At 27.8% G+C, this 115343-nt stretch carries 126 protein-coding genes and 1 other RNA gene (2 of these 127 running past the window's edge); 37 read left to right on the forward strand and 90 right to left on the reverse strand.

The genetic code is table 11. The features are described from left to right. The 13 genes from NJU99_RS11195 to NJU99_RS11255 all read right to left on the reverse strand — a co-directional run. A protein-coding gene (locus tag NJU99_RS11195) for a TonB C-terminal domain-containing protein (protein ID WP_254575989.1) crosses the window boundary here: on the reverse strand, positions 1 to 290 show its beginning. 445 nt of this gene lie to the left of the window's left edge; 290 of the gene's 735 nt are visible here — the first part of the coding sequence; its start codon is at positions 288 to 290; its stop codon lies off the left edge, out of view. Between the two features lie 3 nt (positions 291 to 293). Next, a complete protein-coding gene (locus tag NJU99_RS11200) occupies positions 294 to 686 on the reverse strand; it encodes an ExbD/TolR family protein (protein WP_254575990.1) in 393 nt (130 codons plus the stop codon). Between the two features lie 2 nt (positions 687 to 688). Then, entirely contained in the window at positions 689 to 1249 is a 561-nt protein-coding gene (locus NJU99_RS11205) for a MotA/TolQ/ExbB proton channel family protein (protein ID WP_254575991.1), read from the reverse strand. Positions 1250 to 1255: 6 nt separating this feature from the next. Next, positions 1256 to 1633 (reverse strand): ATP synthase F1 subunit epsilon, encoded by a 378-nt coding sequence (atpC, locus tag NJU99_RS11210; protein WP_254575992.1) that lies wholly within the window; start codon positions 1631 to 1633, stop codon positions 1256 to 1258. Positions 1634 to 1650: 17 nt separating this feature from the next. Continuing rightward, entirely contained in the window at positions 1651 to 3045 is a 1395-nt protein-coding gene (gene atpD, locus NJU99_RS11215; RefSeq protein ID WP_254575993.1) for a F0F1 ATP synthase subunit beta, read from the reverse strand. Between the two features lie 18 nt (positions 3046 to 3063). After that, positions 3064 to 3948: an ATP synthase F1 subunit gamma gene (atpG, locus tag NJU99_RS11220; protein ID WP_254575994.1), complete on the reverse strand. Its 885-nt coding sequence runs from the start codon at positions 3946 to 3948 to the stop codon at positions 3064 to 3066. A gap of 10 nt (positions 3949 to 3958) precedes the next feature. Continuing rightward, positions 3959 to 5476, reverse strand: coding sequence for a F0F1 ATP synthase subunit alpha (atpA, locus tag NJU99_RS11225; protein WP_254575995.1), 1518 nt, complete (start codon positions 5474 to 5476; stop codon positions 3959 to 3961). Positions 5477 to 5497: 21 nt separating this feature from the next. Next, complete coding sequence (locus tag NJU99_RS11230; protein ID WP_254575996.1) at positions 5498 to 6028, reverse strand: F0F1 ATP synthase subunit delta; 531 nt, start codon at positions 6026 to 6028, stop codon at positions 5498 to 5500. After that, on the reverse strand, positions 6029 to 6547 hold the full coding sequence (locus tag NJU99_RS11235) for a F0F1 ATP synthase subunit B (protein WP_254575997.1): 519 nt from the start codon (positions 6545 to 6547) through the stop codon (positions 6029 to 6031). A gap of 14 nt (positions 6548 to 6561) precedes the next feature. Continuing rightward, positions 6562 to 6984 carry a F0F1 ATP synthase subunit B family protein gene (locus NJU99_RS11240; protein ID WP_254575998.1) on the reverse strand — a complete coding sequence of 141 codons (423 nt, stop codon included), beginning with the start codon at positions 6982 to 6984 and terminating at the stop codon, positions 6562 to 6564. Positions 6985 to 7100: 116 nt separating this feature from the next. Next, the gene (locus tag NJU99_RS11245) at positions 7101 to 7958 is read right to left on the reverse strand and encodes a ParB/RepB/Spo0J family partition protein (protein WP_254575999.1); all 858 of its coding nucleotides are present in this window, start codon (positions 7956 to 7958) and stop codon (positions 7101 to 7103) included. Between the two features lie 23 nt (positions 7959 to 7981). Next, positions 7982 to 8758: a ParA family protein gene (locus NJU99_RS11250; RefSeq protein ID WP_254576000.1), complete on the reverse strand. Its 777-nt coding sequence runs from the start codon at positions 8756 to 8758 to the stop codon at positions 7982 to 7984. Continuing rightward, positions 8755 to 9390: a biotin--[acetyl-CoA-carboxylase] ligase gene (locus NJU99_RS11255; RefSeq protein WP_254576001.1), complete on the reverse strand. Its 636-nt coding sequence runs from the start codon at positions 9388 to 9390 to the stop codon at positions 8755 to 8757. The genes NJU99_RS11250 and NJU99_RS11255 overlap by 4 nt, the downstream gene beginning before the upstream one ends. Before the next feature lie 63 nt (positions 9391 to 9453). On the opposite strand from NJU99_RS11255, the gene NJU99_RS11260 reads away from it, so the two are divergent. Next, positions 9454 to 10347 (forward strand): AEC family transporter, encoded by an 894-nt coding sequence (locus NJU99_RS11260; RefSeq protein WP_254576002.1) that lies wholly within the window; start codon positions 9454 to 9456, stop codon positions 10345 to 10347. Between the two features lie 17 nt (positions 10348 to 10364). Here NJU99_RS11260 and fmt read toward each other — a convergent pair whose 3' ends face one another. From fmt to dnaG, 7 genes are all read right to left on the reverse strand, one after another. Further along, positions 10365 to 11285, reverse strand: coding sequence for a methionyl-tRNA formyltransferase (gene fmt, locus NJU99_RS11265; protein WP_254576003.1), 921 nt, complete (start codon positions 11283 to 11285; stop codon positions 10365 to 10367). 9 nt (positions 11286 to 11294) lie between these two features. After that, complete coding sequence (gene proB / locus NJU99_RS11270; protein WP_254576004.1) at positions 11295 to 12059, reverse strand: glutamate 5-kinase; 765 nt, start codon at positions 12057 to 12059, stop codon at positions 11295 to 11297. Continuing rightward, a complete protein-coding gene (obgE, locus tag NJU99_RS11275; protein ID WP_254576005.1) occupies positions 12056 to 13147 on the reverse strand; it encodes a GTPase ObgE in 1092 nt (363 codons plus the stop codon). Before obgE ends, proB begins: the two co-directional genes overlap by 4 nt. A 128-nt stretch (positions 13148 to 13275) precedes the next feature. Continuing rightward, the gene (gene rpmA / locus NJU99_RS11280) at positions 13276 to 13530 is read right to left on the reverse strand and encodes a 50S ribosomal protein L27 (protein ID WP_254576006.1); all 255 of its coding nucleotides are present in this window, start codon (positions 13528 to 13530) and stop codon (positions 13276 to 13278) included. Positions 13531 to 13555: 25 nt separating this feature from the next. Beyond that, positions 13556 to 13873, reverse strand: coding sequence for a 50S ribosomal protein L21 (rplU, locus tag NJU99_RS11285; RefSeq protein ID WP_254576007.1), 318 nt, complete (start codon positions 13871 to 13873; stop codon positions 13556 to 13558). A 129-nt stretch (positions 13874 to 14002) separates the two neighbouring features. After that, the gene (locus NJU99_RS11290; RefSeq protein ID WP_254576008.1) at positions 14003 to 14386 is read right to left on the reverse strand and encodes a Rid family detoxifying hydrolase; all 384 of its coding nucleotides are present in this window, start codon (positions 14384 to 14386) and stop codon (positions 14003 to 14005) included. A gap of 78 nt (positions 14387 to 14464) precedes the next feature. Then, on the reverse strand, positions 14465 to 16099 hold the full coding sequence (gene dnaG / locus NJU99_RS11295; RefSeq protein WP_254576009.1) for a DNA primase: 1635 nt from the start codon (positions 16097 to 16099) through the stop codon (positions 14465 to 14467). 84 nt (positions 16100 to 16183) lie between these two features. On the opposite strand from dnaG, the gene NJU99_RS11300 reads away from it, so the two are divergent. From NJU99_RS11300 to aroC, 4 genes are read left to right on the forward strand one after another with little or no spacing between them, the layout of a single operon-like run. Further along, entirely contained in the window at positions 16184 to 17233 is a 1050-nt protein-coding gene (locus NJU99_RS11300) for a tetratricopeptide repeat protein (protein WP_254576010.1), read from the forward strand. Further along, entirely contained in the window at positions 17208 to 17651 is a 444-nt protein-coding gene (rnhA, locus tag NJU99_RS11305; RefSeq protein ID WP_254576011.1) for a ribonuclease HI, read from the forward strand. The genes NJU99_RS11300 and rnhA overlap by 26 nt, the downstream gene beginning before the upstream one ends. 13 nt (positions 17652 to 17664) lie before the next feature. Then, complete coding sequence (gene rnc, locus NJU99_RS11310) at positions 17665 to 18342, forward strand: ribonuclease III (protein WP_254576012.1); 678 nt, start codon at positions 17665 to 17667, stop codon at positions 18340 to 18342. After that, positions 18342 to 19421 (forward strand): chorismate synthase, encoded by a 1080-nt coding sequence (gene aroC, locus NJU99_RS11315; protein ID WP_254576013.1) that lies wholly within the window; start codon positions 18342 to 18344, stop codon positions 19419 to 19421. Before rnc ends, aroC begins: the two co-directional genes overlap by 1 nt. 189 nt (positions 19422 to 19610) lie before the next feature. On the opposite strand, the gene htpX is transcribed toward aroC, so the two are convergent. Further along, a complete protein-coding gene (gene htpX, locus NJU99_RS11320; protein WP_254576014.1) occupies positions 19611 to 20453 on the reverse strand; it encodes a zinc metalloprotease HtpX in 843 nt (280 codons plus the stop codon). Positions 20454 to 20666: 213 nt separating this feature from the next. Between htpX and NJU99_RS11325 the strand changes: the two genes are divergently transcribed. Beyond that, positions 20667 to 21149, forward strand: coding sequence for a SixA phosphatase family protein (locus NJU99_RS11325; RefSeq protein WP_254576015.1), 483 nt, complete (start codon positions 20667 to 20669; stop codon positions 21147 to 21149). A gap of 27 nt (positions 21150 to 21176) precedes the next feature. On the opposite strand, the gene mnmE is transcribed toward NJU99_RS11325, so the two are convergent. From mnmE to NJU99_RS11380, 12 genes are all read right to left on the reverse strand, one after another. Further along, entirely contained in the window at positions 21177 to 22520 is a 1344-nt protein-coding gene (gene mnmE, locus NJU99_RS11330) for a tRNA uridine-5-carboxymethylaminomethyl(34) synthesis GTPase MnmE (RefSeq protein ID WP_254576016.1), read from the reverse strand. 1 nt (position 22521) lies between these two features. Continuing rightward, positions 22522 to 23391 carry a Jag N-terminal domain-containing protein gene (locus NJU99_RS11335; RefSeq protein WP_254576017.1) on the reverse strand — a complete coding sequence of 290 codons (870 nt, stop codon included), beginning with the start codon at positions 23389 to 23391 and terminating at the stop codon, positions 22522 to 22524. 9 nt (positions 23392 to 23400) lie between these two features. Further along, on the reverse strand, positions 23401 to 25008 hold the full coding sequence (gene yidC / locus NJU99_RS11340) for a membrane protein insertase YidC (protein ID WP_254576018.1): 1608 nt from the start codon (positions 25006 to 25008) through the stop codon (positions 23401 to 23403). Continuing rightward, positions 24986 to 25333 carry a membrane protein insertion efficiency factor YidD gene (gene yidD / locus NJU99_RS11345; RefSeq protein WP_254576019.1) on the reverse strand — a complete coding sequence of 116 codons (348 nt, stop codon included), beginning with the start codon at positions 25331 to 25333 and terminating at the stop codon, positions 24986 to 24988. The genes yidC and yidD overlap by 23 nt, the downstream gene beginning before the upstream one ends. Next, on the reverse strand, positions 25330 to 25665 hold the full coding sequence (rnpA, locus tag NJU99_RS15000) for a ribonuclease P protein component (RefSeq protein WP_429726356.1): 336 nt from the start codon (positions 25663 to 25665) through the stop codon (positions 25330 to 25332). Before rnpA ends, yidD begins: the two co-directional genes overlap by 4 nt. Further along, positions 25653 to 25787: a 50S ribosomal protein L34 gene (rpmH, locus tag NJU99_RS11350; RefSeq protein ID WP_254576020.1), complete on the reverse strand. Its 135-nt coding sequence runs from the start codon at positions 25785 to 25787 to the stop codon at positions 25653 to 25655. Before rpmH ends, rnpA begins: the two co-directional genes overlap by 13 nt. A gap of 49 nt (positions 25788 to 25836) precedes the next feature. Continuing rightward, the gene (locus NJU99_RS11355) at positions 25837 to 27768 is read right to left on the reverse strand and encodes a sensor histidine kinase (RefSeq protein ID WP_254576021.1); all 1932 of its coding nucleotides are present in this window, start codon (positions 27766 to 27768) and stop codon (positions 25837 to 25839) included. Between the two features lie 68 nt (positions 27769 to 27836). After that, entirely contained in the window at positions 27837 to 30413 is a 2577-nt protein-coding gene (locus NJU99_RS11360) for an ATP-dependent Clp protease ATP-binding subunit (protein ID WP_254576022.1), read from the reverse strand. Between the two features lie 62 nt (positions 30414 to 30475). Further along, positions 30476 to 32629, reverse strand: a complete 2154-nt coding sequence (locus NJU99_RS11365; RefSeq protein ID WP_254576023.1) for an ATP-binding protein — start codon at positions 32627 to 32629, stop codon at positions 30476 to 30478. After that, positions 32626 to 33735: an ABC transporter substrate-binding protein gene (locus NJU99_RS11370; protein WP_254576024.1), complete on the reverse strand. Its 1110-nt coding sequence runs from the start codon at positions 33733 to 33735 to the stop codon at positions 32626 to 32628. The genes NJU99_RS11365 and NJU99_RS11370 overlap by 4 nt, the downstream gene beginning before the upstream one ends. 63 nt (positions 33736 to 33798) lie before the next feature. Then, positions 33799 to 34806 (reverse strand): sensor histidine kinase, encoded by a 1008-nt coding sequence (locus NJU99_RS11375; RefSeq protein WP_254576025.1) that lies wholly within the window; start codon positions 34804 to 34806, stop codon positions 33799 to 33801. 57 nt (positions 34807 to 34863) lie between these two features. Further along, positions 34864 to 36981 (reverse strand): ATP-binding protein, encoded by a 2118-nt coding sequence (locus NJU99_RS11380; RefSeq protein WP_254576026.1) that lies wholly within the window; start codon positions 36979 to 36981, stop codon positions 34864 to 34866. Positions 36982 to 37156: 175 nt separating this feature from the next. On the opposite strand from NJU99_RS11380, the gene rnhB reads away from it, so the two are divergent. Next, positions 37157 to 37729, forward strand: coding sequence for a ribonuclease HII (gene rnhB, locus NJU99_RS11385; RefSeq protein ID WP_254576027.1), 573 nt, complete (start codon positions 37157 to 37159; stop codon positions 37727 to 37729). Position 37730: 1 nt separating this feature from the next. On the opposite strand, the gene NJU99_RS11390 is transcribed toward rnhB, so the two are convergent. From NJU99_RS11390 to NJU99_RS11405, 4 genes are all read right to left on the reverse strand, one after another. Continuing rightward, positions 37731 to 38045, reverse strand: a complete 315-nt coding sequence (locus NJU99_RS11390) for an MTH1187 family thiamine-binding protein (RefSeq protein ID WP_254576028.1) — start codon at positions 38043 to 38045, stop codon at positions 37731 to 37733. Positions 38046 to 38305: 260 nt separating this feature from the next. Further along, positions 38306 to 38446: a hypothetical protein gene (locus NJU99_RS11395; RefSeq protein WP_254576029.1), complete on the reverse strand. Its 141-nt coding sequence runs from the start codon at positions 38444 to 38446 to the stop codon at positions 38306 to 38308. A gap of 526 nt (positions 38447 to 38972) precedes the next feature. Continuing rightward, on the reverse strand, positions 38973 to 39953 hold the full coding sequence (locus NJU99_RS11400; protein ID WP_254576030.1) for a coiled-coil domain-containing protein: 981 nt from the start codon (positions 39951 to 39953) through the stop codon (positions 38973 to 38975). Between the two features lie 12 nt (positions 39954 to 39965). Then, positions 39966 to 40544, reverse strand: a complete 579-nt coding sequence (locus tag NJU99_RS11405) for a hypothetical protein (protein WP_254576031.1) — start codon at positions 40542 to 40544, stop codon at positions 39966 to 39968. Positions 40545 to 40880: 336 nt separating this feature from the next. Between NJU99_RS11405 and NJU99_RS11410 the strand changes: the two genes are divergently transcribed. Then, entirely contained in the window at positions 40881 to 41219 is a 339-nt protein-coding gene (locus NJU99_RS11410) for a hypothetical protein (protein ID WP_254576032.1), read from the forward strand. Here the strand turns inward: NJU99_RS11410 and msrA are convergent. From msrA to NJU99_RS11445, 7 genes are all read right to left on the reverse strand, one after another. Continuing rightward, positions 41216 to 41701: a peptide-methionine (S)-S-oxide reductase MsrA gene (msrA, locus tag NJU99_RS11415; protein ID WP_254576033.1), complete on the reverse strand. Its 486-nt coding sequence runs from the start codon at positions 41699 to 41701 to the stop codon at positions 41216 to 41218. The two genes, NJU99_RS11410 and msrA, sit on opposite strands and share 4 nt — an antisense overlap. 26 nt (positions 41702 to 41727) lie before the next feature. Beyond that, positions 41728 to 42087 carry a methionine-R-sulfoxide reductase gene (locus NJU99_RS11420; RefSeq protein ID WP_254576034.1) on the reverse strand — a complete coding sequence of 120 codons (360 nt, stop codon included), beginning with the start codon at positions 42085 to 42087 and terminating at the stop codon, positions 41728 to 41730. A 26-nt stretch (positions 42088 to 42113) separates the two neighbouring features. Beyond that, complete coding sequence (locus NJU99_RS11425; protein WP_254576035.1) at positions 42114 to 42728, reverse strand: fumarylacetoacetate hydrolase family protein; 615 nt, start codon at positions 42726 to 42728, stop codon at positions 42114 to 42116. Between the two features lie 4 nt (positions 42729 to 42732). Continuing rightward, positions 42733 to 43524, reverse strand: a complete 792-nt coding sequence (locus NJU99_RS11430) for a tetratricopeptide repeat protein (RefSeq protein ID WP_254576036.1) — start codon at positions 43522 to 43524, stop codon at positions 42733 to 42735. Positions 43525 to 43681: 157 nt separating this feature from the next. Then, positions 43682 to 44338, reverse strand: a complete 657-nt coding sequence (locus tag NJU99_RS11435) for an NUDIX hydrolase (RefSeq protein WP_254576037.1) — start codon at positions 44336 to 44338, stop codon at positions 43682 to 43684. A gap of 2 nt (positions 44339 to 44340) precedes the next feature. Beyond that, a complete protein-coding gene (gene bioA, locus NJU99_RS11440) occupies positions 44341 to 45606 on the reverse strand; it encodes an adenosylmethionine--8-amino-7-oxononanoate transaminase (RefSeq protein ID WP_254576038.1) in 1266 nt (421 codons plus the stop codon). A 36-nt stretch (positions 45607 to 45642) separates the two neighbouring features. Beyond that, positions 45643 to 48246 (reverse strand): ABC transporter substrate-binding protein, encoded by a 2604-nt coding sequence (locus NJU99_RS11445; RefSeq protein ID WP_254576039.1) that lies wholly within the window; start codon positions 48244 to 48246, stop codon positions 45643 to 45645. 187 nt (positions 48247 to 48433) lie between these two features. Between NJU99_RS11445 and NJU99_RS11450 the strand changes: the two genes are divergently transcribed. Further along, on the forward strand, positions 48434 to 48712 hold the full coding sequence (locus NJU99_RS11450) for a hypothetical protein (RefSeq protein WP_254576040.1): 279 nt from the start codon (positions 48434 to 48436) through the stop codon (positions 48710 to 48712). Positions 48713 to 48735: 23 nt separating this feature from the next. Here NJU99_RS11450 and NJU99_RS11455 read toward each other — a convergent pair whose 3' ends face one another. Further along, a complete protein-coding gene (locus NJU99_RS11455) occupies positions 48736 to 49740 on the reverse strand; it encodes a YeiH family protein (protein WP_254576041.1) in 1005 nt (334 codons plus the stop codon). Positions 49741 to 49841: 101 nt separating this feature from the next. Here NJU99_RS11455 and NJU99_RS11460 point away from each other — a divergent pair, with 101 nt between their 5' ends. Together NJU99_RS11460 and NJU99_RS11465 are read left to right on the forward strand one after the other, a co-directional pair. Then, positions 49842 to 50729, forward strand: coding sequence for a LysR family transcriptional regulator (locus NJU99_RS11460; RefSeq protein WP_254576042.1), 888 nt, complete (start codon positions 49842 to 49844; stop codon positions 50727 to 50729). A gap of 99 nt (positions 50730 to 50828) precedes the next feature. Then, complete coding sequence (locus NJU99_RS11465) at positions 50829 to 51041, forward strand: hypothetical protein (RefSeq protein ID WP_254576043.1); 213 nt, start codon at positions 50829 to 50831, stop codon at positions 51039 to 51041. Here NJU99_RS11465 and NJU99_RS11470 read toward each other — a convergent pair. Then, a complete protein-coding gene (locus NJU99_RS11470) occupies positions 51038 to 51709 on the reverse strand; it encodes a DUF2161 family putative PD-(D/E)XK-type phosphodiesterase (RefSeq protein WP_254576044.1) in 672 nt (223 codons plus the stop codon). The two genes, NJU99_RS11465 and NJU99_RS11470, sit on opposite strands and share 4 nt — an antisense overlap. Positions 51710 to 51850: 141 nt before the next feature. Here NJU99_RS11470 and NJU99_RS11475 point away from each other — a divergent pair, with 141 nt between their 5' ends. Next, positions 51851 to 53068, forward strand: coding sequence for a glycosyltransferase family 4 protein (locus NJU99_RS11475; RefSeq protein ID WP_254576045.1), 1218 nt, complete (start codon positions 51851 to 51853; stop codon positions 53066 to 53068). A gap of 15 nt (positions 53069 to 53083) precedes the next feature. Here the strand turns inward: NJU99_RS11475 and NJU99_RS11480 are convergent, their stop codons facing one another. From NJU99_RS11480 to NJU99_RS11495, 4 genes are all read right to left on the reverse strand, one after another. Continuing rightward, on the reverse strand, positions 53084 to 53905 hold the full coding sequence (locus NJU99_RS11480; protein ID WP_254576046.1) for an alpha/beta fold hydrolase: 822 nt from the start codon (positions 53903 to 53905) through the stop codon (positions 53084 to 53086). 152 nt (positions 53906 to 54057) lie between these two features. Beyond that, positions 54058 to 55590, reverse strand: coding sequence for a bifunctional phosphoribosylaminoimidazolecarboxamide formyltransferase/IMP cyclohydrolase (gene purH, locus NJU99_RS11485; protein WP_254576047.1), 1533 nt, complete (start codon positions 55588 to 55590; stop codon positions 54058 to 54060). 84 nt (positions 55591 to 55674) lie between these two features. After that, positions 55675 to 57888, reverse strand: a complete 2214-nt coding sequence (gene purL / locus NJU99_RS11490; RefSeq protein ID WP_254576048.1) for a phosphoribosylformylglycinamidine synthase subunit PurL — start codon at positions 57886 to 57888, stop codon at positions 55675 to 55677. A gap of 65 nt (positions 57889 to 57953) precedes the next feature. Continuing rightward, positions 57954 to 58919: a L,D-transpeptidase family protein gene (locus NJU99_RS11495; protein WP_254576049.1), complete on the reverse strand. Its 966-nt coding sequence runs from the start codon at positions 58917 to 58919 to the stop codon at positions 57954 to 57956. A gap of 81 nt (positions 58920 to 59000) precedes the next feature. On the opposite strand from NJU99_RS11495, the gene NJU99_RS11500 reads away from it, so the two are divergent. Further along, entirely contained in the window at positions 59001 to 60182 is a 1182-nt protein-coding gene (locus NJU99_RS11500) for a peptidoglycan DD-metalloendopeptidase family protein (RefSeq protein ID WP_254576050.1), read from the forward strand. Positions 60183 to 60204: 22 nt separating this feature from the next. Further along, positions 60205 to 61560 (forward strand): magnesium transporter, encoded by a 1356-nt coding sequence (mgtE, locus tag NJU99_RS11505; protein ID WP_254576051.1) that lies wholly within the window; start codon positions 60205 to 60207, stop codon positions 61558 to 61560. 23 nt (positions 61561 to 61583) lie between these two features. Here mgtE and folE read toward each other — a convergent pair whose 3' ends face one another. The 7 genes from folE to NJU99_RS11540 all read right to left on the reverse strand — a co-directional run bounded on the left by folE (position 61584) and on the right by NJU99_RS11540 (position 68763). Next, positions 61584 to 62156: a GTP cyclohydrolase I FolE gene (folE, locus tag NJU99_RS11510; protein WP_254576052.1), complete on the reverse strand. Its 573-nt coding sequence runs from the start codon at positions 62154 to 62156 to the stop codon at positions 61584 to 61586. 12 nt (positions 62157 to 62168) lie between these two features. Next, positions 62169 to 63362, reverse strand: coding sequence for a type II secretion system F family protein (locus NJU99_RS11515; RefSeq protein ID WP_254576053.1), 1194 nt, complete (start codon positions 63360 to 63362; stop codon positions 62169 to 62171). After that, positions 63362 to 64729 (reverse strand): GspE/PulE family protein, encoded by a 1368-nt coding sequence (locus tag NJU99_RS11520; RefSeq protein WP_254576054.1) that lies wholly within the window; start codon positions 64727 to 64729, stop codon positions 63362 to 63364. The genes NJU99_RS11515 and NJU99_RS11520 overlap by 1 nt, the downstream gene beginning before the upstream one ends. Beyond that, entirely contained in the window at positions 64710 to 65360 is a 651-nt protein-coding gene (locus tag NJU99_RS11525) for a hypothetical protein (RefSeq protein WP_254576055.1), read from the reverse strand. Before NJU99_RS11525 ends, NJU99_RS11520 begins: the two co-directional genes overlap by 20 nt. Beyond that, positions 65335 to 66210 carry a hypothetical protein gene (locus tag NJU99_RS11530; protein ID WP_254576056.1) on the reverse strand — a complete coding sequence of 292 codons (876 nt, stop codon included), beginning with the start codon at positions 66208 to 66210 and terminating at the stop codon, positions 65335 to 65337. Before NJU99_RS11530 ends, NJU99_RS11525 begins: the two co-directional genes overlap by 26 nt. 74 nt (positions 66211 to 66284) lie before the next feature. Then, a complete protein-coding gene (gene era / locus NJU99_RS11535; protein ID WP_254576057.1) occupies positions 66285 to 67169 on the reverse strand; it encodes a GTPase Era in 885 nt (294 codons plus the stop codon). 85 nt (positions 67170 to 67254) lie between these two features. Beyond that, complete coding sequence (locus NJU99_RS11540) at positions 67255 to 68763, reverse strand: YifB family Mg chelatase-like AAA ATPase (RefSeq protein ID WP_254576058.1); 1509 nt, start codon at positions 68761 to 68763, stop codon at positions 67255 to 67257. 267 nt (positions 68764 to 69030) lie between these two features. On the opposite strand from NJU99_RS11540, the gene NJU99_RS11545 reads away from it, so the two are divergent. From NJU99_RS11545 to NJU99_RS11555, 3 genes are all read left to right on the forward strand, one after another. Next, positions 69031 to 70263 (forward strand): methyl-accepting chemotaxis protein, encoded by a 1233-nt coding sequence (locus NJU99_RS11545; protein WP_254576059.1) that lies wholly within the window; start codon positions 69031 to 69033, stop codon positions 70261 to 70263. Between the two features lie 9 nt (positions 70264 to 70272). Then, positions 70273 to 70680 carry a PAS domain-containing protein gene (locus tag NJU99_RS11550; protein WP_254576060.1) on the forward strand — a complete coding sequence of 136 codons (408 nt, stop codon included), beginning with the start codon at positions 70273 to 70275 and terminating at the stop codon, positions 70678 to 70680. A gap of 125 nt (positions 70681 to 70805) precedes the next feature. Beyond that, entirely contained in the window at positions 70806 to 71174 is a 369-nt protein-coding gene (locus NJU99_RS11555) for a hypothetical protein (protein WP_254576061.1), read from the forward strand. Positions 71175 to 71203: 29 nt separating this feature from the next. Here NJU99_RS11555 and def read toward each other — a convergent pair whose 3' ends face one another. From def to tig, 3 genes are read right to left on the reverse strand one after another with little or no spacing between them, the layout of a single operon-like run. Next, entirely contained in the window at positions 71204 to 71725 is a 522-nt protein-coding gene (def, locus tag NJU99_RS11560; RefSeq protein WP_254576062.1) for a peptide deformylase, read from the reverse strand. Positions 71726 to 71736: 11 nt separating this feature from the next. Continuing rightward, a complete protein-coding gene (gene clpP / locus NJU99_RS11565; RefSeq protein ID WP_254576063.1) occupies positions 71737 to 72321 on the reverse strand; it encodes an ATP-dependent Clp endopeptidase proteolytic subunit ClpP in 585 nt (194 codons plus the stop codon). A gap of 17 nt (positions 72322 to 72338) precedes the next feature. Continuing rightward, on the reverse strand, positions 72339 to 73640 hold the full coding sequence (gene tig / locus NJU99_RS11570) for a trigger factor (RefSeq protein WP_254576064.1): 1302 nt from the start codon (positions 73638 to 73640) through the stop codon (positions 72339 to 72341). Positions 73641 to 73728: 88 nt separating this feature from the next. Between tig and NJU99_RS11575 the strand changes: the two genes are divergently transcribed. Then, a complete protein-coding gene (locus NJU99_RS11575) occupies positions 73729 to 75405 on the forward strand; it encodes a VWA domain-containing protein (protein ID WP_254576065.1) in 1677 nt (558 codons plus the stop codon). 39 nt (positions 75406 to 75444) lie between these two features. On the opposite strand, the gene ppk2 (NJU99_RS11580) is transcribed toward NJU99_RS11575, so the two are convergent. The 5 genes from ppk2 (NJU99_RS11580) to NJU99_RS11600 all read right to left on the reverse strand — a co-directional run bounded on the left by ppk2 (NJU99_RS11580) (position 75445) and on the right by NJU99_RS11600 (position 80092). Continuing rightward, the gene (gene ppk2 / locus NJU99_RS11580; RefSeq protein ID WP_254576066.1) at positions 75445 to 76566 is read right to left on the reverse strand and encodes a polyphosphate kinase 2; all 1122 of its coding nucleotides are present in this window, start codon (positions 76564 to 76566) and stop codon (positions 75445 to 75447) included. Further along, positions 76567 to 77493 (reverse strand): polyphosphate kinase 2, encoded by a 927-nt coding sequence (ppk2, locus tag NJU99_RS11585; RefSeq protein WP_254576067.1) that lies wholly within the window; start codon positions 77491 to 77493, stop codon positions 76567 to 76569. A gap of 17 nt (positions 77494 to 77510) precedes the next feature. Then, positions 77511 to 78650 carry a carboxynorspermidine decarboxylase gene (gene nspC, locus NJU99_RS11590; protein WP_254576068.1) on the reverse strand — a complete coding sequence of 380 codons (1140 nt, stop codon included), beginning with the start codon at positions 78648 to 78650 and terminating at the stop codon, positions 77511 to 77513. After that, positions 78640 to 78804 carry a rubredoxin gene (rd, locus tag NJU99_RS11595; RefSeq protein ID WP_254576069.1) on the reverse strand — a complete coding sequence of 55 codons (165 nt, stop codon included), beginning with the start codon at positions 78802 to 78804 and terminating at the stop codon, positions 78640 to 78642. Before rd ends, nspC begins: the two co-directional genes overlap by 11 nt. A gap of 85 nt (positions 78805 to 78889) precedes the next feature. Then, positions 78890 to 80092: a saccharopine dehydrogenase family protein gene (locus tag NJU99_RS11600; RefSeq protein WP_254576070.1), complete on the reverse strand. Its 1203-nt coding sequence runs from the start codon at positions 80090 to 80092 to the stop codon at positions 78890 to 78892. Positions 80093 to 80229: 137 nt separating this feature from the next. On the opposite strand from NJU99_RS11600, the gene ssrA reads away from it, so the two are divergent. After that, positions 80230 to 80628, forward strand: a transfer-messenger RNA (tmRNA) gene (ssrA, locus tag NJU99_RS11605). Positions 80629 to 80779: 151 nt separating this feature from the next. Here ssrA and NJU99_RS11610 read toward each other — a convergent pair. Both NJU99_RS11610 and NJU99_RS11615 read right to left on the reverse strand, forming a co-directional pair. Beyond that, on the reverse strand, positions 80780 to 82042 hold the full coding sequence (locus NJU99_RS11610; protein WP_254576071.1) for a transglycosylase SLT domain-containing protein: 1263 nt from the start codon (positions 82040 to 82042) through the stop codon (positions 80780 to 80782). A 78-nt stretch (positions 82043 to 82120) separates the two neighbouring features. Continuing rightward, the gene (locus NJU99_RS11615) at positions 82121 to 82906 is read right to left on the reverse strand and encodes a hypothetical protein (protein WP_254576072.1); all 786 of its coding nucleotides are present in this window, start codon (positions 82904 to 82906) and stop codon (positions 82121 to 82123) included. 211 nt (positions 82907 to 83117) lie between these two features. Between NJU99_RS11615 and NJU99_RS11620 the strand changes: the two genes are divergently transcribed. Then, on the forward strand, positions 83118 to 83516 hold the full coding sequence (locus tag NJU99_RS11620; protein WP_254576073.1) for a hypothetical protein: 399 nt from the start codon (positions 83118 to 83120) through the stop codon (positions 83514 to 83516). A gap of 114 nt (positions 83517 to 83630) precedes the next feature. On the opposite strand, the gene NJU99_RS11625 is transcribed toward NJU99_RS11620, so the two are convergent. After that, a complete protein-coding gene (locus NJU99_RS11625; protein WP_254576074.1) occupies positions 83631 to 83888 on the reverse strand; it encodes a transposase in 258 nt (85 codons plus the stop codon). Between the two features lie 97 nt (positions 83889 to 83985). Next, positions 83986 to 84756 (reverse strand): NYN domain-containing protein, encoded by a 771-nt coding sequence (locus NJU99_RS11630; protein WP_254576075.1) that lies wholly within the window; start codon positions 84754 to 84756, stop codon positions 83986 to 83988. 123 nt (positions 84757 to 84879) lie between these two features. Here NJU99_RS11630 and NJU99_RS11635 point away from each other — a divergent pair, with 123 nt between their 5' ends. Genes NJU99_RS11635 through NJU99_RS11645 form a run of 3 tightly spaced genes read left to right on the forward strand, consistent with a single transcriptional unit; the run spans position 84880 to position 85962 of the window. After that, the gene (locus NJU99_RS11635) at positions 84880 to 85212 is read left to right on the forward strand and encodes a hypothetical protein (RefSeq protein ID WP_254576076.1); all 333 of its coding nucleotides are present in this window, start codon (positions 84880 to 84882) and stop codon (positions 85210 to 85212) included. A gap of 11 nt (positions 85213 to 85223) precedes the next feature. Then, positions 85224 to 85637 (forward strand): DUF3293 domain-containing protein, encoded by a 414-nt coding sequence (locus NJU99_RS11640; protein ID WP_254576077.1) that lies wholly within the window; start codon positions 85224 to 85226, stop codon positions 85635 to 85637. Between the two features lie 58 nt (positions 85638 to 85695). Next, complete coding sequence (locus NJU99_RS11645; RefSeq protein WP_254576078.1) at positions 85696 to 85962, forward strand: hypothetical protein; 267 nt, start codon at positions 85696 to 85698, stop codon at positions 85960 to 85962. 249 nt (positions 85963 to 86211) lie between these two features. Here NJU99_RS11645 and NJU99_RS11650 read toward each other — a convergent pair whose 3' ends face one another. Together NJU99_RS11650 and NJU99_RS11655 are read right to left on the reverse strand one after the other, a co-directional pair. Continuing rightward, positions 86212 to 89046 (reverse strand): EAL domain-containing protein, encoded by a 2835-nt coding sequence (locus NJU99_RS11650; RefSeq protein ID WP_254576079.1) that lies wholly within the window; start codon positions 89044 to 89046, stop codon positions 86212 to 86214. Then, positions 89047 to 89817 carry a cytochrome-c peroxidase gene (locus tag NJU99_RS11655; RefSeq protein WP_254576080.1) on the reverse strand — a complete coding sequence of 257 codons (771 nt, stop codon included), beginning with the start codon at positions 89815 to 89817 and terminating at the stop codon, positions 89047 to 89049. On the opposite strand from NJU99_RS11655, the gene NJU99_RS11660 reads away from it, so the two are divergent. The 7 genes from NJU99_RS11660 (at position 89804) to NJU99_RS11690 (ending at position 93780) form a co-directional block, all read left to right on the forward strand. Then, positions 89804 to 89989, forward strand: coding sequence for a hypothetical protein (locus NJU99_RS11660; protein WP_254576081.1), 186 nt, complete (start codon positions 89804 to 89806; stop codon positions 89987 to 89989). The genes NJU99_RS11655 and NJU99_RS11660 overlap by 14 nt on opposite strands. 124 nt (positions 89990 to 90113) lie before the next feature. Next, positions 90114 to 90407 carry a hypothetical protein gene (locus tag NJU99_RS11665; protein ID WP_254576082.1) on the forward strand — a complete coding sequence of 98 codons (294 nt, stop codon included), beginning with the start codon at positions 90114 to 90116 and terminating at the stop codon, positions 90405 to 90407. A 91-nt stretch (positions 90408 to 90498) separates the two neighbouring features. After that, entirely contained in the window at positions 90499 to 90726 is a 228-nt protein-coding gene (locus NJU99_RS11670; RefSeq protein WP_254576083.1) for a hypothetical protein, read from the forward strand. 111 nt (positions 90727 to 90837) lie between these two features. Continuing rightward, positions 90838 to 91926, forward strand: coding sequence for an Opr family porin (locus NJU99_RS11675; protein WP_254576084.1), 1089 nt, complete (start codon positions 90838 to 90840; stop codon positions 91924 to 91926). A 239-nt stretch (positions 91927 to 92165) separates the two neighbouring features. Beyond that, positions 92166 to 92498, forward strand: coding sequence for a DUF2325 domain-containing protein (locus tag NJU99_RS11680; protein ID WP_254576085.1), 333 nt, complete (start codon positions 92166 to 92168; stop codon positions 92496 to 92498). A 1-nt stretch (position 92499) separates the two neighbouring features. After that, complete coding sequence (locus NJU99_RS11685; RefSeq protein WP_254576086.1) at positions 92500 to 93267, forward strand: hypothetical protein; 768 nt, start codon at positions 92500 to 92502, stop codon at positions 93265 to 93267. Positions 93268 to 93285: 18 nt separating this feature from the next. Next, positions 93286 to 93780, forward strand: coding sequence for a flavodoxin (locus NJU99_RS11690; protein WP_254576087.1), 495 nt, complete (start codon positions 93286 to 93288; stop codon positions 93778 to 93780). A 26-nt stretch (positions 93781 to 93806) separates the two neighbouring features. Here the strand turns inward: NJU99_RS11690 and NJU99_RS11695 are convergent, their stop codons facing one another. The 9 genes from NJU99_RS11695 to NJU99_RS11730 all read right to left on the reverse strand — a co-directional run bounded on the left by NJU99_RS11695 (position 93807) and on the right by NJU99_RS11730 (position 98924). Further along, complete coding sequence (locus NJU99_RS11695) at positions 93807 to 94250, reverse strand: Fur family transcriptional regulator (protein WP_254576088.1); 444 nt, start codon at positions 94248 to 94250, stop codon at positions 93807 to 93809. A gap of 65 nt (positions 94251 to 94315) precedes the next feature. Beyond that, positions 94316 to 94567, reverse strand: a complete 252-nt coding sequence (locus NJU99_RS11700; protein WP_254576089.1) for a hypothetical protein — start codon at positions 94565 to 94567, stop codon at positions 94316 to 94318. Next, positions 94554 to 94676 (reverse strand): hypothetical protein, encoded by a 123-nt coding sequence (locus NJU99_RS14925; protein WP_283256425.1) that lies wholly within the window; start codon positions 94674 to 94676, stop codon positions 94554 to 94556. The genes NJU99_RS11700 and NJU99_RS14925 overlap by 14 nt, the downstream gene beginning before the upstream one ends. 81 nt (positions 94677 to 94757) lie before the next feature. Continuing rightward, positions 94758 to 96872, reverse strand: coding sequence for a heavy metal translocating P-type ATPase (locus NJU99_RS11705; protein WP_254576090.1), 2115 nt, complete (start codon positions 96870 to 96872; stop codon positions 94758 to 94760). An 8-nt stretch (positions 96873 to 96880) separates the two neighbouring features. Further along, positions 96881 to 97285 carry a YtxH domain-containing protein gene (locus tag NJU99_RS11710; protein WP_254576091.1) on the reverse strand — a complete coding sequence of 135 codons (405 nt, stop codon included), beginning with the start codon at positions 97283 to 97285 and terminating at the stop codon, positions 96881 to 96883. Further along, positions 97278 to 97643 (reverse strand): hypothetical protein, encoded by a 366-nt coding sequence (locus NJU99_RS11715; protein ID WP_254576092.1) that lies wholly within the window; start codon positions 97641 to 97643, stop codon positions 97278 to 97280. The genes NJU99_RS11710 and NJU99_RS11715 overlap by 8 nt, the downstream gene beginning before the upstream one ends. After that, the gene (locus NJU99_RS11720; protein WP_254576093.1) at positions 97633 to 97893 is read right to left on the reverse strand and encodes a hypothetical protein; all 261 of its coding nucleotides are present in this window, start codon (positions 97891 to 97893) and stop codon (positions 97633 to 97635) included. Before NJU99_RS11720 ends, NJU99_RS11715 begins: the two co-directional genes overlap by 11 nt. Positions 97894 to 97904: 11 nt before the next feature. Then, positions 97905 to 98609, reverse strand: a complete 705-nt coding sequence (locus NJU99_RS11725; RefSeq protein ID WP_254576094.1) for a ferritin-like domain-containing protein — start codon at positions 98607 to 98609, stop codon at positions 97905 to 97907. Beyond that, a complete protein-coding gene (locus NJU99_RS11730; protein WP_254576095.1) occupies positions 98610 to 98924 on the reverse strand; it encodes a hypothetical protein in 315 nt (104 codons plus the stop codon). Between the two features lie 227 nt (positions 98925 to 99151). On the opposite strand from NJU99_RS11730, the gene NJU99_RS11735 reads away from it, so the two are divergent. Then, positions 99152 to 99379 carry a FeoA family protein gene (locus tag NJU99_RS11735; protein ID WP_254576096.1) on the forward strand — a complete coding sequence of 76 codons (228 nt, stop codon included), beginning with the start codon at positions 99152 to 99154 and terminating at the stop codon, positions 99377 to 99379. Beyond that, the gene (gene feoB / locus NJU99_RS11740) at positions 99370 to 101496 is read left to right on the forward strand and encodes a ferrous iron transport protein B (protein ID WP_254576097.1); all 2127 of its coding nucleotides are present in this window, start codon (positions 99370 to 99372) and stop codon (positions 101494 to 101496) included. Before NJU99_RS11735 ends, feoB begins: the two co-directional genes overlap by 10 nt. 9 nt (positions 101497 to 101505) lie before the next feature. Here the strand turns inward: feoB and NJU99_RS11745 are convergent, their stop codons facing one another. The 3 genes from NJU99_RS11745 to NJU99_RS14930 all read right to left on the reverse strand — a co-directional run bounded on the left by NJU99_RS11745 (position 101506) and on the right by NJU99_RS14930 (position 103973). Continuing rightward, positions 101506 to 103317 carry a sensor domain-containing diguanylate cyclase gene (locus tag NJU99_RS11745; protein WP_254576098.1) on the reverse strand — a complete coding sequence of 604 codons (1812 nt, stop codon included), beginning with the start codon at positions 103315 to 103317 and terminating at the stop codon, positions 101506 to 101508. Positions 103318 to 103395: 78 nt separating this feature from the next. Continuing rightward, on the reverse strand, positions 103396 to 103848 hold the full coding sequence (locus tag NJU99_RS11750; RefSeq protein ID WP_254576099.1) for a Fur family transcriptional regulator: 453 nt from the start codon (positions 103846 to 103848) through the stop codon (positions 103396 to 103398). Next, entirely contained in the window at positions 103848 to 103973 is a 126-nt protein-coding gene (locus NJU99_RS14930) for a hypothetical protein (RefSeq protein WP_283256426.1), read from the reverse strand. Before NJU99_RS14930 ends, NJU99_RS11750 begins: the two co-directional genes overlap by 1 nt. A gap of 136 nt (positions 103974 to 104109) precedes the next feature. Here NJU99_RS14930 and NJU99_RS11755 point away from each other — a divergent pair, with 136 nt between their 5' ends. After that, positions 104110 to 104532 carry a hypothetical protein gene (locus NJU99_RS11755; RefSeq protein ID WP_254576100.1) on the forward strand — a complete coding sequence of 141 codons (423 nt, stop codon included), beginning with the start codon at positions 104110 to 104112 and terminating at the stop codon, positions 104530 to 104532. A 1-nt stretch (position 104533) separates the two neighbouring features. Here the strand turns inward: NJU99_RS11755 and NJU99_RS11760 are convergent, their stop codons facing one another. The 5 genes from NJU99_RS11760 to NJU99_RS11780 form a co-directional block, all read right to left on the reverse strand. Then, positions 104534 to 104890: a hypothetical protein gene (locus tag NJU99_RS11760; RefSeq protein ID WP_254576101.1), complete on the reverse strand. Its 357-nt coding sequence runs from the start codon at positions 104888 to 104890 to the stop codon at positions 104534 to 104536. Further along, complete coding sequence (locus NJU99_RS11765) at positions 104883 to 105035, reverse strand: hypothetical protein (RefSeq protein ID WP_254576102.1); 153 nt, start codon at positions 105033 to 105035, stop codon at positions 104883 to 104885. The genes NJU99_RS11760 and NJU99_RS11765 overlap by 8 nt, the downstream gene beginning before the upstream one ends. 67 nt (positions 105036 to 105102) lie before the next feature. Further along, entirely contained in the window at positions 105103 to 105840 is a 738-nt protein-coding gene (locus NJU99_RS11770; RefSeq protein ID WP_254576103.1) for an arginyltransferase, read from the reverse strand. A 1-nt stretch (position 105841) separates the two neighbouring features. Continuing rightward, positions 105842 to 106597, reverse strand: a complete 756-nt coding sequence (gene trpA / locus NJU99_RS11775) for a tryptophan synthase subunit alpha (RefSeq protein ID WP_254576104.1) — start codon at positions 106595 to 106597, stop codon at positions 105842 to 105844. 66 nt (positions 106598 to 106663) lie between these two features. Beyond that, the gene (locus NJU99_RS11780; RefSeq protein ID WP_254576105.1) at positions 106664 to 110188 is read right to left on the reverse strand and encodes a transporter substrate-binding domain-containing protein; all 3525 of its coding nucleotides are present in this window, start codon (positions 110186 to 110188) and stop codon (positions 106664 to 106666) included. A gap of 142 nt (positions 110189 to 110330) precedes the next feature. Here NJU99_RS11780 and panB point away from each other — a divergent pair, with 142 nt between their 5' ends. From panB to NJU99_RS11795, 3 genes are read left to right on the forward strand one after another with little or no spacing between them, the layout of a single operon-like run. Continuing rightward, on the forward strand, positions 110331 to 111140 hold the full coding sequence (panB, locus tag NJU99_RS11785) for a 3-methyl-2-oxobutanoate hydroxymethyltransferase (RefSeq protein ID WP_254576106.1): 810 nt from the start codon (positions 110331 to 110333) through the stop codon (positions 111138 to 111140). Positions 111141 to 111142: 2 nt separating this feature from the next. Continuing rightward, positions 111143 to 112174, forward strand: a complete 1032-nt coding sequence (ruvB, locus tag NJU99_RS11790) for a Holliday junction branch migration DNA helicase RuvB (protein ID WP_254576107.1) — start codon at positions 111143 to 111145, stop codon at positions 112172 to 112174. Beyond that, entirely contained in the window at positions 112171 to 113217 is a 1047-nt protein-coding gene (locus tag NJU99_RS11795; RefSeq protein ID WP_254576108.1) for an AI-2E family transporter, read from the forward strand. Before ruvB ends, NJU99_RS11795 begins: the two co-directional genes overlap by 4 nt. 29 nt (positions 113218 to 113246) lie before the next feature. On the opposite strand, the gene lipA is transcribed toward NJU99_RS11795, so the two are convergent. Both lipA and NJU99_RS11805 read right to left on the reverse strand, forming a co-directional pair. Next, entirely contained in the window at positions 113247 to 114161 is a 915-nt protein-coding gene (gene lipA, locus NJU99_RS11800) for a lipoyl synthase (protein WP_254576109.1), read from the reverse strand. Next, positions 114145 to 114888 carry a lipoate--protein ligase family protein gene (locus tag NJU99_RS11805; RefSeq protein ID WP_254576110.1) on the reverse strand — a complete coding sequence of 248 codons (744 nt, stop codon included), beginning with the start codon at positions 114886 to 114888 and terminating at the stop codon, positions 114145 to 114147. The genes lipA and NJU99_RS11805 overlap by 17 nt, the downstream gene beginning before the upstream one ends. 234 nt (positions 114889 to 115122) lie before the next feature. Here NJU99_RS11805 and aceE point away from each other — a divergent pair, with 234 nt between their 5' ends. After that, a protein-coding gene (gene aceE, locus NJU99_RS11810; protein ID WP_254576111.1) for a pyruvate dehydrogenase (acetyl-transferring), homodimeric type crosses the window boundary here: on the forward strand, positions 115123 to 115343 show its 5' portion. The gene runs 2464 nt beyond the window's last position; only the first 221 of its 2685 coding nucleotides appear in the window; its start codon is at positions 115123 to 115125; the stop codon falls past the right edge of the window.

Below are 115343 nucleotides of genomic sequence, written 5' to 3' on the forward strand. Positions count from 1 at the left end.
TTAACATTACCAAAAAGCGATTTTAAATCAGGTCTTTTTTTATTTGAAATAGATGCAGCTTTTTTTATCTCTGTTACAGGTTCTTTTTCTTTTATTTTTTCTTTTTTAGCAACTCTTTTTTTATCACTTTTTTCTATAATCATATCTAATTGAATAACTGTCTCTTTTGTTTTAATATTAAAAGTTTTTGGTTTAGAACCAACAACATAATACATAAAAATGAAAGCAATGATAAAATAGATAAATAAAGAGATTATTCCTGAAACATATAAGAAAGAGTTTTTTTGCATAAACTACCCATCAGTTACTAATGAGACTTTATAAAATCCAGCTTCTTTTACAGACTTTAGTACAAAAATGACATCATTATATTTTAAATCTTTATCCGCTCTAATGTGAACAGGTGTTTTTTGATCTTTTCCATTTGAAAAAAGTACAAAAATATCGGGAAATTCATTTAAAGCAATATTACTTCCCTTATTAATTTTTACAACTTTTTCTTTTGTTATGAAAATATTAATTTTTTTAAAGTCTTGTACTTGTTTAGATTTACTTCCTTTAGGAAGATTAACTGGCTCTTCAAACTCTATCACAGGTGCAGTTACCATCAATATAGCTAAAAGAACAAGCATAATATCTACTAAAGGAGTAATGTTTAAATCAGGTTTTTGGTTAAAATCGTACAAACCTAACCTTTTGCAATTATAATTTCTGCTTGTGCCTTAATATAAGTATTTAATTCATATACTTTTCTAGTTAACACTTGGTGGAATGTATAAGCAAATATTGCTACAAAAATACCTGCAGCAGTTGCAACAAGTGCTTCTGAAATTGCAGGTGCAATTAAAGAAAAACCAACTTTTGAATGTCCTGAAAACTTAGCAAATGACTCAAGAATTCCTATAACTGTACCAAATAAACCTATAAATGGAGACGTAGAAGAAATAATTGCTAACCAAGAAATACCAGCACTTGCATCTTTAATAATATTTATTTCACATGCATGAAGTATTTCTCTTGAAGAACTATTATTTGAACATTTATTTAAAGACGAAAAAGGAGAAAAGCTTGAATCTCTTGAAGTTAGAGAATCTAAAGATTTTTTTTCATTTGTGATTAATCCTTTTAAAGAAACATATCTATAAATAAAAATCCAAAAAATGATGATTAAGTAAATTGACAGCAGCGCTAAAACTATATAAGTTATAGCGCTACTATTTGCCAAATAATTTAGTATTGTGTTTGTCATAAGCTTTTATGCAAATGAATTAATTTTTGCTTCAACTGCAGCAACAGAAACGTTAGAATCTTTTACAGAATTAACTAAGTCTTTTGCAGCATCAATATTTTTAGAGATTTCAGAATCAGCACCTTGAGTTAATGCGATTGCTCCATCTACTAAAACATCTACAGATTTTTCATCTACCTTAACATGTCCCCAGTTAATAGCAACAGCTTCAGTAGAGTCGTCTTTTTCAATTACGATTACTCCAACAGTTAATGATGAAACTAATGATGCATGTCCTGCTAAAACACCGAACTCTCCCTCTTTTCCAGGAAGAGTTACAGTTTTAACATCATCATTAAATATCTCACCGTTTGGACTAACGATTGATAGTTTAATTGTATCCATGTTATACCTTATGGTTATTATTTCATATTTTCGGCTTTAGCTAAAGCCTCATCCATTCCACCAACCATATAGAACGCCATCTCAGGAATTTCGTCGTATTTACCTTCTAAAATCCCTTTGAATCCAGCAATAGTATCTTTTAATTCAACATATTTACCAGGAGAACCTGTAAATACCTCTGCTACGAAGAATGGTTGAGATAAGAATCTCTCAATTTTTCTTGCTCTTGCAACAACAAGTTTATCTTCTTCAGATAACTCATCCATACCAAGAATTGCAATAATATCTTGTAAATCTTTGTATTTTTGAAGAACTGATTGAACACCTCTTGCAACGTCGTAGTGCTCTTGACCAATAACATCTGCACTTAAGATTCTAGAAGTAGAATCTAGTGGATCAACTGCTGGGTAAATACCTTTTTCAGCAATTTTTCTGTTAAGTACTGTAGTTGCATCTAAGTGAGCGAATACAGAAGCTGGAGCTGGATCTGTTAAGTCATCCGCTGGTACATATACAGCTTGAACAGAAGTAATTGAACCTTTATTAGTTGAAGTAATTCTTTCTTGTAATTTACCCATTTCTGAAGCAAGTGTTGGTTGGTAACCAACAGCTGAAGGAATTCTACCTAATAAAGCTGACATCTCAGAACCTGATTGTGCAAATCTAAAGATGTTGTCAACGAACATTAATACGTCAAGACCTTTTTCATCTCTGAAGTACTCAGCCATTGTAAGACCTGTTAATGCAATTCTATTTCTTGCACCTGGAGGCTCACTCATTTGACCATAACATAAAGCAACTTTGTCAAGTACGTTAGAGTCTTTCATTTCGTAGTAAAGGTCGTTACCTTCTCTTGTTCTCTCACCAACACCAGCAAATACTGAGTAACCTGAATGTTTGAACGCAACGTTATGGATAAGCTCCATAATAATAACTGTTTTACCAACACCAGCACCACCGAATAGTCCAACTTTACCACCTTTTGAATATGGTGCTAATAAGTCAACTACTTTGATACCAGTTTCAAACATTTCTGTTTTAGTTGATTGCTCTTCAAAAGAAGGAGCAGATCTATGAATAGACCATCTTGGAGCATCTTCAGAAATTGCTTCACCTTCATCAACAGGGTCACCAATAACGTTAAAGATTCTTCCTAAAACATCTTCACCAACAGGAACCTTGATTGGTCCTCCTGTAGCAGTACACTCTTGACCTCTAGTTAAACCTTCAGTCATATCCATAGCAATAGTTCTAACTCTACTATCACCAATGTGTGCAGCAACTTCTAATACTAATCTATCAGCATTAGCGTCTGCTAATGTAACTTCAATAGCTTCATTAATTTCTGGTAAGTATCCGTCGAATTCAACATCAACAACAGGACCCATTACCTGAATAATTTTACCTTTCATACGGGTAGCTCCTTTAAATTATTTTAACGATTCAACACCACTGATAATTTCTATCAGCTCTGTTGTAATTGCAGCTTGTCTAGCTTTATTATATTCAACTGTCAAAGAATCAACTTTTTCTTTTGCATTCTTTGTAGCAGCTTCCATTGCTTGCATTCTTGCAGAATGTTCAGCAGCTAAAGAATCAATTAAACCGAAATACATATTGAAATCAATGTATTTACCTGTTAATTCATCTAACACTTCTTCATCATCATCTGGCTCAATATCTAACATAGATTCAGTTTCGCTCGCTTCAACATTCTCTAAGCTAATTGGTAACAATTCTCTTACTCTAATTTCTTGAGTAAGCATGTTTAAGAATCCATTATAAACTACGATCACTTTATCAGTTTTCTCATTTCTAAAGTCTTCTACAACATCTTTAATAAAATCAGCTGCTCTGTCATAATCAGGAGCAGAAGAAAGATCACTAACTGTTTGGTCTAATTCAACACCTTGGAAGTTAAAGAAATCTACACCTTTTCTTCCAACAGCTCTTAATCTAACTGTAGCACCTTTTGCTTCTTGCTCAGCTTTAATTTTACTAACAGTTTTAATTGTTGCCATATTAAAACCACCACAAAGTCCTTTGTCAGCAGTAACAAAAACAATATCAACTGTTTTTGGGTTATCATTTGGAACAAATGCTCTACCGATATTTCCTTCATCTTGAACTTTGCTAACTCTAGCAGCAATATCAGAAAGTACATCATTTATCTTAGTTGCGTAACTTTTAGCTTGCTCAGACAGTTGTCTAGTTCTAGTAAGTTTCGCAGAAGATACAAGCTTCATAGCTTTAGTTGTTTTCTGAGTATTTTTTACACTACCAATTTGTAATTTAATTTCTTTTAAGTTAGCCATTAACTAATCCTTAGTTTGCACTAAATACTGTTTTAAACTCTTCTAAAGCAGCTTTTAATTCAGCTTCAGTATCATCATCGATTTTTTTCTTAGCTTTAATTGCATCTAAAATATTAGAATACTTTTGTTCAAAGAATGCATGTAATTCAGCTTCAAACTTAACAACATCACCAACAGCGATATCATTTAAGTAACCTTTAGTACCTGCATAAATAATTACAATTTGTTTCTCAATTACTAATGGAGCATTAACACCTTGTTTTAATACTTCAACCATTCTTTGACCAAGTTCAAGTTCTTTTCTTGTAGACTCGTCTAAGTCTGATGCAAATTGAGCAAACGCTTCTAATTCTCTAAATTGTGCTAGTGATAATTTTAAAGTACCAGCAACTTGCTTAGTAGCTTTAATTTGTGCAGCACCACCAACTCTTGATACTGATAAACCTACGTTAATCGCTGGTCTAATACCTGAGTTAAATAGATTAGTTTCTAAGAAAATTTGTCCATCTGTAATAGAAATAACGTTTGTTGGAATATATGCCGCAACGTCTCCTGCTTGTGTTTCAATGATTGGTAATGCAGTCATAGAACCAGCACCCTTCTCATCTGACATTTTAGCAGCTCTTTCTAATAATCTTGAGTGTAGATAGAATACATCCCCTGGGAATGCCTCTCTACCCGGAGGTCTTCTTAATAATAATGACATTTCTCTATATGCAACTGCGTGCTTAGTTAAATCATCATATACGATTAATGCATGTTGACCATTATCTCTAAAGTACTCACCAATTGTAACACCTGTATAAGGAGCTAAGAATTGTAATGCTGAAGAATCAGCTGCACCAGCGTTAACAATAGTAGTATACTCCATTGCTCCAGCTTCTTCTAATGTTCTAACAATAGAAGCAATAGTTGATGCTTTTTGACCAATAGCAACATAAATACATTTTACGTCTTGATCTTTTTGGTTAAGAATTGTATCAATAGCAACTGTAGTTTTACCAGTTTGTCTATCACCAATAATAAGCTCTCTTTGACCTCTTCCGATTGGAACTAGTGCATCAATTGCTTTAATACCAGTTTGTAATGGCTCATGTACAGATTTTCTTGCCATGATTCCAGGAGCTTTTTCTTCAACAAATCTTGTTTCAGCAGCTTCAATAGCACCTTTACCATCAATTGGCTCACCTAGTGCATTTACAACTCTTCCTGTCATGTTAGGACCAACTGGAGTTTCTAATAATCTACCAAGTCTCTTACAAGAAGTCCCCTCTCTTAATCCTTCACCTTTTCCAAGTACAACAACACCTACAGAAGATTCTTCTAAGTTTAAGGCAACACCTTTTTCACCATTGTCAAACTCAACAATCTCACCAGCCATAACATTTTTTAGACCGTAAACTTGAGCAACACCATCTGCAAAAGAGATGATCTTACCAGTTTCATTTACATCTACATTTAATTCAAAGTTATCAATTCTCTCTTTAATTATAGAACTGATTTCATCAGCTTGAATTTTTGCACCCATTCAATTTCTCCTTTATAAGTTCTAAACTGCTTTTAAAATATGATCAATCATTTGAGATTTTAATCTTTCTTTCGAGAAAGAAATTTCAACCCCAAGTCCATCAATATCTACTTTAATACCATCATAATCACAAACATTTTGAGATAATGATAAGTTAACATCAAATTTTTTACTAAATTGTTTCTCAATAGAAGAAACATAATCTTTTGAAAGTTCTTGGTTAGTATAAACAACACCAACATATTCATTATTTAATTTTGCAATTTGAACATCAAGTTCAGCTGCAATATCAGTTAATAAAGAAAGTCTTCTTTTTTCACCAAGTAATTTCACGAAGTTAGTTAAAGTTTCATCAGCTTTTTTAACTAATGATAATACTAACTCTACTTTTTTACTATCACTTACTTCAGGAGAAGAAATAATAGAATTAAACTTTTCATCAGCGTAAGCTGTTGAAATAGTATTTAAGTTAGCACTTAATGCTTTGATAGCTTTGCTATCTCTACCATCAACTAACGCTTTTACATATCTTTTTGCTATTAAATCATTCATTTACGCTACCTTTTTAAGAACAATATTAGCTAACTCATCTTGAGAAAGTTTAATATTATCTGATTTTAATAGCTCATCAAGAACTTCTGCAACAACTTCTCTTTTTGCTTTTGATGTTTCAACTTTAATCATCTCTTCTAGATTTTTTTCTAAATTAGCGATATCAGAATCAACTGCAACAGCAACTTTTTCTTTAACTGAATCAATATCAGCTTTTGCGTTTTCAACAATCTCAGCTGCAAGTTTTTTTGCATCATCAAGTTGTTTTTGAGCTTCATTTACTTTATCTTCAGAAGCTTTTAAAGTATCTTGTACTTTATCAAGTTCTGCTTGAATAGATAAAGTTCTATCAGCAAAAAATGCTTTAATTTTATCAGCAAGTAAATACCATAAAATTCCAACAAAAATTATAAAGTTAACGGTTCTCTGTACGATATCGTAATCAGTTTCCGCACCAGCAGCAGCAAATAATGAAAGTGGAGCTAAAGCAGCTACACCAAGTATTAAAAGTTTCTTCATATCATTCTTCCTAACTAAATTGAGCTAAGCTTAGCTTTTAAGCTCTCATTAAATTGAGGCATTGACGATACTAAAGAATCTTTTAATGCTTTAGTTTCCTCTTCCAAATTCTTAGCAAATTCTGCAGATTTTGCTTCCAAATTAGACTTAGCGCTAACAAGTTTTGCATCAGCACTCTCTTTTGCTTCCTTATAAGCTTGTTCTCTAATAACAGCTGCTTCTTTTTTCGCATCTGCAATTACTTTATTTGCTTCAGCGATCATACCATTTACATCGGCACCGTTTGACTTTGCATCTTCTAAATCTTTTTTTATAGATTCTGCTCTATCATCCATGTGCTTTAATAAAGGCTTGAACAGACAGCTGTTTAGCCTAGCAACAACTAAAAGAAAGATGATACCAGAGCTAAGCAATAATACAGGACTTATGTCTAACATTCATTCCTCCATATTTTTTACAGTTTAGTTTAACTAAAACTCGTATATTTTAGCAAAGTTAAATATAAAGTAATATTAAAGGAATAAATTACATTTTAAATTTCTGTTTTTTGTTACTATTGTAACTTAAAGTAAGAGGAAATCTTCTCAATATCTTCTTGTGAGTTGATTTCAATTTTAAAATAGTTTTTCTCAGCCTTTACCTTCAAATCGCTATTCTTAAGAGTTTTAACCACATCATTTAATGGATTAAAATCATATGATGTTACTTTTTTACTCTTTTTTGCTTGAGGATTGTTTTTTGTCTTCAAGTCTTTAATTAATTTTTCAGTTTCACGTACTGATAATTTTTGTCCAATGATAGAGTCAGCTACCATTTTTTGCTCATCTTCACTAAGTCCAAGCATAACTTTTGCATGACCTGCACTAATTTTGCTATTTGCTAATAATTGTTGTACATATGAGGATAATTGTAACAGTCTTAATGTGTTAGTAATTGATGTTCTTGACTTAAAAACTCTCTTTGATAATTCTTCGTGAGTTAAGTCATGCTCATTAATTAGTTGTGCATATGAGTATGCTAATTCTACAATATTTAAATCATCTCTTTGTATATTTTCAATTAAAGCAAGTTCTCTTAACTTAAATTCATCAGCATCTATTATAAATGCTTTTATTTTTTCTAAGTTGGCTAATTTATGAGCTCTTAATCTTCTCTCACCAGCTACTAAAATATATTCATCTTCATTTTTTTCAATTACTGTAACAGGTTGGAGTAGTCCATGTTCTACAATAGAATCACTTAACTCTTTTAATTTTTCTTCATCAAATATTTTTCTAGGCTGACTTGGATTTGCACTTATTTTTGAAATATCCAATTCCATACTATTACTATTTTCATCATATGTATTTGAGCTTTCATAAGCAGTTTCTACTTCACCTAGTAATTCCCCTAATCCTCTACCTAATGCCATATTATCTCTTCCTAATTATATTTTTAACCTGCAATTGCTTTTGCAAGATTTGTGTAAGCTTTTGTACCAGTGGCACTTGCATCATATAACATAATTGGTTTACCAAAACTTGGACTTTCTGCCAGTTTAATATTTCTTGGTATAACAACATAAGAACTCTCATCTATTTTAAATAGTTTACTTTCAAAATGTTGAGCTAAATCAGCAAATACTTGTTTTGACAAGTTATTTTGTGAACTATACATAGTTGGTAAAAAACCTCTAATTTGTAAAGATTTATTAATCGTTTGCTTTACTAATTTAATTGTGTTTAATAACTGTGCTAAACCCTCTAATGCAAAGAATTCACATTGAATAGGAATAAGTACAGAGTTTGAAGCACTTAGTGTGTTTATTGTAATTGGTCCTAGTGCAGGAGGTGAATCAATTATAATATAATCAAAATCTTTTTTGATAGGATCTATTTTTCTTTTTAGAACTAATTCTCTATCTTTCATGTTCTTATAGAACTCTTTTTCTATACCTACTAAACCTATGTTTGAAGGAGCTACTTTTAAGTTTTCAATTTCTGAGTCTAACATAATTTCAGTTAGCTCTTTTGTACCTAACATTACATGGTAAATATTATACTCATAAGTGTCTCTTTGAAAACCTAATGATGTTGTTGCATTAGCTTGTGGATCTGCATCTATTAATAGTACTCTCTTACCCTCTAGGGCAAGTGCAGCACTTAAGTTTACAGCTGTTGTAGTTTTACCTACTCCACCTTTTTGGTTAGCTATTGAAATAATCTCTGTCATCTTAAACTAAATACCTTTTTATTATTTAAGTTAATTGAACCATCACTATTAAGAATTGCATTTTTTAATGGAATTTTTTCATTTTCAATGGTTGCTTGGAACTTTCTACTCTTCTGGAATTCTATCTTAAAATCACTAAAAATTTGCTTCCATGAAATCTGTTTCTCCAAATGTGAAAAATAGCTCTGCAATAATTCATCCTTATCTATATGTATGTCCAATTTTCCAAACTCATCACTAACTTCAATTAAATTCAAACCAATACCACAAAAAATCATATTTTTATTTAAATTTGTAATAGTCCCGCCAACTTTTTTATCATCAATATAAAAATCATTTGGCCATTTCAACCAAATATTAGAAGAAAAGTTTTTCAATACAGTTTTTAAAATAAATGAAAAATATATTGATGATGTTTGAAGAGGTAAATCTTCAGGTAACATATCTTTACACATAGAAAAAGAGAAAAAAAGATTTCCTTCTTTTCCAGTCCATGAATTGCCTCTACTTCCTATCCCTTTTGTTTGCATATCAGCTACAACACAAGTGATTTCATCACTTGGATTATCTTTTATATACTCTTTTAAGTATGAATGTGTAGAATCTACTTTATTTAATCTTATTATTTTCATCTTATAATTATACATTATTGCTTTACAAGATTGTATTAAATATAATCAATCAAAAAGGTTACTATGCTTGATCCAGTTTTACCAATAGCCCTATATTTATTCTTAGGATATTTGTTTAAAGTCATTTTTCATGATAATTCAAAACAATTAATTGAATTTATTATTTACTTTTCACTTCCTGCAATCGTTTTTTCTAAAATTTACCCTCTTACTTTAGATGAACGTATACTAAATCTAATTTTAATGTTTGTAGGGTTTATACTATTAAATTTAAGCCTCGCTTACTTTATTGGTAAACTAATGAAATTAGAAAGAGTAATTCTTGCTACATTTATGATTATGGCAACCTTTGGTAATACTTCTTTTATAGGTTTTTCATATATAGATGCTTTTTATGGTCAAGATTATATTGTATATGGTCTAATTTATGATTTATTTGGTTCATTTTTATTACTTGTATCAGTTGGTATGTTTATAATCACTTGGGGTAGTGGAAGAAAGAATGATGTGAAATCAATATTTAAAAGTGTATTTTTATTTCCACCATCAATTATGTTTTTGATTACAGTATTAGCTAAAAACTTTGAAGTTCCAAATTTTTTAATTCTTACAACAGAAACATTAGGAGCTACACTAGTTCCTATTGCTATGATTGCTATTGGTATGAAGCTAGAGCTTAAACATATTTTTGCAAGATTTCATGTTGTCTCAATGGCAATGATCTTAAAAATGTTAATTGTTCCAATTATTGTACTTTTAGGCTTTCAGATATTTCATGGAATAGAAGAAACTTGGGTTAAAGTTACAATTATAGAAGTTGCAATGCCACCAATGACTATGGCAACAGTCTTAGCTATAAAAGGTGGTTTAGATGAAAAAGTTGCAATTAACTCTTTGGTTTTAGGAGTTTTATTAAGTCTATTTACAATAACAGCGTATACAACATACTTAGGCTAAGTATGTTGTATCTTTGATTAAACTAGAATGTCACCCACGTTTAATCTTTGTCCTCTAATATAATCAACAGAAGATACAGCTTTTTTTGAAGGAGCTTGAATAGTTTTAATCTCTAAAGAGCCTCTTTTACAAGCCACTACAATACTATCATTATTAATTTCTAAAATCTCACCCTCTTTATTTACAGAGTTCTCATCTATTAAATTTATATCTTTGATTTTAAGTTTTGATTCTAAAAATACTCCAGGCCAAAAACTATAGGCTTTGTACTTTAAATATAGTTTTTTTGCATCTTCAAAAGATACTAAACCATACTCTTTTTTTATTTTCCCACAAAAACTAACTTCTGCATCATTTTGTTTTTTTGGTTTTATATTTTCAAAATTATCTAAAGTAGTTATTGTTAGTTTTGCTGCAATTTCTGAAAGTTTATTAAAAGCTTCTGCAACTTCCATTTTTGGTGTAATTTTCAAGTATTGTAAACCTAAAATATCTCCACTATCAAGTCCTTCTTCCATAAACATAGATGTAACACCAGTAAATTTATCATCATTTATTAAAGATTCTTGAATTGGACTAGCACCTCTATATTTAGGTAAAAGTGAAGCATGTAAATTAATACAAGGAGCAATATCTAAAATCTCTTTTGGTAATATTTGTCCATATGCGGCAACAATGATAAAATCAGGCTTAAAGCTTTCAATTTGTGTTTTTGCTTCATCATTGTTTCTTAATCTCTCAGGCTGAAAAATTGGAATATCTAAATTCTTGTCTAAACAATACTGTTTTATATGAGGAGGAGTTAAGACTTGTTTTCTTCCTACTTTTTTATCAGGTTGTGTAAAAAGTGCAACAACTTCATATGAACTAGCTAATAACTCTTCAAATATTTTTGTTGCATAATCAGGTGTCCCCATAAATAAAACTTTTTTCGACATATTAAACCTTTACTTTTTAAATATTGTTCCATTTTTATGATTATCATCTACTAAAAAATCATAAGCATTTGTTAAATCAAATCCAGATGAAAGATACATGGGAATATTGTTTTTCATTAAAAAGTCAGCAGCTTTTAGTTTAGTTACAATTCCACCAGTTGCAAACTCTGAATTTGCAGTATGTTTCATTTGTAATTCTTCTTCATTTATTGATGAAACCACTTTTAACATAACAGCATCATCATATTCACGAGGATTTTTATTATAATATCCATCTATATCACTTAAAATTGCTAACATATCTGCATTAAAATGATATGCAACATGGGCTGCCAATTGATCATTATCACCAAATAAAAGTTCATCATTTGCAATAACATCATTTTCATTTATAATAGGAAGTATTTTATTTTCAAGTAATATTTCCATTACATTTTGAGCATTTTTAGTTCTTTTTCTAGAATCAAAATCATCAGCAATTAAAAGCATTTGAGCACAGGTAATTCCATGTTCTTTGAATCTTTTTTTATAATTTTTTAATAAAAGAGGTTGACCAATTGCAGCTAGAGCTTGTCTGTTTGCAATTTGAGTTTTATCTAGCTGGAGAGAAGTAAAACCTGCTCCAACTGCTCCTGATGACACTAAGATAACTTCATAATTTTTGTCATTTTTTAATTTAGCAATTAAATCAACTAAAGCTGATAATCTTTCAATTGCTAACTGCCCGTCTTGTGTTAAGACAGCAGTTCCTACTTTTATTACTAATCTTTTCATTTACCTTGTTCCAACAATTTATATAACGAAAACTTAATAGCTTCAATATTTTTTCTTGTAATTGAAGAAATTGGTAAGACAAAAAATGGTTTACTATTATCAAATCTATTATAAGTTAAATCTTGTACATAATATGGTAATTCTTTCCCAAAACCAAACTCATTTGAGTTTGACTCTTCTAAGCCAATGTCAGCAATGAATTTTTTAATATCACCAATTAAATCTTCGCCATAATATCCATCAGTTTTACTTAAAGCTATTGCAAAGTTTCTTGTTGATAATTCACTTGAGAATTTAGAAACTTCTTCTTTTAAAACATTATATTGATCAATCATAGTTCTGTAATTTGCCACATCAATTAAGAAAAGTAGCGTTTTTGTTCTTTCAATATGTTTTAAGAATTCTAAACCTAAACCTCTACCATCAGCAGCACCATCAATAATCCCTGGAATATCTGCCATTACAAATGAGTTATAATCACCAACTTCAACAACTCCAAGCTTTGGAGTAAGTGTAGTAAACTCATAATTAGCTACTTCTGGACTTGCATTTGATGTTGTAGAAATAAGTGTTGATTTACCAACATTTGGATATCCAACTAAACCTACATCTGCAATTAGTTTTAATTCTAATCTAATATTTTTTGTTTGACCTGGAAGTCCTGGTTGAAAATATGTTGGTCTTTGATTTCTAGAGTTTTTAAAGTGTACATTACCTAGTCCACCTTTTCCACCTTCTAAAAGTTTAACCTTTTCACCCTCTTCTACTAAATCTAATAAAAGCTCTCCTGAATCTTCATCAATAACTTGTGTTCCAGGAGGAACTGTAAGAATTAAAGCATCTGCTGACTTTCCAGTCATTCTAGAACCCATTCCTTGTTTTCCATTATCAGCTCTAAAAACTTTTCTTCCCTTGTAAAAAGATAAAGTGTCGGTGTTGTTATCTACTACAAAATAAACATCACCACCTTTTCCACCATCTCCTCCGTCAGGACCACCTTTTACTACAAATTTTTCTCTTCTAAACGAAGCACAACCTTGTCCACCTTTACCCGATGAAACTGAAAATTTGGCACTATCTATAAACATTATAAACCTCCACGGTATATGTAAAATAAAAAATCAACTAATATTAACTTTTTATTTTACATTTTAAATAAAAAAAGGGTGCAGGCAAAGAAGCCATACACCCTTTAAATCATTTTTCTCTTCAGAAATTATGAAGCGTAAACTGAAACTTTTTTTCTTTTTTTATCTTTAGTTTCAAATTTAACAACACCATCAATTAAAGAATAAATTGTATGATCTTTTCCGATACCAACGTTTGCACCTACGTGTACTTTTGTTCCTCTTTGTCTTAAGATGATGTTACCAGCTCTTACTACTTCCCCACCAAATTTCTTAACACCAAGTCTTTTTCCAGCTGAATCTCTATTATTTTGTGTAGATCCTTGACCTTTTTTGTGAGCCATACTATTATCTCCTTGAAATTATTGCTTATGCAGCAATTTTAGTAATTCTAATTTTTGTGAAGCTTTTTCTGAAACCTCTTTTTAACTTAGAATCTTTTCTTCTTCTTTTTTTGTAAATAATTACTTTTCTATCTCTATTTACACCTGTACCATCTAAAACTACTTCTGCTTCAACTTTTGCAGCTGATACAGCATCACCAGTTTTTAATTCACCATCGTTTACAGCTAAAACATCAGTGATTTCTAAAGTTTCTTTAGCAGCTTTACCAGTATAATCAATGTTCAGGATATCTCCCTCAGAAACTTTATACTGTTTTCCACCACACTTAATAATTGCGTACATTTTTCTTCCTCATAATATTCAGTTCTCTATGCTAACTTCTCGTTGACAGTTCATGCTAACTTTAATTTTCGAACCGGAATACTATCTTATTTTACTTTAAACTTTGTTTAAGTCAAGTTTCTTAATTGCTTAATGGTAATCACTTGCCATTGCAACAGCATCAATCATTATTAAAGAATTCATTGGTAAACCATTAGTAGAGATTGTACTTCTAGCAGGTTTATGTTCACCAAATGCTTCTGCAAAAAGTACATTTACTACACCAAAATCTTCAATATTTTCTAAGTAAATCGATACTTTTACAACATTATTCATACCACTTTCAGCATCTTCTAAAAGTGTTCTTAAATTTGATAAAACTTGTCTTGTTTGTATTTTTATATCTCTTTCAACTAAAGTTCCATCTAAAGTTACAGGAACTTGTGCTGATGTATAAATCATACCATTTACTTTTATCGCAGGAGAGTAAGGTCCAATTGCTGCAGGTAAATTATCACTTTCTATAAATTTCATTATTCTTTCCTCTTTTCTTATTCAATATACGAAATTCTACAGAAACTATACTAGTAAAAAAATAAAAAGAAAAATTAATTATAAATCATAAGTTACAAGTTTACCTAATTTAAGTTGCCTTAAGGCATCTTGAGTTTTTCTAAGTAGAGAACCTTTTTCTCTTAAAGATAAGTTCTTATCATATTTTAACTCATTAAGTTTTTTGGTATAAAACTTATAAAGTAAAATTAACAGCTCTTTATCTAATCTTTCATCATCATAATTTTCTAATTTCTCATTTAAAGTAATTGCATTTAAAGATATGTTCTTAATATCACTAATCAATAATTCAAACTCATTTCTGTGTACTTCAAACATAGAAGAATCAATTAAATCTAAAACTGAATCTAATCTACTTGGTTTTTCTAAAATAGCTTTTATAATACATAATTCTTGAATATTTACTTTTGATAAATCAACTTGCATTGGCCTACTAATATCAGTTGACACTTTCACAAGATTTTCTCTAATGTTTAATTTTTGTGCAATGTATCTTTTATACTCATCTTGATATAAAACACCTAATGATTTTAAATAGTCATTTGCCTCAATTAATGCTTTTTGTTTTTGTGCAGCATTATTTATGTCATATTTTGAGACAATATAATCAATACTATATGGAATAAAATCAACAGGACTTGTAAACATCCTATCTAGTTCTTCAATCTTTCCATCTTTTACCATATCAGCTGGGTCTTTTCCCTCACCAAAGATAACAACACCACCTTCAAATTCACCTTGTGACAACATAACAGATGCTTTAAAAGCAGCAGCAAGTCCTGCTTTGTCACCATCATAAGCAAGAATCACCTTTGGTTCACCTCTTCTAATAAGTGGTAAGTGATCTTTTGTAAGAGCAGTTCCTAAGGTTGCAACTGCTGTATTAAAGCCTGCTTGATGAAGCATTATTACATCTAGATAACCTTCACAAACAATTAATCTATTTTTTTTATAAATATTCTCTTTTGCTAAATGATAACCGTATAAAAGTCTTGATTTATTAAAAAGTTTTGTTTGCGGAGAGTTTACATATTTTGCATTATGCCCTGTGATTGTTCTACCACCAAAGCCTACTATTTTTCCATTTATAGCATATATAGGAAAGGTGATTCTTTCAATAAATCTTGAGTATAAGCCATTTGTACCTGTGTCAATTACACCTAAATCAATGGCTTCATTTAAATTATAATGATTTGATTTTAGAAAATTTATTGTGTCATTTGATTTTGGAGCATAGCCTATTTCAAATTTTTCTATAAAAAACTCGGAAATACCCCTACTTTTTATATATTCTTTAGCAGTATTATTATTTACAAATAATTTTTGATAAAATCTATTTACATCTTCTAAAACTTTTACGTCTTGTTTTTTTTGCTTCACATTATCGTACTCTAAATTTACATTGTACATTGAAGCTAGTTTTTCTAAAGATTCAGGATAAGATAGTTTTTCATACTCCATAACAAATTTTATAGAATCACCACCTGCTCCACAACCAAAGCAGTGATAAATCTGTTTTGAAGGGCTAACTACAAAAGATGGAGTATCTTCGCCATGGAAGGGACAACAAGCCTTAAAATTTGCCCCAGATTTTTTCAATTCTAAAGATTGAGATACTACATCCACAATATCTAGATGGTTTTTTAAATTATCAATTGATTCTTTTTTTATCATTAGGTATTATACACTTTTATTATTTTATATGAACTTTTATGATAATATACCTACTTATATTAAAAGTATGGTAAAAGGTATAGCTTGGACAATATAGTTTTAGAGTATAGAGACCCATTATTTGGGCTTATGATACTTGTGGCACTAATCTTTTTAATATCATTTTTTACTTATTCTTATGGAATATATAAAGAACGAGTTGCTAGAAAAGATTATAGAAAACTATCACGTAGATTTGAACTTGGAAAATTGAAAGAAGAAGATTATGTACATCTTTATAAAACTTACAATTTACCCTTTGATTCAATTTTACTTTTAGCATCTACTTTCCTTCACAAAGGAAACTATAATAAAGCTATAAATGTATATTTAACGCTACTTGAACATGTAAAAGATAGAGTAAAAAAAGAAGAAGTTTTAGAACTTTTAGGTGAGACATACTTCAAGGGTGGTTTTTTACAAAGATCAAAAGATATTTTTTTAAGAATCTTAAAATTCTCACCAAGAAATAAAAATGCCTTAGTGAAACTACTTATAATTTATGAAAAATTAAATGAATTTGAAAAAGCCAAAGAAGTAACTACTTGCATAGAAGAGTTGAACGAAGATATGCAAAAAGATAAAGTTTATTTAGATGCTTTAATAATCATAAATGATCCAGTTTACTCTTATGAAAAAAGAAGCGAACTTCTATATAAAATCTTTATAGAGAATCCAAGCATTCAAAGATTGTTTGCAGAGTTTTTATTACAATTTAATAAAGCATTTTTTTGGGAAAATGTGGATAAATTTGATATGAAAAACTTTATGGATTTAATGTGGTACTTAAATTTTGACGATATTGATTTTGACAAAGTATACAAAAATGAATTTCTTGTAGAACTTTACAATGCAAAAGGATATCTTGATAATTTAAATCATAGTGAAGATTTTGTATTTGATATACTAATAGCTTTAAACAAACACGAGCATAAAACAAATGCAACTTTAGATTTTGAGTTTATTTGTTCAAGCTGTAAAAATGTACATCCAGTTTATGATAGTAGATGTCCCCATTGTCATAGTATTTTAACTTTTAATGTAAAACATAATTTATCTAAGGGATTTGATGAAGCAAATCAATCTTTACAGTGATGGTTCTAGTTTAGGAAATCCAGGTCCTGGTGGCTGGGGTACAATTCTAGAATACAATGGAAATGAAAAAGAGTTATGTGGTGGACAAATGAACACTACTAATAATCAAATGGAATTAAAAGGTGTAATTGAAGGACTTAGAGCCTTAAAAGAGCCTTGTGAAGTTCATATTATATCTGATTCTACATATGTAGTAAAAGCAATAAATGAATGGTTAGCAGGATGGATAAGAAATAACTGGAAAAATGCCAGTAAAAAGCCTGTGAAAAATATAGAATTTTGGCAAGAGTACCTAGAAGTTTCAAAACACCACAAAGTAAAAGCAACTTGGGTAAAAGGTCATGCAGGACACGAACATAATGAAAGATGTGATATACTTGCAAGAACCTTTGCAGAAGAGCTAAGAGATAATCAATAAAGAAAGGAAAAAAATGAGTGATTATACAAAATTAGAGAAGTGTTTGGGTTATCAGTTTAAAGATAAAAATCTGATAATCGAAGCACTTACTCACAAAAGTTTTAAAAAACCATACAATAATGAAAGATTAGAGTTTTTAGGTGATGCAGTTTTAAACTTAATAGTTGGAGAATATTTATTTAAGAAGTTCCCTAAATCAAATGAAGGTGAATTATCAAAAATAAGAGCATCATTAGTAAATGAAACAGGTTTTACAAAACTTGCAAATGAAATAAAACTTGGCGAATATATATTTATATCAACAGCTGAAGAAAGAAACAAAGGTAGAAGTAAAGCTTCAATTCTTTCTGATGCTTTTGAAGCAATCATGGGTGCTGTATATTTAGAGTCAGGTTTAGAAACTTTAAAGCCAATAATTCTAAAACTACTAGAAGAGTCTTATGACAAAATTAATCTAGATGTGTTATTTAGTGATTATAAAACTGCTCTACAAGAAATAACTCAAGCACAGTTTGGTTCTATTCCTGAATATAAAATCGAAGGTTCATATGGACCAGATCATAAAAAAGAGTTTGAAGTCTCAATTTGGATTGATGGTCAAACATACGGAACAGCAAAAGGAAAAAGTAAAAAACTAGCACAGCAAGCTGTTGCTAAAATAGCTATTAAAAAGTTAAAAGGAAGTAAGTAATGAATACCTTTGGACATAGATTTAAATTTACTACATTTGGAGAATCACACGGTAAAGCCTTAGGTTGTATTGTAGATGGTGTTCCAGCAGGTATTAAAATTGATGAAGAGTTTATCCAAAGTGAAATGGATAGAAGAAAACCTGGTCAAAACAAATACGCAACATCTAGAAAAGAAGGTGATAAAGTAGAGATACTTTCTGGGGTATTTGAAGGAATAACAACAGGAACTCCTATTTCAATGGTAATTTTTAATGAAAATCAAAAATCAAAAGATTACACAAATGTAAAAGACCTTTTTAGACCAGGTCATGCAGACTTTACTTATTTTAATAAATATGGAACAAGAGACTATAGAGGTGGTGGAAGATCTAGTGCAAGAGAAACAGCTGCTAGAGTTGCAGCAGGTGCTATTGCAAAACTAATGCTAAAAGAGCTTGATATAAAAGTACAAAGTGGTATTTGTGAAATTGATGGGGTAAAATCTGAAGAATTAAATTTTGCAAATGTATCAGATTCAGAAATCTTCGCGCTAGACAAAAATGTAGAACAAGCTCAAAAAGATGCAATATTAGCTGCAAAAAATAAACACAATTCAGTAGGAGGAGTTGCACTTGTAAATGTTCAAGGTGCTCCTTTGGGTCTTGGTGAACCTTTATATTTTAAACTTGATTCTCAAATTGCAAATGCTATGATGAGTATAAATGCTGTAAAAGCTGTGGAAATTGGTGATGGGACTTTAAGCTCGAGAGTTAAAGGTTATGATAATAATGACCAAATAAGAAAAGATGGTTTTAAAACAAACCACTCAGGTGGAATTCTTGGTGGTATTTCAAATGGTGATGATATAAATATAAAAGTATATTTTAAATCAACACCATCAATCTTTATCAAGCAAGAAACAGTTGATATTCATAATAATGAAGTTGATTGTGAATTAAAAGGAAGACATGATCCTTGTGTAGCAGTAAGAGGAAGTGTTGTTGCTGAATCTATGATGGCATTAGTATTGGCTGATATGGCACTACTTAATATGTCTTCAAGAATAGAAAATGTAAAAAAAGTATATACAAAAGCATAGTTTAAACTTTTTTATATATAATTTCACTCTTAAGCATCTCTTTGGTCAAGGGATGCTTTTTTTATGTTTAAAAACTATTTATATTTTTTGTCTATAAAAGGAAGTATAAACTTAAAAAATATAAATACTAAAACTGCAACTACAAAAACAACTGATAAAATTACATCTATATTACTTGATTCACCCATTTTAAAGCTCCCTTTTTAATTCTTCTAATCTAGCAATTCTATCTTCTGTTGTAGGATGAGTTCTAAAAAAGTCTGAAAAAGATGATTTTTTAGCTGAAAAAGGATTAATTATAAACATATGAGCAGTTTGCTCTGTAGCATTATGAACTTCTCCTCTTTTTGCATAGTTCTCGAGTTTAGATAAGGCCTTTTGTAGCCCTACTGGGTTTCTAGTCATACGTGCAGCACCCTCATCTGCTAAATACTCCCTACTTCTACTTACACTCATTTGAATAACAGTGGCTGCAATAGGAAGTAATATAGCCATAACTATTAGCATAATAGGATTTGAGTTTTGTCTACTATTTCCAAGCATTGCACCAAATTGCATCATATTAGCAAGCATTGCAATTGCACCTGCAAAAACAGCGGCAATAGTACCAATTAAGATATCATAATGTTTTATGTGAGATAACTCATGGGCAATTACGCCCTCAAGTTCTTCTTCACTTAGCATTTCATATAAACCCATTGTAACAGCAACTGCTGCGTTGTTATAGTTTCTTCCTGTTGCAAAAGCATTTGGTGTATGATCAGGGATTAAATAAACCTTTGGCATAGGAAGGTTTGCTTTTTGTACTAATCTTTCTGTGATTCTATAAATAGGATGTCTTTTATCTTCAATTAGTGTTGCATTAAACTGTTTTAAAACATGTTTATCTGAATAGTAATAGGCATAAAAATTCATACCACTTGCTATTAAAAATGCAATAAGCATACCATTTGTACCCGCAAAATAATAACCTATAAAAACAAAAAATACTGTAAGTAATGTCAATAAAAAAACTGTTTTGATCTGTTCCATACCTACTCCTTTTCTAATATAATATTCTATCAAATATTTTTTAATAAATATTTAATTTTTATAAATTAATTGGAAAGTTTCCAAGTGAAGAATTCAAGCAGTTTTATAAGTATAAATCTAAATATAACTTATATTTTACATTTAGTAAAAAATTTTATAACAAAAAAAGCTAAAATGCTTTAAAATCTTATATATAAAACAAAAAGAGTGAAGATGAAAAAGTTATTTATAGTTAGACACGCACAAAAAGAAGTAGAAAAAGCAGGTCAAGATGATTATGATAGACCTTTAAGTAAAAAAGGATTAAAAGATTCTCAAGATATGGCAAATAAACTTTTTGAAAAAAGTTTCAGACCTGATTTAATAGTTTCAAGTCCATCAGTAAGAACAAGACAAACATCAGAAATTTTTGCTAAAACATTAAGATATACAAAATCAATAATGTATAATGAAGTATTATATATGGCTTATCTAAATGAATTACAAGAAACCTTAACATATACATTTGATACAGTTGATAGCATGATTCTTGTAGGGCATAATCCATCTTTAACAACACTTGCTTTTACACTAGCAGATTTCAAAGAAGAAATAGAAATGGGTGGTATGATTGAAATAGAGTTTGATTGTAACTCTTGGATAGAAATATCAAAAGATAACGCAAGATTAATATCTTACGAAAAGCCAATTAATTAAGAGCTTAAAATAAAGAGTAAAAACTCTTTATTTTCCTAAGCAAAATTCTCCAAACATTACATCTAACATTTGTTCATTTTCATATGGCCTTGTAATATTTGATATAGACTCTAAAGCCTCTTTTATATGATGTGCAAAGAACTCAAATTCTCCAGTTTCTAATGGGAATAAAGAAGTGTTTATATGGCTTAAAGTATCTTCTACAGCTTGAACTTGTCTTTTTGAAATAAGTGTCATTTCATCACTATGTGTGTTGTTATCTAAAATAGTTTCGATTTTACTTACTAAATCTTTTATACTATTTTTAGTAGAAAGCTCAATAAAATCCATGATTTTATTTTTATCAAAAGCATTATCTAAATCAGTTTTATTCAAAACCTTTATGATTTGTTTATGAGAGTTTTCTTCTAAAAGTGAAATAATCTTTTTATCTTCCTCATCACAAGCTTTACTATTATCAAATAGAGCTATTACAATGTCAGCTTCATTTATTGCTTCAATAGATTTTTCAATTCCTATTTGCTCAATTACATCACTCGCATTTCTAATACCAGCTGTATCTACTATTTTTATAATATGAGTTCCAATTTTTACAGACTCCTCAATAGTATCTCTTGTAGTACCTGCAATATCTGAAATAATAGCTCTATCAAAGTTTAATAGCTTATTTAATAAAGAAGATTTTCCAACATTTGGCTTTCCAACAATTGCTATTTTGAAGCCTTCAATCATTCCTTCTCTTCTTTTACTAGCATCTAAAGTTTCATTTAATTTGATTTGAATCTTATCTATCTTAGATTTTATTTGTTCTAAAATATCACTTGGTAAATCCTCTTCAGCATAATCAATTGATACTTCTGTATAAGCTAACATAAAAAGTAAATCTTCTCTAATATCATTTACAAAATCACTTAGTTCACCCTTTAACTGTTTAGCTAAAAGTTTTACAGCATCTTCACTTCTTGCTTCTATCATTTTTGATATAGCTTCTGCTTTAGATAAATCTATTTTATTATTCAAAAAAGCTCTTTTTGAAAACTCACCCGGATTTGCCATTCTTGCACCATTATGTAAAACTTCATTTACAATCATGTTTGCAATAGCAACTCCGCCATGACATTGAAACTCTACTATATCTTCACCTGTGAAAGAAAAAGGCGCTTTAAAATAAAGTACTAAAGACTCATCTATTAATTCATCATTGTGATTATATACAGGGCTTAAGCTAGCAAGTCTAGGTTTAAAATTGTTTTTTTTAGTAATTCTTGAAGCAATTTCAAGAGCATTTGCTCCTGAAATTCTAACTATTGAGATTGAACCAATTCCATTGGCTGTTGCAATTGCAACTATTGTATTATCATCTAGTAACAAACTATTGCTCTTTACTTCTGTACTCATTTACAAGTACATATTTATCACCTCTAACATTTGTTTTAACTGCAACATATTTGTCAGGGAACTCTTCTCTTAATCTTTTAAGAGCAATATGTACTAATATTCCATCCAAAGGTTTAGTTTTAAACATACCTTTTTCTTTTATCGTTTCAATAACAGGTTCTAAATAAGCATGAATTGCTGTTTCTTGATTCTTTAAGAATTCTGCAACTTCAAGTCTTAACATTAAACCATATTTTTCATTTATCCAGTTAAATAAAATATAAGATAAAGCTTTATATCTATATCCTTCTTTACCTATAAGTAAAGCTGAGTCTTCACCTGTAAACTCTATATATAAAGTATCTTCATCATAAAATTCAATCTTTATATTTTCAATTCCATAACAGCTATCAGCAAATAAAGTATTTATTCCTGCTCTTACTTCATCTAATATATTTTGTTTATCTTTTTTTACTATAATATTTGAAACTTGAGTTTGTGATTCATCTTCATTATAAAAGTTATCAAAGATCTTCTCTTTTGACTCAACTTTTCTAACTTTTGAAGGTGATACTTCCTCTTTTTTTTCAACTACTTTAGGTTTGTTAGAATCTTCAATTCTTTTAGAAACCTCTTCAATTTTTATATCTTTTTTTTCAAAAGAGTTATTTGAAGAAGCCTTTTCATAGGTTTTGCAATTATCCTTAAAACATACTTGGATAATTGCTGTTTTTTTACCAAAGCCAAAAAAACCCTTACTTGGCTGTTGGATGATTTCAATCTCTAAATCAGTAATAGAACAGTTAAAATCAGCTGTTGCTAATTCGTATACTTCTTCTAAACACTTAGCTTCAAATTTTTTCATAGTTAATTCCTATTTTTTTGCAGCTCTTTTTTTCTCGAACAGTTTATTAATATAATATTGTTGTCCAATTGTAAATACATTATTTACGAACCAGTAAAGAGTTAAACCTGCTGGGAACCATAAGAAGAAGAATGTAAAGATAACCGGTAAGAACTGGAATATCTTCTTTTGCATCTCATCTTGCATTGTATTTGGAGTAATTCTTTGTTGGATATACATAGAAGCACCCATTAAAATTGGTAATACAAAATATGGATCCATTTCTGCTAAATCTTGTACCCAGAAAATCCACTCAGCACCTTTTAACTCAATAGCATTTAATAAAACTCTATAGATTGCAAAGAATACTGGAATTTGTAAGATTAATGGTAAACATCCACCCATTGGGTTAGCACCATGTTTCTTATATAATTCCATCATATGCATTGATTGTTTTTGTTTATCATCTTTATATTTAGCTTGGATTTCTTTCATTTTTGGAGCTAATTCTTTTAGCTTATTCATAGAAACCATACCTTTGTAAGATAAAGGATATAAAACTAATTTAACTAAGATTGTTAAAATAACAATAGTCCATCCCCAGTTACCCACATAAGACTGAATAAACTGAAGTAATATAAACATAGGTTTTGCAATAAATGTAAACCAACCATACTCAATTACGTCAGTTAATTCAGGATTTAAAGCTGCCAAGTCTTTAAAGTTCTTAGGACCAGCGTAACCAGAAAAAGTTATAGAATTTCCACCATGAATAAATCCTTGTGGGTTTCCATCATTATCAGGCATTAGTGTTATAGCTAGTGATTTTTCAAAATTGTAAATTACAGTTGCATAATATCTATCAAAGTTAGATATGAACTTTGCACCTGTAAGATTTTCATTTTTATCTAAATCCCCATCTTCAATAATTGTTAATGTACCATCATTTAATTTAGCCATAGCACCATGGTCAGCATACATATCTGCTAATACATTAGGTCTAAATCCATTTGTTATAAAGAATTTTTTTCCATTTGTAGAAGTTGTAGTTAAATCATAATGTCCATCTGGGTAAAAAGTGAACTTTTTAGTTAAAACAGTTTCACCTAAGTTTTGCGTAATAATTAATTCTTGCTTTTGATTCTTAACATCTAATTCACTTTTACTAGCCACCGCAGCTACTTTAAATGCTTTTGAATTTATATTTGTATCAGCAAATCTAACTTCTAAAGGTCTTAATTGATTAGATTCAAATAATTTAATTTGATGTTCTTCTTCATCTTTATAAATTGTATCTAACAATGTAACTTGAGCAATTCTACCTTTGTTATCAATTTCAATGATATTTTTTGCAGTTTTAATAACTGAAATAATTTCTTGAGTTGCAATTGCTTTTGATGATAAAGACTCAACTGATTTTGACATATCAATAGGATTACCTGATACGTCTGTTTCTTGCATTCCCTCAACAGGTGTTGATTTTGCTTGTGTAACTTGTTCTTGTTTTGCTTGTGCTTCTTTTGCCTCTTTTTGAGGTTTTAACACTAAAAACTCATATGCGATGAAAAATACAAAAACGACTAATGTCATTATTAACATTCGTTTTTGCATACCGTTATTTTGATTCATGTTGTTCATTCGTACTTTTCCACTCCCGATTTTTAACTACAATATATTTATTGTCTTTATTTGGAACTAACCAATAAATGACTTTAATTTTTTTATAATCTACTCTTTGAATTCTATTTTTTGAGATAATTGGATAGTCAAATCCACCATCAAAAAGTTGATTACATTTTAATACGCGTGTAATTGTAAAATAAATAGCCTTAAAAAATGTATTATTATCTAGTTGCCATAGTGCATATTGTGAACATGTTGGATAATATCTACACGAACCAAATGAAATTACACTTAAATATCTTTGATAAAATTTTATGAAATATTTGAAAATCTTTTTCATTTAAATAGGTTTAATCTTCTAAAAGCAAAGTCAAAATCTTTTTTTACTTTATTAAAGTCATTCTCATGTATACTATTTTTTGCAACAAATATATATTTACCTGTTTCTATTTGATTTTCGTATGAAGCAAATAAAGCTCGTAATCTTCGCCTAGCTTTATTTCTTAAAACCGCGTTGCCTACTTTTTTTGAAGTAACAAAAGCAGCTTTTAAATCTGTGTCAGAACTAAAAAAAGCGACAAAAGAGCTTGTATGCCACTTTTTGCCGCTTTTATATAGTTTGTTAAAATCTCTTTGACTATTTAGTCGATGTTGTTTGCTTAAACAGCTAATCTTTTTCTACCTTTAGCTCTTCTTGCTTTAATAACTCTTCTACCGTTTTTAGTCGACATTCTAACTCTGAAACCATGTGTTCTCTTTTTAGGAGTATTGTGTGGTTGATATGTTCTTTTCATGATAGTTTTCCTCTACATTCACTAATTAAGTTGCGGATTATAGTTAAAGCTAACTTAAATCTTCATTAGTCTTACTATCAATAATTGGTAAAATAATCGTAAATTTTGCACCTTTATAGTTAATATCATCAATATTAAATTCGCTATTCTCAACATACATCTTTCCATTTAAATGCTTAATAATAATCTCTTTACACATAAACAAACCTATTCCAGTGCCCTGATCATCATCTTTTGTCGTAAAATAAGCTTCAAAAACACTATCAATAATACTTATGTCGATTCCACCTGCATTATCAATAAAAGTAATTTCTAAATAATCTTCTTTATTTTTGCAATCAATTTTTATAAATCTTTTTGTATTTAATTTTAAAAGTTCATCTTTAGAGTTATTTATAATATTTATAAATACTTGAATTAATTCATTCTCTAAACTATTTATTTCAACACTATCAATATCTTTTATTAGATTTATATATTTACTTTCTAATTGCGCTTCAACTAAATCAAAAGTTTTTACAAAAGTCTCATCTATATAAAATTTCTCGTAATCTTTTTGAGGTTTAAAAAAGTCTCTAAAATCATCTATAGTTTTAGATAAGTATTGAATTTGTCTATTTATCTTATCATAAGAGTTTTTTTCTAATTCTAAGTCTTGTTCACCTAATTCTCTTTTTACTTTTAAGCCTGTAACCATTGTAGAAATAATTGATAATGGTTGTCTCCATTGATGAGCAATATTTCCTAACATTTCACCCATTGATGCCATTTTTGATTGGTGAGCTAATATATTATCTTTTTTTATACTTTCATCAACCTTTCTTTTTATCTCTTTTTTATATGATTCAAACTTACTTTCTAAAATAGATGAAATATAAATAAATATTACTAATAAAATTATTGTAATAAATAAACTTACAACTACTAGTTTCATTAAAGATTTATTATTTGCTTTTTTTAATAATTCTTTTTTTTCATTAATTTCTTCGTATAAATCATCCATATAAAAACCAGTACCAATAATCCATTCCCAATTCTTTAAACCATTTACATAGCTAATTTTTGTAACACTTGATATGCTATTTGGTTTTTGATTATGAGAATAAGAGATAAATCCTCCATCCTTTTTTGCTAATTCAATCATTTTATTTTGAGTTGTAGTTATATCATCAGTAATATTTAGATCTTTTACATTTTTTCCAATTAAGTCTTCTAGATAATAACTTACATACTCACCTTCAAAAGTTAATGCAAAAAAGTAGCCATTTTTTTTATATCTTAGATTTGTAATTGATTGTGCTACATCTTTTTTTAGTTGTTCTTGGGAATCATAGACATATTCACCTGTACCAATAAACCAATCAAATGGTTCAAACTTTTTAAAGTAGCCTAATTTTTCATACTCTTTTTCCAAATCATTAGGTTTATTCCAATACCAGGTATAATAAGTTGAGTCTTGTTTTTTTAAGATTTTATTCATTTCTTGAAGTAAATAAGTTCCTTTTTTATCCTGATAATTCCATAGATTCTTATTTTCTAAATGTGGCTTTAAAGGGTGTAGAATATTTACTCCACTCATTTCATAAATAAATAGATATCCTCTATTTTCATTAAATCTAATATTCCGTAATGAGTCTTTTATTAACTTTTTTATTTCTTCTTTTGTTTTATCTTGATTGTTTTCATAAATAGATAAAGCAATACTATAAGCATTGTTAACTTGTACTTTAATATCATTTCTAAGTCTTTTTTTTGAAAGTTTTTTTTCGTAGCTTACAGTTTCAATTACTTTTTTTACTTGAAACTCTATTTCGTCTTTATTTTTTTGTATATATTTCTCTTCTAAATTTTTAAGTTCTGATTCAAATCTACTTTGATTTTCGCCATATAAAAAAATTGTAATAAGAAAAGAAAAAAATATTATTAATATTACAGGTAAATATTTTATTAGATTTACAATATCTCTTTCAGTTTTTAACATTATATAACTCTTTTTGCTTTTTCTAATTATAGCAAAAAAGAGTTATATATAGTGTTATAATATTTAGATTATTTTATCTGCACTTTAATGTCATCATTTTCAATGTCAAATATAACCTTTGAACCTTCTGTTATTTTATCCTCTAGGATTAAATCAGCAAGTCTATCTTCTACTATCTCATAAATTGCTCTTTTAAGAGGTCTTGCACCATAAACAGGGTCAAAACCAACTTTTGCAATAAAGTCTTTTGCATTTTTTGTTAAAGTTATCTCTATATCCTTTTGCTCAACTTTTTTTCTAATTCCTTCAAACAAAATATCTACAATATTTGTAATTGCTTCAAGATTTAGCTGCTCAAAAATAACAATATCATCCAATCTATTTAAAAACTCTGGTCTAAAGTGGACTTTTAATTCATCTAAAACCTCTTTTTTTCTATTATTCTTATCACTAATCTCAATTATTTTAGAACTACCTATATTTGAAGTAAGTATTATAATAGTATTTTTAAAATCAACAGTAACACCTTTATTGTCTGTTAATCTTCCATCATCTAAAACCTGTAGTAAAATATTAAATACATCAGGATGTGCTTTTTCTATCTCATCAAAAAGTATTACACTATATGGCTTTCTTCTAACAGCTTCTGTTAATTGCCCTCCTTCATCATATCCTACGTAACCAGGGGCTGCACCAATTAGTCTTGAAACAGCATGTTTTTCCATATACTCACTCATATCAAATCTAATCAATGATTTTTCATCATCAAACAAGAATCTTGCAAGTGTCTTTGCACTTTCTGTTTTACCAACACCTGTTGGTCCTAAAAACATAAATGATCCAATAGGTCTACTATCTTCACTAAGTCCTGCTTTATTTCTTTTTATTGCTCTAGATATAGCCTTTAAAGCTTCATCTTGTCCTATAACATCTTGCTTTAAAACTGACTCAACTTTTAAAACTCTTTGCTTTTCACTATCCATCATTTTATTTACAGGAATACCTGTCCATCTAGATACAATACTAGCAATTGCTTCTTCATCTACAGAATTTCTAAGCAAAGTACCCTCTTCTTGCATTCTATTCCATTTTTCTTCATTTTCTTTTATTTTAGCTTCAAGTGTTGGTATCTCACCATACTCTATAGATGCAGCTTCTTCAAATTTTGACTCTCTTTTTGCTCTTTCTGCCTTTGTTTTTAACTGATCAATTTTTGCTTTTAATTCACTTGTTGCATTGAAAGTCTGTTTTTCATTATCAAATCTAGCCTCAAGACTTTGCATTTCTTCATTTAAATTCGCAAGCTCTTTTTCAATCTCTATTAATCTATCTTCATTCTTTTTTGTTTTTTCCATTTTTAATGCTTCTTTTTCTACATTAATCGTCTGGATTTTTCTTTTTATATTTGACAAGGCAATTGGTTCACTCTCAATTTGCATTTTAAGTTCTGCTGCGGCTTCATCTATTAAATCAATTGCCTTATCTGGTAAAAATCTATCTGTAATATATCTATTTGACAGTTTTGCAGCACTTACTAATGCACTATCATTAATAGTCACATTATGGTGTGTTTCCAGCTTCTCTTTTATACCTCTAAGTATTGATAAGGCTTCATTTACACTTGGTTCATTTACATTTACAGGCTGAAATCTTCTTTGCATTGCAGTGTCTTTTTCAAAATACTTTCTATACTCTTTTAGTGTTGTTGCACCAATTGTATGAAGTTCACCTCTTGCTAATGATGGCTTTAAAATATTGGCTGCATCCATACTTCCTTCACTAGCACCTGCTCCAATAATTGTATGAATTTCATCAATAAATAATATTATGTTTCCAGCTTTTTTAACCTCATCAACTACTTTTTTTAACCTATCCTCAAATTCACCTCTATATTTAGCACCTGCGATTAATGCACTCATATCTAAAGTTACTACTTTTTTGTTTTGTAATGATGTTGGAACTTGTTTTTCTACAATTCTTTGTGCTAAACCTTCTGCAATAGCTGTTTTACCAGTACCTGGTTCTCCTAATAAAATTGGATTGTTTTTTGTTTTTCTAATTAGAATTTGCATCATTCTATTAATTTGCTCATCTCTTCCAATTACTAAATCAAGCTCTCCATCTATAGCCTTCTTATTTAAATCGATACCATATTTTTCTAAAGCTTCTAAATTTTCATCACTTGAAGCACTATCTATTGTACTTCCAGCTCTCATTGTTTCAAGCTGTTTTTTTGCTTCATATAAATCTATATATTTACCCAATACATCTTTTAAAACTGATAATTCAAAATTTGCAATAAGCCACGTATCTACAGCAATAAATTTGTCACCATTTTTTACCATTAAACCTTCTGCTTTTTCTAAGCTTGATATAAAGTTTCTAGATAGTTTGATATTCTCTTTTGTTACACTTGAAACAGATGTAAGTTTTGATGCATATGATTTAGCTTCAAGTTCAATTGCTGCTTTATCAACATTCATTTTATTTAATAACTGATTTAAAACTGAGTTTGTATTTGTTAATAATGCCCATACAAAGTGAATCACTTCTATTTCTTGGTTTTTATTATGTAAGGCTAAAGATACTGAGGAATCAATACTCTCAGCCATTTGGTTAGTTAATTTTTCAAATAATTTATTCATTTTAGCACTCCTTAATCTTAACTGCTAATAAAATTATAGCAATTGAGTGCATATTTGTCAAGTTAGATACTATAGTTTAATATATAGTTGTTTTTGTTAAGTGGAATACTTATTGTAAAACTACATCCTTTATATTTTTTTTCATCAAGAATATATTCACAATTTTTTACATCAATAAGTCCATCAAAGTGTTCTGTAATAATTTGGTGAGACATATATAAACCTATTCCTGTACCTTTTGATTTATGTTTTGTAGTAAAATAAGGCTCAAATATTTTATCAATAATAGTCTCATTTATTCCCCCTGCACCATCAACTACTTCTATTACAATATCATTATTTATTTTTTTACTTTTTATCCATATAGTTCTACTAGCTATATTATTTAATATAAATGCATCTTTTGAATTGTTTATTAAGTTTATTATAACTTGCATAAACTCACTTGGTACACCCTTTAAATATAAATCATCTTTAAAATCAAGTTTTACAATAATATCATTGTTCTTAAGACTAGAACCAAGTAACTTTAAAACCTTGTTTATATATTCATTTACATTAAATTCTTCAATCTGTCTATCTTGTTTAAAAAAATTTCTAAAATCATCAATTGTTTTTGATAAATATCTACAATTTTCAATTATATTATCTACGCTTTTATTTAATCGTTCATCATTCAAAGAACCTATTTCATTTTCTAATTTAATACCACTAGAACAAGTTGTAATGACACTTAAAGGTTGTCTCCATTGATGAGCAATATTACCTATCATTTCTCCCATTGATGCCATTTTTGATTGCTGGAAAAGTAGCCTGTCTTTTTGTTTTACTTCTGTGATATCAATTATTGCAGTAACTCTAACTGTTTGTCCTAAAAACTTTAATAATTTACCTTGAACAAAAACATTTATTTTTTCACCTGTCAATGTTATAAGTTCCACTTCATAAGGAAGAGTATCTTTATGTAAATTATTTTTAACTATTTCTCTATACTCCTCAGATACAAATATCATCATATTTTTTCCAATAAAATCACTTTTATCTTTAGCTTTTAATAAATCTAATGTTACATTATTCACATCAATTATTTCAGAATCTTTAGTTAAAACAATAGATTCCAAAGTTGAATTAAAAAGAGTTTTAAAACTCTCTAGTGAATCTTCTAAGTAGTCCTCTCTTTTATCAATCTCACTTCTCATCTTATTAAAACTACTTATAAGTTTATTAAACTCCAAATAATCACTTTTTTCCATATTAGTGTCATAATTTCCATTTGAAATTTCACTTGTTGTACTTTGAAGTTTATCAAAAACATCAAATATTTTTTTGGAAAATTTTAAAGAGACCACAACCGAAATCAATGAAAAAAGTACTATTGATAAAAATGTTAAATAAATGATATTGTTTAAACTTTCCAATACTTTTGTGTAATCATCCCTTACCACAACTTTCCAGTTTGTTTTATTTATATTTACATATGTTCCATATTGTGTTTTTAAACTTTTAATAGCTTCGAAACTTACTTGTTGGTATGCTTGTACTTTATTTATCATACTTTCATATACATCTGAGTAACTCGCATTATACCTTTGAAGAACCATTTCATTTGAATCTGGATTTATAATTATTGTTCCATTTGAATCAAAAACTCTAATCATATGTGAGTTATCTATATTTTTAAAACGTTTAATAAAATCTGACATATTTGTAAACTTGATAAAAAAAACAAAAACCTTTTCATTATGCATAAAACTATAAGAGATTGAAGGTTCTTCATCTACACTAGATAGAAACACACTTGACCAGTAAGTATCATCAGTACTTTTTATTTTTTTAAAATAGTTTTTATTAGAGTAATCAAAACCTTTATAAACATTTAGATTATGTAAGGCTGCAAAGTTTTCAATTATTCCATTTTTATTTAAGACCAATATACTTGATATACTTCTATCTATTTGAACTATATTATTTAAACTATATTCATCATTTTTGTATTCTTTTTTTAAATAGTTTGATACCTTAATAATATTATCAATAAAATTGTTTATTTCATACTCAACTTGAAGTAATACTTGTTCTTGGTTATGATCAATACTATTTAATCTACTTTTATATAAACTATAAGCAGAAAATGAACCTATTATAATTATAATTGAAATACTAAATACTATAAATAATAAAGAGATTTCTTTTTTTAAACTTTTTATTTTTTTCATTTTATTTTTATAAACTCACCATTTTCTACTTCAAAAGTGTAATAAGTTCTAACAACATCACCATATTGATCAAATACAATTTTATCAATCAATCCTTCAAAGTTTTTTTGTTTTAATAAGTTATATTTTATTTGTCTTTCATCACCTTTTTTCAGCATTTCTATTATGATTTGTGCAAGTTCATATGCTTTTGCAGCATACATAGATGGTTCATGATTGTATTTTTGTTTATAATTTTTTACAAAGTTTTTGTATTTAGGTTTTTCTGATTTAGGATTAAAATCAATATTAAAAATAACTCCTTCTGAAGATTTTCCTGCATTTTCTAGAAAAGACTTTGTCATAGCCCATTCTGCAAGGGCAATTTTTGTAGTTACACCCTTTAATCTTAAAAACTGTATTATTTTTGCTGAATCAACAGAATTTGCACACATTAAAATCATGTCTGGATTTTTCTTTTTTATATCTAGGACTAAAGTATCTAAACTCTTATTAGTACTTTCCAAACTTATAAGTTTAGTTCCTCCATTGTTTATAAAACTTTTTTCAAAATTAATTAGATAATCTTTTGTGTAAGTTATATTATCAGGATCATACAAACCATAAATTTTATTGTAATTATTTTGTATTATATATTTTGAGAAAGAATCAAACCTTGAAGGATTATTTGCAACATGGACTCTAAAAAATTGATCATCTATTCCAGTAAATTCATTACTAGCTGATGCTGCTGATATCATAAACATATCGGAGTGTTTATTTATAATTGACATTGAAATTTTTGACATTGTACTAGTTACATTACCGATAACTATCTTAATATCATTTTCAATAAATTCATTTACAATTTGCTTATTAAGTTCTGGATTTTTTTTATCATCTTTAAATATTATTTCAATATTCTTATTATTAATTTTATAATCTATTTCATCAAAGGCTAGCAGTACACCATTCATCATAGCATTTCCTAAAACAGAGTATTTAGAGGTTAAAGCCCCTACAAACCCTATTTTAACACTTTCGCTTTCACTTGTTTTATAAAAGTAATATACTACTAAAATTATAAAAAGGAAAAAAGCTATCATAAATCTTGAGATATTTTGCATATATAGCCTTTATAGTTTAGAATTCCTTTATTATATACTTTTTATGCTGATTATATTCTATACCTATCTTTTGTTATTAAAGGGTAATTCAATTGTAAAAATAGTTTGATTATCAATACTTTTGACATTTAACTTACCATTCATATTTTTTTCAATAATATTTTTAGACATATAAAGACCAATTCCCGTACCCTTACCTTCAGCTTTAGTTGTAAAATATGGATCAAATATCTTTTCTAGGATTTCTTCTGGAATACCACCTGCATTATCCCTTATTTCAATGATAATAGATTTTTCATTTTTATTAATGTTTATATTAATGATTCTATTTTCAATTTTCTTTTCTTCAAAAGCATCTTTAGAATTATTTAAAATATTTAAGATAGAATGCAAAAATTCATTGGGAAAACCTTCAAACTTTATTTCTTCTTTAATTTCTTTTACAATCTCAATATTACTCTGATTAAAAGAACCACTAAGCAAAAATAATGACTCATTTACTTTTTTACCTATATCAAACTCTTGTTTTGTTTTATTAGGTTTAAAAAAGTTTCTAAAATCATCTATAGTTTGTGACATCTCATTTGTTAAAAAGTTTGCCTTTTTTAAGGATTTATCCATAAATTCATCATCTAATTCATTCATATAATAAGAGACTTCTATATTTTGAATAACTAAACCAATAGCATTTAATGGTTGTCTCCATTGGTGAGCTATATTACCTATCATTTCTCCCATAGCTGCTGATCTAGCTTGATTTACTAATAGTGCTTGTTGTTCTTCGTTTTCTTTTATTGCTCTTTTTATTCTATCTTCTAAATTTTTATTTAATTGTAATAATTGTTTATTTACTTTATTTGCCTCGATAACTCTTCTAATGGCAAAAACAGTTGATATAAGTCCTGAAATGATAAATAAAAGTAGTATTTCGTCTAATTCATACTCTTCATGAGTTTCTAAATATTCAATTGTTAATTCAAATGCATCATAAGCAGAAAAAACTAACCATAAAAAAAATATTAAAATAGTAGAAAAGATAAATTCTTTTTTAGCATTTAAATTATCAATCATAATTATTCCTATATAACAAACAAAGTTAACAAATATTATATAGTCATTATACTAAATCTAAGTAATTTTAAATTCTATTATAACTTCTAATCCATATAGTTTTTTATCATCTACTTCAAATGCATTATTTTTAATTTTTATATTACCCTTCATATGTTTAGTAATAATATAATGTGCCATATATAAACCAATACCTGCGCCAACTTCTTTTATTTTTGTTGTATAATATGGCTCAAATATTTTTTCAATCTCAGTCTTTTTTATTCCTAAGCCTGAATCATTTATTTTAATAAAAACTTTTTTATCAACTTTTTTTGTCTCAATTAATATATATTTATCTTTTACTTTTGAGTTTAATATAGCATCTTTTGCATTATCTAATAGATTAAAAATTATTTGAGAGAACTCAGTTAAATATCCTTGAACAAAAAGCTCTTTTAATTGATGTTTTTGTATTAGCTTTATTTCATACTTAAAGAGTAGTGGTTCTATAAAAACTAAAGAAGCATCCAAACTTTTGATTAAATCAAAGTTTTCTTGCCTTTTATTTAATTCAAAATATGAAGAGCATCTATCAATTATTGAAGATAGCTCTTTTGTTGTTTTATTTATTTTGTCTAAACCTCGAACTAATTCCTTATCTCCAAGAACATCTAATTCTTTTTCTAATTTCATTCCAGAGGATAAAACACTAATAGTAGATAATGGTTGTCTCCAATGATGGGCTATGTTTGTTAACATTTGAGCAATTGATGATAATTTTGATTGTTCCATTATTATTCTATTTTGTTCTTTTAAATCAGTAATATCTAAAAAAAGTGAAATTCTCAATTTATTATCTTTGAAGTTTATCTCTTGATCTTTTGCTAACACATATACAATAGTATTATCTTTTTTCAGTAGTTTAAACTCTTTAGGCTCATCTATATCAATATCATTATTAAAACAATCTTCCAATATCTTTTTATATTTATTTGGTATTATTTTAAAAATACTATCACCTTCTAATTCATATTTATTATTAAAGCCTAAAATATTTGCTGCTGCATTATTTACTTTTATACATTCATTCTTATCATGAATAATAATCCCTTCCATAGTAGAGTCAACTAGGTGTTTAAAGCTATCTAAGTTTTTAGTAAGGGATATTTCCCTTTTATTTAACTCTAATCTCATTTTGTCAAAAGATTTAATAAAACTATTTAATTCATAAAAATCTGTATATTGAAGTTTATTTTGATACTCACCATTTGAAATATTTTTAAACTGTAGCTTAAATTTATTTAATCTAAAAAAAACTTTTTTCAGATACTTATTAATAAACAACAACATTAATAAAGTAAATACAAATATAATAACACTTAAAGTGAATACCACTTTTAAGATATAACTTTCTAATACATTTATATTTTCTCTAATTAGAAGTTTCCATGAGGTTTTTTCAATTGTAGTATACATTCCATAGTCAACAGAACCTAAACATATATTTTCAAACTTTTCCAAAACAAACTCATCATTTTTTTCAATTAAATTAGTGAAGTAAGTTTTTGACTTAGAATCAAATTTTTCAAGGTTTTGGGTATCTAAGTCATTATTTATAATAAATCTCTTATTTTTATCAAAAAGTCTAAATCTAGAAGTATTATCACTATTTTTAAAAGTTTTTGTTAACTCTTGAATTTTCTTAAGTGATACTAAAAAAACAACTCGATTTTTATCTAAAGTAAAAGAGTATGCAATTGAAGGTGTTTTTTTAAAATTTAAAAATAATAAATCAGACCAAGTGTTTTTTATATTTATTTCATTTTTTGATAAATCATCTAAAAAATTTAAATAGATATCTGTTTTAGAGTATATCTGCTTAACATTATTATAATTGTCAAATATAATAATTGTTGATATTTCATCGTTAGTGTTTAATATATTTTGAAAAGTTATTTGAAGATTAGTATTATTCTGTACAAGATAAAGAGATAAATTTTCAATTTTATTTATAAAAGAGTTTATTTGTTCCTTTACATGAATTAAAATCTCTTTTTGAGAATGTTGCATAGACTGATGTTTTAAGTTAAAAAAAGAAAAAATAGTTATTGCTAAAATTACGCTTGTAAAAAACAAAGTAAAAATAATCACAACTGATATGATACTCTTTTTCAAACTTTTTACTTTAAACAAAGTAATAACCTTTAATATATTCTATGTTTGTATCTTATAATATTTTTACTTAGTAAACTATTTACTTATTTATGTATATATAATGTATATTATACTTATTTTAAACATATTAAAATTATTTATATAAGTATAATTTTATTTTAGCTATATTTGAAAAAAAATTATTGGATAGTATATGTTATGTGGAATTGATGAGGCAGGGAGAGGTCCTATAGCTGGACCTTTAGTCGTTGCAGGTGTAATATTAAAAAATGATGTTGAAAAGTTAAATGATTCAAAAGTTTTAAGTGAAAAGAAAAGAGAGTTATTATTTGATGAGATTATAAAAAATTCTTATTATCATATAGTTTTCAAAAGTGCAAAAGAAATTGATGACATGGGAATAAGTGCTTGTTTGAAACAATCAATTAAAGAAATTATGGAAAAGCTTACATCTAATGCAAATGAGTTTTTAATGGATGGTAATACCTCATTTGGTATTTCAAACTTACAATATAAGATAAAAGCTGATGCTACAATAAAAGAAGTAAGTGCAGCTTCAATTTTAGCAAAAGTATCAAGAGATAGATACATGTGTGAAATAGCTTCTAATTATAGTGAATATGATTTTGAAAAACACAAAGGCTATGGAACTAAAGCTCATGTAGAAAAAATTAAAGAGTTTGGAAGAAGCGATGAGCATAGATATACTTTTAGATTAAAAGCTTTAGGAGAAGAAAAATTAGGAGTTCAAAAAAGCCTTTTTTAGGCTATTTTGAAACTTCTCCTATATGATTTTCTACTGATTTAATTTTTTCTTCTAATCTATTTTCATGACCTTGTCTTATATCAAACTTTAAAGTTGCATATACTCTATTACAATTTAGCTCTTCTAATTTTTCATAACATCTTTGTACAATTTCTAAGGCTTCTGAGACTTTTGAAGTCTCAATTAAAGTGGCCATAGCTGTTAATTGATAAGGATGTCCAGAGTTTTTAATAATCTTTACAACCTGAGCAACATATTCACTTTTACTCTCACTTTGATCTGTAGGAAACATACTCATTTCTAATAATACTGACATCTTATAGCCTTTTAAATAATTTTGATAGTAATATTAAATTGTAGCACTATTTATTTAAATAATTCTTTTGTTAAAGTATATATTACTATATATATCGTGTCGATTTAAGCTCTTGATAGATACCATTTAGACATTTCAATTCTACTATGATTAAGCCCTTCTGATACTTCTCTCAAAGCTTTTTTATAAGCTGTACCTTGTTCAATTTTTTTGTTAAATTCATTTTTCGCATAGTTATATCGAAGTGAATGAGTTGAATGTTAAGAAGACCGTTCTTTAATATCATTTCTATATGTATTTTGACTTGGTATATTTTCTACTATGGATATTTTAGCTTGTAGTTCTTTTGAGATTGGTTTATCATGGTACTTATGATTGCCTTTTCCAACCATTTCAACCACACTACTATTTTTAATATAATTTAAAGGATTAGATATAAGCTTTATAGCTTCACTAACTCTAAATCCTAACTCATATTGAATTTGAGATAATACTCCTGATTCAAACCTTTTATCATATAGATTTTGAATAAAATTTGAAACATTATTTATGGCTCTGTTTGTTTTTACTAACTCTTTTGGGGTTGTGCTTTTAATCTCATTAATCTTAATATTGAAATACTCTTTAGATATAGGAGTTGATATATTTACCTCTCTTAATCCTTGTGTTAGAGAATACCACCCTCTTATATAAAGATAAATTTTAAAATTTGCAAGAAATACTCTGATAGATATGATGAACCCAATATTGTCAAAATACTTCTCAGAGCTAGTAAAAATACAAAATTGATATTTTTGAAGCTTTTAATATTAAAGTGTTTAGAATCGTGGATATTTTAATTTTTGGAAGTAAAAATGAAGTTTAAAGACACAGTCGGTCTCTCTACAATTTTTCAATTATAGAGAGACCGACTATAAAGAATTTTAATTAAGTAAATATTTTCTCAATTACTTCTTTACCAGAATTTGTTATCCTATAATAACCTCCGTCAACTCTTACTAATCCCAATGCAGATAATTCATTAATTCTAACTTCTACTAATGTTTTTGAAAGTTTAAAATTACTATTTATATAATTTTTCAATTTTACTGAAGATAAAAGTGAATCATTAGTAAAGAAAGTAGCTAAAACTTTTATCTGCTCAATTGTTAAACCATTTATTATAGAATCATTACTTTCATTTGCTTTTTTGAATGCATTGTCAATAATTGGTAATTCTTTTGTAACAGGCTTAAGCTTAGTTACTTCAGCTTCTAATTCAGAGATTTTAGTTTCTAAGGTATTAATAGTTTTTTGCTTATCATTTATTTCATTATTTCTATCTTCAATAACTTTATATGTTTTTTCTAGTTTATCACTCAAGTCTTTTACTTTACTTTCAACTTCACTATTAATTTTTTCTTCAAGTTGAGATTCTTTTTTGCTAAAGTTCTCTTCTAAAGTCTTTTCTTTTTCACTAAACTGACTAATCAAAATTTTTTCTTTACTTGAATATTCCAATTGAACTTTTTCTATTTTTTCCATTACTTCTCTATGCTCTAAAGTCAATTTAATATTTTCTTCTCTAATTGTATTTGCTTGTTCTTGAGGTAATGGGGTTTTATCTTGTATTTTCTGCTGAATCCAATTCATTAAAGCTTTATATCCCAAAGTTACGGCATAAAACAATGCTGTTGCAAGAGGGAAAATGAATACATAGGCTAATGCAAAATATAATGGCGTTTCATAATTGATTTGTCCCCATGATAACATTTCAATTTTCTTTTCAACAGATAATTTAGGTGCAGCAAAAATAAGAATTAATTTACTATTGAAGTATATCCATGAAAAAATATATGCACTTAAGAATGGTGTATATTTAAAATCATATAAACGAGCTTTTATTGAGTCTTTTAAATCTTTTTGCAATTATAATTTCCTTTAATCAAAATTTATTTTTTTCTTTAATATACTGATTTCATTTTCAATTAACTTAAATAAATCAAGAATTTTGTCTTTATGTTCACCATAAAAGTCTTTTACATTTTTTTCTTCTTCACCTGATAAATTAGAATAATCAATCATTCCCTCATAAATTTCATATTTAAATAGTTCCTCATTCTTTTGAAGTGCTAAATTTATTTCAGAGAATTTTTTTTCAAGTGTTTCAGAAACATAAAATATATTATCTTTAAAATAATCATTAAGACCATTTATTAGACTAACATTGATTTTATCTTCTGTAATTTCAGTTATAATGTGTCCTTCATATTCATTGAAATCATGTTCTATAAACCCAATAGTTAAAAGATTTAATTCATGTTTTCTCAATCTATTATGGAGTTCCATATAAACTTCAATTTTTTTTTGGAATATTTTTTGATAAGTTTCTTGTGTTAGTTTATGATTGTTTTCTAATTTAAGTTTTTCTAAATCATGTTGATTCTTTTGCCATGTCACTAATAAATTTAGTAAGAAAGTAACTCCCATTCCTACTAATGTAAATATTGCATTTTCCATATGATAATCCTTAGAAAAAAGATTCTATCATATAAATAATTTATTTAAGTATAAATAATATATAATACAAAAAATTGATACAAAGTTTCCAACAGAAAGAAAAAGGAAACTCCCTAATAATAAGTGTTTATATTCTAATCTAGTGTAAATGATAACATACTCATTTCTAATAATACTGACATCTTATAGCCTTTTAAATAATTTTGATAGTAATATTAAATTGTAGCACTATTTATTTAAATAATTCTTTTGTTAAAGTATATATTTTATATATATTTTTACTTAGATTTTAAAATATTTTTGTTATTATTAACTATTAATAAAAGGAGAAATAATATGCAAATAGATGTATCTGCAGAAGTGATTTTATCACAACTTGGGTATTCGAAAAGTGACGCTTCTATGAAGCAAGCTGAAAAGATGATATCAATTACAGACAACTTTGATAAGTTTTCTAAACATATCTTTTCTTTAAATGACCATTTAAAGAAAATGAACGCTTATGTTGGACTTTCAAATAAGACTGATTACTTAAAAATTAAATGTGATGAAAACGATGCAAAAGAGATTCTAGAAGAGTTTCATGAAGAAGTTTCACACTGGGCTAATAAGTACAATGTAAAACTTCAACAGTTAGATAAAAAACCTATATATTATATTTTAGGAACTCACTAAAAAATCTTTTTATATGAGTGACAATAAGGCACCTTTTGGTGTCTTTCATAATAGTCCTGATGATAATCCTCAGCCTCATAAAAAGGAACCATTTCATATAAACTTGTAGCAACCTTATATTCCATCGAATTTAATTTTTCTATTAACTCTTCACTGATCTTCTTTTCATCTTCGTCATTATAAAAAATTGCTGATAAGTATTGACTTCCAATATCAGGACCTTGGCCGTTTGTTTGAGTAAAATCATGTGTTTCAAAAAATTGAATTGCAAGTTCTTTAAAACTAACTTCATTTGAATTATATTGAACTTTTACAACTTCTAAATGACCTGTTTGACCTGTGCAAACACTTCTATAATCAGGATTAGGAAAATGACCTCCCATATAGCCAGATACAGCTGATATTACACCCTTGAAGTTTTCAAAATAATATTCAGTTCCCCAAAAACATCCACTTGCAAAATATGCTTCTTTAATTGCCATAAAATCTACCTTTTTATTAAGTTATTTTATTTATTTACAAAGTTTAGAGATATTGAGTTTACACAATGTCTTGTATTTTTAGAAGTGAAACCCTCACCTTCAAATACATGTCCTAAGTGACCACCACAAGTTGCACATACAATCTCTACTCTTCTTCCATCTGCATCAGGAACTCTTTTTACTGCACCTTTTATTTCATCATCAAAACTTGGCCATCCACAGCCTGAGCTAAACTTATCACTTGAAGTATATAAAGGTGTATCACATTTTTTACATGTGAAAACACCTTCTTCATAAAAATCATTATATTTTCCAGAAAAAGGCATTTCAGTTCCTTTATTCTCTATTACTCTTATTTCTTCTTCATTTAACTTATTATAATTCATAAAATATCCTTTTGTATCTAGTTAAATTAAATTGCTTTAAATTTTTCTTCCACTAATACTTTCCCATCATAAAGTATTTTTCCTAAAAACTCATCACCAATATTAAACTTTCCTACACCCTTTGGTGTTCCTGTCATCAAAATATCACCATCTTCAAAGCTTAAAAAACTTTTAGCATCATCAATAATTTCTGAGGGCTTATTTATCATAAGTGATACATCCCCTTTTTGTTTTAATTCATCATTTATGTATAATTCAACTTCTAATTTTGAAATATCATCATTGAAACTTACAAACTTTGAAAATACTGCTGAGTTATCAAAAGCCTTAGCTCTCTCCCAAGGTAAACCTTTTTTCTTTAGTTTTGATTGAACTTCTCTTAATGTCAAATCTAAACCAAATCCAACAGCAGAGATCTTACCCTCTTCCATCAAGAAAGATATTTCTGCCTCATAATGACATGATTCATGTCCTTGTGGGAAAATAAGTTCTTGAGAAACTGATGAGTTTGGTTTAATAAAAAAAACCATTTCATCTGGAGTGTCATTGTTTAACTCTGCAATATGTTCAGTATAATTTCTTCCAATACAAACAACTTTTGATGGAAATATATCTTGTCCTTGTAAATCAATGTTTTTCATATTTTTATCCTTTATTACTTAAAATCTTTAGTCTTTTTTTAGAGTATTTTGTATTTGCTTGTTCATACCAATATTTTGCTTTTTCTAAATCTTTTTCAATACCTAAACCTTTCTCATATAAAAAACCAAGCCATGATTTAGAATAAGTACTTTGAAGACTTGCTGCTTTTTCAAACCACTTAAAAGCCTCTTCATAATCTTGTTTTACACCATAACCTTTAGCATATAAATAGCCTAATTCCGACATAGAAAAGACATCACCTTCTTTTGCACTTTTAGTATAAAGTTCATGGGCTTTTAGATAGTCTTGTTTTACAGAAATTCCTCTTTTATAAAAGTATGCTACTTCTCTTTGAATTATAATATCAGAGTTTTTCTCTAGGAATCTATTAAAGTACTCAAAAGACTTTTGATAATCTTTTTGAACTCCTAAACCATTATGGTAAATTAATCCAAGTTTTTTTATAGCTTGTAAATCTGCATTTGAAGCTAGTTTCTCATACCAAAATATAGCTTTTTGTGTATTTTTTGGTACATTAATACCATTTTCATAAAAACTTGCAATCTTTTTTGATGCTTTCATATCACCTTTTAAAGCTTTTTCCATATAACATTCAAATTTTTCTGATTGCAAAGTTACACTCTTACAATCAATTATTTTAGGTTTTATTACTTTTTTTGTAGCTTTTTTTATAACTTTTTGTTTTTCAACTTTTGGTATTTGTTTTTCTTTTATATTAGTAAATGAACATGCGGTAAAAAAAATACAAATAAAAACAAAAAATAGAATTCTCATATATACTCCTATTTTAGACAGTAGTATTTTATCTAAAAATACTATTAATCAAATGAAGCAAAAAAATAAGATGAAAGAAGATTCAAATATAAAGATAAATCATACAGGAGATTTTTTATAAAGCTCTTAAGTATGATTTATACTCAGTAGTTACTATCTAGTATTTTTCTAATAAGTCATTTATAATAACAGAAGTAATCCCCCAGATTACTTCATCTTCATATTTATAAACCCAGATTTTATGTCTTTTATTTCCCCAAGGTTTCTTGTATGTATCAGGGAGTCCCAATTCTTCAACTGGGAATAGAATCTCTTTATTGCCTTCTTCATCAACCTTAAATGGCTGAATTTCATGAGAAAGAGTATATTCTAAAGCTTTTGTTTCTTTAAAAAATTTCAAGGGAATTAAAATAGTCTTTTCAACTTCATTTTCATCAATTTTCATTGTTTTTAAAGCTCTTTTTTTTACAACTGCAACAAAAGATTCAATTACTGCACCAATAGGTGCTACATAAGAGTCTAATTGACCTATGATTTTTATATCTTTTTTTTCAATTCCAACTTCTTCATATGTCTCTCTTAATGCAGTTTGCTTAAAATTCTTATCAATTCCTTCTTCAAACTTTCCACCAGGGAAACAAATATCTCCACCTTGTCTGATATGTGCTGCTCTTTTTTGAAAAAGTAAATGGTATTCCCCTTTTATTTTAATAAGAGGTATCAACACAGCTGAGTTAAAAAATCTATCTCTTCCTAGTACACTTGGGTTTTTAGGCATATTTGAAACTAATTGTTTTAAATCACTTTTTTTCATATTTAACTCTTTATTGACTTTATAGCTTCAATCATCGTTTTTACTATTTTTCTTAAGTCTTCTTCACTTATAGTATATGCAACAATTGAATAAATAAGTTTTCCAAAAGGTCTAATCCAAATACCTTTTGAAACACAATAATCTTGAATATATTGAGCATGGGAATCATCTTTTAATTCAATAACTCCAATAGCTCCAATATTTCTAATACTCTTAACTAAAGCTATATCTTTTGCTTTTGTTAACTCATCTGCAAAAATCTCTTCTATTTTAAAAACTTTTTCTTGCCAATTTGTTTGTTCTAAAAGATTTATACTCTCAATAGCAACACTACAAGCTAAAGGATTTCCCATAAAAGTTGGTCCATGCATTAAAATACCAAGCTTTGAATTACTAATAGTTGAAGAAACTTTTTTAGATGTTATCATAGCAGCCATAGTCATATAACCACCTGTTAAACCTTTACCAACTGTCATAATATCAGGTTTTATATCAGCCCATTCACAAGCAAACATTTTTCCCGTATGTCCAAAACCTGTTGCTATTTCATCTGCTATTAAGAGAACATCATATTTATCACATAGTTGTCTAGCTTTTTTTAAATATAAAGGATTATATATTCTCATACCTCCTGCACCTTGTACAATTGGCTCTAAAATAAACCCTGCTAATTCTTTATGATTTTGTTCAAATATATTTTCTAAAGCTTCTATAGCTTCATCACAGTTTTTATCAAAACCAATGTCAGGAGTTTTAGTGAAAATATGTTTTGGTAAATATGAACCATAGATACTATGCATTGAGTTATTTGGATCACATACACTCATTGCAGCTAAAGTATCACCATGATAAGCATTTTCTAAAGCTAAAAATTTATATTTTTTCAAACCTTTTGCTTCTTGATATTGAATAGCTGTTTTTAAAGCTACCTCAACAGAAACAGAACCACTATCACATAAAAAAACACTATTTAAGCCAGTTATGTCAACTAGTTTTTTTGACAAAATAGCTGCATTTTCATGTGCAAGTCCACCAAACATTATATGAGGCATTATTTCGACTTGTTTTTTTAAAGCTTCATTTAGTTTTGGGTGATTATAACCATGAATAGCACTCCACCAAGAACTCATTGCATCAATAAGCTCTTCACCTGATGATAAAAAAATTGATGTTTTATCTGTTCTTTCAACAGGTAATATTTTAGTTCTTGAAGGCAATGAATTATAAGGATGCCATACATGTTCTTTGTCTATATCTAACCAATTCAATAAAATTCCTATTATCTAATATTTATTGATTATATCCTAATCCAAATTATCATCATATAATATTACACTAAATTCAGCACCTTTATATTTTTCATCTTTATACTCAAACCTTTTATTTGATACATCTATAACACCATTCATATACTTTGAAATAATTTGATCACACATATATAATCCAATTCCAGTACCTGTTGAATTATGTTTTGTTGTAAAATAAGGTTCAAATATCTTGTCTAATATCTTAGGTTTGATACCACCAGCATTGTCTCTAATTTTTACAAGTGTTTTATTTTTTCTTTTTTTAATCTCAACAAAAATTACTCTATTTTCAGCTAAATTTAAAACCAAAGCATCTTTTGCATTATTTAAAATATTTATAAATACTTGAATAAACTCTGTTTCATGTCCTTGTATTACTATATTTTCAAAGCTTCTAATCACAGTAATATTTTCTTGTTCAAATTTAGAGTTAAGTAAATTTATTGTTTTTTCTAAAGTATCTGCTATATCAAATCTTACTTTTTCATCCTGAGGCTTAAAGAAGTATCTAAAATCATCAATTGTATGAGATAAATAATTAGAAGAATTTACAATGCAATCAACCGTATCATAGAAGAATTTATCATCTAAATCGTCAACTTGCTTTTTAACTTTTAAACCACTTGCACTTGTACTAATAACAGATAAAGGCTGTCTCCATTGATGTGCAATGTTTTCAAGCATTTCACCCATAGCTGCCATTTTTGATTGCCTTGCAAGCAATCTATCTTTTTTTAAATTCTCTTCAACTTCTTCTTTTACTCTATGCTCTAAGGTTTCATTTATTCTTTTTAGTTCTTGTGTCTTTTCTTCAACTTTTTTATTTAATTTTTCATTCATCTTTTTTAATAGATTTTGTCTGTAAAGTAATAAAGCACTTAAAATAAAAATAGCAAAGGTGATTTTAAATAAAAGCGCATAATCAAACTCTTTTTCATGTTGTACATAAACCCATTTATTACTTAAAGCTTCTACTTTTTCATCATCAAGACTATTTACAAATTTTGACATTATTTTATAAAGTTTAACATCACCTTTTTTTACACCAATTCTAATATCAATCTTCTCATCAATTTTTCCTGATATTTTCATATGAGATAAAAAATCTTTTTGAAGTATATACCAAGCTTTTCCCATAGCAGTAATTTGACCATAAAGCTCATCTTCATAAACTCTTTCTAAACCATCCTCTAAACTTTTAACTTTCACAAACTCTATATTAGGATATTTTGGTTTTAAAATTTCATATAAAGAAAAGCCATCTACAATTCCTATTTTTACATCTTTTAAACTTGATAGATTTTCAATAAAAGGTTTTTCATCTTTTGTCATAATTACAGATGGAACATCAACATATGCATTTGTAAAATTCATAAAAGATTTTCTATCTTGAGTTAACTGTGCAGTAGGAATAATATCACACTGATTACTTTTAATTAATTCTAAACTATTTTTTAAACTACTTGCTGGAATATAAGTTAAAGGTATTTTTATTTTTTCTTCAAGAATTTTTACAAAATCTGCAACTGAACCATATACTTTTCCATCTTTTATATCACTATATGGCATAGCATTTGGAATAATACAAGTTTTAATAAAAGCCTTTTGCTTTAAATACTCTTTTTCTTTATTTGTTAAAACAAGCTTATTATCTTCAAAATATATAAAATCATCAAAATCAATTACATTATTTGTAAGTCCCATGATATTATATAAATCATATATTCTTTGTAATTTCTCTTTTTTTATATGACCTAATTCTTTAGTATTAAAGTAAGACAGTTTCTTAAGCTGTTCACCCTCATAGATAAGCTCAGCTTTTGAAAGATTTTGAGAATTATACTTTTGTAAGATTAAATCTGCACTTTTTTCAATATTAGAATAGGCATATTCCCATCCTTTTAAAGAGGCATTTTTAAAAGCTAATGCAGTATCAATATCATTTTGAATCATTTTTTTACTTGTAAAAAGCAAATCACTATACATATCAAATCCAAATTTTTTTGGATCAAATACATTATATTCTATACCTCTTTGTTTTAATTCAAAAGGAGATTTTGAAATATATGCTGAAATTACATCTGTTTTTTTATCAATTAAATCATTGATATTATGAGTGTGTTTTATAAAATCAAGCTCTTCTAATCTTATATTTTTTGATCTTATCATAGCTTTTAGAGAAACTTCACTTGCATCATCTATAGTAGTCATTATATTTTTATTTTTAAAATCTTCAATAGAGTTTATACCTGATTCTTTAGTACTTACTAAAATTAAAGGTGTTGCTTGAAAAAGTGCGTACAAGGCTACTATATCTGTACCTTTTGACTTATCTAAAATTAAAGTTTCTCGCCCAACAGCAAAATCAAACTTTTGTTTTGCAACATCATTTGGAATATCTAAACCAAACTCAAAAGCTTTTATAGTTACATCTAATCCTGCTTCTTCATAAAAGCCTTTTTCTTTTGCCATATAATATCCAGCAAATTGGAATTGATCAAACCATGATAGCTGAATAGTAACTTTTTTTAAATCTTTTGAAAAAAGAAGACTTTGAGAAATTAGAAAAACAAAAATAAAATAGAATATACCTCTAAGCATGAACCCTTACCTTTTCTTATTGACAATATTATAACGAAGAATGTTTAGTTTATCTTTTTTTAGAGGCTAAAAAATAAAGGTTTTTCTAAAAAATACGAATAAAAAAATTTATTAAGTATATTAATAACATATCATTTTTTTATCACACCATTTTTATATAATTAGAAAAAATTTAGGAGTATTTTCAATGGAACATCAAGATTTAGAATTAAAACATATTGGAACAGTTGATGATAAAAGATATTTTATTTCAACAATAAAAATGCATGTAAGACACTCATGGCTAAATCAACACAACAATGTGTTTGTATATGAAACAATGATATTCAAAAAAGAAGACGGAAAAGTTATATACCATGAACCTGTATATAATAAAAGATACAACAGCTATGAAGATGCAATCAATGGTCATCAATATGTAGTTGAAAATACTGCTAAAATCATCAAAGAAGGTATTCTTTGTTAAATTCATAGGTTTATCCTATGAATTTATAATAAAACAACTAAAGCATATCCTACAAAAATAAGCAACATAAATAAAATAAAACCTAATAATAAAGGCTTTAAGCCAACACTAATAATCTCTTTAATTTTCGTATTATATCCCAGTGCAAACATTGCCATAGCTAATAAAAATAAATCAATTTCATTAATCAAATCAATTGTCTTTGCTTCAAGAATATTAAAAGAGTTAAATAAAATCACTATTATAAATAAAACTGCAAACCAAGGAATAGCAAGTTTTGTTTTTTGTGTATTTTTTGGAACAAAATTTAAAGCTACAAAAATCAAAAAAGGAGCTAAAAACATTACTCTTATCATTTTTACAACAACTGCATTATCTGATATTAGTTCATTATCTAAGCTATTAGCAGCTCCGACTACATGAGCTACCTCATGCAATGTTCCTCCTATGTATAAAGCCATTTTTTTCTCATTTAAACTTAATAATCCAAGATTATAAAAATAAGGATATATAAACATTGCTAGTGTTCCAAAAAGAACAACTGTTGATATTGCAAGACTAGTTTTATAAGCTTTGTTTTTTAGTACAGATTCAGTTGCTAAAACAGCTGCTGCTCCACATATAGAACTTCCAGCACTAATTAAAATAGCTATTTGCTTATCTATTTTAAGAAATTTAACGCCTATTATATATCCAAAAATAAAAGTAGTACATACAATAATAAAGCTATAAATAATTCCTTGCATTCCTATATCTTGTAGGTCACTTACTGTTAATCTAAAACCATACAAGACTATTGCAAGACGTAAAAGTTGTTTTGTACAAAAGCTTAGACTACTTTTGTTTTCTATAAAATTAAATCTATCTAAAACATTTGACAAAAATATACCTAGAAGTATTGCTATTATTAAAATTGAGAATCCTAGGTTTTCAATAAATGCTATTTTTGAAATATAAAAACTGAAAACTGTAAACACTAAAATATAAGCTATGCCTTTATAAAACTTAAAATCTTTAAAGTTTTGCATGATTTTTCCTTTTAATCTTGACTCCATTATAAAGGATTAATTTTTATTTGTAAAATTAATTAATTTTGCTATAATAATAAAAAAAATTTATAGGATATATTTTGATTACAATTAAAGAACTAGATATATTTTTTAAACTTTGTGAAGATTCTCATATATCAAATCTTGCAAAGCAAATAAATATGACCCAAGCAGCAATTTCATCAAGTCTTAACTCTTTGGAAAAAAAACTTGAAGAAAAGCTTTTTGATAGAGTTGGAAAAAGACTAATTTTAAATGAAAGGGGTAGACTTTTTAAAGAATACTCTTACAGTCCATACTTAGAACTTTTGTATAGTACTGAGATATTTAGTAATGATAAATTAAAAGGCAATTTAAAAATAGCTTCAAGTAAAACCTTCAACTGTATTGATTTATCATTATATGTATATGATTTTATATCAAAACACAATGTACAAATCACAAAACACTCAAATAATACAAAACAGATTATTCAATCTATTGTTGATTCTTCAATTGATATAGGTTTTATAGAAAATGAGTTTAATGACCCACATATAATAAAAGAAAAACTTAGTGATGATGAACTTATTATTGTAAGTGCAAATGAGCTTTATACTAATGAGAGTTATTTTATAGATGAATTATATAAAATGAATTGGATATTAAGAGAAAAAGGCTCTGCAACTAGAGAAATATTTTTAAATAAAATTCCAGATCCTGGAAATATAAATATAGCAATGGAAATATCAAATTTTGATGAAATCAAAGCCATATTACTTCATGATAAAAATAGCATTACTTGTATTTCAAAACTTGCAGTACAAAAAGAAGTAGAAGATAAAAAACTATTTAAGATAAAGGTTAAAAACATTGATTTTAAAAGGGAGCTTTTCATGATTTACCATAGAGACAAATATAAAAGTAAACTCTTTTTAGAATTCACTTCATACATACGAGATTGTTTTTATAAAAACTTTTATGAATGATTACAAAGTAATTACAGTTACAATTTGATTACATAAAAAAGAAGATATATTTAGTAATAATTTGTCATGATTCCACCAACATAATAAAAAAGGATATTCATGACATTTATTCCAGTCTCAACACAACTTTTACAAGCTGTAAAATCTAATAATGCAATAAAAGTAGAAGAGCTTATTTTAAACTCTGATACAAAAAGAGAACTTATCTTAGAACATGTATTAGAACATGGAGAAAAGTCTTTAGCTAATTTACTTCCAAGGTTTAGAAGTAAAGGATTAGTTTTAAATATTCAAAGTTTATTAAATATCTAAAAACTAGACTTTTTTTCTAACCAAAGGCTAATTTCTTCCTTGCCTTTAGAGTTTAAGGAATAAATACCCTTTCCAACTCTATCAAACCAAGCATAAAAATTATTGTACATAATATCCCTAGCTTTAGGTTCATCCAAATCTTTAGCTATAGCTGAGGCTTTACTATCTCCATGTTCTTGTAAATATATAGCTACTTTTAAAGCTTTTTGCCTATAAGAAGTAAGTACTCCTTTTTTACTTGCCATTCCACCAAGATTTGGATCCCCTATTCTACTTTGAAATTCTGCTAAAAGTTTTTCTTTTTTTTGTTTTATTTTTCTTGGTTTATACTCAGTTGGGTCTAATACTACTTCAACACTATTTTTAGTTACATCTATTAAAATAAGTCCAAACCCTAAAATTTTTAGAAGTTTAACAGTTAGTTTTCTCTTCTTTTTAAAAGCTTTTGAGTCCTTGGGAATACCTATATAAACTACAGATGATAAGCTAAGTCTATCTACACTTTGAAGTAAAACATCGAGATTTAAAGAGAGTTTTAACTCAACAATAAGAGGTTCTTCATCTTCTCTTATTGCTAAAACATCACAGTCACAAACTTCCCCTTTAACTTTATAGTTTTGTCCTTCTAAATATTGTTTTAGAGGTAGATATAAATCAGATTCTTTCATATATTATTACTTTTCAAAATTTTTTATTTAGTTTACCTTTTATTAGTTTTTATTGTATTGAAAATAGCTTATTTTTATTATATAAATGTGTGCAAAAGAAATACTTTGATAATATCTTATAATTAAAACTCAAGGTAGATTATGAGAATTTTACATGCATTAGCACAAAGACCAGGCAGAACAGGAAGTGGTGTATTTTTACAACAGTTATTTAAAGCAGGCTTAGAAAAAGGTTATGAACAAGCTGTATTAGCAGGAGTTCCACTAGAAGAGAAAGAACCTGATATAGATAATCTTGATATAAAAAACTTCTATCCTATACTATTTGAAACAGCAGAACTTCCTTTTCCTGTTGTTGGAATGAGTGATATAATGCCTTATAAAAGTACAAAGTATAGTGATATAGATGAAACTATGTATAATATGTATGAAAAAGAGTTCAAAAAAGTAATCAAAAAAGCAGTTGAAGAGTTCAAACCTGATGTTGTTATTTCAAATCATATTTGGCTTTTATCTACATTTATCAAAGATTTATACCCAAATCTTAAAACATTAGTTTTATGTCATGGAACGGATTTGAGGCAAATGGAACTTTCAAAACATCTATTGCCTATTGTAAAAGAAAAAATTCCTAAATGTGATTATCTTTTTGCTTTAAATTCTGTACAAGCACAAAGTATTAAAAACTTATATGATGTAGAAGATGAGCAAGTTATTACAAGTGGTAGCGGATATAATCCTCAGATGTTCTTTCCTATAAAAAGAGAAAAAAACAAAAAAGTAAAAATTACTTATGTTGGAAAAATAGCCAATGCAAAGGGCCTTCCACATCTGATAAATGCAATTGAAAATACTACAAATTGTGAACACTTAGAACTAAACCTTATAGGAAAAGGAAGTGGAGATGAGAGTAAAAATATAATTGAGAGTATTAAAACAAAAAAAGCAGATATAAAATACTTAGGTGCTTTACCTCAAAATGAATTAGAAAACCAACTGAGACATAGTGATATTTTTATACTTCCATCTTTTTATGAAGGTCTTCCATTAGTTGTAATTGAAGCTTTAGCATCTGGTGCAAAAGTAATTGCCACAGATTTACCAGGTCTTGATGACTTCTTAGGAGATAAGATAAAAGAACTAGATGCAATAAGATATATCAGTATGCCAAAACTTGAAACTGTAGATACTCCATATCAAAATGAAATTGAATGTTTTGAAAAAGATATAACTTCTAAACTAGATGAAGTAAGTAATGAAATATTAAATGACAAAGAGTATAAAATAGATGAAGTAATCAAACTACTTGAAGATAAAACTTGGCTAGGATTATTTAACAGATTAGAGAAGAGATTTTAATAAACCTTCTTTACTCTAATTGTCAATTAAAAATTTCCTTATCTCTTTATATAAAGAATCTGGATTTTCTTCAATAACTAAATGACCAGTATCTTCAATAGTGACTAATTTTGAGTTTTTAATATGAGAATGAAGCTTGTAGGCTTGTTCTACGGGAATCCACTCATCCTTTTTTCCCCATAAGATAAGTACTTCACTTTTAATCTCATCAAACTTATCTTGAAATTCATCTGTATATTTTGAACTAGCTTGTGCAATTTGTCTATAAAAAGCAGCTTTCCCATCCTCAGCAGTCCAAGGAGTTAATATTCCTTCAATTGTTTCTTTATTTAACTCTTGATAAGCAGCTGTTTTAATGTAAGCCTCAACTATAGCTTTGTGAATATAATCTGGAACTTGGGCAAAAGCTTCTTCATGTTTTTCCACATGTTTAAAAAATGGTGAACCCCAAGGTGAAATTGCAACAGGGTCAATAAGAACAATTTTTTTATAATTTATTTTATCAAGAATATGACTTCTTAAAACTGTAGTTCCACCAAAATCATGACCAATAATATATGGATTTTCTAAACCCCAGTGACTAATTAACTCTTTTAAAACTTTGTTTTGTACAGCTAGTGATACATCAGCATCTTTTTTATTAGATTGTCCATAACCTAGTAAATCAAAATAGTAAACCTTGAAGGAGGAAGATAGTTTATTTATTAAGTGTCTTAAATTAAAAGATGACCAAGGTGTTCCATGAACTAATATCAAAGCTTCACCTTTACCTTTTATAGCATATTTTATCTCTTTATTATCATAACTATAAGAATAAGGAAGTTTCCAGTTTTTCATTATCTCTCTTTTTTAATATTTAAGGTATTGTACTTTATTTTTCTGATAAAAAGTAGAAATATTACATAATGAAATGAAAATATTTTAATGAATTAATGAAGAATGTAAAAGAGTAAGAAAAACTGAATTAAATTCAGTTTTTCTAAAACTAATTAATGTAAGAAGTGTCTTTTATTTGAAAAATAAAGTGCCATACCAAATTCATTAGCAGCTTCTATAATTTCTTCATCTCTAATACTTCCACCTGGTTCTATTACACACTTAACACCAGCTTCTTGTGCAGCGTCAATTGAGTCTCTAAATGGGAAGAATGCTTCAGATGCTAAAGCAGCACCAGTTACATCAATACCTAAATCTTCTGCTTTTCTTAAAGCAGCTTTTGCAGCATCAACTCTTGAAGTCATACCCATACCAACAGCAACCATAGCAGAATCTTTTACATATACCACACAGTTTGATTTAGTTAATGAAGCTACTTTATAAGCAATCTCCATATCTTTTTTCTCTTGTGCAGATGCTTCTCTAGTTGATTTTAATTCAGAGTTTGCAACTTCATCATCTTCAACTTTATCAGCATCTTGGAATACAAAACCACCATCAACAATTTTGAAGTTAATATCATCATTTGCCATTTCTAACTTAGTAGTACCTTGTTTAAATAGTTTAATTCTTTTCTTTTTGTTTAACTCTTCTTCTGCTTCAGGAGTGAAATCAGCAGCAAATACTACTTCTAAAAAGATTTCATTCATTTTAACAGCTAAGGGTAAATCTACAATACCATTTACAGCAACTACTCCACCAAATGCAGAGATTGGGTCACATCTTAAAGCACTCTCATAAGACTCTAATAATGTATCTTTAATAGCAAATCCACATGGGTTTCCATGTTTTACAATACATACAGCGTTTTCATCACCAAAAGCAGATGCAATTTTTGCAGCTCCTGAAATATCACCCATATTATTAAATGATGCTTCACCTTTTAAAGTGATAAATTTATTTGATAAGTGATTATCAAACTCATATAATGCACCTTTTTGATGAGGGTTTTCTCCATATCTAGTATCAAATACTTTAACACCCGTGATAAATTGTTTATCACCCATACCATTGTTAAATCTTTTATTCATATAATTAGCAATCATAGAATCATAAGCAGCTGTATGCTCATATGCTTTAATCATCATATTTCTTCTGAACTCAGCAGTATTTGTGTCATTTTTTAAGTTGTTAAGTACTAAATCATAATCAACAACATCAGTTACAATAATTACAGAATCATGGTTTTTAGCTGCACTTCTAACCATAGCAGGTCCACCAATATCAATATTCTCAATAATTTCTTCAAAATCATCAGTTTTTTCAATAGTAGCTTTAAATGGATATAAATTAACACATACTAAATCAATACCTTCAACACCTAATTCTTTTGCTTGATCTAAGTGTGATTGTTTATCTCTTCTATGTAAGATACCACCATGAATATATGGATTTAAAGTTTTAACTCTACCTTCAAAACACTCTGGAAATTTAGTAACTTCATTTGCTTCAATTACTGCAATTCCAGCTTCTTTTAATTTATTATAAGTACCACCTGTTGAAATAATCTCATAACCTAAAGATACTAGCTCTTTTGCAAAGTTTTCAACACCACTTTTATCACTTACAGATATTAATGCTCTCATTTAAATTTTTCCTTGTTAACTTGTAAATATTAATAAAATAAAAAAGCCAGACTCTAAATAGAGTCTGGCTTTAGGCTTGTTTGACTATAAGTCTTGCTCGATTACTTGCTTAAACTTATTGAAATAAACATCAGACATATCATCTAACTCTTTAGAAATGTCATTGATTGAGAACTTATCAGTACCAACAGTACCAATTTTATTACACTCAATACCTTGTGCAGATGCTACAGCTTCAAATGCAGCTGCATTTTCAGGAGAAACTTCTACTATAGCTCTTGATAAAGACTCAGCAAAAATATCTTTTGAATCATTTAAAGAGATATTTGCTTCAAGTCCTTTTTTACCAACTACAGCCATTTTAGCTAAAGCAATAGCAATACCACCAACATTAACATCTTTAGCAGCTTTTACTAAACCATCTTTGTTAGCTTCAATTACAGTATTCCATAAAGAAAGTTCTTTTTTGAAATCAACTTCAGGGTGAGCACCAGCTACTTGCCCATACATTTTTTTCATATATAAAGATCCACCAAATTCAGCTTTAGTTTCACCTAGTAAATAAACTATATTTCCTTCTTTTTGGAAAGAAGATGGAACTACTTTATTTGCATCATCATTTACACCAACCATTGCAATTGCAGGAGTTGGGAATACACCAACACCATTTGTTTCGTTATATAATGATACATTTCCACCAATTACAGGTGTATTAAGTTCAGCACAAGCTTTTTTAATACCTTCACAAGCTTGAGCAAATTGCCACATAACCTCTGGGTTTTGTGGGTTTCCAAAGTTAAGACAATCAGTAATAGCTTTTGGAGTAGCACCACTCATAGCTACATTTCTTCCTGATTCCATAACAGCTGCAGCAGCACCTAGTTCAGGATTGATGTAACACTGTCTAGTATTACAATCAGCAGACATAGCTAAGGCTTTTCCATTTTCTTTTACTCTAATTACAGAACCGTCATTTTGACCTGGACCTTTAACAGTGTTTGTTTGAACCATTGAATCATATTGGTTATAAACCCATGATTTATCAACAACTTCCATATCTGAGAACAACTCTTCAAATACTTCTTGGTTTGATAACTCTTTATCTAAAGCAATATCTTCAATACCATCTAGGTATGCAGGCTTTTGTACAGGTCTATCTAATACAGGAGATTGTTCAGATACTGGTTGAACAGGAACTTCTGCACATTTTTCACCATGCCAGAATAATTCCATATTTCCAGTATCAGTTACTTCACCTACAACAGCAACATCTAATTCCCATTTTTCAAAAATGTCGATAATTGCTTGCTCACTACCTTTTTTAGCACAAATAAGCATTCTTTCTTGTGATTCTGAAAGCATGAAGTCATAAGGAGTCATTCCTTCTTCTCTTGCAGGAATTTTATCTAAGTGCATAATCATACCTGAGTCAGATCTTCCTGCCATTTCAAATGAAGATGAAGTAAGACCAGCAGCACCCATATCTTGAATACCGATAATTAAATCTTCTTTAAATAACTCTAAACAAGCTTCTAGTAATAGTTTTTCAGTAAATGGATCACCAACTTGAACAGTTGGTCTTTTAGATTCATTATCTTCTGTAAATGAAGCTGATGACATAACTGCACCACCAAGTCCATCTCTACCAGTTTTAGAACCAACATACATAACTGGATTTCCAATACCTTCTGCTTTACCATAGAAGATTTCATCAGCTTTTGCGATACCTAAGTTAAATGCATTTACAAGATTGTTTCCTGCATAACACTCTTCGAAGTTAGTTTGTCCACCAATAGTTGGAACTCCCATACAGTTACCGTATCCACCAATACCAGCAACAACACCTCTTAAAAGGTATCTGTGTTTTTTAGCAGTTTCACTATCACCTTCAATTCCAGCAAATTGAATTAAGTTCATAGATGCAACAGGTCTAGCACCCATTGTAAATACATCTCTCATAATTCCACCAACACCAGTAGCAGCACCTTGGTATGGTTCAATAAATGATGGGTGATTGTGTGATTCCATTTTAAATACAGCAGCATATCCATCACCGATGTCAATAACACCAGCATTTTCCCCTGGACCTTGGATAACCCATGGAGCTTTAGTTGGGAATCCTCTTAAGTATTTTGTACTAGATTTGTATGAACAATGTTCAGACCACATCGCAGAAAAGATACCAATTTCAACATGATTTGGTTCTCTTCCTAAGATTTCTTTTATATTCTCTAATTCTTCAAGTGTCAAAGAGTGAGCAAGTGCCATCTCTTCTAGGTTCATCTCTTTATTTTGCATTTTTCGCCTTAAAATATGGTTATTAAGTAAGCGTGATTATATCCAAAAAAGAGTTAAACTATGTTTTAGTCTTCAAATAAAATTTTCATTTTCCCATCAACTAACTCAATGATTAGTTCTTTATTACCTATAAACTTCAAAGTGTCACTTTTATAATATTGATTCATAAAAACTTTAAATAGTCTTTTATTTAAAGAGTTTGGATAAACATAAATATTTATATTAGAAAATCTAATAATTTTATCTTCATCTTTTGAGAAAACCCTTTTTTTGTATTTTGAAAACTCTTCTATTTGCATTCCATTATATCTTTTAAATTCATTTGAATAAAAAGATAAATAGTCATTTATCTGTGAATACTTCCAAGTTAATTTCCACTTATTAATTGAAGATAAAATAGTTGCAAGTTCATCTTTTGAAGCTTCAATAAAATCTTCTTCACTTGTAATCAAAACTGCATCTTCTAAATCTATTTTACTTTCTAAATCAAGAAGGTTTTCATTATTTAGTGCAATACAACCTCTTGTATATTCTTCTCTATCACCATTTAAGGGCATTCCATGTATCCAAATACCATGACCTTTTTTATTTTGACTTTTATCAAAATTATTTGGATAAGAAGTTACAAGAGCAAAAGGCCCATAAAACTGATCTAGATTACTTCTTTTTTTAGTTAAATCATACACACCAATGGGAGTTTTTTTATCACCTTCAAGATATTTATCTCCCTCAATCTCACCTATAATAACATCATCTTCAAAAAGTTTTGAAAGTTTCATATTTTTATTCTCATATAAAAATAACTTTTTTTCTTTTTTATTTGAATGTAAAATATATTTTTTACTTTCTAAATAACCAAATTTTGTATCATAATTTTTTAATGTTTCTTGCCAATAATCTTTTTTGGAAAGTTGTTTTTCAAGTTCTAACTCCACAGCAGTAATACCTTCTAATCGGTATAAATCAATTAATTTATTCGCAAAAATATTTGTAGTAAATAAAAAAGAAATTAAAAATAATAATCTAAACAAAAATAACTCCGTAATATAAATTTTTAAGTTGCGCAATTGTATAATGATACCCCTAATTTTTAAATAAAAGTGAATATATCCGTGAAAAAAATCATTATTAGTTTCTTATTTCTTATAAATTTTGTATTTGGTGCAGAAGTAAAAGAGTTGCCTTGGCCTAAAGGTGAAACATTCCTAACTTTCCTAGAAAAGTATTCAATTCCGCAAAAACTCTATTTTGATTTAGAAAAAGAAGATAAAGAGTTGTGTTCAGAAATAAGAGCTGAAAATAGATATTATTTATATGAAAATGAAAATGGAACATTAAATCAAGTTTTAATTCCAGTATCAGAAGAGATACAACTTCATATTTATAAAGATATAGATGATACATATAAATTTCAAACTTTACCAATAAATTATACTGAGTTTACAGAAACTATTATTGTTCCTATTACAAACTCTGTATCATATGATTTACAAAAAGCAACTGGAAACGCAGCAGTTTCAGCACAAATAAAAGCACTATTTAATGATGTTAACTTTAGAGGTATGCAAAAAGGTGACAATGTAGCTGTTAAATATTCTCAAAAAGTATTATTAGGAAGAGCTCATGGTCTACCTGATATAAAATCTGCTATGGTAGAAGTAGCAGGGAAAAAACACTATAGATTTAAAAATGAAAAAGATGAAAAATACTACAATGAAAAAGGTGTTGGTTTTACAAAAACTTACTTCTTTAGAATTCCTCTTACATATAAAAGAATTTCAAGTCATTTTACAAAAAAAAGATGGCATCCAGTTCTTAAAAGATATAGAGCTCACTTAGGAACAGATTTCGCAGCACCAACAGGAAGAAAAATCTATGCAGCAGGTGATGGAAGAATTGAGTTTGTAGGAAGACGTGGTGGATATGGTAAGACAATTATAATTAACCATAGAAATGGATATAAAACTCTTTATGCTCACCAAAATAGATTTAACAAAAGTATGAGAAGAGGAAAAAATGTAAAAAAAGGTCAACATATTGGTTATGTTGGAAGTACAGGACTTAGTTCTGGACCACATCTACACCTTGGACTATATAAAAATGGAAGAGCTGTTAATCCTTTGAAAGTTATCAGAAAACCTGATACTAAAGGATTAAAAGGAAAATCAAAACAAACATTTATTGCTAATGCAAAACTAAAAATTGATGAAATTAATGCAAGAATTGAAAATAAAGATACAATAGAAGCAACAAGATTAGATAGAGTATCATATAAAAGTGACCTAAAAATTTAAATAAACTAAAATAGGAGTCATCATGCCTCAACATGAAGAAGTTATAATAACACAACCACAAAAGTTAATAGAAAACTTTGACTCCTTGCACCCCACAGATATTGCAAACTCTTTAAGAAAAATAGAAAAAGATAGTATAGATGATTTCTTTTTTGTTCTAAAAAAAGTACCAGACGAATTATTAGGTGAAGTTTTACTTGAACTTCCAGATAATTTAAGAGAATTAGCGTATGAAGAACTTTCTATTAAAAAACTTACAGATGCAGTTGAAGAACTTGAATCAGATGACCAAACAGACTTAATCTTAGAGCTTGAAGAAATAGATGAAGAAAAAGCAAAAGAGATTTATGATGGACTTGAAGAAGAAGATCAAAAAGATATCGATTGGCTTAAAAAATACGAAGAAGATGAAGCTGGTGCATACATGCAAACGGAGCTTTTTTCTGCGAGTCTTGATGAAACAATCGGGGATTCAGTAAAAAGGTTAAAAGAAGCTAAAGAATCTGATGAATTAGAAAATATCCATCAAGTTTTTGTAATAGATGAAAATAGAATCTTGATAGCATCAATACTTTTAGAAGATTTAATTATCTTTGATTTTAATAAAACATATGATGAGATTTTAAGAACAGATGAAAATAAGTTTAAACCCTTTAAAGTTGATGATCATGAAGATATTGATAATGTAGCAAAACAATTTGAACAATATGACTTATCAGTTGTTGCTGTTACTAGTTATCAAGGTATCTTAATGGGTAGAATTACATCAGATGATATTTTAGATGTAATTGAAGAGAATGCAACAGAACAAATGTACCAATTAGCTGGGGTAAATGATGATTTTGAACATGAAGATAAACTATCAACAACAGCTAAAAAAAGAGCACTTTGGTTATTTTTAAACCTAGGAACTGCTATTTTAGCCTCACTAGTAATTGGGATTTTTGATGAAACAATTCAAGCTTATGTTGCACTTGCTATTTTAATGCCAATAGTAGCATCAATGGGTGGAAATGCTGGTACTCAAACATTAGCCGTAATGGTTAGACAGTTAGCCCTAGGTGATATTGAACTTGAAAATGCAAAAGATGCTGTAAAAAAAGAAGTGGTCATATCTTTAATAAATGGTTTTTTATTTGCAGTAATTATGGGAATAATCGCATGGCTTTGGTTTGATACAAAACTTCTTGGATTAGTAATTGCTATGTCAATGGTAATAAATCTATTTAGTGCTGGTTTTTTTGGTGCAGCTATACCACTTGTATTAAAAAGATTTGATATAGACCCAGCTATTGGAAGTACAGTTTTACTTACAACAGTAACTGATATTGTAGGATTCTTTAGTTTCTTAATGCTTGCAAAAGTGATACTACTATAAAAGGTTCCCCTTTTATAGTAATCTTATTTATGAAAAGAGTTTTTAACTATTGATAAAAACTCATCTTTAGTTGTTTTATTTGTTTTAAATAATCCTCTTAGAGCAGATGTTACAGTAGTAGAGTTGATTTTTTGAACCCCTCTCATTTCCATACACATATGTCTTGCATCAATAATAACAGCAACACCTTTTGGTTTTAAATGATCATTTAAAGCATCACAGATTTGCTCTGTTAACTGCTCTTGAATTTGTAATCTTCTAGCAAATACATCTACAACTCTTGGAATTTTTGAAAGTCCAACAACTTTTCCATCTGGGATATAAGCTACATGAGCTTTTCCAATAATAGGAAGCATATGATGTTCACACTGAGAGTAAAATTCTATATCTTTTACCACTACCATTTCATCATTTGTTGATGTAAATAATGCTTTTTGAAGAATCTCTTTTGGATCTTGATTATAACCACCACACATAAATTCATATGCTTTTCTAACTCTACTTGGTGTATCTATTAAACCTTCTCTTGAAGAGTCTTCTCCTACATACTCTAATACTTTTTTTATTGATTCTTCAAATTCTTCTTTTGTAACCATAATAATATTCCTTTAGTTCTTCATCATACTTCCCATATCCCATATTGGTATAAAAATTGCTAATATTATCCATAAGACTAAACTTACTATGATTATTAAGAATATAGGTTCTATATATGATATAAACTTTTTCATTTTTTCATCAAATCTATTTTTGTAAATATCTTTTATTTCTTTAGATATTAAAGTTAAACTATTTGAAGCTTCGGCTGTATTAATCAAGTTTAATACTAGTGAATCAAATATATTTGCTCTTTTAAATGATAGATTGATACTCTTACCATTTTTTAATAGATTTTCAATGAGCGATATTTTATCTAAAAGGTATTTATTTCTTATTAAAGTTTTTGAGGAATTTAAAGCTTTTATAAATTCATAGTTTGATTCAAGCATTATATTTATTACTAAAAACATACGATATAACTCCATTGAAGAGTATAAATCTCTTAAAAAAAATACATCTTTAAAAATCACTTTTGACACTAAATATTCAAACTCTTTATTTTTAAAATAAATATATATTATTGAAAAAACCATACATATAAATATCAAAATCAAGTAAATAAAATAAGACATATAAATAGTATGGATATTAAATAAAATTTTAGTTGCTAAAGGTAAAGAATCATAGTTATTTATAAATATGATTTTAAATTTCGGAACAACAAAATAAAAAATAATATTTATTGATAAAAATAAAGAAATCAAAAGTATAAAAGGATACCGAATAGCTTTTGAAAACTCCTTTTTTATTTTCATTTCTTCTTTCAAAAGTATAGACATGGCATTTATATTTACTTTTACATTTCCGTTTTTTTGACATAATTTTAAAAAGGAAACAATATAAATATCTAAACGATAATCTTTAAAAATATTATCAATACTATCTAAAACTAAAAGTGCTTTTTTCAAATCATCTATAAATTTATTTAATTTTTCTTCTTTATAATTTTGAGATAATATAGACAAAGCATCATTTAACATCAAATTTGCTTGTAGCATAATGTTTAGTTCATAGAATATTGAAATCAAAAGTTTTTTATCAATTTTTATTTTAGACTTAAAAATATTAAAATCTTTTTTTTCACTTAAAGGTTTTATTGTAAGTATTTTACTAGGTAACTTTTCTTCTTTTAAATTTGAACTTTCAATAATTTTTGTTTTTACCCTATTCTCATCTTGATAAGTTATTTTATACTTTTTCATTATAAACCAATCACTTTGAGTAATTCTTCCATTGAAGTAATGTTCTCTTTAACTTTTAGTTTTCCATCGTCGTATAAACTTCTATGTTTTATTTTTCTTAAGTATTCATTGAAAGTATTAATACTTTGTTTTTTAAAAATCATTGAAGATAAACTTTCATCTATTTTTAAAGCCTCTGATATAATTGTTCTTCCTTTATATTTTGTAAAGTTACATTTACTACAACCTTTTGCCTGGCAATACTTACAATAAGACAAAACCAATCTTTGAGATAAAACAAGCTTTAGAGTAGTTGATATCAAAAATGGGTCAGCTTTTAAATCATACAACCTCGTAATTGTTTCACTACTATTATTTGCATGAATACTTGCAAGTACTAAATGCCCTGTCAAAGAAGCCTGTAATGCAATCTGCAAAGACAATTCATCTCTTATCTCACCTATGAAAATAATATCAGGATCTTGTCTTAAGATATTTCTTAATACTAAATCAAAATTCAAGCCTATTTTATTATTAACTTGAACTTGTGTGATATTTTCAAGCTTATACTCAATTGGGTCTTCTATAGTTATAATCTTTTTTTCATTTGAATTTAATATATTTAACATTGAATATAAAGTAGTTGTTTTACCACTACCTGTAGGACCTGTAACTAAAATCAAACCTTGCGTTAATTTCAAGGCATTTTGAATATCAAGTAAAATATGAGAAGAAAAGCCTATTTTATTTATATCTATATTGATATTTTTACTATCTAATACTCTAATTACAATTGATTCAGCTTCTAAAGTAGGCATAGTAGATAATCTAAAATCAAATTTCTTAGCATCAATAAGAAAAGAAAATCTACTATCTAAAGGAAGTCTATTTTGAGTAATATCTAGATTGGAAATTAGCTTTAAATATGAAGATACAAGCTTTATAAAATTCTTTTCTAAAACTAAAAAAGTCTTTAAATTTCCATCAATTCTAAATCTAAAAAGAGTTAAGTTATTACAACTTTCAATATGTATATCACTACTATTTTTTTCAATAGAATAGCTTAAAAGTTTTTCTAAGAAATCTTGCATAAAAGAACTGTTTAGACTATCAAACTCCTTACTTTTTCCAGCTAATGAAAAAAGCCTAAGCTTTGTGCTAATATCACTTAATAAAAATAGTATTTCTTCTTTTTCACAAGATAAAAATTTTAAGTTTTTATTATTGAAAAATTCTTGACAGGTATTTAAATTTGAATCTTCACTTACATATAAATATAAAGTTAAACCATCATCAAAGAAAGGTAAAATAGTATATTCTCTTAAATAAGACACATCATAACTAGTAATTAAATCATAGTTAATTTTTTCATTTAAAACTGTTTTCATCATAAACCTTTAACTCTAATTTCTTAGCACCTTTTTCTAAAATAACACTATTTTTATCTATTTTTATTATCTTATAAGATGAAAATTTTTCACCCTTTACTCTCCACTTATCATCTAAGAATGCATAATTATAAATTATTGCTTTTAGCTTAGGTTTAGTATTTTTTGAAGGAATCAAAGAAGAGCTTTTTTTGAGGTTTTTTATGTAAGATTTTTTAAAATCTATTTTTACTTTTGAACTTATATTATCTATTTTAGTTTTATTAAGTTTTGATGTTTCAAAAAAGGTAATATTTGAATTACTATCTATATTTTCTAAGAAAAAAAGAAATTCTTTTACTTCTTTAGGTTTTGCATTTAAAGCTATATTAATAACTCTATTTTTTATATCAATATTTGAGATATCTATACTTTTTTGATTTGCATAGTTTTGTATCTTTGATATCAAATCTATTGATGAAAACTTGTAATTCATTGTTTTTATTTTCAAAAGTTTATAATCTATTTTTTCATTGCCTTTATATGTTATAAAAAAAAGAAATACTACTAAAACAGGTAATAAATATAATTGTATTCTTGTCTTAAAGCTTAAGTTTTTAAACTTATTATTTAATTGATTTAAAGCTTCCATGAAAAACATACCTTTTATTATCAAAGTGAATACTACTTGAAGTGATTTTATTTTTGTAAATATCTAAAAATTCAAAAATCTTAGTTTTATTATTAGAAGAGATTAAAAACTCAAATTTACTATTTGTATACTTGAAGTTTTCAAGTTTTAAATTATATTTATTTATGTTTTTATAAAATGCAATAAACTTATCATGAAAAGATATAAAGTTCATTTCAGTCTTGGTCTTTTCCAAGTTTTGTAAATATTTTTCTTTTTGCAGTTGCGCTATTTTTTTATTTTGCATTTCTGTATAGTTTAAGTATGCAATAGAAATAAGTGTTAATAAACTCAAATATAAGATAAAAAATATTAAGCCATACTCTTTAGTTTTATTTATATCAACTAATGTAGATTCAAATTTATTTTCTTTAAATGATATAAGCAGTTCATCTAATTTATCATCTGACAAATGAATAACTTCATCAATATTAATACTTAAATTTGAAAAAGCGAACTCAATTAATTTTTCATCACTAAGTTTATAGTCTAAGTCCTTATAGTAGTAAAATTTTCCATTTACATAAATACAAAAAAATGATTCATTTATTACTAATGAACATTTAGACTTATTACAAAGATTAAAGAATAATTCAAAAATAAAATATTTAGTATTTGGGTGAGCTATAAATATTTGATATTTATTTGATAGAAATAGATAGTTTACATAAATAGCTTTATTATCATAAGAGTCTTGTTCATTTATATATAAGGATGTAAGAATAAAATCTTTTAGTTTTTTTCTTTTTATTTTTTCAGTAGATTCTATTTCTAGAGTTTTGAAGTCATTTTTTAATGCAATACTATTCATAATAACTCACTTTTATAATATAGTAAGTTATTATGACAGTAAAAGGTTTTAATTTAACTTAAATTATAATTTTTTTAGTTATCTACATCATAACCTAATTCTTTTAGTCCTTTTTTATTTTTAGTCCAACCTTTTTTAATTGAAACAAAAAGTTCTAAATAACATTTTCTTCCAGTTAATTTTTCTATTTTAAGTCTAGCATCTTTTCCTATTCTTTTAATAGCAGTTGCACCTTTTCCAATAATCATACCCTTTTGAGTACCTTTTTGTACAATAATAGTAGCTTTTATAACATCTAAGTTCTCTTTTTCTTCAACCTTTTCAATTAAAACATCTGTTTCATAAGGAATTTCATCTGAAATATTCTCAAAAATTGATTCTCTAATAAACTCTTTAAAAATATCTCTTAAATGTTCAGTTGTCATAATCTCTGGGTCAAAAAGATATGGATGTTCTGGAAGGTATGTAACTACATCATCTAAAATATCACTATGAGTTGTTTGTTTTTTAATAGATACAGGAATAACAGACTCATATCTATCCGAGTATTTTTCATACTCTTTCATTTTTTCTAAAACCTCTGTATTTGATACATTATCAATTTTAGTTAAAAGAAGTACATGCTTTACATTTTTTTTATTTTTTTCTAAAAAGTTTTCATAATGTGTAAGCTTATCTGTAACAGGAGCTAAAAATAAAATCAAATCACAATCACCCATAGCTTTTAAGGCTTCATCTAACATAAACTGATTTAAAAGTTTTTCAGTTTCATGAATACCTGGAGTATCTACAAATATAATTTGATTATCTTCATGCATTACAATAATATTTGATCTTCTTCTTGTTGCATTTGCTTTATGTGATACCATTGCAATTTTTTCACCAACTAGCCAATTTAAAAGTGAACTTTTACCAGCGTTGGGTCTTCCAACTACAGATACATAACCACATCTTGTCATTAATATTCTCCTTAGGCTTATTTGCCCATTTTATTTAAATGTATTTTAGCATCAAAGTGTTTACAAAGTGGTAAACATAAAGAAACTATCTTTTTCTAAAGTTTAAACTCTTAAGTAAATCAGACTTTTCTATTTTCTCATTATCATTTAAATCTGCAATAGTTCTAGCTACTTTTAAGACTTTATTGATACTTCTATACGAAAGCTGATAATTTATAATTGCTTTATCTAGAATCTCTTGAGATTCAGTATCTAAAATACAATATTTTTTTATATCTTTATCATTTAACTTACCATTTAGATTTTTTTGACCTCTTTTTATTTGTTTGTAAAATACTTCAATTACATTTTCATGTAATTCTTTTGAACTTACTATATTCTTATTATCACTTAGATTATCATTCATTGTTACAAACATATCAATTCTATCTAAGAAAGGTTCTGATAATCTGTTTTTATATCTTTGTATTTCAAGATCACTACACCTACACTCTTTTATACTTGACAAAAGATTTCCACAAGGACAGGGATTCATTGCAGATATAAATGTAAATTTTGTTTCATATTCAACCTTTGTATTTACCCTTGATATTAGAATCTTATTATCTTCTAAGGGCTCTCTTAAAGCTTCTAAGATTGATTTTGAAAAATGAGGAAGTTCATCAAAGAACAATATACCATTATTACTTAAAGCAATTTCTCCAATTTTTGCATTTTGACTACCACCACCAAAAATTGATGATTTAGTACTACTATTATGGGGGCTTCTAAAACTTCTAGTAGGTGAAAAATCAACATCTTTAAAATCTAATGCCATTAATTTTGCCTTTTCTAGAATCTCTTCTAAATTCATAGGTGGCATTATATATTTTATTCTTTTGGCTATCATAGATTTCCCACAACCAGGGCTGCCTTCCATTAAAAGATTATGATTACCAGCTGCACTAATAAGTGCAGCATATTTAGCCATATCTTGACCTATAACATCTAAAAAATCTAAGTCATACTCTTGCTTATAATAATACTTTTCTTCTTTGTGCTTTAAAAATTTATAATCCAAAGAACTATTTTTAAAAAAGTTTTTGTTCTCTTTTGAAGAAAAAAACTCTATTGCTTCACTTAAAGTATTTACAACATGTATTTCTAGTCCAGGAATTTTTGATATCTTCACTGCTGTTTGATCACAAACTAAAACCTTCTTTATATTTTTCTGTTTAGATAAAGATAAAACTATAGGAAAAATAGAGTTTGTATCTTTTATTTTTCCATCTAAACCTAGCTCACCAAAAATATAAAAATCATCAAATAAAGAGCTTTTATTATCATAAAAGCATATTTGTAGAGCAATTGCTAAATCAAAGTGAGAACCTTTTTTCTTAATCTCACTTGGAGCTAAATTTACAGTGATTTTTAAAGGAGGAAATTTGAAGTCATTAGTTAAAAGTGCAGACTTCACTCTATCCTTTGATTCTTGAATACTTGTAGAAATTAATCCAACTATTGTAAAAGATGGAAGTCCTTTTGTAAAAGTGGCTTCTACTATTACAGAATGAGCTTCTATTGTTTCTAAGGATGCAGATTTTATTATTTTCATATTTTAACTCTTTTTTTAATAACTAAATATATTATAACAAAACTCTAATAAATATAACACTTTAATCAATAATAATATAGCAAAGAGATAGCATTTTTTGCTAAAAATATTTTATAAAGCTATTAGACAATATTTATTTTGTATTATTGATAAACTTTTAATATAACTAATAATATAATATAACAAATTTTCATAGTAATTAATATACATTTTTTTCATATTAAAAACACATGATTTAGTTATAATCAGAAAAAAGGAAAAGTCATCATGTTTGGAGCAGTATCAAGTACACAACTTGAAGTAATAGATAGTTACTTTAAACAGTTTGTTGAATTAGTTCAATATAAAAGAAATAAATTTGAATATATAGAATCAACAGGAAATGCAAAAGTTGATAAAATGTTCAAAGAGTGGAATGAACTTATAAAAAGTACAGAAAAAAACAATCAAGCTGATATGAAAGTATTAGGTGAAATTGTTTTAAACTTAGATAAATTAGAACAGGGTACTTATAAATGTAGAGTAAAATCTGACACAAAGAACCCTATGATTCATACTTTAAAAGAAGGTATTAATCTTATGCTTGATACTGTTGAAAAAGATATGACTAGACTTGGTGATACGATGAACTCGTATGCGAAGAATGACTATACAGCAAAAGTTAGAATAAGCCCAAGAGTAAAAGATAAAATGAGAGCAGTGATGGAAAGTGCAAACTCACTTGGTGAAACACTTGCAAACCAAGCGCAAACAAACCTAGAAAACGGACAAAAGTTAGAGCAAAACTCATCAATCATGAGAAACTCAATGCATAACCTTTCTACTAAAGCAAATGAACAAGCAGCATCACTAGAGCAAACTTCTGCTTCTTTAGAAGAAATTACTTCTATTACTAGAAATAATGCTAACAATGCTTCTAAAATGGCTGATTTAGGTAATACTGTTAGAGGTGCTGTTTCTAATGGTAGAACTTTAGCTTCTCAAACTGCTTCTTCTATGGAGGAAATTAATACTAAGGTATCTTCTATTAACGAAGCTATTACTATTATTGACCAAATTGCTTTCCAAACAAATATCCTTTCACTAAATGCTGCTGTTGAAGCTGCTACTGCTGGTGAAGCTGGTAAAGGTTTTGCTGTTGTTGCTCAAGAAGTTAGAAATCTTGCAGCTAGATCAGCTGAGGCTGCTAAGGATATTAAAGTTTTAGTTGAAGATGCAAATGAAAAAGCAAATTCAGGTAAAAAGATTTCAGATGAGATGATTAATGGATATGAAACATTAAACAATCATATTAATGAAACTATTTCTATTATTGAAGATGTTAGTAATTCTTCAAAAGAGCAAATGAGTGGAATTGAGCAGATTAATGATGCAGTAACAATGCTTGATAGAGTTACACAAGAGAATGCAAACGAAGCAAATCAAACAACAAGTATTTCAAACGAAGTGTCACAGATGGCTAATTTATTAGTTGAAGATGCTAAGAGCAAAAAGTTTTAGGGGTAAGATATGGCAGCAGGACAAGAAACAGTATTAGATGATTATGCGTTTTTAGTAAGTGAGACGGATGCAAAGGGAATAATAAGATTTGCCAATAGTGATTTTTGTAGTATAGCAGAGTATTCAATAGAAGAGCTATTAGGAAAACCTCATAGTATGGTAAGACATAAGGATATGCCAAGTAAGGCATTTAAGTCATTATGGGACACAGTACAAAGAGGTGAAATTTGGACAGGGTATGTAAAGAACGCTACAAAATCAGGTGGGTATTATTGGGTATATGCAACAGTATATCCATTTGAGTCATGTGATGGTTCTAAAGGGTACATGTCTTGTAGAAGAAAAGCCTCTCCTAAAGAAATCTCAGCAGCTGAGGAGCTTTATGCTACTTGGAACAAAGAGGAAGGAAGGAGATAATCCTTCTTTCATAAACGCTTCAAAACTAAACTATTAATCAAAAAAAAACTTCAAAAAACTAACATAAATATTTGATTTATCTATTATAGGTATAATAAGAAAAATTTTATTATGGAGTAATTTTTATGGACTTAATAGACTGTCCTGTATGTGAACATCAAATATTATCAAGAATTGGGACTATATGTCCAAATTGTGGTCATACAGTAAAATATTTTGAGGGGAATAAAAAAAGAAAAGCTTATAGTAAGTACTTTGCATTATCTATTTTTATACCATTTACATCTTTTCTAATTGTATTATTCTCAGCAGTTAATCAAATAGCTTTTTATATAGCAATTGCACTATTTATAGCTTTAGCAATATACACTATACCACTAAGGTATAAAGATTTATTTTTTACTAATTATGAAAAATATTTGTTTTGGGGAATTTGGTTATTAGGGAATGGTTTAGTTGTAACTATGATTTACAATCTATTAAATAAGTTTTAGAAATAAAAGAAAAAAGAGTTAAAAGTTTATTAACTTTTTCCTTTTTCTTTTAACTTCCTTTTCCACTCTTTTTCGAATTTCTTTCTTTTTAAAAATGATAAGTTTTCGATAAATAGATGACCTTCTAAATGCTCCATCTCATGTTGCCATGCAACTGAAAGAAAATCATCAGCTTCCATAGTTTGTTTTTGACCATATCTATTATAATATTCAACTACAATATTTTGTGCTCTTTTTACATCCTCATGAAATCCAGGAACACTCAAACAGCCTTCTGTAAAAACTTGTTCACCATCTTTATGAGTAATAACTGGGTTAACTGCCTCAATTAAATCCTCTTTAGCTTGAACATCATTCTCATCAGGTAGACTAATAATAAGTATGTTTAATGGAATCCCAACTTGTATTGCTGCAAGTCCAACTCCACTTTGATCAATCATTGTATCATACATATCATCTAAAAGTGTGTGAAGTTCATCGTCGAACTTCTCCACATCTTTAGACTTTGTTCGAAGTAATTTATTTGGATAAGTAATAACTTCTCTAATCATTATATAAATCTTTATTTATGTCTTGCTATAACTTCATCAACTAAACCATAATCTTTTGCTTCAGTTGCACTCATAAAGTTATCTCTATCAGTATCTTTTTCAACAGTTTCAATATCTTGACCTGTTTGTTCTGCAATCATACCGTTTAATTCATCTTTCATTCTTTGAATCTCTTTAGCTTGAATCTGAATATCAGTAGCTTGACCTTGTGCTCCACCTAATGGTTGGTGAATCATAATTCTAGAGTGAGGAAGAGAATATCTCTTACCTTTTACCCCAGAAGATAATAAAAATGCACCCATAGATGCTGCCTGTCCTATACAAATAGTACAAACATCTGGCTTTATATAATTCATAGTATCATAAATAGACATACCACTAGTAATCACTCCACCTGGAGAGTTGATATAAAGATAGATGTCTTTATCTGGGTCTTCTGCTTCTAAAAATAAAAGCTGTGCAACAACTGTAGACGCTACTTGGTCATTTATTTCACCACTTAACATAATAATTCTATCTTTAAGAAGTCTAGAGTAAATATCGTAACTTCTCTCACCTCTTCCACTTTTCTCAACTACGTATGGTATATAGCTCATTTATCTATCCTAGTTAATTATTTACCTAATTTTTCATCTAATAATTTAGAGATAACTCTCTCTTCAATCATAGACATTTTAATAGCTGGTAGGTATCCTGCTTCTTCGTATTGTTTTAATACTTCTTGTGGGTTTTGACCCATTTGCATTGCTTCAAAGTATAATACTTGAGTAACTTCTTGGTCAGATACTTCTACTTCTTCAGCTTTTGCTAATGCATCTACAATAAACGTAGCTTTTACAGAATTTTGAGCATCTTCTTTTAACTCATCTCTTATATCTTCTACTTTAGATGCATCTTCTTGTAATGCTTTGATTTCATCTTCACTCATAGTTCTAACTTTGTTGTTTAAAGCATGGTTAACTTCTTGCTCAACTACTGTTGCAGGTAAAGCAAACTCTAAAGTCTCAACTAATTTCTCTAAGTAAGCAGGCTTTAACTCTTCTCTGTAGTATTTAGCTTTTTCTTCATTAGTGATTTGTTCTTTGATTTTTTCTTTTAAAGTTTCTAAAGTTGCACCCTCTTCTTGTGGTAACATTTTAGTTGCTAACTCATCATTTAACTCAGGAGCTGCTTTTTCTTGAATTTCATGTAAAGTTACTTTAAATGTAGCTTCTTTACCAGCTAATTCTTTTGATTGGTACTCTTCTGGGAATGTAACAACTACATCTTTTTCTTCTTCATATTTCATACCAATGATTTGATCTTCAAATCCTGGGATAAATGAACCTGAACCAATTTCTAAAGAATATTGCTCAGCTTTACCACCATCAAATGCTACACCATCAACAAAACCTTCGAAATCGATAACAGCGAAGTCACCTTCTCTTACCATTCTTTTTCTTTTGATTTTTTCTAATGGAGCAGATTGCTTTGCCATTTCTTCTAATCTAGAAGTTACTTCTTCTTCAGATGCTTCTTTAGACTCAACTTCTGGTAATAATGCTTTATAATCACCTAAATCTACATTTGGCTTAACAGCTACTTTTACTTCAACATCAATAGAACCATCTTCGTTTTTTTCAAATTTAGAAATTGCTGGCTCACCAACCATATCTTCATTTTTAACGTCTAATTCTTTTAATCCATCAGCTAAAACTGTTCTTAATGCATCACCTTCAGCATCTTCTCTTAACTTATCAGCATATCTTTGCTTAACTACAGCTACAGGAACCTTTCCTTTTCTAAAACCTTGGATATCCATAGTTTTTGCAGCTTGTTTAGCTAATTTATCTAAGTTTGTTTCAATAGTGTCTTTTTCAATTTTTGAAGAAATCACTACATTTGCTTCGTCAACTCTTTGTGCGTTAAATTCCATTAAATTTACTCCGATTGTTATAATTTAAACGAGATTTTATCTAAAAATTACTAAGGCTTTTATAAAATACTTTTTCAAAGGAGTTTAGTTGAGTTTTTTATACCAAAATGTACTATTTTTTATGCTATTACCAAGTTTTATTTTACTGTTTTTAATTATTAAAAAAGGTGATAAGTTTTCTCAATATTTCACAAAAGATACACTAGATAAACTATCTATTTCAAATAGGTATTTTTCTACAAAAGCTAGAAATATCACCCTTTTAATAGCTCTTATTTTTATGATAATAGCTCTTGCAAGACCTGTGATAAATGAGAAAAACATAAGTTCAAAACATAAAATAAATTCACTTGTAATTGCTATTGATGTATCAAAATCAATGTTAGCAAATGATATTTTGCCCAATAGACTAAGTTTTGCAAAAGAAAAAACCATAAACATAATAGATGTGTATGAAAATTTTGCTATTTCAGTCATAGTATTTGCAAAAGATGCGTTTATACTATCTCCACTAACGCAAGATTTAGACTCATTAAAATACTTAGTAAACAATCTTGATTATACGCTAGATTTTAACAATGGCACAAATATATACGCAACACTAGAAGCTTCAAATAAACTTCTAAAACATTATAAAAACAAGAACCTTATTTTACTAAGCGATGGAGGAGATAAAAAAGAGTTTATAGAAGAAATTGAGCTTGCCAATGAAAATAAAATAAAAGTCTATACAATAGCAACTGCAACATCAAAACCTACACCAATTAAACTTAAGAACAATACTTTTTTAACAAATAAAAACAATCAAGTAGTAACAGTCAAACTTAATGAGAATATAAAAAAATTAGCTTTACAAAGTGGTGGAGGATATATAGATTTCACACTTGATAATAACGATATAACACAAATAAAAAATGAAATAACTAGCTCATTTTCAAAAAAAGAGTTTAAATCAAAAAAGTATAAAGCATATACCGAGCTATTTTATTATCCCCTTGCTATAGGAATATTTTTATTACTTATAGCTTTTTCATCATTACCTAATCTAAAAAAATTAAACAAAAATGCCAATATCTTTTTTATATTTATTATTTTCTCTTTTTTAAATCCAAATAGTTTAAAGGCTTCAATTTTTGATTTTAAGCATATTGAAGATTCAAAAAAAGCCTATGAAGAAAAAAACTACGATAAAGCATATAATGAACTATTAAAAGTTAAAGAAAGTAAAGAAAAAGAGTATAACCTTGCAAATATACTTTATAAACAAAAAAAATATAAAGAAGCTATAAAAAGATATGAAAGTATCAAAAGTGATGATAGAAATCTAGAATTTAATAGGCTTCATAATTTAGGTAATGCTTATGCTAAAAACAAACAATATAAAAATGCAATTGAGAGCTATAAAAATGCCCTTAAAATTAAAAATAATGAAGCAACTAAGCAGAACCTAGAAAAAGTAAAAAAACTTCTTGATAAAAATAAGAAAGATGAAAATAAATCTAAAGAAAATAAGAACAAAAATAAAAAGCAAGATGAAAATAAAGAACAAAAGAATAAACAAAAAAAAGACTCAAACTCTAAAAAATCTAAAGACACTGAAAATAAAAAAGAAGAAAACAAAAAACAAGAAAGTATAAATGATAAGAAATATATATCAAAAAAAGAAGAAGAAAAATGGCTTAAACAATTAGAAATTAAAAAGCCTAAAGTATTTCTACAAAAAGTAAAATCTAAAACTAATCAAGAGTCTCAAACTGCTTGGTAGATTGAGACTCATTTTGAGAGTCTTAGAAAATCTAAAAGCTTAATAGTTTTTAGATTTTCTCATTTGAAGTAATTCTCTTTGAACTGAGATATTTACTTCTTCATCAGGGTCAAAGTCTAATGAGTAATTTCTTCCATCATAATCAATAGAATTTAAAATAACTTTCATAGCTTCAAGTCTAGCTTTATGTTTATCATCACTTCTTACGATATGCCATGGAGCAGATCTTGAAGTAGTTCTTCTTAACATTTCATATTTTTTCTCAGAGAACTCATCCCATAAATCTTGAGCTTGCATATCTACTTCTGAAAATTTCCATTGTCTTAAAGGATCATTTATTCTTCTGTCAAATCTTCTTTTTTGCTCTTCTTTTGATACAGAAAAATAAAGTTTGATTAAAATCATTCCTTGTCTTACTAAATCTTGTTCAAAGTTAACAACATCTTCCATAAAGATTTCATGTTCTTCATTTGTACAAAATCCAAAAATTGGTTCAACCATAGCTCTGTTATACCATGATCTATCAAATAAAACCATCTCACCACCTGTTGGGAAATGTTCGATATATCTTTGGAAGAACCATTGGTTTCTTTGTGTTTCTGTTGGTTTACCAAGTGCTACAACTCTATAGTGTTTATTGTTCATATATCTAGTGATTCGTCTAATAGCACCACCTTTACCAGAAGCATCTCTTCCTTCAAAAAGAATAATCATTCTTTTATTCTCTTTTTCAAGATAGTTTTGAAGCTTGATAAGTTCAATTTGGTATCTCTTAAGCTCTTCTAAATCATATATTTTTTGTATTCCATATGATAGAGTTTCAGGGTGAAGTTTTTTATAATCCCCTAATATATCTATTAACTCTTGATTTTCTTTAATTAGTTTTTCTAATTCATCATTTACTTGCGTGTTTGTTTGAGAAGTCACTTGTTTTTTATTTTCCTTTGCTTTTTTAGACACGATTGATTCTTTGAAACTTTTCATAAGTTCTAAAGCAGTTTTTTTTGTAAGGTCATCTTTTTTTGTATAACCTAATACTTTAACATATCTTTTTCTTTCAAATTGAAACCTAGCGATATATTTTTTTCCAAAAACAGGATGTGTTGCTTTTGAAATATATAAACCACTATAGTTAGTTTTCTCAAAGTCACTCAAATTCATTTATTGAGCCTTCGCGAACTTATTTTCTTGTTCCATAATTTCAATTTCTTTTGTACCATTAATTAGAATATTATCATCAGTATTATCAATAACTTCATGAACTTTATTTGGATACTCAATATTTGATAAAATATGTTTAATACAATTTAATCTAGCTTTTTTCTTATTATCACTTCTAACTACAGCCCATGGAGCATGATCAGAATTTGAAGCCATAAGCATAGAAAACTTTGCAACCGTATACTTATCCCATAAGTTTTGTGACTCTTTATCAACAGGTGAAAGTTTATATTGCTTTAATGGGTCAACTTCTCTTTTTTTGAATCTTCTAGCTTGTTCTTTTTTTGAAACAGAAAAATAAAATTTCATTAGAATAATCCCTGATTTTACAAGCATCTTTTCAAACTCTGGAACTTCTCTTAAAAACTCATGATGCTCTTCTGTAGAACAAAATCCCATTACAGGTTCAACCCCACCTCTGTTGTACCATGATCTATCAAACAGTACGATTTCACCAGCACTTGGAAGATGTTTTGTATATCTTTGGAAGTACCATTGAGTTTTTTCTATATCACTTGGTTTTTCAAGAGCAACAACTCTTGCACCCCTTGGATTTAAATGCTCAGTGATTCTTTTGATAGTACCACCTTTACCTGCAGCATCTCTTCCTTCAAAAATCATAAGAACTTTAAGTCCTTTTTCTTTTACATGATTTTGAAGTTTTAAAAGTTCAATCTGTAATGAAGTAAGTTCTCTTTCATACTCTAAAGTCTCTTTTTTCACCCAAATTTGAACTTTTTTACCCTTTTGCTTAAGTTCTTCTTTTTTTCTATTTTTGTTTTTAAAATCGTGTTTTATATCACTGTTTGTATCAATTTCATCTTGATCTTTAAACTCTTCATTTATAATATTTCTTTCTTGACCCATTGTCCACCTTTATTATTTTATGATAATCTTCTTTTATACTCATTATATCCAAATTTGTTTACAGTTTGGTAACAATCATTGTCTTTTTTTAACACAATAGCTGGTAATTTAATACCATTGAATGTTGTAGTTTTAACCATAGTATAATGAATCATATCCTCTAGAATAATTCTATCACCTATTTTTAGCTCCTCATCAAAAGAATAATCTCCTATAACATCCCCAGCTAAACAAGTATTTCCTGCAAACCTATAAGTATATTTTTTCTCATTTGCCAAGCCACTATTTCTTATATCAGGTCGATATGGCATTGCTAGGGTATCAGGCATATGTGCTTCAGCAGAAGTATCTAAAATGGCTATTTTCATTCCATTATCTACTATGTCTAAAACAGTTGCGCTTAGATATCCAGTTTGCCAACCTACTGCTTCACCTGGTTCTAGATATACTTCAAGATGTGGGTATCTTTTCTTGAAACTTTTTAAAACTTCAATTAATCTATTTACATCATAATCGACTCTTGTGATATGATGTCCACCTCCAAAATTTACCCATTTCATAGAAGGTAAAAACTCACCAAAGTTTTTTTCAAAGTTTACTAAAGCACCCTCAAGTACATCTACATTTTGCTCACATAAAGCATGAAAATGTAAGCCCTCAACTTCATCAATCTCATCTTTTTGGAAGTTTACTTTTGTAATACCAAGCCTAGAAAATGGTGCGCAAGGGTTATATAAATCAACTTCAACAGATGAATATTCAGGATTCACTCTAAGACCTATAGATGTTTTACCTAAGGCTTTATGTTTTAGTCTTTTTAGTTGTGAAAAAGAGTTAAAAACTACATGATTTGATAAAGATACAATTTCATCAAACTCTTCTTCTTTAAAAGCAGGAGAGTAAGTATGAACCTCACCTCCAAACTCTTCTTTTGCAAGGATAGCTTCATGAAGTCCAGAAGCACAACATCCTTTTAAATATTTTTTACATATATCAAATGTACTAAAAAGAGCAAAGCCTTTTAAAGCAAGAAGTATATTTACTTTGGCTTCATCTTGTACTCTTTTTAAAATCTTTAAATTTTTTATAAGTAAAGCTTCCTCACAAACAAATGCTGGACTTGGAAGCTGTTTATTTTCAACAATATTATTCTTCAAGTGGTTCAAAATCCTCTTTACCTACGCCACAATCAGGACATTCCCAATCTTCAGGAATGTCTTCAAAAGCAGTTCCTGGTTCGATCCCACTATCAGGATCACCTATTGCTGGGTCATATACATAGTCACAAGTTATACATACATATTTTTGCATTTTATATCCTTTGTTTTTAATATGACCTATTATACACCTAATTTAAATAATAGAACACTTAAATAAAGCACTAATTTTTATTATTTTATTCAGTCTCTAAATCTAATATCTTCCAAGGCAAACCTTGAGTCATTAATTCATCCATAAATGGCTTAGCATCAAATTCTTCAATATTAAATACACCCTTACCATCCCAAATACCTTTATAAAGCATCTTAGTACCAATCATAGCAGGAACTCCTGTCGTATATGATACAGCTTGTGCTCCTGTTTCTTTATAGCACTCTTGATGATCACAAGTATTATAGATGTATACTTTTTTCTTTTTACCGTCTTTGTAACCTTCAATAATACAACCAATATTTGTTTTACCAACAGTTCTAGGTCCAAGACTTGCAGGATCTGGTAATAGTGTAGTTAAAAACTCTATTGGAGTAATCTCAACACCCTTATGCATAACAGGCTCAATACCTAACATACCTACATTTTGTAAGCAGTTCATGTGTTGGATATATGAATCACCAAATGTCATAAAGAATCTAATTCTTTTTAAACCTTTAATATTTTTTGATAAAGACTCTAACTCTTCATGATATAAAAGATATGAAGGTTTGACTCCAACTTCTGGATAATCATGATCAACTCTAATTTCAAGTGGCTTTGTTTCAATCCACTCTCCATTTTCCCAGTATCTACCATTTGCAGATACTTCTCTTAAGTTAATCTCTGGATTAAAGTTTGTAGCAAATGGGTATCCGTGGTCACCTGCATTACAATCCATAATATCAATATAGTTTATCTCATCAAACAAATTTTGTTGAGCATATGCACAAAATACACCTGTAACACCTGGATCAAATCCACTTCCTAATAAAGCTTTAATTCCAGCTTTCTCAAACTGCTCATGTCTTGCCCATTGTTCTTTGTATTCAAACTTAGCTTCATCTGGATGTTCATAGTTCGCAGTATCAACATAGTCAACACCACACTCAGTACATGCATCCATAATAGTTAAGTCTTGGTATGGAAGTGCTACATTTAGCACTACTTTTGGATTTACTTTTTTTATAAGCTCTACTAGCTTTGGAATATTATCAGCATCTACAGACGCAGTATCAATATCAACACCTTGATTTTTTTTGATATCAGAAGCAATAGCATCACACTTTGAAACTGTTCTTGAGGCTAAAGTAATTTTCTCAAATGTATCAATATTCATAGCACACTTTACAGTAGCTACACGACTTACACCACCTGCACCGATGATTAAAATACCTTTTTTATCCATTTTTTTCTCCAAATTAATATGTGTGGTATTATAAGCTTTTTTTAGTAAATAACTATTGAATTTTTAATTTGATTTTTATTTATTTGATTTATACTATTTTTTAAGAAAGTTACGATATGATTTCAAATATTTTTCATGGGGATGATATGGCTTCGATTAGAGCATCGAGGCTTGATTGCATGTCGGCCTGAGCATGCCGTTACGCGGCTCATTTTTTTTAGACGCAAACAATACAAATTACGCTCCAGCTTACGCAAAAGCTGCGTAAGTTTAACAACTTATAACGAGCTCCCTTCGGGTTGAGCTTTTGGAGGTTCGCTCTGTAGATTCTATCTATGCAGGATATAGCGGATTCACCCAGATAGATTACCAAAAAAAGATTGATCTACCTTTTTTGGGACACTCCTAGATCTTAGCTTTTTAGTTGCCTTGCGGGTTGAGCTGCTATAAAGTGAAATTTTTCAATCCTTTCTAAGCATGTAGACGTCAAGAGTAGATGTTTTAAGACTCCGGTTCGATCCCGGACATCTCCACCAGTAAATTATTTACTACTTTAAAGTCCTATAATATAGGCTTTAAAAAGATTATTTAGATAGACTAAAAATATTTTAGTCACCTATTAGTCACCTAATTTCAAAATTTCTTTTATTTTTTAGGAATTATTTATAGAATTAATATTTTTAACACTTAGTTTCCAAACTTTTTAAATTCTTTATTAAATCTAGACCATTTAGAATAAACTCTATGAAGGTAAGTTACTCCTTCATCAATATCATTTTTTACTAAAAATTCAACAATCTTAGCTTTAATTTCTTCTTGTGTTAATTCATTAATTTTTTCTTGTGCTTTTGCTTGATTTTTTTTATAAAAAATATTTAATATTTTAGTGATTCCAACATTATATGCATAAGTTAAAACTATCATTTTCTTTTTATTATCACTTACTAGTTTTAAGTATCGATCTTTTAATAAACTTAGATAACCTGTTCCTAACAAGATATTATTTCTTTTATTTAACATAAAATCTTTTGTAACAAATATTCCCTTTTCTTTATAAACTTTTTCAATAGTTTCTTCAGCCGAAGGTTTCCTAATTTGAAATAACCCGTAAGCTTTCGCTTTACTTATTTCATAATCTTTAAAATGACTTTCTGTTCCAACGAGAGCAAATACATATGCAGGATCAATACCAAACTCTAATGATTTTTTATAAATCAACATTAAATCTTCAGTATTTGCATAAACAAACTTATTCTGTACTGTTTGTATGCTATTTAACATTTTTTGTTCTTCAATAACCTCTTGAATAGAACCTTCATAATTTGTTTTTTCATCTTCTTGTGTTCTAAATTCAACTACTTTTTTTATGTTATCATCCACATTCCTTTCAATTATGTTAAAAAAATGATTTAAGGATACTTCCGCTTGTTCAAAATTAAAGTACTCTGTATAACTTAAATCTAAATCCTTACTATTTGCTAAAGAAAGATACACTTCATTAAACTTTGATTTAAAATTTATTTCACTAATAAATAACTTCACATGAGGGTAAGAAAAATATATTATCCCAGATAAAGAAATTAAAATTATAGTATCATTTATAAATAGCTTAAGCCTTTTTACAATGGGTATAAGACATCTTCTTTTTCTAGAAATAGAAGATGTATACAAATATTTTCTTTCTATACTAAATTCACTATTTGCTGAAGATTCAAAAGTATTTTCATTACCAAAACTATTCTCTTTTTTTACATATACATCATAAAAAGCACCATTATATACGGTAGTACTCTCTCTATAATATATATAATCTTCGATATTTCTTATTATATATATTATCTTATATATAGAATAAAGTGCTATTACAATAATTAAGATAATTAACAAAGAATACATTGTTCTTAGCGGAGTAGAAAATGTCATAGTAAAAAAATCTAAAAAAAAATCCATTATTTATCCTTTTATATTAAATAAAATACACTCTAAGAGTATTAACTATTAAATTTATTATATAGCTCATAGTTCTATTTAATTCTTCTTTTTTTCTATGTTTGTAATTATTTTATAAGCTGGTGAAACTTCTAGTACAGGAAATACATGTGTTGCAACATCACTATTCAATATTTCAACAATAATTTCTTTCGTAAAAAAACTTTCTAATTCTTTCTTATAAAAGACAATTATCCCCCCATGATATTGATTTTTAAATACATTTTTACCAGATACCATACCGTGCATAAAACCACCAAAAATATCAGATCTATTAATATGAAAACTAATAAAATCATTATTGGTTCTAATATCTAAACAATATAATAAAATAGCATTGTTTTGAATTGCTATTGAACCTTTTTCTACTTTTGGAATGGAAGGAACAATTCTCCTATCTAACTCAAATGTTTTATTACTATTAATTTTTAAATTATAATTTCTTATTGATTCAGGATTAAGTGTTTCTTCATTTGAACTCAATGCTGATATAACCCATTCTCCTTCAACTAATTTAAGAATCTCATCATCATTTAAACAATTATCAAAAACTGTTCCATTATTAGATTCATTAATAAGATATTTCTTTACTTCAATTTCATCACTAAATAGATCTGTAAATAAATTATCTTTTAAATTTAATTTTCTTTCATTATTAATTCCATCAATAATTTTTTTTCTATAATAAGCACTCACCTTTCCACCTGAATTAATAATATGTCTTGATAATGTAGAACTATCAATTTTTGTTACTTCAGAAAACTTTTTACCACTATATCCATAACATTCCATTATTATCTCAACTACTTTAGATTGGTCTACCATTATAATTCCTTTTATAGATTATTTCAATTAATACAATTATATTACAACTACAATTAAAACAACACACTAAATGTAGGTATTATAGTTACAATTTTTACAATATTTTTACAATATTTTTACAACTACAATTGCAATAATATTTAAATGAATTTGATATACAAAATATTTGTCTTTTGCTAATATTTATCTGTAAATAATAAAAAGGTAAGAAATGAACTATAAAGAAATTGACTGCTTATATTGTAAAAAATGTAATAATGACTTTTGCTATAAATGTAATAACAAAAAAAAATTAATTATGCTGATAAAAAAAGAAAAGATAAAATTCCTACAATTACAAAATAAACAATGCACAGATTGTTCTGGGAAAAAAATAATTAAGGGAATAACATGTGTAAAATGTTGCGGAACAGGTAGTCTTCTAAAGTTTATAGAGGAACAATCATGTCCTTACTGCAAAACTAAAACAAAAAAAATTGTTTATAAAATAAATATTTATTCTTATTCTCTTTTAAACATAGAAAAAAATGAAACATGTCCTATATGTAAAGGGGAAAAATTTATTAATTTAACGAATAAACAATTTAAAGGTAAATTTGAAGAATATTAAACTTTTATTTCCCATAAATCTTTTCTAACTTTTGATAAGCATCATTAATATTTTGAGTTATTTCAGTATAAAGTTTAATATCATCCGGATTTAAATCTGGATGATAGATTCGAACTAATGCTGAGCTTTTTGTAGATTCTTAATCTCGTGTTCTTTATCTGCTATTTGTGACTTATACTCACTTACTGCTTTTGCAGGCTCCATTGCTATTGCTGCATTCTCTAGAAACTGCTTTTTCCAGTTTTGAATAGATTTTGTTGTTATTTGATATTTACTAGCAATTTGAGCTAATGTTTGCTCTTCCTTGAGCAATTCAAGTACTATTTGTACTTTTTTCTCTGCACTATATGTTTGACCTTTTTTTCTTGCCATTTCTTTCTCCATATATTCTCTTCTTATCTTAACATTTGAGAAATAAATCTTTTGAATTATTTGTCTTATTTTTTCAGGCCATTATATATTTTCAATATCATTGAAAAACTTTTTTACTTGGCTTTACTAACATAGTTAAATTATCATTGATATATCGAACTTCAAAAATATCAAGATATTTGATTAATGCTCCTAATTTATTAAACCCATGATTAATAGGAGAGAAAGAACTATTTTGACTGATATATAAACCTACATCTTTTAAATCTGCCCATCCATTATTTCCAGATACTTGATCAACTGCATCAAGAAGAGATTTTTTTAGATTCTTATCTTTTTTTGCATCATAATCATTACCTTTATAACTAATTTTAAAATCATATTTGTATTCATTAGTATCATCAAGCACTTGTACTTTTTCTTGTAATTGAATAAATTTTTCTACATAGATAAATTGTGAACAAGCTTTTACTAAAGCATCTGGTGTTTTTTCTTCTCCATAGCCAAGTACAGTTTTTGCATCTGATAATATCCGTGCAACAAGTGGAGTAAAATCACTATCACTTGTAATTAAAGCGACAATATCAATATCTTTTGTATATATTGAGTCCATAACATCAATTACAATTGCAATATCTGAAGCATTTTTATTGCTTGTATAAGCAAATTGCTGATAAGGCTGAATACTATAATCTAATAAAACATTTTCCCAAGTATTAAGATGTCTACTTGACCAATCTCCATATGCTTTTCTAATAGTGATTTTTCCATATTGAGATAGGTCTTTAAAAATACTATCTATATATTTTGCACTAACATTATCACAATCTATAAACATTGCAATATTTTTTTGTTGATTATTTCCCATTGATAAAACATCCTCAAATTTATATATTTTAGATTTTATCTAAAATATAACAAATTGCAATAAAATCTAAACAATCAAAAAAATTTCGTTAAAATATAAAAAACAAAAATAAAGGTTCATTTTATGGAAGGTAAGATTTTGGTTACTTACAAGATATTATGCAAGTCTGATTTTAACTTAGAAGTTACACTAGAACAGTTACTTGCAAATGAAAAAGTTGCAAAGGTTATTAAAAGTGAGTTTGCTAAAGGTATAAGAAATATAGCTTTAAACACAAAAAGTGATAATTGTAAACTTAAAATAGAAACACAAAAAGAGCTTTACCAGTTTGAAGCTAGAAAGGATGACTTTGCAGATTTAGTTACTCTTGCAGAAGAAGATGTAAACGCTAGAAAACTAAATAAAAAAGATTGCATAGGTGTTGAGCTAGTTGATATTGAAACTACTAAAGAGTAAATATTTAAAATATGGATTACAAAGATATATATTACAAAAACTATTATGAAATTGATGATGATTTTATATTTAATCTAAAAGATTTTGACAAATATAAAAGCAACTTTTTATTTACAAGAAACTTTGCAATTATTACAGCCTTTAATCCCCAAAATGAACTTCTATCTTGTATAGAAAATCAAGATAGACATATGCTTCTAAGAAAAGACATAGAGAAGTTAGAACTTCAATATCTTTATGCAAGAGGCTTTTTAGATGAGCATAGTGAAGATGGTTATTTGATATATGATATAAACTTTCAAGAAGCAATAAATCTTGCTTTAAAATATGAACAGTATGCTATTTTTTACAATAACTATAAAGATAGAAAAATTGGATATTATACATGTAATTCAAAACTACCTATTGTTGAAATATCATGTTAAATTAAATTTTTTATCTACTATTTTATATACTTAGAAAAATACTTTAAAGGAAATAAATATGAAAAAAATACTGGTTTCTACTTTTTTACTGGCATTTTGTATCAACTTTGCCTATGCTCTTAGTTGGTCTCAACTTAAAAGTTGGACAAATAAAGATATTGAACCTGACGTAAAGTACAATATTGAAACTGAGGGTTATAATGTAAGAGTTTATGAATTTACTCCCCTTACTGACCCAGGAAGTACATGTATTATGACATTTACAAATGAAAAAATGGGAATGTTTTGTTTCAATAAATCAAAAGATGCAATCAAGAAAAAATAGAAGTTAAAACTTCTATTTTTACGATGATTTTTTACTATCAAAATAGTAGACAAATGTTAAAGCAACAAGCCCAACTACCGCAATAGAAGCTAACATCACATATAAGTTTTCCATTGAAATATTCCTTTTATGATACTTTTTAGTTATTTAATAACAATAATATCATTTAAATATTTTTATTTCAATATATTTTTAAAAACTGTATATTTTCTATAACTTTTATAGTAACATTGTAACAAATTTATACACTTATAAAATCAAACTATTTTTAATATCTTCAAAACTTTGAGGTCTTGCATAAAAATACCCCTGACCAATATCACATCCTAAATCACTTAATACATCCTCTTGTTCTGGATATTCTATTCCCTCAGCGACTGTTCTATAACCTAAACTCTTTGAAAGTGCTATTATTGCTTTAGTAATTTGAAGGTTATTATTATTTTTAGGAATATAGTCAATAAAAGCTTTATCAATCTTAATAGTTTCAACAGGAAGCTTCGAAAGATAACTCATTGAAGAGTAGCCTGTACCAAAATCATCAATAGACATTTTAAAACCTAATAATTTAAGTTCATTAAGTAACTTTATACTATCTTCACCAAAGTCCATTATATATCGCTCAGTTAATTCAAGCTCTATTTGACTTGGCTTTATTCCTATTTCTTCAATAATTGTTTTAACATTATTTAAAAAATCTGCTGACCTGAACTGTACACTTGATATATTAATAGCTATATACTCCAGAGTAGTATCTATTTGTTTAAGCTTCATAAAATCTTCACAAGCTTTTTTGAAAATAAACTCCCCTATTGGTACAATAAGACCAGTATCTTCAGCTATTGGTATAAAAGTAGCAGGGGATACAAAACCTAATTTGTCATTATTCCATCTAACTAAAGCTTCAAAAGATTTAGTTTTTTTAGTATTTAAATCATATTGTGCTTGATAATTTAAATAAAGTTCATTTTTCTGAACTGCTTGTTTTAAGGCTTGTTCTATTACAAGCTGATCATGTACATCCTCAGAAAGTTTTTCATCATAATACTCAAAGGTATCCTTACCTTGCTTTTTAGCATAATACATAGCAGTATCTGCATTTTTTATAAGTGTTTGCATATCATCACCATCACTTGGAAACATAGCTACACCAATACTAGCACTTGTATTTAGTTTGAAGTTATCTATTTTTACAGGTTGTTTTACTATCTCTAAAATCTTTTCACACACAAAGCCTGCGCTACTTTTATTTTTAGCTGACTCTAGTACTATTACAAACTCATCTCCACCCATTCTAGCAAGCATATCAGATTGTCTTAACACAGATTTAATTCGTGAAGAAACTTCAATTAAAAGCTTGTCTCCTACATTATGACCCAAAGTATCATTTATGATTTTAAACCTATCCAAATCTAAGAAAAGTAGTGCAACTGTATAGTTATTTCTTTTTGATACATCGATTACATGATTTAAATGTTCTTCAAGCATAACTCTATTAGGTAAAGATGTAAGACTATCATGATAAGCTAGGAAGTCTGCTTTTTCTTGTGTGTCAATAATCTCTTGAAGGTTTGTATGAATAGAAATATATTTAAGAATCTTGCCATCTTTATTTCTTACAGCAGTAATATTTAGCCAAGTAGGAATCAATGTCCCATCCTTAGCAATATCATTTACCTTGCCTTTAAAATAGCCATGTCTATTTAAGTGAGTTAAAACTTTTTTATAAAACATTTTATCTTGTCTATTTGTAGTTAAAACATTTGGTTTCTTACCTATTAACTCACCAATTCTATATCCTGAAATATCCTCATAAGCTTTATTAGCACTTACAATATCACCACTTCTATCTATGATTAAAATACCCTCTTGTGTATTTTCAAATACAATAGCTGATTCTTTTAACTCTTCTTGTTGTTTAATATATTTTGTAATATCAAGTTTTATAGCAAGATAATTTACTACTTCACCATTTAAAAAGATTGGTACAATTGAAGCTTTTTCATAAAAAATAGAACCATCTTTTCTTTTATTTATAAACTCGCCTTCCCATTTTTTACCATTTTTTAAATTCTCATCTAACTGTTTGTATCTACTCTCAGGAGTAAGGCCTGATTGTAAGACTTTTGGTTTGTTGCCTAAAACTTCTTCTTTTTCATAACCAGAGTTACTTTCAAAAATCTCATTAACATATAAAATATTTTTATTTGCATCTGTTAAAACAACTGAATTATCACTATGTTGTACAGCATATTTAAAGGCTTGAAGTTCATTTTGTATTTTTAGAGTATTTAAATATAGTTTTACCATTACAGTTATTAAAATTACAGATAATATAAAAAACATTAATGCAATAATTAACTGATGAAAAAGTTCTTTATCATGATTGATTTCTAAACTATTTGAAGTTTTTATTATACTTGCATTTAAATCCACAGATAAAGACTGTTCTAAAATCTCTTTTAACTGTTTTTTTAACTCCAAGACTTTTCTTGTATGTTTATCAAAATAATCAATCTTAATATCAAAACTTCTAAGTTTTATGTTCTGTAAGTTCTTATAAATAGTAGTTTCATTTTCATTTATATTTACATAATCTTGAACTAAAAGAAAAGTTATCTTATTTACAATAACCTTTAACTCTTTGTCTAAACTTTTATCTTCACTAATACTATAATTTAAATCAAAAAGATAATGAATAGAATTAAGCCTTGTGGAATGTCTTGATTTAAAATCTTCTATTAACTCAAGTTTTTGTAAGTATTTGTTTTCTATATCATTCAAGTGCTCTAAAAATTCATTTCCAAAATCTTTTTTTATATCACTTTTTATTAGTTTATTTAAATAAAATTCAAAACTATCTGTTTTTTGTACTATATCATCAAAATTAATTAACTTACTATTTATATTAAAAAAATTTGAAAAGTCTTTATTTATAAGTCTCAACTGCATTAAACTATTTTTGTAACTATCATAGTTCTTTACACTATTTTCTATTTTAAAAAGATATAAAAAAAGTCCTGCTAATAATATAGAAGTGATAATAATAGAAGAAACAAATAAACTTTTTGCTTTTAGAAACATTTATTTACTCCCTTTTTTTGCTAACTCACCTGATAAAGACTTCAAAAAGCCAACTATCAAATCCACTTCTTTTTCACTCATTGGTCTTCCTACTTGATAAAGTGCCATAATTTTAACTGCTGCGTGTAAACTATATGTTCTTCCATCATGAAAATATGGTGCTGTATGTTCTATATTTCTTAATGTAGGAACTTTAAAATAGTGTTTATCTTTTTCTTTTTTTGTAAGATTGTATCTTCCAAGATTAGTAATCTTTGCATCTTCCATAACACCAAACTTACTATATAAGTTTCCTCCTACATTAACTCCATTATGACAAGCAATACAACCTTTATTTTTAAAAAGATCATAACCTTCTTTTTGCTCTTTTGTAATAGCAGTTTCATCACCTTTTAAATATTTATCAAAAGGTGAATTAGGAGTTATCAAGGTCTTTTCATGCTCTGCTATTGCATTAGCTATATTTTTCTTTGTAATACCATCTTCAAAAACTTTTTCAAAAAGCTCTTTATATTCAGTTTCTTTTAGTTTTTTTACTAAAATATCAAAATCACTAGCCATTTCAATTGGGTTCTCAATAGGACCTAAAGCTTGTTCTTCTAAACTTTTTGCACGTCCATCCCAAAACTGTCTAAAATTAAATACAGAGTTTAAAACAGTTGGTGTGTTAATATCTCCTTGCTTACCATCTATACCTGTTGCAACAATACTATTATCATCTCCACCTTCATTTAATACATGACAAGAAGCACAAGATATGCTATTATCCAAAGATAATCTTTTATCATTAAAAAGTTTCTCTCCAAGTTTTGCTTTTACCTTGTCTACATCAATTTTATTTGGTATAGGCTCAATATTTGCAGCACTTAAGACAACACTAAATATAATTATTATTAATGAAATTAGTTTAAAGATGTTATTTACCTTAGTTATTTTAATATAAGTATTATAGTACTATTTTACTTTATCCTTAAATAAACATATGTTTATTTCTAAAACCAGTCAAAAAAGCCTTATTTAAGTATATTATCCATAAAATATGAAACTTTTAATATAAGGAAGAGATATTGGAACCACAGTACGAAAAAATCATTGTTTTGGTGATAGTTTTATCAGCAGCATTTATTACATGGAAGATGGTAAAAGACTTTTATATTACTAAATTACACAAAGTTTTTGCTCACTTAATTGCAGTAGTAACATCATCATTTATGCTATTATCTACGATGTTTCTTTTTATGCCAAAAAATTACCAAAGAGGTGCAGGTCCAGAAGTTGAGTTAAGTATAATGTCAGTAGTAACTGTAGTTGTAATGGTTGCTGTTTTATATGTATTTTTCAAATATGCCCCTCGTAAATAAAAAATAGAGACATCTCTATTTTTTATAACTTACTTTCATTTAAGCTTATTTATGATAATAATTCTCATTAAATTTATCATAAAGGATTTAAATGGAAACATACTTTCTAATCACAAACTTTGAAGATGGCTATAGAGTCGAAGAGTTTATCTATGAAGAAGTTGCCATAGAATACTGCACACAAGCACTGGATATACCAGAAGAGAAAATCAAAGAGATCCTTTATACAAGCGAAGGTTTAGAGTTAATTTTAACAGAACTAGATTCAGAAGATATTATAGATGACTGGTATGTGAACCTACATAAAATCACAAAATAAAATTGATAACCATAATCATAATTAAGTAAATATTAATTTTCTATTCACTACTATTCCACTACAAAATAGAATTTTTTCTCCTAAAAAATTCAAAAATAAAGGACATAATAAATGAAAAAATTAAGTATTATTGCTAGTGCGTTAGTATTAACATCAGCAGCATATGCTGCAAATAATGTAGATGAAGCTTTTAAAAATGGAAAAGTTTCAGGAGAAGTTACAGCTCATCATCAGTCATGGGATAATGGAACTGGTGAAAAAGACTCTGGTTTTACTGCAGGAACTTTTGATTTAAACTATGAAACTGATTCATTAAATGGTTTTAAGTTAAACACTGGATTTAGAGCAAATCACGAATTCTCTGAAAAAGAGTCAGGTAATTATGAAGGTGATTTTGAAAACAATGCTGTTATGCATACTGCAAACATTGAATTCTCAAATGATATTCTTACTATTAAAGCTGGTAGACAAGAGATTGATTTAGAGTGGCTAGGTGATTACAATGAAGCAGTTGTAATTTCTTCGTCAAAATTAATTCCAAATACAACATTAGTTGCTGGATACACTACAAGACAAGCTGCAATTGGTGCAGATGAAAGCAAAAACTTTGCTGATGTTACAAAAGATGGTGCTTATGTTGTTGATGCAAAATATAATGGAATTGAAAATCTTGAATTAAACCCTTATTTTTATTCTGCTAAAGATGTAGCAAACTTCTATGGTTTAAAAGCAACTTATGAAACGGATATGTTTGGATTAACTGCTCATTATGCTCAAAGTTCAGAAGATGCAGCGAATACAGAAGATGGAGAAGTTTTACATTTTGAGGCAAGTACAAAAGTAGCTGGATTTGCTTTATCAGCTGGTTATATTCAAGCTGGTGATGATAATGGCTTAGGTTCAATTGCTTCTTTTGGTGATAATATTGATCCTACAGAAGAATTAGGTGATTATGTTTATGCTAAAGATGCTAGTACAGTGTATGCTACAGCAGGATATACTATCTCTGATGTGGAGTTATCTGCACTATATGCAATTGCTGATAATGATACTACAAATAAAGAAGACAAAGAGTTTACAATAGGTGCTGCCTATTCATTTACTGAAAACTTAGCTGCTGATATTATGTATACAGATTTATCTTTAGAGTCTGACAAGGACAAATCAAAAGTAGCTCTAAACCTAGCTTATTCATTTTAATTGACACAATAAAAATACACCTAAGGGAAGGAAGTTTTGCTTTCTTCCTTTTTTTATTTCTAAAATTTCAAAGTATACTGATAACTATTCTCAATATTAATATATATTTAAGTTTTCTTCATGTAGTATACTAATAATGATTATCAATAATAAAGGATTTATAATGATTACTTGTTACGAAATAAAAAATAAAAAAGATTTAGTAGAACCAACTGGTTGTACTTGCTAAAGGAAGCAAAATGAGTATATTAGTTATTGGAGGAGATAAAATCTCGCCCATTGTAAATATGTTAGAAAACCTTGGTGCAAAAACTATAAATCACTGGGATGCAAGAAAAAAATCTTCAGCTCCTAAGAAAAAAGTTCCTATGGATACTGATTGCATAGTAATGCTTACTTCTTTTTTAAACCATAATACAATGCTTAAGTATAAAAATGAAGCAAAAAGAAAAAACATCCCATTTATTTGTGCAAAAAGATCACTTTCTTGCGTATATGATGAGTATGTAAAAATTATGGGCATTACAGATTGTAGTCAATGTTACGCAAACTGTACAAAGAAAAAGGACTAATATGAGTTTTAACTATTTAAATTACTGTGATGACTTTGTTGGTTTTGATAATAATAAGGAGTTTTTACCAAAAGGCTTTGATAGTTTTAATTCTCAATACAGATTAAGACAGCTATTTTTAAACCTTAGCAATTATGTTTTAAAACCATATTGTAATTTTACAAAATATGAACAAAGAAGATTAAGTATTTATTCTCTTAAAAATGCTTTTGAGTTTAAAATAAATTCTATGCTTCCTACTTCGAATATAAAAACACACAAGATTTCTAAAAGCTTTAAAATTTGTATTAATTCAACTAAAATTATAAATAACTATTTAAACAAAACTACTAACTCAACATTCGTAACAAGTAAAAGTTTAGTTCCTGCTGCAAAACTAATTTCTCATTGTTTTATAAATAATAATATGCAGTTACTTATTGATAAACATTTACTATTTCATGAATTCGTTTTAAATAAGATTAGAAAACTTCATAAAGACAAAAATGTAATAGATTTAGGTGATTCAATTTGTATTGAAGCAAAAGATATATGTAAGCTTAAAATCTATACATCATGGAAAAATATTGAAGTTAAAAATCCAAATATAAAAGATGAACTAGAAGGTGCTATTGAGTCAATAAAAAAAGGAGATTTCAAGCAAATATATTTAGCTTATCCAAAAGATGATGAGTTTAAAAAACAAATACCTATATATGTGGATGAATTAAAAAATAAAGAGTATCAAATCAAAGCAATACCGTACTCTTTTAGATCAATTATAAGATAAAAACAGGAGATTTACAAAATGGCGACAGCTATATTTTATACAACTAGTACAGGAAATACAACAGAAGTAGCAAATAAAATTGCAGAAGAGTTAGGAGGACTTGAAGTTTTTGATTTAAGTTCTAACCTTGATAAAGTTGAACAATATGATAAAGTAATTATTGGTGCTTCTACTTGGGGTGATGGTGATTTAAATGATGATTTAGATGAAGTTTGGGATGAATTTTGTGAACTTGAATTCTCAGGAAAAAACGTAGCTTTATTTTCACTAGGTGACCAAGAAGGATATGGTGATACATTTGTAGATGCACTAGGTACTATTTATGAACAAGTGAATTCAAAAGGTGCTAATATTGTAGGTTTTACAGAAACTAGTGATTATGAATATGATGAATCAAAAGCAGAAATTGACGGAAAATTTGTTGGATTAGTTATTGATGAAGATAATCAAGATGATTTAACAGACGATAGAATTAAAGCCTGGAGTGAAGATATAAAAGGTGATATTCTATAATAAAACAAAACTAAAAGTTTAAACTTTTAGTTTTGAGTACAATCTTCGCAAGTTCCGTAAAGTTGCATAGAGTGACTTGTAATTTTAAATTTATTCTTTTTAGCTATTCTGTCTTGTCTTTTCTCTATTTCATCATCTAAAAACTCTACGATCTTACCACATGAAGTACAAATAAGATGATCATGATGAGATTTTGCATTACTCTCATATTTTTTTCCATCCGTACCAAAATTAATAGATACAATTAAGTCTACTTCTTCTAAAAAACTTAGTGCTCTATAAACTGTAGCTATTCCAATATTTGTATCTGGGTATTGTTTTTTAATTTCATTGTAAACTTCTTCAGCTGTCAAATGATCTTCAGCATTAATTAAAATACTTAAAACAATTTCTCTTTGTTCTGTGTATTTTAAACCTTTTTGTTTAACAATTTTTTTAAGTTCTTCTATTATCTCTTCGTTATCTACCATAAAAATTTGCCCTTAAACTTTATAATGCTTAATAGTATAGCCAAAGTTTGCCTAAAATACAAACACTAAATATTATCGTTTAATATAACTTCTTCTTTTAGTTCTTTTTTAGCAAGTTTTTTCTTTTTTTTGTTTTCAGGCTGATAAAGCATATGATGCCAAAGTGCAAAACCACAAAAAGCAGCCCCTGCAATAACATGAGTTTTTTTAGCTACTTTGTTTTTCATAAACATTGAAGTTACAACTGTTGCACCTAAAGTTGCAGTCATTCCTATTTTTGCAACTTCTTTTTTTACCTCTAAATCAAGCTTTTGCATTCCTTTTTTTCCTTCTTGTTCTTCTGTCAATAGTTTTTTTTGTTCCCTTTAAAGTCTCATAAGTTAGTGCTGCTGTTAAAATAGTAGCAAGTGGAAGTATAAATGGCATTTTAATCCTTTTGATAATAATTATCATAATAATAACTATTTTATCTTTAAAGTAAACTGATAACTATTATCAGGATTAAAACTATTTATTTAACTTTACGCCTCTTATTGAATTTAAAAGTAGTCCAATTGTCGTTCCATTATGTAAAAAGGCTGTCACAATAGGAGAGAATGCTCCAAAAGTAGCACCTGCTAAAATAGCTGAATTAATACCAACTGTTGCATTAAAATTTGTGTTTATCAACTTCATTGTTTTATGTGCTAACTCTTTAGCTTCAACAACAGCTGCAATATCATCTTTTAACAAGCTAACATCAGCAGTTGCCTTAGCAATATCGGCACCTTTACTCATAGAAATTCCAACATGAGCTGAAATTAGTGCAGGTGCATCATTAATTCCATCACCTACAAAGGCTACTTTATTACCCTCTTCCATCATCTTTTTTACAATTGAAGCTTTATCACTTGGTAGCAATTCAGAATATACCTCATCAATACCTAACTCTTTAGCAACACTTTGTGCTTTTTTATCAACATCACCTGTTAGCATTACAAGTTTTTTTACACCAAATTCTCTTAACTTTTCTAAAGACTCTTTTGTATTATGTCTAATTTGATCAACTAAAGAAATTGTTCCTAAAAGCTCATTATTATATGCAATATAAAGTAAGGTTTTACCTTCATCAAGCTTTTTATCAATCTTTTCTTGATGAGCTGAAAAATCTATTTTTTCATCATCTTCTAAAAAATGTCTACTTCCAATAATTACAGCTTTACCATTTACTTCTGTTTTTACACCATGAGCTACAATAAACTCAACTTCTTCATGATGCATATGAACAAAGCCTCTTTTCTTTGCAGCTTTAACAACAGCTTCTGCAACTGGATGAAAATAATGTTCTTCCGTACTAGCAGAAAGATTTAAAACCTCTTCTTCAGTCCAGTTTTCATTAAAAGATTGTACATCAACAACTTCTAAATCACCTTGAGTTAAAGTTCCAGTTTTATCAAAGATAAAAGTATCAGCACTACTTAAAGCCTCGATAGATTTTGCACCTTTTATCATAATTCCTTCATGACCTGCTTTTGAAATAGTAGATTTAAAAGCGACTGGTGTTGCTAATTTTAAAGCACAAGAATAATCAGCTTGTAAAACAGATGCCACTCTTTCAAAATCTTTGCTCATCACATAAGAAACTCCAGCAAGTCCTAGTGTAACAGGTACTAATTTATCTGCTAACTTAGTTGCTTTTAGCTGAACTAATGATTTCTCATTTAATGAGTTTTCTATATAGTGTTTTATTCTTTGTGTTGCTGTATTAGCACCAACTTGCTCAGCCCAGATTTTTAACCTACCCTCTTCTAAAACAGTCCCAGATATAACTCTGTCACCTCTTTGTTTTTTTACAGGTTCAGCCTCTCCTGTCATAGAAACTTGGTTTACACTCGCACTACCATTTACAATATGTCCATCAACAGGAACAGTACTTCCTGCTGAAACAACTACAATATCACCAACTTCAATAGTATCTGTATCAACTAAAGTTTCAACTAGTTTTCCATCAACTTCTTTTTCAAGCCAAGCTTCTTTTACATTTGGTTTTGCAAGCTCTTTTAGTAAATCATCACTTCGATGAACCGTTGTTTCTTCTATATACTCTCCAAGAGCTAACATTGCATTTGTAGAATTAGCAGCAAGATAATCTTTTCTAAATAAAGAAATACCCACAGCTGCACTTTCTAAAACTCTTGAAGTAAGTCCTTCTTTAAAAAGTTCTTGTGTTCCTTCTATTAAAAGAGGTGTCGCTGCACTACTTGAAATAGCTGCATTTATAAAATCATTTTTAATAAATCTTTCACTAACTAATGCACTAGAAGCATAAATCAAAGGTTTTAGGCTTGGTTCTTCATCACTTACACAAGACACACATACAGCTGCTTCTTCATCTAATGAACTTAATAATTCATCTGCATTTACACAAGCTAATTTATCTTCTATTACTTCACATACATCTTCATCAAAAGTAAAAATTATACTTTTAGCTTTTTTATTTATTCTAACAGAAGTTACATGCTCTATTTTTTCAAGATAGTTTTTAAGGATATTTTCATCAAGATACTCATCACTTAAAAGTTCAAACTTATATCTTGCTCTAAAAGATGTACCGTGAACTTTTCTAAAACTATTTATACTCATAATTAACCTTAATAGTTTTTAGCTTCCATTTGAGCTTTTGCATCTTCCATTCTCTCTTTTAACTCTTCCATTCCTGCTTGAACTAGTTCACTACCCTTTGAAAAACCATTGAAAATAGCTTTTTGTGTAGTTTTGTTTGTTAAAAGAAAAGTCACACCTGCGCCAATTAATGCACCCTTTACAAAATCACCATTAAAAAATGAATCATTTACATTATTTTGATTAGCTATTGGATTTTGTGCAGAATTATTTGTATCTTGATTTATATATGGATTAACTTGTTGAGTATTATTCATATTTTGATTTTGATTAATATATGGGTTTGATAAAAAAGCATTTTGAGTAGCTTGATTATTTGTCATATTTGCTTGTGGATTTATTTGTGTTTGTTCTTGTTGATTTATATTATTCATATTCTACTACCTCATTATTTTCAGTTGAACAAGAAACTGCTTGTACTTGCTCTTCACTATTAAACTTCTTATCAATCATTTCAACCGCATAAACCCCAGCAGCACCAACTGCTAAAGAAGCTAAGGCTTTGAACATACCATTTTTTTCATTTTTATATGAACTTGCAGCTACAACTGAAGCTGTTGCTATTGTTCCTTGAGTTGTTCTTTTTACCACATCATATGTAGCTTTTCTGATATTTGTTTCACCTTTTTTTATTCTCATAGCATTGATAGTACCTGCTGCAAGTAAAGATACAGCAGCTCCACTTACTAAATGATGTGTCATTACTTTTGGTTCTTCAAAATTACTTTTCATTATTTCCCTCTTCTTTCTTCTCACAACTGTCTTTACAATCTTCATCTTGAGTTTTGTTTTTATCTTTTTTATCTTTTATGCAATCAACCGTAGCTTCAACATTTTGTTTTACATTGTCTTTTACATCACTTACAAGATCTTTTGACTTATCAAAAAATTCATCTGTTTTTTCTTTTATTTTTTTACTATTATTATATGCAACTACTGCCCCTGCTCCAACTGCTACACCTAATAAAAATGGAAGTGCCATGATATACTCCTTTAATTTTCAGTATTATCTTCTTTATTCATCATGCTATTAAGTGCCATACCGCCTAAAGCACCAACTGCAAGACCACTCATCATTGACATGTTCATATTAGATAACATAGACATAATTTTATTTTGATCTATGTTTCCATTCATAGCATCATCAAGTAATTCTTGATATTGAGCCATATTATCCATCATATTTGCCCCATTTTGATTTGTACTGGGCATTTGATTATTTATTTGAGGATTTACTTGATTATAAAATGAAGCAACACAAGCTCTAAAAGCTGGTAAGTGATTGTTAAATGAAGCTGCTTGAATTCTATAAAAAAGATCTCTTACATCAGGTTCATTTACATACATAAGCAAGTCATCATATAAAGCTATATTATCAATCTCAGCAGCAACTGCGACTTCACAACACTCTTGTAATGTGTTTGGTAATTGTACTTTTACTTGCTCAACTATAGGAGCTTCTACGCCATACTTTTGCATTAAAAGTATAATCTCATTATAGTGATTTATCTCAGAGTTTATGATATTTGAAAATGGCAGTACATTTCCAAACTTTGCAATAACATTGCTATAAGTATTATAAGCTTCAAACTCGTCATTTGCAGCAATTCTTAAAGCCTGAGATAATACTGGTTGGGGGTCATTAGGATCAACTCTTTGAGCATCCAACAAGTTCTGATCTACATTTTTTTGTTGCATTTACACTACCTCCTTTGCTAGGGTGTTTATTAGTTTTGTTACTTCATCTAAATTTTTATGTGCTATTAAATCTTCCCAAAGTCTTGGTTCAAAAACAGCTGGCTCATAAGTAATTGTAACTGAAGCAATAACTTTTTTAATCTTTATTTCTTTAATACCATTTATTTTTTTTGGTAAATTCTCAATATCCTCTAGTGTGATATTTCCACCTTCATTTTTTATTTTAGGATTTACTCTTACTCTTAGTCTTCCAGGAGTGTGAGCAATAATGCTAAAATAATCTGCTATTTTTATAATATCTTCTGTACTTATCAAAAAAATTCCTTTTACTAGTAGATTTTTATATTATCTGCCTTAACTATATCTTAATATAAATCTAGACTCATTATCAAAAAGATTATATCAATATTGAACTTAATAATAATTATCAATAGCATATGAAATTAAATATTAGATTCATTTATCATTTTTACTTTATATGTATAAACTATAAGCAAGGCTTATTGTATTATAATAATCATTATTAAAGACAAGGAATAAAAATGACCCTCGATAAGTTAAATATCAATGAGTCTGCTATAGTAAAATCTATAAATTGTGAAGCTTCACTAAAAAATAGATTTAACTCTTTTGGAATAGTAAGAGGTTCTAAAATATATGTAGAAGAAGTAACTTTAACAAAAAGTACTATTGAAATAAAAATAAACAATACAAAAGTTGCTCTACGATTTACAGAAGCTGCAAAAATTGAGATTGAAAAATGCAAATAAAAGATTTTAAAGAAGAAAAAGTAATAAAAGTAGCTTTAGTTGGTCAGCCAAATGTTGGGAAATCAATGCTTATCAACTCAATCTCAAATGCTAGACTTAAAGTAGGAAACTTCTCAGGGGTTACTGTAGCAAAAGAAGAAGTTGTATTTAAATATAAAAACTACAAAATAGAAATTACAGACCTTCCAGGGGCTTACTCTTTAAATGACTATACCTTAGAAGAAAAAGTTACTAAAGAGTATTTAGAAAACTCACCTTATGACATAATTTTAAATGTACTTGATTCAACAAATTTAGAAAGAAACTTATATCTAACATCAGAATTACTTGCACTTGACAAAAAAATGATTATTGCTTTAAATATGATTGATGAAGCAAAAAAAGAGAATATTCAAGTAGATGAAAATCAATTAAGTAAAATTCTAGGTAAACCTTGTATTAAAACAAGTGCAGCACAAAACCTAGGAATAAAAGAAGTTATAGATAATATAGTAAAAAAATATGACTCTTCAAAACTTCCTACAAAACTTACTTTCTCTGATGTAATGGAAGAAGAAATTTCAAATTTAGTAAAAGTAATGGAAGAAAATGCCTTTAGAACTTCTCAAACATATAGGCAACTTGCAATTAAACTTTTAAAAGAAGATAAACAAACATATAAATATTTTCATGATGAGCCAATTTGGGTTAAACTTCAACCTGTACTTGCCCACGCTTTTGAACATTTATTTATTCATTATGATACAAAAAATATGGATGATATATTTAGTGATGAAAGATTTGCTTTTGCAAAAGGGGCTGTAACTGAAACAGTTAAACAAGAAAAAAGCATAGCAAAATCAACAACTGAAAAAATAGACTCTTTGCTTATTCACAAGTTTTTAGGTTTACCAATTTTCTTATTTTTAATGTGGGGATTATTTCAACTTACTTTTGAAATAGGAAATATTCCTATGGATATGATTGATGCGTTTTTTGCTTCGCTAATTGATGGTACAAAAGAAGCATTAGGAGATAATCAATTAAGCTCAGTAATTGCTGATGGAGCACTAGCAGGAGTTGGTGCAGTTATTCTTTTTTTACCAAATATTGTAATACTATTTTTTGGTATAGCTCTGCTTGAAACTACTGGATATATGAGTAGAGTTGCATTTTTACTTGATGGTTTTTTTCATAAATTTGGACTTCATGGAAAATCATTTATTCCTTTAGTTACAGGTTTTGGATGTTCAGTTCCTGCTTATATGGCTGCAAGAACACTTAAAAATGAAAAAGATAGACTTTTAACTTTATTTATTATAGGGTTTATGTCATGTGGAGCTAGACTTCCTATTTATGTACTTTTTGTGGGTGCTTTTTTTAATGAAGGTAATGCAGGGAATATCTTATTTATAATATATATAAGTGGAGCAATTTTAGGATTAATTGCAGCTAAGGCTTTAAAAATTATTGTATTTAAAAGTGAAGATGAACCTTTTGTAATGGAAATGCCAAAATACAGAATGCCATCATTTAAACTAATCTGGCATACTGTTTCAAACCAAGCTTTAATGTACTTAAAAAAAGCAGGTACTTATATTTTAGCAGCTTCAATTCTTATTTGGTTTGCATCAAACTATCCTAAGTACCCTTTAATTGAAGAACAATACGCTAGTAAAATAGACCTAGCAATTTCAGAAGATAAAAAAAGTGAACTATTAAATGAGTTAGCTATGTATAAACTAGAAAACTCATATTTAGGTATTATTGGAAAAGCTAGTGAGCCTTTATTTGCTCCACTTGGTTTTGATTGGAAAATGACTATTGCCTTAGAAACAGGACTTGCTGCAAAAGAAATTGTTGTTTCAACTCTTGGTATTTTATATGGCTTAGGGGAAGATCATGATGAGAGTTCAAAAGGTTTAATTGAGAAAATCAAAGATAATATTCCTTTTGCCTCAGCTATTTCATTTATCGTGTTTGTAATGATTTATTTACCTTGTTTAGCAGCTTCTATGGTATTTGCAAAAGAAGCAGGAGGATGGAAGTATTTAGCTTATTTATTTGTCTTTACAACTACAACAGCTTGGATTTTATCTTTTATTGCTTATAACATCACAAAAATAGTAGTAGGATAAAACCTATTACTATTTAAGTATAACCTTATTTCTTCCACTATTCTTTGCTTTATATAAAGCCTCATCTGCAATATTGAAATAGTCATCAAAATCTTTTTCTTTTGTACAATAAGTACATCCAAAACTAGCTGTTATTCTCAAATTATATTTTTCATAAAAAAACTCTTTTTGTTCAATTAGAACTCTTAATCTATTAGCAATCCTCTTTAAGTTTTTATATTCAGTATTTACAGCTATAATAAATTCTTCACCGCCGAATCTTCCTATTAAATCATCACTATGCAAGTGCTGTTTTAAAAGTAGTGCAACATCTCTTAAAATACAATCTCCAATAAAATGTCCATAATTATCATTTATACTTTTAAACCTATCAATATCAACAATAATCAAAGCAAAATCTTTAATATTAAGCCAATACTTACAATAATCTATAATAGTATTTTTGTTATAACAAGAAGTTAGCTCATCAACTGAGGCTTTATTTTCTAACTCTTTAATTTTTTTATTATACATAGAAACATCATTCATACAAACAATATATTTTTTAATTTCTACTTTTGATATATCAAAAACAAAATATTTTTCTTCACTATTATTTATAGTAAACTTTGCAGGCTTATCAATAGAAGAGTGAGTTTTAGCCACATTTAATAAACTCATTTTAGTTTTATTATCTAGTATTGCTATATTATTCATAAAGCTATTACTATTTTTAAAAAGATCTAAAAACTTTTTATTAGCACTTTGTATTTGTGTTCCATCTGTAATAAATATAATATGTTGTTGTGAATCTAAAACTGATTGCAAAAAATCTCTTTCTTTTTTGATATTCTCATTTTGAGATTCATAAATAGTTTTAAACATTTCATTCATTTTTCTGCTAAGATAAGTTATCTCATCATCATAAATTAATTCGATATTTTTTACTAAATCTTTTTCTTTAGAAACACTTTTTACAGTGTTTGAGATTTTTTCAATTCTACTTGTAAATATTTTATTTATAAATACAAATATAATAAAAATAAAGATGATAAAAGATGCAAAAAATAGTTCTAAAAGAAGCTTATTACTTTGCCTAATCTCATTGTAAATATTTCTCTTCATCTTTAAAAATAAATAAAAATTATCATTTAAATAGTCATTTACTTCAATATTTATATAGATATTTTCTTTTTCTTCTCTATTTATATCATATTTAAAACCGTAGCTTTCTTTATGAGTATTTTCTAAAGTGTAACTTGGTAATAAAGATACATAAGTGTTTAAAATATCTGATAATTCATTTAAGAAGTCTGCATTTATTGCTTTTGCAACAAAAATATAACCTAAATTTTCAATTTTTACCATGGAAAACATTAGTTTTTCATACTCAAAAGTAGTAAACTTCAACTTTCTACTTTTACTCAAATATTTTTCAATATCACCATCTTCAAAAAAATACCTTATATTATTTGAAATGCTCATATACTCTTTAGAACTTGTATCAAAAACCTCGCTATAGACTATATTTTTTTTATTATCAAGTAATATAAAATAAGATATATCTAAATTTGAAGCTATTTCATGAAATTTATAGTTTTTGTTTTTTTGTTTTAAAGTCTTTATAATAGCTTGATTTTTGGAATACTCATAAGCTATATTATCAAGAAGCAATTTTTTTGTATCTAAAATTTTGCCTAAACTATTCACTCTATTCTTAACTATTTCATCTTCTAAAACTAAAGTCTTTAACTCTCTATCTTTTAAAATAAAATAGATTAATATCAAAAGTAATATAAATAAAGATGTAAAAAGTAAAAAGATTTTATTGTTTATTTTCATTATAATCCTCTTATATAAAATATAAATAGGATTATAGTAATTTTTAGTTTAAATTATATTGATAATGATTATCAATAGTTATTTATTTTGACAATCTTCACAAATTCCATATATTGTCATAATATGATCTTTTAATTTAAAATTATGCTTTTTTGCTACTAACTCCTGCTGATCTTCTATCAAATCATCAGTAAATTCAATAATTTTACCACAGTTTGTACATATCATATGATCATGATGGATTGATATATTCAACTCATATCTTTTTGTGCCATCGCCAATATCTAAAGATTTTACTATATTCATTGACTCAAAAAACTTTACAGTTCTATAAACAGTTGCGATTCCTAAATCAATTTTATATAAACTTTTTGCAATATTCACTATTTGTTCAGCACTCAAATGTTCATCACTAAAATAGAGTATTTTTAATATATAATCTTTTTGAATTGAATTTTTATATCCTGATTTAGAAACAGATTTTTTAAAGTTTGACAAAAATGACTCAAAACTAATCTCATATCTTTTCACTACATAAACCCTTTGTAAACTACAATAATAGTTCCAAGTATTAATGCTAAAGCATATACTCTAAATAAATTATTTTGAAGTTTTATATTTTTTTTATATAAATTTGTTTCATTTATATTTTTCATTTTATACCTTGATAATTAGTATCATTTTTAATATGATACAAAACACTATCTTAATAAAACATTAATGATAATAATTATCGTTTTAATAAGATATTAAGTATTTTAGTTTTAAAATTTTATTTATAAAGGATTTAAAATGCTAAATGTAGGAATTAATATCTTAGGACAAGTTGCAAAAACAGCTCTATTTAGTGCTGTATCTACAAAGGTTATTGATAGTATTATAACTTCAAAAATTAATAAAAAAAATGATCATAACAAATGGATGAGAGAAACTAAACTTAACTTATTTAGTAAAATCTCAAATGAAATTTTATCTTTTGATATTAAAAATTCATCATCACAAGATGAAAAAAGATTAAAAGAAATATGTAATAAAACAGTTTTACTTTTAGATGAAAAGAAACTTATTATTGAGATACAAGAGTATTTAAAAGATTTAGCTCAAACTCAAAGAGCCTTAGTTTTTGATGAAAAAAATGAAAGTTTAATAAATAGTTTCAATAAAAAATCTATGAATTTAGTGATTAGCTTAAACAATAATTTGAAAAGAAGTTAATTTACTTCAATTCAAATTGTGTAGTATATTCTTGATTGTCAAGAATTATCTTAAAAGTCCAAGTACCATCTACTCTACCTTTTATATATCTATAATCATAAATAGAACCATGTCCAGCAGGAACTATCATTTCTCTACTTCTTGAAACCTCACCCGTAGGGTCAATCCACTGAGCTATAATAGTTTGGTCTTCAACACTTCTTTGTGTTTCAAATTTACATATAATTGAATTTTCATCTTTTAAAATAAGACAATCAACTGAAGACTCTTTCTCTTCTTCTATAAAGTTTTCATTTTCTTGCATTTGAGCAAAAGAAAATGTCACTAGAAATAAAAAAGGAATTAAAAATCTAGTCATTTTTATTCTCACTTTCTTCTATATCTATATCCATATATTTTAACAATAAATGTTTGATTGGTGCATAAAAAGTTGTCATAGATGCTACAGCTATAGCTAATTGAGCTATTTTAAATAGTGAGCTATTTTCATCTAATATTAACAATACGCCATAGTAGCTTAGTAACAAAGAAATTATAGCACAAATTACAGCCGAAACAATTACAACTATATTATAGTTCATATTTTTCCCATACAGTTTCTTCATTTATTGTAGGTCTATTTTTAAGAACTTCAAATGGCTGATATGCTTCTTTATATCCCATAGAAAAATGATCTTTTATCCAATAACCTAAATATATATAAGGAATATTCATCTCTTTTGCTATTTTAATTTGAGCTAAAATAGAAAATTTTCCAATTGATAAATCTGCATATTCATGATCATAATAACAATAAATAGCAGAGATAGATTTAGGTAATATATCTACTAAAGCAACACCTATTAATTTGTCATCTTTCATATACAAAAACTCTTTTGCATATGAAGATTTACCTTCAACATAAGATTTTGCATATTCATTTGGCTCTATTTTTGTGAAAGGCCAATCTTTTTTTTGGTTCATAAGCTCATGGTATTTGTTGTATAAATCTAAATGTTCAACTGTCATAGATGGAGGTCTAATATAAAGTTTTGTATCTTTATTTTTAGAAATTACTCTTTTTTCTGATTTTGAAAATTTATAATTTTTAACATCAATCCTCATAGATATACATTTATTACAAGCTCTACACTCAGGAACAAAGTGCATTTTACCAAACCTTCTCCAGCCTCGCTCAAGCATTTGTTGGTACTGTTCAGTAGAACAGTCAAACATATATCTATATCTTATATCAGATATTTCATTATCAAAATAAGAACACTCTCTTTGTTCTTCTATAAACTCAATATCTTTATTTAAAATATGCATTTTATTGGTTTATTTTTTCTTTAATCTCTTTTGCAATTGAAGAGATTTTATTTATTTTTTCACTATTTGATAAGCTATCATCAATTAAGTGCTTTACAAAAGCACTTCCTACAATAACACCATCAACACCTTTTACTTTTTCTTCACAAGTTTTTTCATCAACACCAAACCCAATATATAAAGGAGTTGTAGTATGTTTTCTTACATTCTCAATTACTTTTGATAAATCTTCACTTTGACCACTACCTGTAATACCTGCGTAAGCAACCATATAGATAAACTTTTGTGAATTTTCAACTACTTGCTTAATTCTGTCTTCATTATGAGTTGGAGCTACAAATGAAATATTTGCTTTATTGTATTTAGTATATAAATCTTTTAAATTTTCTGCCATTTCAAAAGGTACATCTGGAATAATTGTTCCATTTACACCAAATTCATCTGCTTTTTTTAAAAAGTTCTCAACTCCATAACTAAAGAAAGGATTCATATATCCCATCCATAAAGTATCAATATCTTTTGCTATTTTTGAAGATACTTCAAATAAATCGTCAAGTTTAAAGTTATTTGCTAAAGCTATCTGATTTGCCTTTTCAATTACAGGTCCATCAGCAACAGGATCAGAGAAAGGAATACCTAACTCCAAAATATCAACTCCTGCTTCTTTCATACTAAAAGCTAAATCTATACTAAAACTATTATCAGGAACTGATGAAGTTATATAACCAACTAATTTTTTCTGTGTGTTCTCACCCATTTAAAATAATCCTATTAAATATTTATAAAATATTACATTCTATCAAAAATCATCTTTTTTTTATATTTAATCTTCCTTCTTTAGTTTCTTTGGAAGATGTATTATGATTTTTGCTCCTAGATAAACTTCATTATTTACTTTTAACTCTTCATTTATAATTTTTATATCGCCATTTAAACTTTCATTTATTATCTTATAACACATATAAAGTCCAAGACCTGTTCCTTGTGATTCATGTTTTGTAGTAAAATATGGTTCAAACACTTTCTTTAAAATATTATCAGGTATTCCTCCTGCATTATCATGAATAGTAATAACAACACCCTCCTCAAACTCTTCAAGAAAAACTCTTACTACTCTATTTTCTTCATCTACATCTTTAAGAGCATCTTTTGCGTTATTTAGAATATTTGAAAGACATTGAATTAATTCATTCTCATAACTTTCAATTCTTAGATTTCCTTTCATTTTAGTTTGAATATTTATGTAGTTATTTGCCATAGCAGTACCTACAATATTTAAAGCTTTATTGATACTACTACTTACATTAAACTCATCTTTGAATTTGTCACCTTTTATAAAATTCCTAAAATCATCAATTGTTTGAGATAGATACTTTGAAGTATCAGTTATTTTAGTCATATCCTTTACTAAATCTTCATGATTTATTTCTAAATTCATGTCATATTTAAGTTTATAAGAACTTGATATTGAAGATATTATAGTCAAAGGCTGTCTCCATTGATGTGCAATATTTCCAATCATTTCACCTAGGGCTACCATTTTAGATTGTTCTGTGATGATTCTATTTTTATTTTCAATCTCTTGACTTTGTAAAATCTCTAAAGTGATATTTATAAGTTCTATTAAATAGTAATCACTATTATCTAGTTTTACCAAACTTACATGAATTAAAAAGTGTTCATCTTTTCCATCTTTTGATAAAATCACTTTTAAATTTTTTTCAGGCTTATTATACAAGTCTTCAACCCAAGTATTTGCATCAGTATTTAAAGAAGATATATAGCTTTGAGCATCTACTTTCTTAAATAAATTAAACATACACACATAATCTTTTTTAAAATCTTCCACATTTTCATATGAATCAAAAAAGTTCAAAAAGGCTTTATTCACCTTTGTCATTTCACTTCCTGAATGAAGAACTAACATAGTTGAAGAGCCATTTAAAATAGAATCATATTCATCTTTTTGCTTTTGAATACTTAATCTTTTTTCCACTTCTTTATTAATTTTCATCTTCAAAATAAATATTAAAATAGCTAAAGTTAAAATAACTAATAAAGCACCAATTAAATACTTCCATAAAAAAGTATAAGTTTCATTTTGTTGATACTCAACCTTTAACCATTTATCAATAATTTCATCCCTTTTTTGAATATCAATTTGATTTATACCTTTATTTAATATTGATAATAAAACTGGATTATTATTGTTAACACCAATTTTTTGATGTCCAATAGTTTCATTAAAATGAATTACATTTACTTTTAGGTCTGATATTAGATATTTCTTAATATTATGAAGTATTATAGGTAAAGGAGCAAAAATACCATCAACTTTTTCTTCACTTATTAAACTAAGAGCATCCTTGTAATTGTTTACAATCATTACTTTTATATCAGGAAAGTTTTTAGATAAATACTCTACTTCAACAGTCTGTTTTTTTACTACTAAAATTTTATTTTTAAAGCCTTTTAAATTTGAATGTTTTTGAAAATCATTTTTTGTGATAACACCCATTGGAATAGTAATATAAGGTTTTGTAAAAAGAAGCTTTTCTTTTCTTGTTTCGCTTTCATTGATATTTACAATTCCATCTATTTCATGATTCATTGCTTTATTTAAAGCTTTTGGCCAAGTATCTATATGGAAATTTATTTTTTTACCTATTTGTTTTTCTAAAGCTTCGATAAAATCTACAGAAAGACCTTTTAACTCTTTATTTTCATCAAGAAAATTCATTGGAGCATAGTCATTATCTACTCCTAAAACAATCTCATTTTTACTAAGCCAAATTCTTTCTTCACTTGTTAGTTCAAAAGATGGGTTTTTATGTTCATTTGTTATAAACCATTTTTTCTTTATTTCATTTAACTGTGAAATAGATAAAGACTCTTCAACTTTATTTATCAAAGATATAAGGATTTCATTATTCTTATTTGATGCAATATATAAACTATTTACAGATTCATTTTCTTTTATATACTTTAAATTTGTAATATAATTTTCTAGCATCACATGTTGTAGTGAACCCAATGTTCCATGACCTATATCTGCAAAACCATCAGATACAGCCCTTACAACCTCTGTACTATTTTTAAGCGCTAAAACTTCAATATTTGGGTATTTTGCTTGTATTAATTCATCAACAAAATAGTCTTTTACAATAGCTAATTTCTTACCATCTAAATCCTCAAAACTATCTACTATTTGATTATCTCTTCTTAAAACAAAGCCATTAGTTATTTTAAGAAAACTATTTTTTGTATACAAGAAATCATTTTCTCGTTTTTTTGTTTTTGCTATATTTAAAACCAAATCAAGCTCATTTGCTTTTAATTTATCTAAAGCACTACTCCAAGAAATATCCCTAACAAACTCTAATTCCAAACCTAATTCATCTGCTATTTTTTTAATATAATCAATTGAATATCCCATGGGTTTATCATTTAAAATATAGTTATATGGAGCCCAATCTTTTTCATTATAAACTTTTAAAACTTTTTTATTTTCTATCCAAGCCAATTCTTCTTTTGTAAAAGTCTTTAAGACTTTATTTTTCTTTTTCTCAAATGCTAATTTCCATTTTTCTTTTAAATATAACTCTTCTTCATATTTAACTTGTGATATTGCAATATCAAGTATTTCTTGAAATATTTGCCAGTCTTTTCGAACTCCAATTCTTTCAAAATATTTAGAAATACCTTCTATCTTTGCTTCTGCACTTATTGCTACATTTGTTATAAAATGTTCATTTATTAAGTGTTCAAAAGTAGAAGCCATACCAACAGTAGCATCAGCCTGACCAGTTGATACAGCTTTTAAAGCTTCTAAATTATCTTTTGAAAATAATAACTTTACCTCTGGATAATATTTTGTAAAAAGTGATTCAAAATAATAACCTTTTGGAATAGCTAAGGTTTTACCTTTTAACTCTTCAATTGAGTTAATTGCTTTATCTTTTTTTGAATATATAAAAGGATAGGATTTTAAATAAGGTTTTGTAAAACTCAAATACTCTTGTCTTTCATCTGTCTTCACAACATTTAAAACTATATCAATTTCTTTCTTTTTTGCCATTTCAAGATATTCATCCCAAGAACGACCTTGAGTGTACTGTACTTTTATTCCAAGTTTTGAAGCAAGTAGATCCATAAAATCTATGGAATATCCCTGAGCAATACTATTTTTGCTAAAATTTATAGGAATATAATCAGCTTCATTTTGAGCAACAATAACAGGATGTTCTTTAAGCCATAAAGTTTGCTTTTCGCTAAGTCCTGAAACACTAATATTTGCATAGAGATTTATAACAAGTATTGTAAAGAATAAAATTAATTTTTTAATCATATGTATAATAACCTTTTTTCGTTACTTTAATGTAGCTTTATATTTATTAATTTTTTCTAAAACAGCGCCTACTTTACGATAATGTTGGAATAATTTAGATACAATATTTAGAAATTTATATACACTATTAGGAAAACTTAAAATGAGTATTATCAAAAATGATTTTGAAAAAATGAATGTAACAAAAATAAAAAAAGCTAAAAATAATAAAAAACTTACAATGATTACAGCTTATGATGCACTTTTTGCGAAACTATTTGAAGAGATTGCTGATATGATTTTAGTAGGTGATAGTTTAAACATGAGCTTCGCTGGAAAGCCAGATACTTTATCTGCAACACTTGATCAAATGATTTATCACACAAATGCAGTTTGTACAGGAGCACCTAAAGCCTTTGTAATTTTAGATATGCCTTTTGGAACTTACAACAATGAAAATGACGCTTTAAACAATGCAGTAAAAGTTTACCAAGAAACAAGTGCAGCAGCAGTAAAAATTGAAGGTGGAGAAGATAGAGCACATATTATCAAACATCTAACATCAAATTCTATTGCTGTTATGGGACATATTGGACTTATGCCTCAGTATGTGAGAAGTGAAGGTGGATACAAAGTAAGAGGAAAAACACCAGAAGATACAGAACAACTAATCAAAGATGCAATTGCAGTTGAAAAAGCAGGAGCTTTTGCTGTTGTTATTGAAGGTGTCATGAGTGATGCTGCTAAAAAAATTAGTGAAGCTGTATCTATTCCTACTATTGGTATTGGTGCTGGAAACGTGACTGATGGACAAGTTTTAGTTTGGTCTGATATGCTTGGTTTCTTTGAAGAGTTTAAACCAAAATTTGTAAGACACTACATGAATGGTGCAGAAACTGTAAAAGAAGCAGTAAATCAATATAGAAGTGATGTTCAAGACTCGTCATTTCCTGCAAAAGAGGAAGAGTACTAAGAATGGAAAGAGTTGTAGAAGTTGAGCAAGTCTCTTTTGAAGAGGATAATGCAGAAGTTAGTTTACGTCCTTCTTCATGGGATGATTATATAGGTCAAGAAAAAATCAAGAAAAACTTAAAAGTTTTTATCGAAGCTTCAAAAAAAAGAGCTGAAGCTTTAGATCATATACTTTTTTATGGACCTCCAGGACTTGGTAAAACTACTATTTCATATCTTATTTCAAATGAAATGAACACAAACATCAAAATTACAGCAGGTCCTATGATAGAAAAATCAGGGGATTTAGCTGCAATTTTAACTAACCTTGAAGAAGGTGATATTCTTTTTATTGATGAGATTCACAGACTTAGTCCTGCTGTTGAAGAGATACTTTATCCTGCAATGGAAGATTATAGACTAGATATTATTATAGGTTCAGGACCTGCTGCTCAAACTGTAAAAATTGACTTACCAAGATTTACTTTAATTGGTGCAACAACAAGAGCTGGAATGCTTTCAAATCCTTTAAGAGAGAGATTTGGTATGCACTTTAGAATGCAATTTTATACTCATGCTGAACTTGCAAAAATCATTCAAAAAGCTTCTGTTAAGCTTGAAAAAAACTGTGAAGACGATGCCGCACATGAAATTTCAAGAAGAAGTAGAGGAACACCAAGAGTTGCATTAAGACTACTTAGAAGAGTAAGAGATTTTGCTGAAGTTGAAAATGAAAACTCAATTCATTTAAAAAGAGCTCAATATGCACTTGATGAACTTGGAGTTAATGAAACAGGTTTTGATGAGATGGACATAAACCTACTTGAACTTCTAGTTTCAAATAAAGGTAAGCCAATGGGACTTTCTACAATGGCGGCTGCACTTAGTGAAGACGAGGGAACTATTGAAGATGCAATTGAGCCTTATCTTTTAGCAAATGGATATATAGAAAGAACGGCAAGAGGAAGAATAGCTTCTGTGAAAACATATGAAATGTTTAGATTATCTTATCCAGGAAGTGAAAAACTTCATGAAAATCAAGGACAGCTTCTTTGAAACCAGTCTACTTTTTAATTGCTATTGCTATAGTTACAATCTTTTTTATGGTGGAATTATTCTCTCCATTTTTAAAAGCTATGTTTGTAGCCTTACTTTTAGCAGTAGCAACAAACTCTTTGACTTTTTTCTTAGAGAATAGATTAAAAAGTAGAATAGCCTCGACATCTTTTATGACTCTTGGCTTAGCTGGAATATTTTTTATTCCCGTTATGTATTGTATTTTTTCCTTTGCAAATGCCTTTAAAGGAATTGATCAAAAACTGCTTATAAATAGTTTTGAGAAACTAAAACTTTGGGTTGAAAACATATCAGAAGACTTTCACTTTTTAAAAGACCTTTTAAATCAAATCTTAGAAAAAATCGATGTGGGACAACTAGCTCAAAACATCATATCTACAGGAGCATATCTAGGGAAAAACTCCGCATCTTTTATGATGGATATGGTTATGATACTTATATTTTTCTTCTTTTTTACATTATATGCACAAAGTCTTTCTACATATGTAAAAGGCTTATTACCTATAAAAAAAGATGATTCAATTATTCTTTTCTCAGAATCATCAAATGTAATGACAGTAGTTTTATACTCTATTTTAGTTACTGCTGTATTTGAAGGGTTTTTATTTGGTTTCTTCCTAACATTTTATAGATATGATGGCTTACTTTTTGGGGTTTTATATGGTTTTGCATCACTAATACCTGTAATTGGAGGAGCTATTATGTGGGTTCCAATAGCTATTTATGAAGCAGTGACAGGAAGCATAACAAACGCTATTGTAATAGCTGCTTATTCTATTTTAATGATTTCTATTTTTGCAGATACCTTTGCTAAACCTATAATCATAAAATATATAAACCAAAAAATAGTTAGAAGTCCTACTAAAATAAATGAAATTTTAATCTTCTTCTCTATTGTAGCTGGACTATCAACTTTTGGCTTTTGGGGTATGATTATAGGTCCTGCTACAGTGACATTTTTTATCTCAATAATGCACTTAGTTAAGAAGTATTCTGATGAATTTAAAGAGAATATACCCTAAGGTATCATTTCTCTTTAATTCTTAAATTTTTAGATTTCAAGCTCTTTATTTGCACTTTCATGACCTAAATACTCATGGGCTAAATAAGAACTTCTAGCATATGGACTTGAATGAACAAACTTAAACCCCATATCTAAAGCAAGTTGTTTATATCTTTCAAATTGCTCAGGTCTAACAAACTCTTTTACCTTAGCATAATCGCCACTTGGAGCTAAATATTGACCTATACTTAAAAACTCACAACCAACATCAAGTAAGTCTTTAAAAACTTGAATCATCTCTTCTTCTGTTTCCCCTAGTCCTACCATAAGTGCTGTTTTTGTTTTTATTTTATTTTGACCTAACTCTTTTAATCTTTTTAAAACTTGAAGTGATCTTTCATAAGAAGCATTTCTTCTTATTTTGTACATACTAGGTACTGTTTCGATATTATGACCTATGATAACAGCTCCTGAATCTATTACCTTTTGAAGAGACTCTTCTTTTGCTTTAAAATCTGGTATTAAAACTTCTACTTGTGTTCCAGGTGATTTTTCTAAAATATCACGAGTAACCCTATAAAATTGACTAGCTCCTCCATCTGGTAAATCATCCCTAGCTGGACTTGTAATTACTACAAATTTTAAACCAAGTTGTATTACTGATTTTGTAACCTGTTCTATTTCTTCTAAATTAACCTCTGTTGGAAGTCCTGTTTTTACATTACAATAAGTACATCTTCTTGTACAAATATTTCCTAGGATTAAAAAAGTTGCATTTTTCTTAGAAAAACACTCACTAATATTTGGACACTTTGCTTCTTGACAAATAGTATGCAATCCACCTACTTCTTTTAAAAGCGATTCCATCTCTTTTTGAGCACTTGGATTAATCTTTTTTCTAAGCCACTCAGGTTTCCTAAATTTTACTTCTTTTTTTGGAGCACTACTAGTAAACGAAGTCATATTTTTCCTTTAGTAATTTTTTTTCTTCTTCTTTTTCTTTATCATTTAATTCTGAATTTATTAAATCCACATTAAAAGTCTCTTGAAATGACTCAATTAAAAGCTTTGTAGCTTCATCATATGTTAAGTCAATTCCTAAATCCTCTAGTGTAAGTCCTATTCTATTATCAAGAACTTTTTTATCATTTACAGAATATAAAGGAATTGAACCATGCTGAAACACAAGTCGTTTTGTTCTTCTTTGTGCATTTCCACCTATTTTATCTTTATCTATTAAAATATCATAAGCTTCAAATCCAACTTGACAAAACTCATTTTTACTTAAATTTACATCTTCTATATCTTTAGCATAATTAGCATCAAGTCCAAGTTTTTTATAAAAATTAATTAGAAAGTAACAAATCTTTTCATATGATTCTTTAATCTTATAATCTTTAAAATAGCTACTTGGTAAGACCAAAGAGTATGATAAATCATGTCCATGAAAAAGTACTCCTCCACCTGTAACTCTTTTGGCAATATCTTCACTAAAATCATTTAAATAAGAATAATCTTTAATATCCTGAGAAATACCAATAGTTATGGATTTACTCCAGTGGTAAATTCTTAAAATAGGAGAAGAACTTTCATTAAAATTCTTAATTAAAGCCTCATCTTTACACATATTTACTTTTGCTAAATTTTGGCTATTTATTATTACTCTAAATGATGATTTTTCATCAATCAATATAAAACCTTTTTTTAATATTTTTCTATTATATTTGATATTCTTTCTATTTTCACTTAAATTTTTAAATAAATCTTATTTTAAGTCTACATTAACTAAAAATATGTACCATACTATCACAATACAATATAAGGCTACTGTTATTACATTATTCCTTCATATTATTACAATATGTTAATAAGAAATACTTGTTTTAACTTAAATTTTTTATAAAAAATCTATAAGGAAAAAGAAATGTCAGTTGAAAACTTAAACACGGTTTTAAAAGATATCGATCCTCTTGAAACTCAAGAGTGGATTGAAGCATTAGAAGCAGTATTAGAAGAAGAAGGTCCAAGAAGAGCCCACTTCTTATTAGAACAGCTTATAGACAAGGCTAGAAGAAATGGTACATATTTACCATTTAGAGCTACTACTGCATATATAAATAGTATTGATGTGGCAAATGAGCCGAA

Source organism: Arcobacter roscoffensis (assembly GCF_024267655.1).
GTDB lineage: Bacteria > Campylobacterota > Campylobacteria > Campylobacterales > Arcobacteraceae > Arcobacter_B > Arcobacter_B roscoffensis.

Coding starts and splice junctions, on each gene's coding strand:
- NJU99_RS11240 (WP_254575998.1), bottom strand. CDS start 6,984: ATGTTAGACATAAGTCCTGTATTATTGCTTAGCTCTGGTATCATCTTT.
- NJU99_RS11465 (WP_254576043.1), top strand. CDS start 50,829: ATGACATTTATTCCAGTCTCAACACAACTTTTACAAGCTGTAAAATCT.
- NJU99_RS11410 (WP_254576032.1), top strand. CDS start 40,881: ATGCAAATAGATGTATCTGCAGAAGTGATTTTATCACAACTTGGGTAT.
- NJU99_RS11695 (WP_254576088.1), bottom strand. CDS start 94,250: ATGGTAGATAACGAAGAGATAATAGAAGAACTTAAAAAAATTGTTAAA.
- feoB (WP_254576097.1), top strand. CDS start 99,370: ATGCAAATAAAAGATTTTAAAGAAGAAAAAGTAATAAAAGTAGCTTTA.
- NJU99_RS11715 (WP_254576092.1), bottom strand. CDS start 97,643: ATGAAAAGTAATTTTGAAGAACCAAAAGTAATGACACATCATTTAGTA.
- atpD (WP_254575993.1), bottom strand. CDS start 3,045: ATGAAAGGTAAAATTATTCAGGTAATGGGTCCTGTTGTTGATGTTGAA.
- NJU99_RS11255 (WP_254576001.1), bottom strand. CDS start 9,390: ATGAAAATAATAAGATTAAATAAAGTAGATTCTACACATTCATACTTA.
- NJU99_RS11640 (WP_254576077.1), top strand. CDS start 85,224: ATGGATTACAAAGATATATATTACAAAAACTATTATGAAATTGATGAT.
- folE (WP_254576052.1), bottom strand. CDS start 62,156: ATGGTTACAAAAGAAGAATTTGAAGAATCAATAAAAAAAGTATTAGAG.
- dnaG (WP_254576009.1), bottom strand. CDS start 16,099: ATGATAAAAAAAGAATCAATTGATAATTTAAAAAACCATCTAGATATT.
- obgE (WP_254576005.1), bottom strand. CDS start 13,147: ATGTTTATAGATAGTGCCAAATTTTCAGTTTCATCGGGTAAAGGTGGA.
- NJU99_RS11475 (WP_254576045.1), top strand. CDS start 51,851: ATGAGAATTTTACATGCATTAGCACAAAGACCAGGCAGAACAGGAAGT.
- NJU99_RS11625 (WP_254576074.1), bottom strand. CDS start 83,888: ATGGCAAGAAAAAAAGGTCAAACATATAGTGCAGAGAAAAAAGTACAA.
- ruvB (WP_254576107.1), top strand. CDS start 111,143: ATGGAAAGAGTTGTAGAAGTTGAGCAAGTCTCTTTTGAAGAGGATAAT.
- NJU99_RS14925 (WP_283256425.1), bottom strand. CDS start 94,676: ATGCCATTTATACTTCCACTTGCTACTATTTTAACAGCAGCACTAACT.
- NJU99_RS11515 (WP_254576053.1), bottom strand. CDS start 63,362: ATGAAAAAGTATAAAATAACTTATCAAGATGAGAATAGGGTAAAAACA.
- NJU99_RS11450 (WP_254576040.1), top strand. CDS start 48,434: ATGGAACATCAAGATTTAGAATTAAAACATATTGGAACAGTTGATGAT.
- NJU99_RS14930 (WP_283256426.1), bottom strand. CDS start 103,973: ATGAAAAATATAAATGAAACAAATTTATATAAAAAAAATATAAAACTT.
- atpC (WP_254575992.1), bottom strand. CDS start 1,633: ATGGATACAATTAAACTATCAATCGTTAGTCCAAACGGTGAGATATTT.
- NJU99_RS11630 (WP_254576075.1), bottom strand. CDS start 84,756: ATGGGAAATAATCAACAAAAAAATATTGCAATGTTTATAGATTGTGAT.
- NJU99_RS11230 (WP_254575996.1), bottom strand. CDS start 6,028: ATGAATGATTTAATAGCAAAAAGATATGTAAAAGCGTTAGTTGATGGT.
- NJU99_RS11675 (WP_254576084.1), top strand. CDS start 90,838: ATGAAAAAATTAAGTATTATTGCTAGTGCGTTAGTATTAACATCAGCA.
- NJU99_RS11620 (WP_254576073.1), top strand. CDS start 83,118: ATGAACTATAAAGAAATTGACTGCTTATATTGTAAAAAATGTAATAAT.
- atpA (WP_254575995.1), bottom strand. CDS start 5,476: ATGGGTGCAAAAATTCAAGCTGATGAAATCAGTTCTATAATTAAAGAG.
- NJU99_RS11685 (WP_254576086.1), top strand. CDS start 92,500: ATGAGTTTTAACTATTTAAATTACTGTGATGACTTTGTTGGTTTTGAT.
- NJU99_RS11710 (WP_254576091.1), bottom strand. CDS start 97,285: ATGAATAATATAAATCAACAAGAACAAACACAAATAAATCCACAAGCA.
- purL (WP_254576048.1), bottom strand. CDS start 57,888: ATGCAAAATAAAGAGATGAACCTAGAAGAGATGGCACTTGCTCACTCT.
- atpG (WP_254575994.1), bottom strand. CDS start 3,948: ATGGCTAACTTAAAAGAAATTAAATTACAAATTGGTAGTGTAAAAAAT.
- NJU99_RS11530 (WP_254576056.1), bottom strand. CDS start 66,210: ATGAATAGTATTGCATTAAAAAATGACTTCAAAACTCTAGAAATAGAA.
- rpmH (WP_254576020.1), bottom strand. CDS start 25,787: ATGAAAAGAACATATCAACCACACAATACTCCTAAAAAGAGAACACAT.
- panB (WP_254576106.1), top strand. CDS start 110,331: ATGAGTATTATCAAAAATGATTTTGAAAAAATGAATGTAACAAAAATA.
- lipA (WP_254576109.1), bottom strand. CDS start 114,161: ATGACTTCGTTTACTAGTAGTGCTCCAAAAAAAGAAGTAAAATTTAGG.
- htpX (WP_254576014.1), bottom strand. CDS start 20,453: ATGGAACAGATCAAAACAGTTTTTTTATTGACATTACTTACAGTATTT.
- ppk2 (WP_254576066.1), bottom strand. CDS start 76,566: ATGAATTTGAGTGACTTTGAGAAAACTAACTATAGTGGTTTATATATT.
- NJU99_RS11365 (WP_254576023.1), bottom strand. CDS start 32,629: ATGAAAAAAATAAAAAGTTTAAAAAAAGAAATCTCTTTATTATTTATA.
- NJU99_RS11555 (WP_254576061.1), top strand. CDS start 70,806: ATGGACTTAATAGACTGTCCTGTATGTGAACATCAAATATTATCAAGA.
- NJU99_RS11250 (WP_254576000.1), bottom strand. CDS start 8,758: ATGACAGAGATTATTTCAATAGCTAACCAAAAAGGTGGAGTAGGTAAA.
- aroC (WP_254576013.1), top strand. CDS start 18,342: ATGAATACCTTTGGACATAGATTTAAATTTACTACATTTGGAGAATCA.
- ppk2 (WP_254576067.1), bottom strand. CDS start 77,493: ATGGGTCAAGAAAGAAATATTATAAATGAAGAGTTTAAAGATCAAGAT.
- rnc (WP_254576012.1), top strand. CDS start 17,665: ATGAGTGATTATACAAAATTAGAGAAGTGTTTGGGTTATCAGTTTAAA.
- NJU99_RS11735 (WP_254576096.1), top strand. CDS start 99,152: ATGACCCTCGATAAGTTAAATATCAATGAGTCTGCTATAGTAAAATCT.
- NJU99_RS11235 (WP_254575997.1), bottom strand. CDS start 6,547: ATGAAGAAACTTTTAATACTTGGTGTAGCTGCTTTAGCTCCACTTTCA.
- msrA (WP_254576033.1), bottom strand. CDS start 41,701: ATGGCAATTAAAGAAGCATATTTTGCAAGTGGATGTTTTTGGGGAACT.
- NJU99_RS11360 (WP_254576022.1), bottom strand. CDS start 30,413: ATGAATAAATTATTTGAAAAATTAACTAACCAAATGGCTGAGAGTATT.
- NJU99_RS11435 (WP_254576037.1), bottom strand. CDS start 44,338: ATGAAAAAAAGTGATTTAAAACAATTAGTTTCAAATATGCCTAAAAAC.
- NJU99_RS11700 (WP_254576089.1), bottom strand. CDS start 94,567: ATGCAAAAGCTTGATTTAGAGGTAAAAAAAGAAGTTGCAAAAATAGGA.
- fmt (WP_254576003.1), bottom strand. CDS start 11,285: ATGTCGAAAAAAGTTTTATTTATGGGGACACCTGATTATGCAACAAAA.
- NJU99_RS11545 (WP_254576059.1), top strand. CDS start 69,031: ATGTTTGGAGCAGTATCAAGTACACAACTTGAAGTAATAGATAGTTAC.
- NJU99_RS11610 (WP_254576071.1), bottom strand. CDS start 82,042: ATGGATTTTTTTTTAGATTTTTTTACTATGACATTTTCTACTCCGCTA.
- NJU99_RS11245 (WP_254575999.1), bottom strand. CDS start 7,958: ATGGCATTAGGTAGAGGATTAGGGGAATTACTAGGTGAAGTAGAAACT.
- rnhB (WP_254576027.1), top strand. CDS start 37,157: ATGTTATGTGGAATTGATGAGGCAGGGAGAGGTCCTATAGCTGGACCT.
- NJU99_RS11430 (WP_254576036.1), bottom strand. CDS start 43,524: ATGAGAATTCTATTTTTTGTTTTTATTTGTATTTTTTTTACCGCATGT.
- def (WP_254576062.1), bottom strand. CDS start 71,725: ATGATTAGAGAAGTTATTACTTATCCAAATAAATTACTTCGAACAAAG.
- NJU99_RS11690 (WP_254576087.1), top strand. CDS start 93,286: ATGGCGACAGCTATATTTTATACAACTAGTACAGGAAATACAACAGAA.
- NJU99_RS11780 (WP_254576105.1), bottom strand. CDS start 110,188: ATGATTAAAAAATTAATTTTATTCTTTACAATACTTGTTATAAATCTC.
- NJU99_RS11405 (WP_254576031.1), bottom strand. CDS start 40,544: ATGGAAAATGCAATATTTACATTAGTAGGAATGGGAGTTACTTTCTTA.
- NJU99_RS11390 (WP_254576028.1), bottom strand. CDS start 38,045: ATGTCAGTATTATTAGAAATGAGTATGTTTCCTACAGATCAAAGTGAG.
- NJU99_RS11260 (WP_254576002.1), top strand. CDS start 9,454: ATGCTTGATCCAGTTTTACCAATAGCCCTATATTTATTCTTAGGATAT.
- NJU99_RS11660 (WP_254576081.1), top strand. CDS start 89,804: ATGCTATTATCCAAAGATAATCTTTTATCATTAAAAAGTTTCTCTCCA.
- NJU99_RS11525 (WP_254576055.1), bottom strand. CDS start 65,360: ATGGAAGCTTTAAATCAATTAAATAATAAGTTTAAAAACTTAAGCTTT.
- mgtE (WP_254576051.1), top strand. CDS start 60,205: ATGCCTCAACATGAAGAAGTTATAATAACACAACCACAAAAGTTAATA.
- NJU99_RS11520 (WP_254576054.1), bottom strand. CDS start 64,729: ATGAAAACAGTTTTAAATGAAAAAATTAACTATGATTTAATTACTAGT.
- rplU (WP_254576007.1), bottom strand. CDS start 13,873: ATGTACGCAATTATTAAGTGTGGTGGAAAACAGTATAAAGTTTCTGAG.
- NJU99_RS11725 (WP_254576094.1), bottom strand. CDS start 98,609: ATGCAACAAAAAAATGTAGATCAGAACTTGTTGGATGCTCAAAGAGTT.
- NJU99_RS11720 (WP_254576093.1), bottom strand. CDS start 97,893: ATGGCACTTCCATTTTTATTAGGTGTAGCAGTTGGAGCAGGGGCAGTA.
- trpA (WP_254576104.1), bottom strand. CDS start 106,597: ATGGGTGAGAACACACAGAAAAAATTAGTTGGTTATATAACTTCATCA.
- NJU99_RS11290 (WP_254576008.1), bottom strand. CDS start 14,386: ATGAAATTTATAGAAAGTGATAATTTACCTGCAGCAATTGGACCTTAC.
- NJU99_RS11420 (WP_254576034.1), bottom strand. CDS start 42,087: ATGAATTATAATAAGTTAAATGAAGAAGAAATAAGAGTAATAGAGAAT.
- NJU99_RS11755 (WP_254576100.1), top strand. CDS start 104,110: ATGCTAAATGTAGGAATTAATATCTTAGGACAAGTTGCAAAAACAGCT.
- NJU99_RS11375 (WP_254576025.1), bottom strand. CDS start 34,806: ATGATTGATAATTTAAATGCTAAAAAAGAATTTATCTTTTCTACTATT.
- NJU99_RS11705 (WP_254576090.1), bottom strand. CDS start 96,872: ATGAGTATAAATAGTTTTAGAAAAGTTCACGGTACATCTTTTAGAGCA.
- proB (WP_254576004.1), bottom strand. CDS start 12,059: ATGAAAAGATTAGTAATAAAAGTAGGAACTGCTGTCTTAACACAAGAC.
- NJU99_RS11760 (WP_254576101.1), bottom strand. CDS start 104,890: ATGACTAGATTTTTAATTCCTTTTTTATTTCTAGTGACATTTTCTTTT.
- NJU99_RS11425 (WP_254576035.1), bottom strand. CDS start 42,728: ATGAAAAACATTGATTTACAAGGACAAGATATATTTCCATCAAAAGTT.
- NJU99_RS11745 (WP_254576098.1), bottom strand. CDS start 103,317: ATGAAAATAAACAATAAAATCTTTTTACTTTTTACATCTTTATTTATA.
- NJU99_RS11680 (WP_254576085.1), top strand. CDS start 92,166: ATGAGTATATTAGTTATTGGAGGAGATAAAATCTCGCCCATTGTAAAT.
- NJU99_RS11550 (WP_254576060.1), top strand. CDS start 70,273: ATGGCAGCAGGACAAGAAACAGTATTAGATGATTATGCGTTTTTAGTA.
- rd (WP_254576069.1), bottom strand. CDS start 78,804: ATGCAAAAATATGTATGTATAACTTGTGACTATGTATATGACCCAGCA.
- NJU99_RS11455 (WP_254576041.1), bottom strand. CDS start 49,740: ATGCAAAACTTTAAAGATTTTAAGTTTTATAAAGGCATAGCTTATATT.
- NJU99_RS11650 (WP_254576079.1), bottom strand. CDS start 89,046: ATGTTTCTAAAAGCAAAAAGTTTATTTGTTTCTTCTATTATTATCACT.
- rpmA (WP_254576006.1), bottom strand. CDS start 13,530: ATGGCTCACAAAAAAGGTCAAGGATCTACACAAAATAATAGAGATTCA.
- NJU99_RS11205 (WP_254575991.1), bottom strand. CDS start 1,249: ATGACAAACACAATACTAAATTATTTGGCAAATAGTAGCGCTATAACT.
- NJU99_RS11600 (WP_254576070.1), bottom strand. CDS start 80,092: ATGGATAAAAAAGGTATTTTAATCATCGGTGCAGGTGGTGTAAGTCGT.
- era (WP_254576057.1), bottom strand. CDS start 67,169: ATGACAAGATGTGGTTATGTATCTGTAGTTGGAAGACCCAACGCTGGT.
- tig (WP_254576064.1), bottom strand. CDS start 73,640: ATGGAATTTAACGCACAAAGAGTTGACGAAGCAAATGTAGTGATTTCT.
- NJU99_RS11645 (WP_254576078.1), top strand. CDS start 85,696: ATGAAAAAAATACTGGTTTCTACTTTTTTACTGGCATTTTGTATCAAC.
- NJU99_RS11325 (WP_254576015.1), top strand. CDS start 20,667: ATGAAAAAGTTATTTATAGTTAGACACGCACAAAAAGAAGTAGAAAAA.
- NJU99_RS11635 (WP_254576076.1), top strand. CDS start 84,880: ATGGAAGGTAAGATTTTGGTTACTTACAAGATATTATGCAAGTCTGAT.
- NJU99_RS11770 (WP_254576103.1), bottom strand. CDS start 105,840: ATGCATATTTTAAATAAAGATATTGAGTTTATAGAAGAACAAAGAGAG.
- clpP (WP_254576063.1), bottom strand. CDS start 72,321: ATGAGCTATATACCATACGTAGTTGAGAAAAGTGGAAGAGGTGAGAGA.
- NJU99_RS11445 (WP_254576039.1), bottom strand. CDS start 48,246: ATGCTTAGAGGTATATTCTATTTTATTTTTGTTTTTCTAATTTCTCAA.
- NJU99_RS11355 (WP_254576021.1), bottom strand. CDS start 27,768: ATGTTAAAAACTGAAAGAGATATTGTAAATCTAATAAAATATTTACCT.
- purH (WP_254576047.1), bottom strand. CDS start 55,590: ATGAGAGCATTAATATCTGTAAGTGATAAAAGTGGTGTTGAAAACTTT.
- NJU99_RS11470 (WP_254576044.1), bottom strand. CDS start 51,709: ATGAAAGAATCTGATTTATATCTACCTCTAAAACAATATTTAGAAGGA.
- NJU99_RS11370 (WP_254576024.1), bottom strand. CDS start 33,735: ATGCAAAATATCTCAAGATTTATGATAGCTTTTTTCCTTTTTATAATT.
- rnhA (WP_254576011.1), top strand. CDS start 17,208: ATGAAGCAAATCAATCTTTACAGTGATGGTTCTAGTTTAGGAAATCCA.
- NJU99_RS11480 (WP_254576046.1), bottom strand. CDS start 53,905: ATGAAAAACTGGAAACTTCCTTATTCTTATAGTTATGATAATAAAGAG.
- NJU99_RS11335 (WP_254576017.1), bottom strand. CDS start 23,391: ATGAAAAAATTTGAAGCTAAGTGTTTAGAAGAAGTATACGAATTAGCA.
- NJU99_RS11615 (WP_254576072.1), bottom strand. CDS start 82,906: ATGGTAGACCAATCTAAAGTAGTTGAGATAATAATGGAATGTTATGGA.
- NJU99_RS11670 (WP_254576083.1), top strand. CDS start 90,499: ATGGAAACATACTTTCTAATCACAAACTTTGAAGATGGCTATAGAGTC.
- yidD (WP_254576019.1), bottom strand. CDS start 25,333: ATGAAAAAGATTTTCAAATATTTCATAAAATTTTATCAAAGATATTTA.
- NJU99_RS11540 (WP_254576058.1), bottom strand. CDS start 68,763: ATGAAAATAATAAAATCTGCATCCTTAGAAACAATAGAAGCTCATTCT.
- yidC (WP_254576018.1), bottom strand. CDS start 25,008: ATGAACAACATGAATCAAAATAACGGTATGCAAAAACGAATGTTAATA.